Raw genomic sequence first — 114090 nt, 5'->3', positions numbered from 1 at the left:
AGCGCGGCTGCCCGGCCAACTGGCATTGGCTCATTAACCGAGACCGCCCGCAAATGCCACCTAAATATATGGCTTTGCCCAAGCAGGATGTCAGTTACGGAAATGCGCAGAGAAATCTGTGGCGTAGCCCTCGTCCTTGATTCGACCAGCGAGCAGCAGCTCCGCTCCGAGTCGGCCGATCTCATCGGAACTCTTTGCGGAGGTACCATTGCAGCCAACCAGGACCGCGACACGCGAGGAAGACGTATAGCCGATCATCGGATAGCTTGACGGAGAATAGGAGACTGCGCAGGAATTGGTGAAAGACGGCGGTCGCTTCACACCGGGAACGAGCTCGTGGAATATCCGCACCAGATGTTCGCGTGCCTTGTCGCGGCCCGGTGTACGAAACCAGGCACGCAGCTCCGCTTCGCTCTCAAATTGCAGATCATCGGGATCGCCGCCGATCTTGATGTAATATTTGCCGTCGGGATAGCGGATCGGCGGCAGCATATAGATGCTGTCCACATCGTCCGGCTTCACGGAAATCAATGACGGCATACCGGACAGGGCCTCGGCTTCCGCCTCGCTCACCTCGAAGAAAGTGACCGTGCGGCCATAAACCTTCATCTCAACAGGTTTCTGCAAGAGATTCTCCGCAATAGAGAAACCGCCGGTGGCAAGCAGCACCTTTTCGGCGCTGAACGTCTCGCCCTCCACGGTCGTGACGACGGCACGACCGGCCTCGTCACGGATCGACAGAGCAGTCTGCTTGATCACCCGCGCGCCTGCTTTTTCAGCAAGCAGGGACTGCGCCTTCACCAGCCGCCTCGGGCTGATATGACCGGCACCGCGAGGCTCGTAGACCCCTTCGCTTCCCGATAAGAATGAGAAGAACGGAAACTTCGCCTTAAGCCCGGCATCATCGAGAAGATCTGTCTCAACGCCCAATCGCTGCGCAGCATTCACGACGTCGCCGACATAGTCGTTCTCCCCGCCTCGCTTCGGACCGGTGACGAGGCAGCCGACGGGCGCAAAGAACTGAATGCCGCTATCCCGTTCGATTTCCGCATAGCGGCTGATCGAACGGTTTGCGAGGCGCGCCCAATCCGTGTTCGGATCGATCGTACGGGTGATGCGGCCTTCATCGTAATGGCTGCCGAAGACGCCTTGATGGCTGGCGCGATCTTTCGGCTCATCCGGCCCGATGACCGCAATGCCATCCGTCTGCCTGGCGAGATGGCGGGCAGCGGCGGCCCCCATCATTCCGCGACCGACGACGATGAACCTGAAATCCGCTGCCATGCTGTGACCCTCGCTATTCGAAGGCTTTCGATAGCATGGAACGCGATTCCGCCCTACCTGTTATCTAGGATCGAACAAGGTCAATCTAGAAGCGCAAGCACCTTGCCGCAGTAGCGCTTGGAAACCGGGTTCATGCGCGTGGCGCCGTGACCGGCATTGTATTTGAGGATGGTATTGCAGGTCGGACCGCCGCCCAGATTCTGCGCCATGGCGAGATATTTCATGCCGAACTTGATGTTCGTCTCGGGATCGTAAAGCCCCTTTGCGCGGCCGTTATATCCCATCATGCGTGCCGTCGCGGGCTTGATCTGCATCAGGCCGATTTCACCAGCGCTGCCCCGCGTCTTCGGATTGAAATTGCTTTCGATCTGGATGACGGCGGTCGCCAGCTCGACTGCAACGCCATTCTGCTTGGCATACTTGGCGATGAGAGCGGAATAGCCATTTTGCCGGACAAAGGCGTTTTCGGCGCGGCGTATATCGGCGGGAACGTTAGGCGCCGGAAAACCGGTGGTACGGCTGACAGTCTTGAGAGGAACCGTGCGCTGCACGGCATCTCGCTCGCCCGCAAAGGCACTATTATACCCTGCCAGCAGCACGCCCACGCACGCTGCAGCCGCAACAATCAAATTTCTCATGTAGTCTTTTGTCTCCAGGGGCGGGACCGCCGGCGGCACAAGCCGTCACGTCCGGCTGGAGGCAAAAAGAGCCGCCGGAATGCACAGTCCCCATTAGTCGTCTACGGTCGCGCGACACACAAACACAGACGGCGCGACCGCCGTTCAGCGAGCGCCGTTAGATCAATGCAATGCGGAAATAATAGGGAAAAGCTGTGGCGCAGCAGGGAGTTACGTCTTTTACGGATTATAGCCGGCTATAGAAATTGCCGGCGGCGGTGCCTTGCCTACGAAAATCGGGGCAATCCGGACAGAAGCCGGTGAAGCGTATCGATCGTGGAAAAATCGGCAATGCCATCGACGCACTCGGGGCGGAAATGCCGCTGGAACGCCTCGACATCGCCCTTCAGTTTCTCGGAGAATTCGCCTGTAATTTCAGTTCCGTAACCGTAGAGCGAGAGCATGGATTGCAGCGCCTCGATCGGCTGCCCCACATCGCCCTTCTGGAAAAAGCGGCCGCCGGTAATTGCAGCCGGCTCAACCCAGTGCCCGACACCCGCGGCAGCAAGCCGCGCCCAGGGGAATCTCTCGCCCGGATCGACCTTGCGCACAGGGGCAACATCGGAGTGCCCAAGCACTCTTTCAGGCGCGATTGCCCAGCGTTGGCCGCAATCACGACACAGTTCGATGACCGCTTCTATCTGCGCATCGGGGAATTCGGGCAGCCCGCCCGGATGGCCGGTATTGGCAATTTCGATGCCGATCGACCGTGAGTTGATGTCGATATCGCCATGCCACGAACTCTTGCCCGCGTGCCATGCTCGCCGCTCTTCCGGAACAAGTTGAACGATCCGTCCGTCCTCAAAAATGAAATAGTGGCTCGAGACCTGGCTCTCCGGGCGACAGAGCCAATCCAAGGCGCCTTCGGCCGTACCCATACCGGTATAGTGCAAGAGAATAACGTCTGGGCGAACACCATCGCGCCGCTCGCCGTGATTCGGTGACGGCCGTACCTCGGCGCGAGCGAAATCAGCCTTGAATGCAATCATGCTGCGCGGCGTTCTTTCTCGATCTCGGCGTAAGCCGCATTCAGTGCCGCCATGCGCTCGTTGGCAATGGCATGAAACTCCTCCGGCACACCGCGCGATACGAGGCGATCCGGATGGTTCTCATAGACGAGCCCATGATAACGGCGGCGAATCGTCGGGAAGTCGTCCTGGCGCGACACGCCAAGCACCTTGTACGGGTCCCGGCCGCCGCTCACATGCCGTGCCATGATCTGCTCGAAGCGCTCTTCGCTCATATGGAAGATCTGCGCGACGTGCTGCAGGAAGTCCATTTCCTTCTCGTGAATAAGACCGTCGGCCTTGGCGATGTGGAACAACCCGTCGAGCACGTCCTCCAGCACCGGGCAATTCTCGGTGCAGGTTTCGCAAAGCGTCGACAAGCGCTCGGCATAGGCTTCGTAGCCCGCTACGTCCTGCCGCGCCAGATTATAAAGACGGGCGACATTCTTGGCTTGATCCGGAGGGAATTCGAAGATCTCGCGAAACGCGTTGACCTCGTTCTCGGTCACGATCCCGTCCGCTTTCGCCATCTTGGCCGAAAGCGCAATGATTGCTACGGAAAAGGCCACTTTGCGACGCGTTTCTGGATCGCCCTCGAAAACGGTGCGAATGGCCTCGACCACCGCCGACAGGGCATTGCCAGCGGTGCTACCAATAGCATTCAGCAATTTTTCCCAAAACGACATCACGGTTCCGCAGGCCTCATAAACTATGGAACACCTTGACCAAATAATGCCCGGCTTTGCAAGCAGTCCATTCGTCGCACGCCTGAAAACACTTTTCACAATTTGGTAATGATGACGTGTTTCCAGCCTACGCCTTTCGCGGCATGCGGCCTTGTCCAGATCGCGCTCCAGCCAGAAAACAAACGCTGGTTTCTTAAATTCTTTACTTTACAGCCCTGCGCGCCTGTCGCATCCATTCCCACGGCAATCATGAAATAAAGCAGCCTGTCTGCAAGGAGGATCCCCATGGCCAAACAGAAAGTCGCAATGCTCACCGCCGGCGGATTGGCGCCCTGCCTTTCTTCTGCGGTTGGGGGTCTGATCCAACGCTATACGGACGTAGCGCCGGAAATTGACATCATCGCCTATCGTTCTGGTTACCAGGGAGTTCTGCTGGCGGACAGCATCGCGGTGACGCCGGCGATGCGCGAACGCGCCCACCTTCTGCACCGCTATGGCGGCTCACCGATCGGCAACAGCCGCGTGAAGCTGACCAACGCCGCCGACTGCGTGAAGCGCGGCCTCGTCAAGGAAGGCGAAAATCCGCTGCGTGTCGCAGCCGAGCGCCTCGCTGCCGACGGTGTCACCATTCTCCATACGATCGGCGGCGATGATACCAACACGACGGCAGCCGATCTTGCGGCCTACCTCGGGGCCAATGGCTACGACCTGACGGTCGTCGGTCTGCCAAAGACCGTCGACAACGACGTCGTGCCGATCCGCCAGTCGCTCGGCGCCTGGACGGCGGCGGAAGTCGGCGCCGATTTCTTCGACAATGTCAGCAACGAACAGACTGCCGCCCCGCGCACGCTTGTCATTCATGAAGTCATGGGACGTCACTGTGGCTGGCTGACGGCTGCCACTGCCCGCGCCTACATTCAAAAGACCAGCGCCAATGAATATGTCGAAGGCTTCATGATGAATGCCGGACTGAAGAACATCGATGGCCTCTACCTGCCCGAAATGGCGTTCAATATTGAAGCCGAGGGCGAACGGCTGCGGACGATCATGGAGAAGACCGGCCAGGTGACGCTGTTCGTATCGGAAGGCGCCGCACTCGACGCCATCGTCGCCGAGCGCGAAGCCGCTGGCGAAACCATCAAGCGCGACGCCTTCGGCCACGTGAAAATCGACACCATCAATGTTGGCGGCTGGTTCCAGAAGCAATTCGCCTCGATCATCGGCGCCGAGCGCTCCATGGTACAGAAGTCCGGCTATTTCGCCCGCTCGGCTCCGGCAAACGGCGATGATCTCCGCCTGATCCAGGGCATGGTCGATCTCGCTGTCGAAAACGCCCTTAACAAGGTATCCGGCGTCACCGGCCACGACGAAGGCCAGGGCGGCAAACTGCGCGTCATCGAATTCCCGCGCATCAAGGGCGGCAAGGCATTCGATATGGCAGCACCCTGGTTCGCCGAGGTGATGAACCATATCGGACAGAAATACGTGGAAGCCTGATCGTTCTGCAATCAACCGGCTGGATCGATGATCAAGCCGGTTGATTCATAATCAGGCGGATTGACGGATCGTTAATCCGATGTCTTTGCTGACAGCGAAAAAGGAATAGAGGAGGATTCCATGTCCATCGAAACCTGGCTCGCTTTCGCCGCCGCGTCCTGTATCATGCTGGCCATCCCGGGGCCGACCATTCTCTTGGTCATCTCCTATGCCCTTGGTCACGGCCGCAAAACGGCGCTGGCGACCGTAACCGGTGTGACCCTCGGCGACTTCACAGCGATGACCGCCTCCCTGGCTGGCCTGGGCGCCCTCCTCGCCGCTTCGGCGAGCCTGTTCACGATTCTCAAGCTGATCGGTGCAGCCTATCTCGTCTTCCTCGGAATCAAGCTCTGGCGAGCCCCGATCGTGACCGGTCCGATGGGTGATAATGACAATCTTCCCGAGGAAAAACCGTTAAAGATTATGTTACACGCCTATGTTGTAACGGCGCTCAATCCAAAGAGCATCGTTTTCTTCATCGCCTTCGTGCCTCAGTTCCTCGACATGTCGAAGCCATTTCTTGAGCAAACGCTTATTTTGGAGGCAACTTTCCTCACTTTAGCGGCTTTGAATTCGCTGATCTACGTCTTCGTCGCCGACATGGCGCGCGGTTTCATCCGCAAGGCAAGCGTGCAACGCGCCGTTAACCGAACGGGCGGAACCCTGTTGATTGCGGCCGGCGCAGTGACCGCCGGATATCGCCGGATGGCCGCTTAACGCCGTCTAGGGTTGCGGCGCGATCACGGATAGGTTAATGGGGATTCATAATTTTATCGATCCTGTGACCGAATTGTGAGGTCCTGTGACCGAATTGCATCGCAAATTAGGTTTGGTTTTTTCGAAAGTGACAGAATGGTAACGATCGGATTTCCCAGCCTGAAGCGCAGCGTTGCCTTATCGGCAATGATGTGCGGCGCTCTCGCCGGGTGTGCTAGCACTCAGCAGCAGGCGTCTCAGGCAGAACTCCCGTCGGCACACACCAACGTGCCGCATCCGAATACGACCTTGATCGCCAATGGAGCCGCTGCGCCCGTTGGCGGTGTCGCAATGGCCGCAGCGGCTCCGGATTTCATCGGCCCGCGCCAGCCGCAGCAAGTTGCAATGGTAAAGTCCGGACGCGTGGCGCCCGGTGCCGTCAACCAGCAGCAGATCGATGCCGCGCAGTCCCGCTTCGGCCAGCCAACGGTGGCTGGGGCAAACGGCGCCAACCAGGGAACCGTCGCTATTGCGGCTGCAACGGGTGCCCCTGCCGCGAATACTACGACGGCAGCTGCCTATGCGTCCTCGGATGTGCCGCTCGTTCCTTCCGTAGTCGCAATTCCGATGCCCAATCCGGCTCGCCCCGGCGATGCTGCGCTGATGCCGGCTTCCGGTCCGCTTGCGCAGGCAGAGCCGACCATTCCGATGACCTCGGATATGGCCGCCATCCAGGTTGCCGTCCCGACCCCCCGTCCCGATCCTTCGGCACAGGCGGAAGTCGCTTTCGCAACGCCGGCGCAGGTCGGCTTGGGACGCTATGTTGATAATCGCGCCCACTATGATTTCAATTTCGACAGCAGCGGCCCGACGGTTGTTCCTGCCGTCCTGACCACCCAGAATTATGACTCTGACGTGCCGTCCGCGGAAAAGAGCTATGTTTCGAAGCTCATCCAGAAGTACGCCAAGCTCTATGAAATACCGGAGTCGCTAATCCATCGCGTCGTTCATCGCGAGAGCCGCTACAATCCGAAGGCCTATAACAGGGCTGGGTATTTCGGCCTGATGCAGATCAAGTACAACACGGCCAAGTCGATGGGTTACGAAGGTCCGGCGTCTGGCTTGCTCGATGCCGAAACCAACATCAAATATGCCGCAAAATATCTGCGCGGCGCGTGGATGACGGCTGATAGCAAGGCACAGAACAAAGAAGCCAACGCTGTCCAGCTCTATGCTCGCGGCTACTACTACGATGCCAAGCGCAAGGGCCTGACGGACGTCGCCAACGGCAATTACTAAGTTAATGTGAGATTTTGAAAGCCGGCCTAGTTTGTGGCCGGCTTTATCACATCCATGATCCGCTTCAGCAGGATCTGCGGCCGATAATCGGCCCAGGAGGGCGTCAGCCCCATGCGCACCACCACCAGATTGGCAGAGGGAACGATGGCAACCGACTGGCCATCGTGACCACTCATCCAGAATGTATCCGTTGGCAGGCCGAATTGCGCGTTTGAGCCGCCGGGACCGGCAACCCATGCCTGAACCTGCGAGTAAACGCCTTCTGACGCCTTCGTCGGCGTCCGCATGGCGCCCACGAAGCCTTCCGGCAAAAGCCGGTTCCCCTTCCAGACGCCATCTTGAAGCAGGAACTGGCCGAAGCGCGCCCAATCGCGGGCATTGGCGTAGAGGTAGGAGCTGCCGACATAGGTTCCACGCTCATCGGCCTCGAAAACCGCGCTATACATGCCGAGCGGCGCGAAAAGCGCCTCGCGCGGATAGGAAATCGCAGCGCTCAAGTTCGGAAGCTTGTTCATCCAGAGCCGGGAAAGAAGCACGGCGGTGCCGCTGGAATAGCTGAACCGCTCTCCGGGTGCGGCCGCCTGACGCGAATTGGCGGCAATGCTCGTCGTATCCGGATCGAGGTAGAGCATACGGGTCACGTCCGAAACGTTGCCATAGGACTCGTTGAAGGCAAGCCCGCTCTCCATCGCAAGCAGATCGCTAAGCCTGATATCCTTGCGCGCATCGTCACTCCATAACGGCAGCAGATGCTGGTCATCGAAAGACATGCGGCCCGCCAGCATGAGGCGGCCGATGATGGCGGCATTGACTGTTTTCGTCATGGACCAGCCGATCAGCGGCGTTGCCTTGCTGAAACCCTCGCCATAGCTCTCCGCGACGATCCGCCCATCCTTGACCACGACGATGGCGCGCATGGCGGGGCCGGCCAAATCCGGGTTCGCGACGATGCTGGCGAGCTTGGCATCCTGTTCGCCCTGGCCGAGATTGACGCCATCTCCATCCGGCCATAGCGCGTCGTTCTTCGGTGCCTTGACCTTGTTGAGGAAAACCGCACTGCGCGCCGCCTGCAGATCGCCGTCGGGCACCGTTGTACAGCCGAGCGCGCCGCGATAGAGCGCATAGTTCGGAGCAAACATTCCGAGGAAACGCGCTCTGACCACGCCATCGTCCCGATCGACGGAAACCCGGATGAGCTTCAGCGCCGGATTTCCCGGAGCCTGCACGTCGTCGGCCAAAACCTGATCCGGATCCCGCTTGGCGACAAATGTGTTGGAGCACACGATCTTGGCGGCGTAGCCATCCCCGACCTTCAGCAGCTCCGGCGGAGAAACGGAAAGCCACACAGCTCCGCCTGCGACAATGATCAGCAGCAGCATGAAAACTGCCCCGATCACTCTCGAAATCAAACGCATATCACATACCCTCCAAAGGTAGGCGGAGACAATCAGGAAACACAGCAAGATGAAAGAGGTATCGTCGCCGGTTGCCCCTCAAATAGCGGCAAGGGCGCAATTCCACCAGATGTACCAACAGTCCACGTCATCAGACTGTAGCATTGCCGGGTTACACGCCCAGAACCTTTAAAAATCGGTAATAAGACTCAGATGACGGAAATCGCCCCGGATGCCGGCCTCCAGAAGAACCGGAAACTCAAGGACGCTCTGCTACAGCATAAGGCACTCTCCAAAGCCGGCCTCTCAGAGCGGCTGTTCGGGATGCTGTTCTCCGGCCTCGTCTATCCGCAGATCTGGGAGGATCCGGATGTAGACATGCAGGCGATGGAGCTCCAGCCGCATCACCGCATCGTCACCATCGGCTCCGGCGGCTGCAATATGCTCGCCTATCTCTCGCAGAACCCTGCATCGATCGATGTCGTCGATCTCAACCGTCATCACATCGCACTCAACAAGCTGAAGCTCGCCGCTTTCCGGCTGCTGCCGGACCACGCTGATCTGGTGCGTTTCTTCGCGACGCCGCACGTTGCCGCAAATAGCCAGGCTTACGACCAGTTCATCGCTCCGCGGCTGGATCCGGCAACGGCCTCCTATTGGGATGGCCGCGACCTCTACGGCCGCCGACGCGTGACGGTCTTCAACCGCAACATCTACAAGACCGGCCTGCTCGGTCGCTTCATCGGTGCAGCCCATGTGCTTGCACGCCTGCACGGCGTCCGGCTTGCAAAAATGACCGATGCGCGCACGCTTCGCGAACAGCGCCAGTTCTTCGAAAACGAAATCGCTCCGATCTTCGATCGGCCGGCGGTTCGCTGGCTGCTCGGTCGCAAGAGCTCGCTCTTCGGCCTAGGCATCCCGCCGCAGCAGTATGACGAACTCGCAAGCCTTGCCGGCGACGATTCCATCTCGGCCGTGCTGAAGCACCGCCTGGAAAAGCTCGCCTGTCACTTTCCGATGCGGGAGAACTATTTCGCCTGGCAGGCCTTCGCGCGCCGCTACGCCGGTCAACATCAGGGTCCCCTACCGACATATTTGAGGCCGGAGCACTATGCTGCGATCCGCGCCAATGCCGACCGCGTCGACGTGCACCACGCCAATTTCACAGAGTTGTTGGCGTCCAAGCCCGCTGCCTCGCGTGATCGCTACATTCTTCTTGACGCTCAGGACTGGATGACCGACGAGCAGCTCAACAGCCTCTGGGCGGAAATTACCCGCACCGCACGCGAAGGCGCCCGCGTGATCTTCCGCACGGCCGCGGAAAAGAGCATCATCGAAGGCCGGCTGTCACCGGCCATCCGCGACCAGTGGGTCTATTTCGAAGAACGCTCGCAAGAGCTCAATGCGCTCGATCGTTCTGCCATCTACGGCGGCTTCCACATCTACGGGAAAAAAGCGTGAGCCAGGCTGATACCGGTATAGAGAACAGCGCCAACAACCATGCCAGGCTGATGGACGGCATGTACCGCTATCAGCGTCACATCTACGATCTGACGCGGAAATACTACCTCTTCGGACGTGATCGAACGATCGCGCATCTCAACGTGCCGGTCGGCGGCTCTCTGCTCGAAGTCGGTTGCGGCACCGGCCGCAACATGCTGCTCGCCTACAGAACGTTCCCGTCGTCGAAGCTGTATGGCCTCGACATCTCGCAGGAGATGCTGATTTCGGCCCGGAGCAATTTTCGCGGCCTGAAACAGATGCCGGATTTCCGCGTTGCCGACGCCACGGCATTCTCCCCTTCCGACTTTCATGTCGATGGCTTCGACCGCGTGATGGTTTCCTACGCCCTGTCGATGATCCCAGACTGGAAGAACGCGATCGACGCATCGCTGGCCGCCGTCGCCCCCGGCGGCGAGCTCCATATCGTCGATTTCGGCCAGCAGGAGGGCTTACCGGGCTGGTTCCAGGCTCTTCTCAAAGGGTGGCTGAAGAAATTTCACGTCACGCCGCGCGCCGATCTCCTCACAGTGCTGGAAGAGAAGGCGCAAGCTCGCGGCATGTCGGCCAAGACCGAGAAGATCGGGAGAGGCTACGCCTGGCGAGCCGTCATCACCAAGCAAGGCGCTTGAGCTCAAACCAATTTCAGCGCGAAACCAGTGTCGAAGAGGCTTCAAGCATACGAATTTGCTTGAAGATAACGCATTTTTTACGTTGATATGGTGAACGAAGCGGCACGATCGGCTGTCTGCAGCGCGGTCTACCACTCTTTCGGATACGGGAACCCTCAAGCGGAGACCCGGTCTCAAGGCAATTAGATCACTCGGTTATTGACGGGATAAACATGCGCAGGCTTCTGTTGTGCCTATTGCCGCTCGCCTTTCTAGTGAACGGCTGCACGACAGGCTACGATGCCTTCTCAGACGTATCCCCCGCCAAGACCCGGTTCAGCGATACGAAACCACAAGATTTCGGCAGCGATCATCCGCAGCGACACGCCATCCATGGCATCGACATTTCGAAATGGCAGGGCGACATCGACTGGCGAGCCGTCAAGGCTTCCGGGGTTGCTTTCGTCTTCATCAAGGCAACGGAAGGCAAGGATCGGATCGATCCGCGCTTCACCGAATACTGGAACGAGGCCAGCACCGCGGGGCTTCTACACGCGCCTTATCACTTCTTCTATTTCTGCTCGACCGCCGACGAACAGGCCGATTGGTTCATCCGCAACGTGCCGAAGGATGCCATGGCGCTTCCCCCCGTTGTCGATGTCGAATGGAACCCCGGCTCGCCAACTTGCCGGACAAGGCCGGCCCCTGAGGTCGTGCGGACGGAAATAAAGCGTTTCATGGATCGCCTGCAGGCCTATTACGGCAAACGGCCGATCATCTACACCTCGGTCGATTTCCACCGGCAGAACCTTGTCGGCTACTTCAAGGACTATCACTTCTGGGTGCGCTCGGTCGCAAAGCACCCCAAAGAGATCTATGCGGACCGCACATGGGCCTTTTGGCAGTATACGTCCACGGGCCTCGTCCCCGGCATCAAAGGGCCGACGGATATCAATGTCTTTGCCGGTTCCGAGCAAAATTGGCACAACTGGGTGGCGGCAGTACAGAAGCAAGGAAATTCTTGAGACTGAGCCCACTTCTCTCTTGCTTATGTCACAATCTTCTGTGAAAGCGACCCTATTCTATCACTAGAGAGGATCGTTCATGGACCGTCACACCCTTCGACGCAGCACGCTCGGGTTGATCTTCGCTTCAGCCATGGCCGGCTCTGCAATCGCTCAGAGCGCGGCTCCTGCAGCAGTACCGCCCGCAAGCAGCGCCGCCAATCCGAAGCCAGCCTGTGGCGGCGATCTGGCAGCCTTTCTGGCCGGTGTGAAAGCCGAAGCAATTGCCGACGGTGCAGACGCCGCATCCGCCGACAAGACGCTGGCCGGCGCGCAGATCGACCAAAAAGTTCTCGCCATGGACCGAAGCCAGGGCGTATTCCGTCAGACCTTCCTAGAATTCTCGCAGCGCACCGTCAGCCAGGGCCGCCTCGATATCGGCCGGCAGAAGATGAAGCAATATGCCGACGTCTTCGCCAAGGCTGAAAAGGACTATGGCGTTCCTGCCGGCGTGATCACAGCCTTCTGGGCGATGGAAACCGACTTCGGCGCCGTTCAGGGTAACTTCAATACCCGCAACGCCCTGGTCACCCTCGCTCACGATTGCCGCCGGCCGGAATTCTTCCGCCCGCGCCTGATCGCGCTCATCGAGCTGGTGCAGCGTGGCGACGTCGATCCCACGACGACGACAGGCGCATGGGCCGGTGAAATCGGCCAGACACAGATGCTGCCGCCCGACATCATTGCCTACGGCACGGATGGCGATGGCGACGGCCACGTTAATTTGAAGACCAGCGCGCCCGACGTGATCCTGACCACGGCGCGTTTCCTCCAGCATCTCGGCTTCATTCGCGATCAACCCTGGCTGCAGGAAGTCGCCGTACCGGATAATCTCCCCTGGGAAAAATCCGGCATTGGCGGCACGCTGACGGCTGGTGATTGGTTCAAGCTTGGCGTCAAGCCGCGTGACGGCGATACCAAATTCGCGTCTCTGCCGGCTGCGCTCATACTGCCGCAAGGCCGCAAGGGACCGGCTTTCCTGACCTATCCGAACTACAATACCTATCTCGGATGGAACCAGTCGTTCATCTACACGACCTCGGCCGCCTATTTCGCCACGCGCTTCGCTGGCGCTCCTCCCTATAACAAGGGCGCGCCTGAGGTTGGCCTGAACGATGTCGACATGAAGGCGCTACAGACGAAGCTCGTTGCGCGCGGCTACGATGTCGGCAAGATCGACGGTATCCTGGGTTCGGGCACGCGTGTCGCTATCCAGAAGGAGCAGTTCCGCCTCGGCATGCCCGCAGACGGCTGGGCGACATCCGCTTTGCTCAACGCACTCTAAGATCCTTCAAAGATCTATCGAAAAGGCGGCCAAGGAGCCGCCTTTTTGTTTGCCAGGACGTTGCCGATCGTTCGCTTATACCCATTCTGTCCCGTAGCGCAGGAAACGGGTGGAGGTAGCGCCTACTCTCGGGCTACATAAGCAGGAACCGGAGGAGACGCGATGAGCAGAGACAATCGAATGAGTGCCTTGACCTGGAGCCTGCTGCTATTGCTCGGACTCATATGGGGCGGATCTTTTTTCTTCGCGCGGATTGCCGTTCACTACGTCCCGCCCTTCACGCTTGTTCTTCTGCGATTGTCAATGGCAGCCCTCGCCTTGCACCTGTATCTCGCCGGTCGCTTCGGGGTCTATGAGGCGCTGCGGCGTCATTGGTGGCAATTCCTGCTGCTCGGCCTGATCAACAATGCCGTGCCCCACACACTGCTCTTTGTCGGCCAAACCCAGATGGGCGCCGGGCTTGCGTCGATCCTCAACGCCACGACACCGATCTGGACGGTTCTGATCGGCAATCAGCTGACGACCGACGAGCGCCTGACAACGGCCAAACTCGCCGGCTGCCTTACCGGGCTTGCCGGCACGGTCGTACTACTTGCCCCGAGCGTGACCACCAGCGCCTCGGTGCCGTTATGGGCGGTCACGCTGCCAATCCTCGCGGCCATCTCCTACGGCTTTGCGGCAATCTATGCGAAGCGCTTCAAGGGCATCGCGCCACCCGTCATCGCCGTTGGTCAATTGACCGGCTCCTCGCTCATCATGCTGCCGATTGCCTTGAGCACGGATCAGCCTTGGCACCTCGCAATGCCACCGCTAACGGCAATTGCAGCTATCCTGGGTCTGGCCCTGCTGTCGACGGCCTTCGCCTATATCCTTTTCTTCCGCATCATGGCGCTTGCCGGCGCCACCAACACCTCCCTCGTCACGCTGCTGGTGCCGCCCTTCGCCATATTGCTGGGCTTTCTCTTCCTCGACGAGCGGCTCGGCTTCAGTGAAGTCGCAGGCATGGCGCTCATCGCCGCCGGACTGCTCATTCTCGATGGCAGGGTTTACGCCTGGCTCAGAGGTGCGCGCCCGGGCCTGACGTGAGCTGAATAACGATCCCCCGGGCGGTATTCTCCACCCGAGGCAGGCTGCTTGGTAACATTTATTCACAATCCGTTAGCGAGGCAGCCGCGATATATTTTCAAATAAGATCAACATGTTGCTTCCAGGCCATGAATCGCCATGGCAATCTCGTGCCGCATCGCAGCAACGAATTTCCTTTCCAAAGGACACATTTTGGACATAAAACTTACTGGCTGACTGAGGAGGAAGACATGGGATTGACGCGATCCATCAACGTCCTAGTGGTCGGTGCAGCCTTTGCCTTTGTCGTAACGATGCTCTTCATCTGACGACTTGGGTAAGCCTGCAAACGATCGAACTCCGAAAGCTAACAAAACACCTATTCCATTAGAAAAGCGCATGTCCGGGGTGTACATGCGCTTTTTCATGAACGGATATTATATCCACCACGCCCGTCAGGCAGCGGCGCCCGCGCGCGTATCAGCCTTGCGCTGAATTCCCAGCTGTTCAAGAACAGCGGATACGAGCGGTGAACGGTTCATCGTGTAGAGATGAAACTCGTCGATGCCACGGCGCACCAGATCCTGGATCTGCTCGGCGGCGACCTCGGCCGCAACTCGTGCACGCAGCTCGACATCATCGTCCGTACCTGCAAAACGCTTATCGAGCCAGGACGGAATGCTGGTGCCGCAGGCGCCCGCAAAGCGCTTCAGCTGCGTCAAATTTTGAATCGGCATGATCCCCGGCACAATCGGAATTTTGATCCCGGCAGCGCGCACGCGGTCATGATAGCGCTCGAACGCATCATTATCGAAGAAGAACTGCGTCAAAGCCCTGTCGGCGCCGTTATCAGCCTTGCGCTTCAACATATCGACATCGGCAGAAGTATCGCGGCTCTCAGGATGCTTTTCCGGATAGGCCGAAACGGAAATATCGAAATCGCCGCGCTCGCGCAGGGCAGCCACCAGTTCGGCCGCATTGGCATAGCCGCCCGGATGTGGCTGATATGCAGAGCCGACGCCGCCCGGCGGATCGCCACGCAGGGCCACGAAACGGCGAACGCCAGCCGCTAGAAACTCATCGATCACCCGATGCGTGTCCTCGCGCGTGGCGCCGACGCAGGTCAGGTGCGACGCGGTGGTGAACGGCGTCTCATGAATCATCTTGCGCACGGCGGAAAGCGTCGGCGCCTTGGTCGAGCCGCCCGCTCCATAGGTAACCGAAACGAATTCGGGATCCCACTCGGTGAGATCAGCAACGGTGTTCCACAGCTGCTGTTCGGCTTCCTCCGACTTCGGCGGAAAGAACTCGAAGGATATGCGGATGCCGCTTTGGCCGTTTTCCATTTTCGAAGACATATCAAACTCTCCCAGCAAGAATGGGGGACGATTGGCGATCTTGCTCGGCCGCGATCTGCAGCCGCGGGTCGCGCGCCAGCCAAATGGTGACTGTCAGCGCCTGACCGCTTTCCTTCCCTGAATGAAGATCCTGTACCTGCTCGACATCGAGCCCCGCCAATTTCAGCCACTCCGATATGGTCTGATGCGAAAAGCCGAGACGCAGATGCGCATGCTCATCACGCAAATATTCAAGCCCGTGCGGCGCCAGATCGATAATCACGAGCCGACCGCCGGGCCGCAGCATTCGTACGGCCTCCACAATCGCAATCTCGGGCTGATCGAGAAAATGCAGCACCTGGTGAATGGTGATCAGATCGAAATCCTGCTCTTCTAAGGGCAGGTTGAAAATGTCACCTTGGCGCACCGAGGCTGCGGTAATGTTGGAACGGTCTAGATTGGCCCGCGCGACGGCAAGCATGTCCCGGCTGGCGTCAATGCCGATCGCGCGCCTATAATGCCCTGCCAATAGCTGCAGCATGCGCCCGGTGCCGGTTCCGAGATCAAGAAAGGAATCGATCTGCTGCGGGCCGATCAGCTCGATCAGCGCCTTGTCCACATCTTCATCAGCGGCATGCAGGCGGCGCAACTCATCCCACTCCGCCGCGTTCCGGCTGAAATAGGCTTGTGCCCGCTCGGCACGGACCCGTTTGACGGCACTAAGACGCTCCGCATCGCGCAACAGAACCGGATCTTTTTCAGCAGTGTGGCGCAGAAGAGTATGCGCAAGCGTTACCGCCTTCCCTTCTTGCTTAAGACGGAAATAGGCCCAGGCGCCTTCCTGATAGCGGTCGATCAGACCCGCCTCGCCCAGTAGTTTCAGGTGACGAGAAATGCGGGGCTGCGATTGGCCGAGAATTTCAGTAAGGTCGGTGACAGTCAGGTCGCCTGCGGCAAGGAGCGCCATGAGACGCAGCCGTGTCTGCTCGCCGACGGCCTTCAGCACGTCCACAACCTCTTCCAAACCGAGCTTCACCAGATCCGTCATTCGACACCCAATCAAGATATAAAGATATCTTTATGTGATTTGAGCGCGATCTGCAAGAGCCAATCGCCCGCGACGCTAATTCGACGTCGGAAATCTCTTAGCTTCTGACGAAAACGGAATATCCGGATACTCGGATGGGCAAACAAAAACCCCGAACAAGCCGGGGTTTTCGAATTGCAAAACCGAGAGGTTAGCGCGTCAGCCGCTTGTGCGCCTGGCTGCCCGGATTGAGGGCATCGGGGCCGAGACGGCGGATCTTGTCCTGCTCGTAATCCTCGAAGTTGCCTTCGAACCATTCGACATGGCCTTCGCCTTCAAAGGCTAGGATATGCGTGGCCAGACGGTCGAGGAACATGCGATCATGGCTAATGATGATGGCGCACCCGGCGAAGTTTTCGAGCGCGCTTTCCAGAGCCCCCAGCGTTTCCGTATCAAGGTCGTTTGTGGGTTCGTCGAGCAGAAGCACGTTGCCGCCAGCCTTCAGCATCTTGGCCAGGTGAACACGGTTGCGCTGACCGCCGGAGAGATTGCCAACCTTCTGCTGCTGGTCACCGCCCTTGAAGTTAAAGGCGCCGCAATAGGCGCGCGAGTTCATGTCGAACTTGCCGAGCTTGATGATTTCGGCGCCGCCGGAGATTTCCTCCCACACGGTTTTATTGCCGTCAAGCGCATCGCGGCTCTGGTCGACATAGCTGAGATGCACCGTCTCGCCGATGCGGACCGAGCCGGAATCTGGCTTTTCCTGCCCCGTGATCATCTTGAACAGGGTCGTCTTGCCGGCGCCGTTCGGGCCGATGATGCCGACGATGCCGCCCGGCGGCAGCTTGATCGACAGATCGTTGATCAGCGTGCGGCCTTCGAAGCCCTTGGTGATGCCCTCCATCTCGATCACCACCTGGCCGAGACGCTCGCTGACCGGAATGATAATCTGCGCATCACCGGGACGCTGATTTTCGGCAGCATCGACCAGCTGTTCGTAAGCGTTGATGCGCGCCTTGGACTTGGCTTGACGGGCCTTGGGGCTGGAGGCGATCCATTCCTGTTCGCGGCTGATTGCCTTCTGACGGCCAGCTTCTTCGCGGGCTTCCTGCTGCATGCGCTTGGCCTTGGCCCGCAGATAAGCGGAATAGTTGCCTTCGTAGGGAATGCCACGGCCGCGGTCGAGTTCGAGAATCCAGCCGGTAACATTGTCGAGGAAGTAGCGATCGTGGGTGATCATCATCACGGCACCCGGATAGTCGCGCAGGTGCTTTTCCAGCCAGGCGATGGTCTCGGCGTCGAGATGGTTGGTCGGTTCGTCGAGCAGCAGCAGGTCCGGCTGAGAGAGAAGCAGGCGGCAAAGCGCGATACGGCGGCGCTCGCCGCCGGAAAGGCTGGTGACTTCGGCATCGCGCGGTGGGCAGCACAATGCTTCCATCGCCATCTCGACCTGACTTTCCAGATCCCACAGATTCTGGCTGTCGATGATGTCCTGAAGCTTGGCGCCCTCTTCCGCCGTCTCGTCGGAATAGTTCATCATCAATTCGTTGTAGCGATTGAGGATTTCGGTTTTCTTGGCAACGCCTTCCATGACGTTTTCGAAAACCGTCTTGTTGGGATCGAGCTGGGGCTCCTGCGCCAGGTAGCCGATGGTGGCGCCTTCTGCCAGCCAGGCTTCGCCGGTATATTCGTTGTCGAGGCCGGCCATGATGCGCAGCACCGTCGACTTACCGGCGCCGTTCGGGCCGAGAATACCGATCTTGGCGTCAGGATAGAAGGAGAGATGAATATTCTCGAGGATCTTCTTGGCGCCATAGGACTTATTCAGTCCGGCCATATGATAAATAAACTGACGTGCCATAGCTTGGGTTACTCCACGGGCGGATAACATTGCGAATTGTGCCGCTATGTAGGCGAAACCCGGCCCTCGGGCAACGGCGAAACCTTGTCCGAGGGCATTTATCCGCGTCTGAAGGGCCGGATTAGCTTAGAAACCTGCCGCGTCCACGACGCCGCGATCGCAGCCGAACGACGTGCTGCCCGCACCCTGAATGAGTTTTGCAAGCCGCGGCTCGTTACCCTGTTGCGGATCGATTGCATCCTCCGACAGGCCTATGGTCAATTCCGAGATCATCCGGACATTGCCGACACGGCGGCAGCTCATCTTGATGCGTGCATTGGCGTCCTCGCCGAAGCTCTGGTCGAAAGCGGCCTTGATGCTTTCCGCATCCAGCTCCTTGCCGATGTTCTTGGCGAAGAGATCACGCACTGCGGAGGCATTGAGCTCGGTGATCAGACCGGCGGCGATGGAGAAGTATTGGTCCGCAGTCAGCTTCGTGCAGGTGCCGTGCTTGACCCATTCATGCCGCTCGAGGCCGGATTGCGTGCCCGGCATGACCTTGTCCAGCTTGGTCTTGACGTCCTGGGAAAGCTGTACCCCCGGCAGGTCCTTCCAGTCGCGGCCGCGATCCGCCTGCTTCAAGTCGTCGGAAACGTCGCAATATTCCTGCCGCATCGGCCAGAGGCCATGCAGCGAAAAATTCGTCGCATCGTAATTGCTTGACGACTGGTTCCGGCATTCCGCCTTCTTCTGGTTTGTAGCACAGAATGCCGGCTCCCAGCTTGCCGCCAGGATGAAGCGGGTACGCCCCCTGCTGTGTTCCTGCGCCGCCGCGCTCGCGAGTGTCCCGACCGAAAGGAGCACAACCGTAAATACTCGAAGCAAATGCTTCATTCCACGCCTCCAACTAGAACATTATGGGAACAAGTAAGCAGCTTGATCGAGCCTATGCAACCCTGAATCACGGGGGCGGGAGAGATTTATTTCTGTGGGCCTCAACGACCGTCCATTGCAATCCGGCCGCCGATCAACTCTCATCCGAGATGGGGAGGAATGGTACATGTTCGCCGAGACGCAACGCCTGAAAAGTCCGACGGGCGCGACGATAGCCTATCATCACACGCCAGCGTCGGGCGCGGCGCGCGGCATCCTCCTGATATCCCATGGCCTTGCCGAGCATTCGCGCCGTTACGAAGCCTTCGCGGGCGCGATGGCCTCGCATGGCTTTCATGTCTATGCCCATGATCACCGCGGCCACGGCGAAACCATCGCCAGCGATGCTCCAATCGGCCGCTTCGCGCGCAGAAACGGCATCGAGCACGTGATGGCGGATGTTCTGGCCGTGCGCGAACGCGCCGCGGCGGCTCATCCCGGTCTGCCGATCATCCTGTTCGGTCACTCCATGGGCGGCCTCATCAGCCTCAACACCGCCGTTTCCTATCCCGACAAGTTCGACGCCGTGACTGTCTGGAATTCCAACTTCAATCCCGGCCTTGCCGGCCGCGCCGCCCAGCTTATCCTGACGACGGAGCGCATGTTCAAGGGCTCGGATGTGCCAAGCGGGCCGCTGCCGAAACTGACCTTCGGCGCTTGGGGAAAATCCATCCCAAACCACCGCACCGAGTTCGATTGGCTATCGCGCGTGCCCGAGCAGGTCGACAAGTACATTGCCGACCCGCTCTGCGGCTTCGATGCCTCGGTCTCGCTGTGGCTGGATATATTCGAACTAAGTTTTCGCGCGCCACAAAAAGCTTATCTCGACCGGTTGAAGCGCGATATGCCGATCCATCTGGTCGGAGGCGGCAGGGATCCGGCAACGGAGAATGGAAAAGCGATTTCCTGGCTGTCAAACCATTTGAAGCGCGCAGGCTTCTCGCATGTTACGACCACCATCCATCCAGACATGCGGCACGAAACGCTGAACGAAATCGGCGCCAATCAAGTCATATCAGACTTTGCCGGTTGGTGCGGAAAAATAGTGATAAAGAATTGATAATAAAAGGAATATCCCAATGAATGCCAATGGCGGTTCCTCGCTGCGCTTGCCGCAGTCGGAGCTGACTTTCGGTCTAGCGATGATGTTCATCTCCGTCATCTTCTCGCCGATCATCGATATCTTCTCCAAGCTTGCAGCAGTCACCGTCCCGCCGGCCGAAGTCACGGCCGCACGCTTCATCCTGCAGGCGTTTTTTGCCCTGCCGATCATGGCCATGCGGGGACAATGGGGCGTCTGGTCATGGCGTCGCAGCGGCGTGCATGCCATCCGTGCCGGCGTACTGACGCTATCCATGGTCTCGTTCGTGACCACCCTTCAGGTCATGGAGGTCGCCGATGCCATTGCCATCTTTTTCGTCGAGCCGATCATCCTGACCGTCCTCAGCAGCATCTTTCTGAAGGAGACCATCGGCTGGCGGCGCTACACCGCCTGCGCGGTGGGATTTTTCGGCGCGATGCTGATTATCCAGCCGAGCTTTCAGGAAGTCGGCTTCGTCGCTCTGCTGCCTGTCGTCGCCGCTTTCTGCATCGCAGTCTATGTGATGATCACTCGCGTCGTCTCTCACAGCGAGGACGCATCCTCAATGCAGTTCCAGACCGGCATATGGGGCATTGCTTTCAGCCTTATCCTGCTTGCCATCGGCCGGGCGACCGGCGTTGCGATCCTCGGTTCGGTCGTCCCGGACCTGACGGCCACGCTCTACCTGCTCGGCGTCGGCGTCAGCGCGGCCATTACCGGCATTCTCACGGTATATGCCTATCGCGCCGCGCCTGCCTCCATGCTGGCGCCTCTGCAATATTTCGAAATCGTCTCGGCGACGATCTTCGGGTGGCTCGTCTTCGACAATTTTCCGGATGCGATCAAATGGCTCGGCATCCTCATTATCATCGGCTCGGGGCTCTACATTCTCTGGCGCGAGCGGCGCTTTGCTTCCAAGCCGGTATCCGATACATCTGAAACAGCATTCACGCCGTAAGCGAGAGAGCGGATCGACATGACAGAACAAAAGACCAACAAACCTCCGCTTTTCGGTATCCGCGTCATCGAGCTTGCCCGCGTGCTCGCCGGCCCCTGGGCCGGGCAGATGCTGGCCGACCTTGGCGCCGATGTGATCAAGGTGGAAAATCCCGATGGCGGCGACGATACGCGCCAATGGGGGCCCCCCTTCGTCGAAGGCAAGGATGGCGAAAACCTCTCGGCCGCCTATTATCACTCGGCCAATCGCGGCAAGCGCTCCATCGTCGCCGATCTCAAGACGGAACAGGGGCAGGAACTGGTGCGCCGGCTGGTAAAGACCGCCGACGTGGTGATCGAGAACTTCAAGCTCGGCGGCCTCGTCAAATACGGGCTGGACTACGAGAGCTTGAAGAAGGTCAATCCCCGCATCGTTTATTGCTCCATCACCGGATTCGGACAGACCGGCCCCTATGCCGGCCTCGCGGGCTACGACTATATCGTCCAGGGCATGTCCGGTTTCATGTCGATCACCGGCGAGCCGGACGGCCAGCCGGTGAAGGCAGGCGTTGCGATCGCCGATATCTTCACCGGCATCTATGCCGTCTCGGCGATAGAGGCGGCACTGATCCATGCCCTGAAGTCCGGCGAAGGACAGCTAGTCGATATGGCGTTGCTTGACGTGCAATCAGCCGTGCTCGCCAATCAGAACATGAACTATCTGATCTCGGGTAAGCCGCCCGTGCGGCTCGGCAACGCCCATCCCAATATCTCGCCCTACGAAGTCGTTCCGACGGCAGACGGCTATCTCATTCTCGCCGTCGGCAATGACGGGCAGTTCCGCCGCCTGTGCACCATTCTCGGCCTCAATACGCAAGCCGACGACGAGCGCTATGCCACCAACAAGGCCCGCGTCGCCCACCGCAACGAGGTCCGGGCATTCATATCGGCAAAGACGTTGACCTGGAACAAGGCGGACCTGCTGAAGGCCTGCGAGGACAATGCCGTGCCCGCCGGCGCCATCAACACGATCGAGGATATGTTCGCCGACCCGCAGATCAAGGCGCGGGGCCTGCGCATCAATCTTGAGGACGCTGCGGGCACCATGATCCCAAGCGTGCGCACGCCGATCGTCCTGTCGGAGACACCGTTGACTTATACGCGGCCAAGTCCGCGCCTTGGGGAGCATCAGGAGGAGGTTCTCGCCGAATTGGCGGAACTGGAGGGAAAGGCGAAGATATGAAACGAACGGGCGGCCAACTCATCGTCGAGGCTTTGAAGGCGAATGGCGTAAAGCGCATTTCCTGCGTGCCGGGTGAGAGCTTTCTTGCAGTGCTCGATGCGCTGCACGACAGCGACATCAACATACTCGTCTGCCGTCAGGAGGGGGGTGCGGCGATGATGGCGGATACCTGGGGCCGGCTGACCGGCGAGCCGGGCATCTGCATGGTGACCCGCGGCCCCGGAGCCACCAACGCATCGGCCGGCCTGCACATTGCGCGGCAAGACTCGATCCCAATGATCTTGTTCATCGGCCAGGTCCAGCGCGATGCCCGCGAGCGCGAGGCGTTCCAGGAGGTGGAATTCCGGCGCGCACTTACCGAATTTGCGAAATGGGTCGGCGAGATCGACGATGCTGCCCGCATCCCGGAGTTCGTCACCCGCGCCTTCGCGATCGCGACCTCGGGACGTCCTGGCCCCGTCGTGCTGACGCTGCCGGAAGACATGCTGCGCGACGAAGTCGAGGCGCCGGAAGCCAAGCCCTATACGCCCGTCGCCGCTCACCCCGGTCGCAGCGAGCTTGCCGATCTTCAGCGGCGGCTGGCTGCCGCAGAGCGCCCGATGGTCATTCTGGGAGGCACACGCTGGAATGACGAAGCCGTTGCCGGCATCCGGCAATTCGCAGAGCGTTTCAACCTACCCGTCGGCTGCTCCTTCCGCCGTCAGATGCTGTTCGACCATCTTCATCCGAGCTATGCGGGCGATGTCGGCATCGGCATCAATCCGGCGCTGGCAAAGGAAATCAAGGAATCCGATCTGCTGATCCTGCTCGGCGGTCGCCTCTCCGAGATGCCTTCCTCCGGCTACACGCTGGTCGATATCCCCTACCCGCGCCAGCAGCTCGTCCATATCTATCCCGATCCGTCGGAGCTGGGCCGCGTCTATCGCCCGGATCTGGCGATCTGTGCCAGCCCCACCGATTTCGTCGCCGCCCTTGCTGATCTGGAGGCTCCGGGCAATGCCCGTTGGGCAGAGCGGACCGAGCGCATGCATGCCGCCTATCTCGCCTGGTCAACGACGCCGGAGAAAAACCCTGGCTCGGTTCACATGGGTCGCATCATGGATTGGATCGAAGCCAATACGGCGGCCGATACGATCTTCACCAACGGTGCCGGCAATTACGCGACGTGGCTGCACCGCTTCCACCGTTTCCGCCGCTTCGAAACCCAGGCAGCGCCGGCTTCGGGATCAATGGGGTATGGCCTGCCGGCAGCGGTTGCCGCCAAGCAGCTGTTTCCGGAACGGGAAGTCATCTGCTTTGCCGGCGACGGCTGCTTCATGATGCACGGGCAGGAATTCGCAACCGCCGTCCAATACGGCCTGCCGCTCATCACGCTGGTCATCAACAACGGCATGTACGGCACGATTCGCATGCATCAGGAACGCGAGTATCCCGGCCGCGTCAGCGGCACGGAGCTCAGGAATCCGGATTTTGCAGCACTTGCCCGTGCCTATGGCGGCCACGGAGAGACGGTGAAGGCGACGGAGGAATTTGCTCCGGCCTTCGAGCGAGCCCGCGCCAGCGGCAAGCCGGCCATCATCGAGATCGCGCTTGATCCGGAAGCGATCACGCCATCGCGCACGCTGACGGAAATCGCCCAAACGAAAGGCCGGTGAGCGCAAGCTCCCCGGCCTCCCAAAACACGCCAGTTTGGCTTAGTCGAGCGCTGCGGTCACAATGAACTCGACCTTGTACTTCGGCGCAGCGAGCTTGGCTTCGCTGGTTGCGCGAGCAGGCGTGTTGGCCGGATCAACCCAGGCTTCCCAGGCAGCGTTCATTTCTGCGAAATCGGAAATGTCTGCGAGGTAGATGAGCGTCTGGAGGACCTTCGACTTGTTGGTGCCGGCTGCTGCGAGCAGGCGGTCAACTTCGGCCAGCGCCGACTTGCACTGATCCGTAACGCTCGCGCCTTCGCCGACCTGGCCAGCGAGATAAACGGTGTTACCGTGAATGACCGCGCCGCTCATGCGGGCGCCGACGTCGATACGCTTGATGCTCATGGTTTTCTCCTGATGTTGTTTTGACAGGTAAATGGGGCGAGGCACTTGGCTCACCCCGCAATCTCAAGGGCTGCAAGAGCAGCTCGGCCGCGTCGGCTTAGCCGCGAATATGGTGGGTCTTCTGGTATATCGCCGTTGAACGGGCGCCGGACCGGCAATAGCCGAGCATCGGGCGCGGAAATTCGTCGAGCGCATCGACCATGCCCTGCACGGCCTCTTCTGTGACGCCCATCGGGCCGACGGGCACATGAGCGATCTCAAGGCCCAGCTCTTTGGCGCGTGCCTCGATCACGTCGAACGGCGTCTGGTCCGGGCTTTCACCGTCCGGACGATGGCATACGATAGACTTGAAACCCATGGCCTTGATCTGGTCGAGATCGTCTACGCTGATCTGGCCGGATACCGAATACTCATCATCGATCGGGCGGATATCCATGGTTCATGTCCTCTCTAAAACTGTGGCATTGATCTACGCCGCCCGGCATCCAGCGTCAACCGCCGCGCGCGCTCAAACGAAGGCAAAGTTGAGCATGAAGTTGCGGGCTTCACCGGGCTGAAGGATATTGAATTCACCCGCCTCTTGAAGCTCGGCACGCGAGACCCAGCGGTGTGAAACCGGCTCGATGCCGAGCACGTTCGCCGGCTCTCGCTGATTGCGCCAGACCTGCAGGAAAGGCAGGGTTTCCGCGCCAAAATGCACCCTTAGAGACTTCCCGCCGATAGCAGCGATAGGTCCAAGGCTGACCTGCGCCCAATCCTGTCCGCTCTCCCGCGCAGGCACGCAGAAAATATCACCACCCTCTTTGCCGAATGCCCAGGGTAAGCTCCCATCTTCAAGCATCTGCCCGGTAAGGCGGATACCGTCATCGAACCATTTGCCGCCGATATTCATGTGGTACATCAGGAAAACCGGCATCGCCTCGCTGCTAGTGTTGATGACGCGGTCAACCAGGGAAACCTCGCCGGTCGAACCGTCGATCCGCCAATGGCGCTCCAGCCTCGCCGCCTGTCCCTCGGCGGTGACAACATCGATATCAGCACGGCACTCCGCATTGCCATTCTCAAATTTGGTCCAGAGAACTTTGGCCGGATTGGAGGAGAACGAACCATGCAGCGGATAGCGCTTGCCCTCGAAAGCACCCGTCATCGGCTGCGGATGGCGGATATGATCCGGTCCACAGGTGAAAAGGAAACCCTCGAGCGAATGGTCGATGCGGGGATCGCCGTCATCGGGAATGGCGCGTCCGGGAGCAAGATCATTTCCGTCTACGATGCAAGCACCGATATCCAGAACCGAAGTCTCATCAAGTGCAAGTCTCGGCCCTTTTGCCGCGGCAAAATCTATCATTCCTAGGAATCCTCCCTGATCGGCCCTGCGCGCGGACGTTGCTCCACAGCGGGACGGGCCGCAAATAAATGGTGATTTACCTTACCGAATGTTAACTTGAACCCTTGATCACACAAATTTTTATATTTTATTCAGCATGATAATCTAAATATCCATACTGGCGTCAAATTTGCCATGTGTGTGTCAGCCGAACGACTACCCGAGGATTCGACAGACGTGAACCGGTTCGTAAGATTGAGTTTTGTCCTGGCAATGACAGCCAGCGTGTCTGTGCTCGCGCTCACCGACGCGCAGGCACAGTATTATCGCAGCGGCAACCGCGACACGGTTCTGGTTACACCCGACGGCCAAATTCTTGAGCAGTATCCCTACGGGAGCGGATACTCGATGGCCCGCGACGGACGCGGTCGGCGAGTCCTGGTCGATGCCTATGGTAACGTTGTCGCCACCGAAATGAGGGCGAGCACCTATTACCCTCGTGCGCCGGCTCGCGATGCCTACAATAACAATGGAAACGGGAACGGCGGTCGCTACGGCGATACGCAGCTTTCCAACAATGGCGGCTACCGCGACTATCGCCAATATCGCAACGATGGCTATGGTCGCTACGATCCGCAGGATCAGGATGTCGTGACCGGCGCCATCCCGCGCGATGGCGATGTACAGAGCCAGCCGCTCGACAATCAACCGATGCCGGACCGGAGCCAGGGTCAGACCAATCCGAGCGGCAACGACTATGCTTCGATCGACCCGCAGCAAGCGACGCCGGATATCATCCGCAAGCCGGCGGCAGAGCCGGTCATCACGCTCAAGGGCAAGTCAAAGATGGAAATCACCGCGCTCGAGGTCTTCCTCGCGCGGCAAGGGATTTCGCCGGGCGCCATCGACGGCCGTATGGGGGCAAATGTCACGAAGGCGATCTACGCCTATCAGCAGATGACGGGACAGACGCTCGACCCCAACAATACCGATGCGATCCTCGAGCAGCTGCGCATGTCCGGCGGCATGCCGATCGTCAATTATACGATCACCGCAGCCGACGCAGCAGGCCCCTATGTTGCATCGATCCCCGAGGATTATGCCGCGAAAGCCCAGATGCCGTCGCTCGGCTATACCTCGACGACTGAAATGCTGGCGGAGCGCTTTCATATGGATGAGGGCTATCTGAAGGCACTCAATCCAGGCGTCGATTTCACTATACCCGGCAACACTATCAAGGTCGTCAATACCGGCCCCAGCAAGACCGGCTCGGTCGCAAAGATCCTTGCGGATAAGGGGCGCAAGCAGGTTTTCGCCTATGATGCCAACGGCACGCTGATCGCCGCCTACCCGGCCAGTATCGGCTCTGCCGACACGCCTTCGCCGTCAGGCACGGTGACTGTCGAGCGCGTCGCCTTCAATCCAGGCTACACATACAATCCAAAAATCAACTTCCAACAAGCCGGAAACGACAAGGTTCTCAACATCCCGCCTGGTCCGAACGGTCCGGTTGGAACGGTATGGATGGCCCTGTCGAAACCAACCTACGGTATCCACGGTACGCCTGATCCCTCCAGAATCGGCAAGACGCAGAGCCATGGCTGCGTGCGCCTCACAAACTGGGATGCGACAGAGCTGGCAAAGATGGTCAAGCCCGGCGTGGTCGTGGAATTCGTCGACTGATCGCCAGACAAGGTTGAACGAAAAAGCCGCCGGGCTCACCCGGCGGCTTTTTCTTTGTCCTGAAGTACTCGACGCACCGCAACTTGCGTCCGGCGCGCCAAGACATTCCGCAATGCCTCAGAAGCAGTCGCGGAAAAGAACCTTCGTGTTTTCCAGCGTCATCGGTACCGGATTGCCACCGGCGCTCGGGTCTTCGATTGCCATGGCAGAAAGCTCGTCGATGCGGTCGGGCGTGATCCCCATGGCCGAGAGGCTTTCCGGAACGCCGAGTTCGGCGCGCAGCTGCAGTACGTAATCGTAGAAGCCGTCGAAGCCGCCAGCGATGCCGAGGTAAGCTGCCGCACGGGCAATCTTCTCCTCAATAGCCTTACGGTTGAAACGCAGCACAGCCGGCATGACGACGGCATTGGTCATGCCGTGGTGCGTGTTGTACACGGCGCCGATCGGATGCGACAGCGCATGAATGGCGCCAAGACCCTTCTGGAAGGCGACGGCGCCCATGGCAGCCGCGCTCATCATGTTGGCGCGGGCTTCGAGATCCGTTCCCTCGCGATAGGCGCGCGGCAGAAATTCCTTGACCAGGCGCATGCCTTCCAGCGCGATGCCGGCCGACATCGGGTGGTAGAAGGGTGAAGAATAGGCTTCCAGGCAATGGGCGAATGCGTCCATACCGGTACCGGCAGTGATGACTTTCGGCATGCCGACGGTCAGTTCGGGATCGGCGATGACGACGCCCGGCAGGAACTTTGGATGGAAGATAATCTTCTTCACATGCGTCGCGGAATTGGTGATGACGCTGGCGCGGCCGACTTCCGAACCGGTGCCGGCGGTCGTCGGCACGGCGACGATCGGCGCGATGCCTTCGACGCTGGCGCGGGTCCACCAGTCGCCAATATCTTCGAAATCCCATACCGGCCGGGTCTGGCCGGCCATGAACGCAACGCATTTGCCAAGGTCGAGACCTGAGCCGCCACCGAAAGCGACGACGCCATCGTGACCGCCATCCTTGAATGCCTTCACGCCTGCTTCGAGGTTCTTCTCATTCGGGTTCGGATCGACATCGGCGAAGATCGCGCGGCCGAGACCTGCCTCTTCCAGAATATCCAGGGCCGTCTTGGTGATCGCCATCGAAGCAAGTCCTCGGTCAGTGACCAGGAGCGGCTTCTTCATGCCCAGGCTTTTGCAGGCGTCCGCCAGTTCCTTGATACGGCCGCGGCCGAGCTTGAAGGCGTTCGGATAGCTCCAATTGGCTGAGATGTTGCTCATGCTGTTACTTTCTTCAGGTGATAGGATTTCGGGCGCGTCAGATTGTGGAAGCCGATGATCGACAGTGAACCGCCGCGACCGGTTTCCTTGACGCCGGTCCAGCACAGTGCCGGATCGAGATAGTCTGCGCGGTTCATGAAGACGGTACCGGTTTCGATCTCGCGACCGATGCGCGAGGCGCGCTCGACATCCTTGGTCCAGAGCGAAGCAGTCAGACCGTAGGGGCTGTCGTTCATCAGCTCCAGCGCTTCAGCGTCCGACTTCACCTTCATGATACCGACGGCCGGGCCGAAAGTTTCTTCGCGCATGAAGGCCATCGAATGATCGACATTCACGAGGATCTGCGGCGCGAGATAAGCGCCGCCGTCGTCCGCCGGAAACAGCTTCGGATCGACCAGTGCCTTCGCGCCCTTGGCAACAGCATCTGTGATCTGGTCACGCACGACCTTGGCAAAACGCTTATGCGCCATCGGGCCGAGCGACGTCTCGGGATCGAGGGGGTTGCCGAGCTTGTAGTTCGAAACCCAGGCGACCGACTTCTCAACGAAGCTGTCGTAGAGCGATTCATGCACATAGATGCGCTCGATGCCGCAGCAGCATTGGCCGGAATTGAAGGTGGCGCCATCCATCAAGGTGTCGACGGCGGCGTCGAGATCGGCGTCCTCCATGACATAGCCCGGATCCTTGCCGCCGAGTTCCAGCCCGAGGCTGGTAAAGGTACCGGCGGCGGCACGCTCGATCGACCGGCCGCCTTCGACAGAACCGGTGAAATTGACGAAGTTGAAGCTGCCTGCAGCAATCAGCGCCGAAGTCGTATCGTGGTCAAGGAAGACATTCTGGAAGACATCGGCAGGAACTCCGGCCTCGACGAAAGCCTGAACGAGCCGCTCACCGACCAGGAGCGTCTGGCTCGCGTGTTTGAGAATGACGGTGTTGCCGGCCATCAGAGCCGGAGCGACCGTGTTGATCGCCGTCATATAAGGATAGTTCCAGGGAGCGATGACGAAGACGACGCCATGCGGTTCGCGCTCGATACGGCGGGCAAAATTGGCGCTGTCTTCCACGACCAGCGGCGCCATTGCATCGGCAGCGATCGAGGCGACATAGTTCGAGCGCTCGTTGAATCCGCGATATTCGCCGCCATACTTGATCGGGCGGCCCATCTGCCAGGCAAGCTCCGGCACGACTACATCTGCCATCTCGTTCAGCCTGGCGACACCCTTTAGCACGAGCTGGACACGATCTTCCAATGGGCGGCGCGCCCAATCCTTCTGCGCCTTGCGGGCGCGGGCCACAACTTCCTTGGCGGCTTCGAGCGACAGCGCCGGACGCTCGACATAAACCTCTCCGTTTACCGGTGAGACGCATTTGATCATCGTCATGATCGAATTCCTGTTTTCTTGGTCATCAAATTGATTGCCGGATGTTGCACAACCTGTGGCCGCATTCAAAGCGGAAATATCAGGCGAGCGGGCCATCCTGACGCCCCTGCCCGATCATGAAATGGAAATCGGACAGGGACAGCTTGCAAAAGCCTTACGCTCTTTCGAATCCGCGCGCCACTTCCCAATCGGTGATGCGACGATCATACTCTTCCTGCTCCCATTCGGCAGCACGGGTATAGTGATCGATCACCTCGTCGCCGAAAGCCGCACGCAACATTTTCGAATTGGTTAGGGCTTCGGTCGCACCACGCAGCGTGCGCGGAATTTCTCGAACCTCGCGTGCGCCATAGGCGTCGCCGACAAAGGGCGCTTCCAGTTCGAGCTTGTTCTCGATTCCGTCAATGCCTGCGGCGATCAGCGCCGCAAAAGCGAGATAGGGATTGAGGTCGGAGCCGCCGACGCGGCACTCGATACGGATGCTCTTAGTGTCGGCACCGCACAGGCGATACCCGGCCGTGCGATTATCCGTGCTCCAGATCGCCTTGGTGGGGGCAAAGGTGCCGGCCACGAAGCGCTTGTAGGAATTGATATAGGGCGCCAGGAAGTAGGTAATTTCGCTGGCATGCGTCAGAAGGCCGGCAACGTAGTGCCTCATCATCGGCGTCATGCCATGTTCTTTTTCCTTGTCGAAGAACAGCGGCGTCTTGCCATCGGCGCTCCAGAGCGACTGATGGATATGGGATGAACTGCCGGCAGCGCTGTAATTCCATTTTGCCAGGAAGGTAATGGCTTTGCCCTTCGACCAGGCGATCTCCTTGCAGCCGTTCTTGATGATGGCGTGACGGTCCGCCATGGTCAGCGCGTCGGCGTAGCGAACGTTGATTTCCTCCTGGCCGGCAGAGGCCTCGCCCTTGGAGTTTTCGACCGGAATATCGGCGCCCTGCAAACCCTTGCGGATCGCGCGCATCACATCTTCTTCCTTGGTGGTCTGGAAGATGTGGTAATCCTCGTTGTATCCACTGACGAGATTGAGGTTGCGATAGCCGGCTTCGCGGGCACTGTCGTAGCTCTGATCGAAAAGAAAGAATTCGAGCTCCGAAGCCATATAGGCCTTCATGCCCATCGCTTCGAGGCGCTTGACCTGCTTCTTGAGGATGGCACGCGGCGAATGCGCGACTTCCTCGTGCGTGTGATGGTCGAGCACGTCGCAGAGTACCAGCGCCGTGCCTTCCAGCCACGGAATGCGGCGCAGCGTGGCAAGATCAGGCTTCATGGTATAGTCGCCATAGCCCTTCTCCCAGCTTGTCGACTTGTAACCAGAGACAGTTTCCATCTCGATGTCGGTGGCCTGCAGATAGTTGCAGCTATGCGTTTCCTTCCAGGCGCTCTCGACGAAGAATTCCGCCTGGAAACGTTTGCCCATCAGGCGGCCCTGCATGTCCACCTGGCATGCCAGAACCGTATCGATGCGCCCTTCGGCCACATCCTTCCTGAGGTCATCGAACGTATAGCTAGTGCTCATGATTTATCCGCCTGAAATATAAAAAGGATGATCGGCTGGCAGCTTGCCGGCACATGTAGCCCGAAGCCGCCCGTCAAGTTGGAAGGGGCCGCCGCTACGGCCCCCGCCGAATTGAAGATGAATGAGGATCAGGCTTCGCCAACGGCCCGTTCGGCGGCGGCGATGTCGGCCTGACGCTTGGCGATCACGTCACCGATCGGCGGTCCCTGGAAGCGACGCTTTTCGAAGGCGAACCAGACGATCGCGGTCAGAACGAGGAAGCCGATGGTGATGTAGAGCGCCCATTCATTCGGCGGCTGCACGCCGATGATGAAGATGATCGCCATGGCGATAACAACCAGAACAGACACCACCTTGTAAGTGCCGATGCCCATGTTCCAGGGACCCATCTTCGGCCATTTCGCCGTTCCGATCGCCTTGATGCCGAGAACGATCGGCACGGTGAACGAGAGGAACAGGAAGATGACGGTGCACGACACGACGATGGTATAGGCCGAAGAGCCAGCGATCGTCACGAGCGAAGCGCCCCAGACGAACAGGACGGCAAGAATGGCGGCCGTCCAGATGGCGATGGAGGGCGTGCGGAACTTCGGGCTGACGCTGGCGAGCGATTTCGAGAATGGCAGGCCGCCATCACGCGAGAAAGCGTAGATCATGCGCGATGCGGATGTAACGGTCGCAAGGCCGCACAGCAACTGCGAGATGAAGATCGCGACATAGAGGATATTGGCGACGACAGGGTGGGTGACGCTGTTGATCGTCCAGAAGAAGACATTCCAGCCCTGCTTCGAGGCTTCGTTCATGTCCGGGATCGCAAGGAGGAAGGCCAGCAGCATGATGTAGCCGAACAACGACGACCACCAGACCGAGGATACCATCCCGCGCGGCACCGAGCTGGATGCTTTAACAGTCTCTTCAGATGTATGCGCCGAAGCGTCATATCCGGTGATCGTGTAGATCGGCAGCAACAGCCCCAGAGCAAAGACGTACCAGATATTGTCCATCTTCGGCCAAACCGATGCATCACCCTCCGGTGTGCCGGAGTAGTTGGTGAAGGTCCAGATGCGGCTGATGTCCCAGCTCTTGACGCCGATCAGGCAGACGACGGTCAGCGCGATTGCGGCGGCGAAGATCAGGTAGCCGGACATGTCGGTCAGCTTTGCCGTCAGCTTGATACCGAAATGATTGATCAGCGCCTGCAGGCCGGTGATGATGGCGACGAAGATGATCTGGTTCGCAAAGCCGGCCGAAGTATTGGTATCGACGGCGATGCCGAACCACGGGGCGATGGAGCCGCTGAAGAAGCCCCAGGTCCCGACATTGATCGCGCCAAGCACGGTGATGAGACCGAGCAAGTTGAGCCAGGCCGTCAGCCAGCCGGTGAACCGGTTACCGAGGATCGAGCCCCAGTGATAAAGGCCGCCGGCCGTCGGATAGGCTGAGGAAATCTGCGCCATCGAGAGCGCGAATACACCGGAAATCACGCAGCCGATCGGCCAACCGATGCCGATCGCGGCACCGCCGGCACCCGATGTCGCCTGCGCAAGCGAATTGATACCGCCGGATAGAATGCAGATGATGGAGAAGGAAATGGCGAAATTCGAGAATGAACTCATGCGCCGTTCCAGCTCCTGGGCATAGCCCATGGAGTGCAGGATATGAACATCCTGCTTTTTGTCTAACTCTGTATAATCAGACATGCCATTCCCCCTTAAGCCCGGTCGTCCGCGGGATTGCGGAGAACCATGTGTCACATGAGCCGCCGGCTTTTGCCGTGCGGCCCTATCGCAGTTGAACTGCTCCCCGGGGTCTTTTTCTTTTTATGCTCAGGCTTCCAGGCTGTTCTGGAGAAGCCCTGTCAGATAGTCGGCCATGACCCCTTGGCCAACGTCGTCTCCGATGAGATCGTTGCGGATCTCGATCATTACATTGTGCAGACCATTGGCGATCCCATGCAGTTTCAGTGTATGGGTGACGCCGTCTTCAGGCCCGTAAGGCTGGTTGCGGTCTGTCTGATAGAGCGGCGCCTCCGCCGCTGCATCCAGCATGCGATCGCCCAGCCAATGGTCGTCGTCATGCAGAATTCCGAGCTCCACCGCCCTCGGCTTGCCGTTATAAACCGGCGTGAAGCTATGTATTGTCACGATCACGGTTTTTTGCCCGCGTGCAGCCCGTTCTTTCAGCAAGGCCCGGATGCGATCGTGAAACGGTATGTAGAGACCTTCGGTGCGCGCCCGACGATCCGCTTCATCCAGATGCTGATTGCCGGGGATCGTGTAGATCTCGCTTGTCTCCGGCATCGCGCCGGCGCTTTCCGGCGGCCGGTTGCAATCATAAATCAGGCGGGAGAAGCGCTGATAGACCAGTGTCGCATCGAGGCTTGCCGAGATCTTCCTTGCAACCGCGAGTGCGCCAGGATCCCACGCAATATGGCTGGAAAGCGCCTCGGGGGAAAGCCCAAGGTCCCCGAAACGTTCGGGCAAAGCACGAGAAGCATGCTCGCAGATGATGAAAACCGCGCTGTTGCCGTCTGGCCTCTCGACCGCGACACAGTCGCCGTCCGCCTTCGTCAAAATGCCTTGCTGTGCAAGCATCCGGGGCGCCCCATTGCCGATTAATAAAATCTTTATAAGAAAAGAATTCTTCAGCTTTTGGTCGCTGTCAATCGGAAACTGAAATTATTTCTTCATTTGTGACATTGACTCGAAATGTGACAGCGTTGTTATATCGTTGCAGGAGATCGGCATAAGACCGGCCCGGGGAGCTAAAATCGATTGAACAATGCGTCAAAGACAGTTTCTGACGTGATCAACGCTCGCTTCGACACGTTGACGCGCGCCGAAAAGCAGCTGGCTAAGAGCCTGCTCGACAATTACCCCGTTTCGGGGCTGGGCAGCATCACGACGGTCGCGGAAAATGCGCGGGTGTCAACGCCGACCGTTGCGCGCATGGTGCAGAAGCTCGGCTACAAGGGTTATCCGGATTTTCAGTCGCACCTCCATCAGGAGGTCGAGGCGACCATCTCCAACCCGCTGACGAAGCATGATCGCTGGGCGTCGAATGCACCGGGCACGCATATTCTCAATCGCTTCGCCGATGCCATCATGGGCAATCTCCGGCAGACCCTCTCCGATCTCGATGCTGCAACATTCGATAGCGTTGCAACTTTGCTATCGGAGCGCAAACGCGGGCTTTACTTCGTCGGCGGCCGCATCACGGGCGCGCTTGCCGAGTATTTTTTCACCCACATGCAGGTGATCCGCCCCAACACCACCCTGCTCTCCTCCAATTCCAGCACCTGGCCGCAATATGTTCTGAATATGAATCCAGGCGATCTGCTCGTGATCTTCGATATCAGGCGCTACGAGCAGGAAATGGTCAATCTTGCCGCCGTTGCCCGCCGTCGCGGCGCAGAGATCATCGTCTTTACCGACCAGTGGGCATCACCGGCTACCAAGCACGCCAAGCACATCTTCCGCGTGCAAATCGAGGCGCCGTCCGCCTGGGATTCATCGGTTGTCACACTCTTCATCGTCGAAGCCCTGATCGAGGCCGTACAAAGTTCGACCTGGGACGAGACGAGTGAGCGCATGAAAACGCTCGAAGGTCTTTTCGAGCAAACGCAGTTGTTCCGCAAACTGAGCTAGAGGGGAGCGAAAATACAAAATTGCGTGAGTCTGAGGGTGTGAAATGCAGTAGCTGTCACACTTGGCGCCTAGAAGAAAAATCAATTGCGTTCACAGGAATTGCAGCACTTTGAAGCCGTCACACAACCTTCATGTTACGTCATTAACAGCAACGCCAGACACTGAAAACCCAAAAGGAGGAAATGCAGTGATCTCGAAAATTCACCGTCTTCTGACCATCTCGACCGCGATGCTCGTCGCCTCGAGCGCAATCGCCGCCGCAGAACCAAGCGCCGACCTTATCGCTGCCGCCAAGAAGGAAGGCACGCTGACCACGATTGCCCTGCCCCACAACTGGTGCGGTTATGGTGATCTGATCGCTGCGTTCAAGGCGAAGTATGGCATCGAAGTCAACGAACTGAACCCGGATGCCGGTTCAGGCGATGAAGTCGAAGCAATCCGTGCCAACAAGGGCAACAAAGGCCCGCAGGCTCCTGACGTCATCGACGTCGGTCTCTCCTTCGGCCCGACCGCCAAGAAGGAAGGCCTGCTGCAGCCTTACAAGGTTTCCACCTGGGATTCCATTCCGGACAGCGCCAAGGATGCCGAAGGCTACTGGTATGGCGACTACTACGGCGTTCTCTCCTTCGTCATCAACAAGGACGTCGTGAAGAACGAGCCGAAGGACTGGGCCGACCTCCTGAAGCCGGAATATGCAAACACCGTTTCGCTCGCCGGCGACCCGCGTACGTCGAACCAGGCCGTTCAGGCCGTCTACGCCGCGGGCCTCGCAGCCGGCGAAAAGGACGCAACCAAGGCCGGTGCTGCTGGCCTCGACTACTTCGCCAAGCTCAACAAGGCCGGCAACTTCGTTCCGGTTATTGGCAAGTCTGCTTCGCTGGCTCAGGGTGCAACCCCGATCGTCGTCGCGTGGGACTACAACGGTCTCTCCTGGCGCGACAGCCTGAAGGGCAACCCGCCCGTTGACGTCACCGTTCCGGCTTCGGGCGTTATCGCTGGCGTTTACGTTCAGGCAATCTCGGCCTTCGCACCGCATCCGAACGCTGCCAAGCTGTGGATGGAGTTCCTCTATTCCGACGAAGGCCAGATTGGCTGGTTGAAGGGCTATTGCCACCCGATCCGCTTCAACGACCTGGCAAAGAACAAGAAGGTTCCGCAGGAACTTCTCGACAAGCTGCCGCCGGCTGCCGCCTATGAAAAGGCCGTTTTCCCGACGCTCGACGAGCAGGCTGCCGGCAAGGCCGCCATCACCACCAAGTGGGATTCTGTCGTCGGTTCGAACGTACAGTAATCAAACGAGACATCGCCTCCCCGTTTCGACGGGGAGGTTTTCCATTTTCTCGGCGCCGCGGATTGGACCATCATGAGTATCGTCACAACATCAACGGTCAATTCCACTCCGATGATCAACAAGCGCGTGGTTGTCGATTGGATGGGCATCGCGCCCTTCCTCATCTTCGCATTGCTGTTTCTAATTCTCCCGACGGTCTATCTGGTCGCCGGCGCTTTCCTGACGCCGGACGGAAGCTTTACCCTCAAGAACATCGCCGACCTGTTCACGCCGACGATCATGAGCGCCTATCTGATCAGTATCAAAATCTCGGTCGCTTCGGCGCTCGGTGGTGCGATTATAGGCTTTTACCTAGCTTGGGCGCTTGTCCTGGGCGGACTTCCCACCTGGATCCGTCATGCCTTTCTGACCTTCTCGGGGGTCGCATCGAATTTCGCCGGCGTGCCGCTGGCCTTCTCGTTTATTGCCACGCTGGGCCGCCAGGGTCTCGTTACGATATTGCTCGCTCATTTCGGCTTCAATCTCTACGGTACAGGCTTCAACCTGCTGAGCTTCTTCGGCCTGACCATCACCTACATGTACTTCCAGATCCCGTTGATGGTGCTGATCATTACGCCGGCACTCGACGGCATGAAGAAGGAATGGCGTGAAGCGGCCTCCATTCTGGGAGCAACCAATGGACAATATTGGCGGATGGTCGCCTTGCCGATCCTGTGGCCGAGCCTGCTTGGCACGACGCTGCTGCTGTTTGCAAATTCGTTCGGCGCCATCGCGACAGCAATTGCACTCACGGGCAGCTCACTGAATATCGTTCCGATCGTGCTCTATGCGCAGATCCGCGGCGACGTGCTGCATAATGCCAATCTGGGCTATGCGTTGGCGCTCGGCATGATCGTCATCACCGGCATTTCAAACGTCATTTATATCTTGATGCGCATGCGCGCTGAACGGTGGCAGAAATGAAGCTGCAAAAATTCTTCGCCTGGGTCGCCGTTGCCATCGGCCTCATCTACTTCCTAGTGCCCCTCATCGGTACAATGGAATTCTCGCTGCGCATGCGGCGCAACGCCTACAGCTTCGACGCCTATGCGTCCGTCTTTTCGGATTTCGGCTTCATAACGGCCTTTGGCTTCTCAATGTTGATGGCGCTTTTGACCATCATCTTCGGCATGCTGCTCGTCGTACCCACGGCGTACTGGGTAAGGCTGCGGCTGCCGCAGCTTCGCCCTGTCGTGGAATTCATCACCCTGATGCCGCTGGTCATTCCGGCCATCGTCATCGTCTTCGGCTATCTGCGGCTCTATAATTCGTCGTCGATCCTGCCGCTGACAGGCTATAATTCGACGACGAACATTCTGCTCGTCTGCTCCTACATTGTGTTATCGCTGCCCTATATGTATCGTTCTGTCGATACGGCGATGCGTACCATTGATGTCGGCACGCTGACGGAGGCTGCCGAAAGCCTTGGTGCAAAATGGACAACCATCATGTTCAAATGCATCTTTCCAAATGTCATGAGCGGTGTGCTTTCCGGAGCGTTCATCACACTCGCGATCGTCATGGGCGAATTCACCATGGCGTCGCTGCTCAATCGTCCGGCATTCGGGCCCTATATGCAGCTCATGGGCGCCAATAGAGCTTACGAGCCCTCTGCCCTGGCCATCATCGCGCTTGCCGTTACCTGGCTCAGCATGGGCCTGTTGCAGCTCGTTTCCCGTTTCTCAAAATCTGCTCCGATTAAGGCGTAAGGCTTCTCACCATGGCTTTTCTCGAACTCACCCACATCAAGAAGTCCTTCGGCGACATTCAGGTCGTTCACGATTTCAACATGCAAATCGAAAAGGGGGAATTCGTCTCCTTCCTCGGCCCATCGGGCTGCGGCAAGACGACCGTGCTGCGGATGATCGCCGGCTTCGAAACCCCGACCGCCGGCACGCTGATGATCAACGGCAAGGATCAGCGGCCGTTGAAGCCGAACCAGCGCAATATCGGCATGGTGTTCCAGGCTTATGCCCTGTTCCCGAACATGACGGTGCATGACAACGTCGCCTTCGGCCTCAAGGTCGCCGGCATGTCGAAGCCGGATATCGACAAGCGCGTCAAAGAGATGCTCGCCCTCATCAAGCTCGATCACCTCGCCGGCCGCTATCCCTACCAGATGTCCGGCGGCCAGCAGCAGCGCGTGGCGCTGGCCCGCGCCATCGCCGTCAAGCCGCAGGTCCTGTTGCTCGATGAGCCGCTCTCGGCGCTCGATGCCAAGATCCGCATCTCGCTGCGCGAAGAAATCCGCGCCATCCAACAGCAGCTCGGCATCACCACCGTCTTCGTTACGCACGATCAGGAAGAAGCGCTGTCCATCTCTGACCGCATTGTCGTGATGAACGCGGGCCGCGCCGATCAGATCGGCACGCCCTTTGAGATCTACAACACGCCGGCAACGCGTTTCGTCGCGTCCTTCGTCGGCACACTGAACCTCATCGAAGGCAAGGTTATCGATCCCGACAACAACCGCATCATGATCGGCGACCAGGGTGTCACCCTGAAGCAGTCGGTCACGGCCTATAAGGCAGGCGATACCGTATCGCTCGCTCTACGTCCGGAAGCTGGCTCTCTGGCGGAATCGGCCAAAGGCGACACGGCGCTCACCGGCGAGGTTTCCTCGGCACACTTCCTAGGCTCGGTCATCCGTACCCGCATGAATGTCGCTGGCAACACGATTTCCTTCGACATGTTCAACAGCCCGGGCATGATGCCTCCGAGCGTCGGCGAGAGGGTCACGTTACGCTTCGCCTCCTCTGATCTGCTGGTCATCCAGGATTGAGATGCAGCCCTGCCTGACGGGGCAACTTTGGAAAAATAATCGCGAACGCCGGCTCAAAAGGCCGGCGTTTTTCTTTGATTTCCCTGTCGAAATGCATTTATAGTCCACGCGTTCTCAGGGCGGGGTGCAACTCCCCACCGGCGGTATGGGGATTTTCCCCGAGCCCGCGAGCGCCTTCCGAGCTTTCGGAAGGGTCAGCAGATCCGGTGAGAGGCCGGAGCCGACGGTATAGTCCGGATGGAAGAGAGCAAGCCGTGTCGCACCCTCTTCCGCGCGAGGGGTGCTGCGACTCTGCGTGTTCGCCCAAGGGATATTTGACAACAACCCTTGAAAGGCAAAACTGATGACTATCTCTATCTCCACCCAACCAAGCCGCATCGCATTGATCCGGGCTCGTTGGCACGCCGACGTCGTCGACCGTTGCGTCGATTCCTTCGTTGCCGAATGGCAGACGACGGAAAGTGCATCGCCCATCGATATCTTCGATGTGCCTGGCGCGCTGGAAATCCCCCTGCATGCGCAGACGCTTGCACGTAACGGCCGCTATTCGGCGATCGTTGCCACCGCTTTCGTTGTCGACGGTGGCATCTATCGTCATGAATTCGTTGCCAATACTGTTCTCGACGCCATGATGCGCGTTCAGCTCGATACCGGCGTGCCGATTCTCTCCGCAGTCTTGACGCCGCATCACTTCCAGGAGTCGGAAGCGCATATCCAGTTCTTCAAGGAACATTTCATCATCAAGGGCCGCGAAGCTGCAAGCGCCTGCCGCCATATCCTCGCAGAACGCGCCAAGCTTCTGCCGTCGGTAACAGTCTAAGCCGTCTCGGTGGAGGCGCGGCGCAAGCCCGCCTCCATTTTCCAAAACACCCTTCCCGGCGAAATTGCGGGGATCAGGCAGATGGAGCGGCCCGGAGCCTCCGTGGCATGCAGAGCAGCCCTGAAAGGAGAAGTCAGTGACCGTTCTACGCATCATCCCAAATCTGTCAGCCGCCGACCCTGCTAGCGCCCGCCTCTTCTATAGCGAGCTGCTCGGCCTCGACATCGTCATGGATCACGGCTGGATCCTCACCTTCGCCTCCGAGTCGGCAACCGTCCCGCAGATCAGCGTCGCCAGCGAAGGCGGCTCAGGAACGATCGTCCCAGATCTCTCAGTCGAGGTCGATGATGTCGATACGCTCTATCAACAAGCCACATCAATGGGTTTGAGCATAGTCTATGATCTGACGGACGAACCCTGGGGCGTCCGTCGTTTTTACGTCCGCGACCCATTTGGGAAAGTCGTCAACATCCTCTCACATCGCTGACTTCACTATCTGAGTTCGGCGTTGAATATCACGCGGTCCGCTGACCACATCGATTCGGCAAAAGCGATCGGTATGCCGCCGGCGTCGACGTCAACCTTGCGCGTGATGAGCAGCGGAACGGACTTCGGTTGCCGCAGCAATCGAGCCTCCTCTGCCGAGGGCATGCGTGCCTCGATCTCGGTGGACAGCCGCCCATAGTCTGTAACGCCGTAGCTCGCGAGCGCCGCGGTTATCGTCGGATACAGCAATCGAGCCTTGTCGAAATCCGGAAAACGCTCCGAAGGATAGTAGGTATCCCCGAGCTCGACCGGGACACCGTCCGCCGTCATGACACCACGGCGATGGATAACCGGCGCGCCTGATGCGATCTTCAACTGAGCCGCCACTCGCTCCATTGCCGGCCCGATCTCGTGAACGAGCAGTTCGCCACCCGGTTCGAAGCCCTGCTCGATCAGGTTCTTATGAAAGCGTGTGCGCTTGGAGAGCGTATAGTCGAGCACGCCCCTGTGGACGAAAGTTCCCCGCCCCTGTTCAGCACGCACAAGCCCGCGTTGCTCCAGATGCCCCAGCGCTTGCCGCACGGTGAAACGGCTGACGCCGAAACGCTGCATCAGTTCGGGCTCCGTCGGTAATCTCTCTCCGGGAACGAAAGTCCCGGCAGCGATATCAGCCGCCAGGATCTCGCCGATCTGATGCCAGAGAGCGCTGCCGCCCTTGCGATCGATCACTTCCATATCAGACCCGCTTTTCGAGCCGGAAGAGAAGCTTGTATTCGGCCGGATAGCTCAGCGCATCGAGAATGCTCGGATAATATTTCCGATCCTTCGTCGCGCGCACGAAGCCATCATAACCGAACCGTTTAACGGAGACATCGAAGCCAGCGGCTGAGAAGGCATCGATATAGTCCTGGGGAGAACGATCCTGTACCGGCGCGTTGCTGTTATTACCGATCAACTCCTGCCATTTCGGCCAGAGTGGCATCTCATTGTGGCAGCCAGTTACGGCATAATAGACGCCGCCATCGCGCATCACCGCAAACATCTGTTCGGCGTGCTGTTTCAACTCCGGCAGGAGATAGACGACCTCATAGCTGAAGGCCACATCAAAACTATCGGCAAATGGGGAAAGATCGGTCGTCACATGGAACTGCAACGGCATGTTGCCAGTGGCCGATGCGGCAGCAGCCACCGACTCCGAGGCAATATCGATGCCGACGCCACGGCGAAATGGCCGCATGCCGTAAAGCAGTCGCAGGAAGCCGCCGCGATTGCAGCCGAAATCCAGGATCGTCTTCGACGAGAAATCCCGCTCCGGGATCGTCTCGATGAAGTGCCGCCAATAGGGGCTATGCGATTCCGCCATCGCAATATCGCCCTGCGGTTCCGTGTGCCAGGTTGCATAGATGGATGCTGCATTTGTCATGATGCGCTCGCTGTTGGAGTGGAACGCAATATTGCTAGCATCGTTCCGTGACGGCACTATAAATTCGTCCGGACGACTAGACTATTTTCAGCAATCGACTAACGCCAAAGCCTTACATCGTCAGAGGTCGGCATTACTCTGCGCGCAATCCAACATCCATTGCACTCCAAATCGATCCGTCAGCTTGCCATAGTAGCTGCCCCATGGCTGAACGGCGAGCGGCGTCGTCACTACACCGCCTTGTGCCAATAGGGCAAAAATCCTCTCGGTACTCTGCCGATCGTCCATCATCAGCATATGAGCCGAGCCGCGCATGGGTTCGGCATCGTGATTGTCGGACGCGAAGAACAATACGCCCGGCCCCTCGAAGCGGGCATGCATCACCCTGCCCCGCATCGCCTCGTCGGCAACGGGTATCCCGCCCGAGCCGTGACGGACCAATAGCGTCACTCGACCGAGCCCGCACGCGGTATAGAAGGCAAGCGCCTCCTCGCAATGCACCGTGAAGAATAGATAATTTGCGAGTTCCACGTCTTGCCTCCCATTTCAACACTATCAAGGCTGCTAGCGCTCACCCAATCGGTTTTCGCCTAGCTCCACCGCTCATGGCGGTGAGCATCTCGTTAGGATAGTGCAGAATTCTGAATGGCGCCTACCAGATCAGCATTGCTATAGCTCTGCCCGGCGATGCCCCAAGCTCCTTCCGGCGCATAGACGATATTCGACCAGATGTGCTCGCGCTTGATCCGCCCATCGGCCGCCGCCTCGATAACGTCGGTCGCCCTTTCGATGAAATCTCGCTTGGCGTCAGCGGTTGCGAGTGCGATCTCGGGCAGTTTGAGCTCGACAAAGGCGGCTGCGATAGGCTTCCCGGCGGCCAGAACGTGCCCGGCGGGAAGTACGTTGATCGAGCCAATGACATTGGCAGTCATGAAAGCGTTCCCGGTCAGACCGGCAACATCGAGCACCGCATCGGTCAGGTCGGCAAAAGCACGCGCTTGCGCCTCGGACGAAAGCAATCCTTCAGGTATGGTAAGCGTAATGGGCATAGGACATCTCCTTGTTGAACCAGTAGCAACAGTTGATATATACCGTTTGCTCTTTATGAATACACACCGATCACTCTCTATGCAAGCCATAAAGAGAGATCGCTCTCAATGGAGTTTGCGATGCGCTATAGCGCCGAACACAAGCAGGAGACCCGGACACGGGTCATCGCCGCCGCCGGACAAGTCTTCAGACAGGAAGGATATGGCGGTGCAGGGATCGATGCCTTGACGAAGGCCGCCGGGGTAACCAATGGCGCCTTTTACGGGCACTTCAAATCCAAGGGCGAGGCATTCCGCACCGCAGTGGTGGAGGGCCTGGAAGAACTGCGTCAGGGAATTGCGGGGTTCATCCAAAAGCAGCCGAACGACTGGCTGAAAAGCTTCGCCAGTTTCTATCTCGGCTACAAGCGCACGTGCGAACTCGGCGAGAGCTGTACCCTGCCCAGCCTCTCCCCGGATGTCATGCGCGCAGACGAGGACACGCGAGGTGCCTACACTGTAGAACTTAAGAAGCTCATCGCCGATGTGGCAGCCGGCCTGCCCGAAAGCACAGGAGCAGGCAGGCGTGAGATGGCCGCCGAGGATCGAGCGATTGTTCTGCTGTCGCTCTTGAGCGGCGGCGTGACGCTTGCCCGCGCGGTTTCCGATCCCACCCTCTCCGCACGCATCGCTGAGATCATCGAACAGGCCGCGCTGATATCAGGCAGCCTGTCAAATACTCTTGATCAATAGTTCACTCGAACATCCCTAGCCAAGGATGAAGGCGAGCTATCTTCTCGCTATCGCCACCGCAACGACCTAAGCGCGGATCGCTTTGTCATTGGCATCGAAGCGATGCATACGGTTCGTGTCAGGCGTCACGAAGACCACGTCGTCGGGCGCGTACTGGTGCTCACCGAAAAGACGCACGGTCAGCAGACCGGTGGTTTCAGATTCGAGATAGATGATCGTATCGGCGCCGAGATGCTCGACATGGATGACTTTGGCCGCCCATGTGCCCTGATCGCGAGACAGCGTAATATGCTCCGGACGGATGCCGACCGTCTTGGCACCGCTTTGGCCCAGCCGTTCGGCCGGAATGAAGTTCATCTGCGGCGAACCGATGAAGCCGGCAACGAAGACGTTGGCCGGGCGATTGTAGAGCTCCATTGGCGAGCCGATCTGCTCGATGGCGCCGGCATTGAGCACAACGATCTTGTCGGCAAGTGTCATCGCCTCGACCTGGTCGTGGGTGACGTAGATCATCGTCGCCTTCAGGCTGCGATGCAGTCGGGCGATTTCCAGGCGCGTCTGGACGCGCAGCGCGGCATCGAGGTTCGACAGCGGCTCGTCAAAGAGGAAAAGTTCAGGCTCGCGAACAATGGCGCGGCCGATCGCGACACGCTGACGCTGGCCACCGGAAAGCTCAGAGGGGCGGCGCGCCAGATAGGGCGCAAGCGATAGCATGTTGGAAGCCTTCTCGACACGGCTCTCGATCTCGGCTTTGGCCGTGCCCGCCTGCTTGAGGCCAAGCCCCATATTGTCCTTAACGGTCAGATGCGGATAGAGCGCATAGGACTGGAACACCATCGAGATACCGCGCTTGGCGGGTGGCGTCACGGTGACGTCCTCACCATTGATCAGCACGGCACCGGATGTCACATCTTCCAGACCGGCGATGCTGCGCAGCAGGGTCGACTTGCCGCAGCCCGATGGGCCGACGAAGATGACGAATTCGCCATCCTTCACTTCGAGGTCGATGCCCTTCAGCACGTCGTGCGAACCGTAGGCCTTGCGAATGGATTTCAGTAGAAGCGATCCCACAGTCTTTTATCCTTACAAATAAACGGGCTTGCCGGTGTGCACGCTCTCATCAGCGGCGAGGCATATGCGCAGCGATTGAACGGCGTCGTTCATATGGCGATTGAGGTCCAGATCCTCGCGGATGGCTTTCAGCAGGAAAGCCTGCTCGAAATCGCAAAGCTCCTGGTGGCCTGGCTCGCCATCCATGTGCAGGTCCTGATCGGGCCGGATGAACTGGCCGTTCGGTCCCGTTTCGGCGCTATGCAAGCGGATGACCGAAGTCTTGGTGTGCATGTCGATATCGTCGGACTTGGCATTCTGATCCATGACGATCGAAACCGAGCCGTTCGGCGACATCACGTCCTTCACGAAGAAGGCCGTCTCCGAAATCATCGGACCCCAGCCGGCTTCGTACCAGCCAACCGAGCCATCCTCGAAGATCACCTGCAGGTGACCGTAGTTATACATGTCCGCCTTCACGTCGTTCGACAGACGAAGGCCCATGCCACGCACCTCGATGGGCTTGGAATCGGTGATCTGGCACATGACGTCAACATAATGCACGCCACAATCGACGATCGGCGAGGTCGTGCGCATCAGCGCCTTGTGCGTCTCCCAGGTCGGGCCGCTCGACTGCTGATTGAGGTTCATGCGGAAGACATAGGGGCCGCCGAGCTTGCGCGCTTCGGCGATCAGCCGCATCCAGGACGGATGATGGCGCAGGATGTAGCCGATGACCACCTTCTTGCCCGCCTTCTTAGCGGCAGCCACAACACGCTCGGCATCTTCGACCGTCGATGCCAGCGGCTTTTCAACGAAAACATGGCAGCCGGCTTCCAAGGCCTTCACCGCAAAATCGGCATGACTATCGGAATAGGTGTTGATCGAGCAGACATCCGGCTTGAGCTCGTTCAACGCGGCCTCGAAATCCGGGTGGATCGTATATCCCTGCAATTCCTCGGGAAGCTCCCGCTTGGAGCGATTGACAAGGCCGACAATCTCAAAACCGGGATTGTTGTGATAGGCGAGCGCATGGCTGCGGCCCATATTGCCGAGACCGGCAACGAGAACGCGGATAGGCTTTTCTGATACGCTCACTTGACTGCTCCGGAAGTAATGCCGCGAATGAGGTGACGCGAAAAGATAACGTAAAGGATGAGGATCGGCAGGATCGCCAGCGTCAGCGCAGCCAAGACGGCGTTCCAGTTGGTGACAAACTGACCGATAAAGATCTGCGAGCCGAGGGTCACGGTTTTTGTTGCTTCGCTCGGAGCCAGGATCAACGGGAACCACAGGTCGTTCCAGATCGGGATCATGGTGAAGACGGCAACGGTCGCCATTGCCGGACGAACCAGCGGTAGGACCAGGCGGAAGAAAATCGCATATTCGCTAAGACCGTCGATGCGGCCGGCATTCTTCAGATCGCCGGACACGGTCCGCATGAACTCCGAGAGAATGAAGATCGCCAGCGGCAGGCCCTGCGCGGTATAGACGAGGATCAGCGCCGTCAGCGTGTTGACGAGACCGGCGGCGACCATGCCCTGCAAGATCGCAACCGTGCCCAGCCGGATGGGGATCATGATGCCGATCGCCATATAGAGACCCGTGACCGTATTGCCGCGGAAGCGATATTCTGACAGAGCAAAGGCAGCCATCGCGCCGAACAGCAGCGTGAAGATGATCGAGACGATCGTCACGATGAAGCTGTTCTGGAAATAGGTGAGGAAATCCCCCTGCTTCAGAACGGTGTCATAACCGACCATGCTGAAGGAGGACGGTGTTGGGACGCTCAACGGTGCACGGAAGATCGATGCGCGGTCCTTGAAGGAATTGATAACGGTCAGAAACACCGGGAAAATGGCAACCAGCGTATAGGCGATGAGCGCCAGATGCACGAAGCCGGTGCGGATGGGGGAAGTGCGGGCCTTGGACATGGTCGCCTCTCCTCAGAACTGATAGCGACGGATGCGTCGCTGCACGATGAAAAGATAGAATGAAACGCCGGCGAGGATGATCAGGAACATCACCGTCGCAATCGTCGCGCCCATCGAGCGGTCGCCCAACTGAAGCTGGAAGCCAAAGAAGACGCGATAGAGAAGCGTGCCGAGAATATCGGTGGAGCCATCCGGTCCGGCGAGCGCGCCCTGCACTGTATAGACAAGGTCGAACGCGTTGAAATTGCCGACGAAAGTCAAGATCGAGATGATGCCGATCGCTGGCAGCACCAACGGCAGCTTGATCTTCCAGAACTGGCTCCAGCCGGTGATACCGTCACATTCGGCGGCTTCGATGACCTCTTCTGGAATGTTGAGCAGCGCGGCATAGATCAACATCATCGGGATGCCGACATATTGCCATACGGAGATGAGCGCGACGGCGATCAGTGCCGTGCTCGGCTTGCCGAGCCAGGGCGCGAAGAACGACTTCAAGCCGATTACGCTCAGCAACTCCGGCGCCACACCCCAAAGAGGCGACAGGATCAGCTTCCAAATGAAGCCGACAACGACGAAGGAAAGCAGGGTCGGCAGGAAAATGGCGGTACGATAGAAGGCAACGAAGCGGAGCTTCGGCAGTGACAGAAGTGCTGCGAGCGCGACACCGATCGGATTCTGCACGCACATATGGATGGCGAAGAAGATCAGATTGTTGCGCAGCGCGTTCCAGAAATCATGGGACCAGCGCTCATCGCCGAACAGCACCTTGAAATTGTTGAGACCTACGAAGACGGACTGATTGTCGACGACATTATAAAGCGACAACCGGAGGGTCTCGATCAGCGGCAGGATCATGACTGCCGTGTAGACGACGAAAGCGGGAAAAAGAAAAACGAGAATATGCCAACGTTTGGAGCGCCGGATCGGCGTGACCTCGAGAGTATTTAATGTCGCAGCGTCGCTCATGGCTTTCTGCCTGTTCTTGTTGGCTGGCGATTGAGACGACAGCACTAAGGTTCAAATCCACCCATTGTCCCGGTTCTGCTGCCGGATGGAACGACGTCGGGTGTGTCGCAGTATATTGAGATGAGACCCTCGATCCGATGATCCATCATAAGGAGATAAGACGAGGAGCCGGAAGGCTCCTCGCCCGTATTAGACGATGATTACTTGGCCGGCTTGTACCAGCTGTCGAGGCCCTTCTGCAGCTTCGCGGCAGCCTGATCCGGCGTGTCCGTGCCGTTGATCACGTTCGCGGATTCGGTCCAGGTTTCGTTTTCCAGGTTCGGCTTGCCGCGCGACAGGATCTGATAGGTGGAACGAACGGTCGGCTTGTGATCATTGCGCCAGGAGACGAACTCCTGGGCAAGTGCATCGCTCATCTTCACCGGGTGCGAATTCAGGCTGAAGAAGCCCGGCAGCGCGTTGGCGTAGATGTTGGCGAACTCGTCGGAAGCAACCCAGCTCAGGAACTTCTTGGCTTCTTCCGGATGTGCGCCCTTCGCATTCAGACCAACGCCGATATCCGGATGGTCGGAGATGTAGCCGGTGTCACCAGCCTTTGCGACCGGCGGCGGGAAGGCGCCCATCTTGAACTGAGCCTGCGTGTTGAACAGGCCGATTTCCCAGGAGCCTGCCGGATAGATCGCAGCCTTACCAAGCGTGAACAGGTTCTGGCTGTCGGAGTAGCTCTGAGCCTCAAAACCGTCGCCGAGATAGGGCTTCCATTTTGCGAGTTCCTTGTAAGGATCGACCCATGCAGCGTCCGTCAGCTTTTCCTTCCCGGAAATCAGAGCCTTGCGGCCGTCTTCGCCCTTCCAATAGTTCGGGCCGATGTTCTGATAGCCCATGGTCGCGGCTTCCCACAGATCCTTCGTGCCCATGGCCATGGGGATGTAGGTGCCGTCGGCCTTGATCTTGTCGAGAACGGCGAAGAACTCGTCGCGCGTCGCCGGAACCTTCAGGCCGAGCTTGTCGAAGGCGTCCTTGTTGTAGATGAAGCCGTGGACGACAGACGCCATCGGCACGCAGAAGGTCGACTTGCCGTCGTCGGTGGACCAAGCGGCCTTGGCGACAGCCGAGAAATTCTCGATACCCGGCAGGCTCGTGAGATCAGCAAGGCGCTTCTTGTTGAAGAGATCGAGCGAGGCGTCGAACGGCCGGCAGGTGATGATATCGCCTGCGGAGCCGGCATCGAGCTTGGCGTTCAGCGATGCGTTGTATTCGGTCGGAGCCGTTGGCGAGAACACGATCTTGATGCCGGGGTTCTTCGCTTCGAAAGCCGGAATGATCTTTTCCTGCCAGATTTGCAGGTCGTCGTTACGCCAGCTTTCAACCGTCAGCGTTACGTCGGCCGCATGCGCCAGGCTGACGGAGGTCAGCAGGCTCGACGCAAGAAGCAAGCCCTTCAGAACATTGGTTTTCATTTCCCTCTCCTGTTTTCCGCGCCTGTAGCAAGGCGCTGTTCTCGATCCGAAAATCCGCTGACCAACCCCGAAAGACGGTCAGCGCCCCATAGGGACCGCCAACGTTGCCGACCCCTCATGCAAAAGGCTTCAAAGGCTACCGCCCAATCCACCCGATCAATTGCTGCCCGCCGCCGAAAGCGGAGGTACTGCAAGAATCATACGGGAGTTTCGCGACGAACGACGAGATACAGATCCTCCTGATCCGGGCGACTTTGAACAACGGCGAGATGCACGCTTTCCGCCTCACCTACCGGCCGTTGTTGCCATGCCGACTTTACCGATGTCTGTTCGCACTGTTCCCTTGAAGTGGATTAAGGCCAAAAAAATACCAATTGTCCAGCCGATTTTAACACTCGACCAAGAAAAGAGATCATAAAAAAAATTTATATTTATATTTCAAATAGATAACAAAGATCAAAAATGACGGCATCAGCTATTGGTAAATGGTATTTTTTTGGTATTGTATAGAAAAGCGGGGAACAAGGCGGCATTCGGAGGCATGATGGGACAGTTCGCAATTGGCATCGACGGCGGCGGAACGAACTGCCGGGCAGCGGTGATAGACTCGACGGGTAAAATTCTCGGCACAGGAAAATCTGGCGCCGCAAACATCCTCTCCGATCTGGAAAACTCCCTGATAAACATCGTCGAGGCAGCCCGCCAGGCCTTGGCAAGTGCCGGCCTCGATCCGGAACTTGTCGGCAGGCTGCCCGCTGTTATCGGTACAGCGGGTGCCAATGTCGGCAACTATGGCAAGCGGTTGGAAAGCGCGCTTCCTTTCGGCAATTCTCGTGTGGTCACGGATGCCACAATCGCGCTTCAGGGAGCGCTTGGCGACGCCGACGGCATCATAGGCGCCTTCGGCACCGGCTCCGTCTACAATGCACGCCGCGACGGCAAGATATGGGGCATTGGCGGCTGGGGTTTTGTGATAGGCGATCAGGCGAGCGGCGCCCGCCTAGGCCGCGATCTGCTCGAAAGATCCGTTCTCGCCTATGATCGAGTGACGACGACCTCACCGTTGACAGACGTCATCATGGCCGAATTCGGAAACGATCCTGAGCGGGTCGTCGAGTTTGCCCATGCATCCAAACCAAAGGACTTCGCTCGCTATTCACCGGTCATCTTCGAATATGCAGCGATGAACGATGTCGTCGCCATGGACATCGTCAGGACGGCAGCAACAGCCATAACAGAAAGCTTGGACGCGTTGCTTTGGCCTGAATGCCCTTCGATCTGCCTCCTTGGCGGCCTTGCACAAGCCTATCGTCCGTGGCTGGATACACGGCACAAGGCGCTTCTCGCCGAACCGAAGGGCGACGTGCTGCGCGGGGCGATGGAACTGGCTGTAAAACTGCTGCTGGACAGGGAAGGAAGCCGGGGATGACGGAGGATTTGAGTGCCATCTTCTCGCCGCAGCGCTTGTCAGGCGGTGGCACAGGCCCGCTCTATGTGAAGCTGCGACGCACGCTTGAGGACGCCGTGAAGGTAGGGAGATTGAAGCATGGCGACGCGCTCCCTCCCGAGCGTGACATAGCCGAATTCGCCGCCGTTAGCCGTGTCACCGTCCGCAAGGCGATTGACGATCTCGTCGCCGAGGGAATTCTGGTGCGCCGGCACGGATCCGGCACTTTCGTCGCCAAGCCGGTTTCCAAGGTGGAACAGCGATTGTCTCAGCTCACCTCGTTTACGGAAGATATGGCGCGGCGCGGCATGACCGCCCGTTCGGAGTGGCTGCATAAAGGCATCCATACGCCATCCCCCGACGAAATGATGATTCTCGGCCTGGCTGCCGACACCAAGGTGTCGCGGCTGAGCCGCCTGCGTATTGCCGACGATCAGCCGCTGGCGATCGAGCATGCAAGCGTCTCTGGCGAATTCCTGCCGGATCCATCGGTCGTAACGACATCGCTCTATGCTGAACTGGAAAAGCAGCATGTGCGCCCCGTGCGCGCCGTGCAGCGCATATCGGCGACCAACATGAAGGAAGCAGACGCCGGATTGCTCGGCGTTCCGGTCGGAGCTGCCGGCCTTTCGATCGAACGCATTTCCTATCTCGGCTCGGGACGCGCTGTAGAGTTTACCCGCTCGCTCTATCGCGGCGACGCCTATGATTTCGTTGCAGAACTCACGATCGGCGCGAACTAACACCATTCGAAAGCGCTGGAATCAAAAAAACGCCGCCTCGACTGGAACAGTCGAGGCGGCGTTTACATGTGGATTCAGCTTCTAAGCCAAAGGCCATAAGCCTCTGCAACGACCCGCAATCAGGCCGCGTCGTCGATTTCCAAGTCAGCCTTGGCCGGCACATAGTTCAGCACCGGACCCAACCAGCGCTCAACTTCTTCGATGGGCATGCCCTTGCGGGCGGCATAGTCCTCAACCTGATCACGCTCCACCTTGGCGACACCAAAATAGTAGGAGTCGGGATGGGCGATATAAATACCCGACACCGAGGAACCCGGCCACATCGCATAGCTTTCGGTGAGCTTGACACCCGCTGCAGCTTCAGCATCCAGCAGCCGGAAAAGCGTATCCTTCTCAGTATGATCCGGCTGCGCCGGATAGCCGGGTGCCGGACGGATACCTGCGTAGGCCTCCAGAACGAGTTCATCGCTGGAGAAATTCTCGTCCTTGGCATAGCCCCAGAACTCACGCCGGACCCGCTCGTGCATCCGCTCGGCGAACGCTTCGGCGAAGCGATCCGCGAGCGCCTTTACCAGGATCGACGAATAGTCGTCATTGGCACGTTCGAAACGCTCGGCAATAGCGACCTCCTCAATGCCGGCGGTAACGACGAAGCCGCCAACATAGTCCTCTACGCCGCTGGAAACCGGCGCCACGAAATCCGAAAGGGCGACATTCGGGCGGCCATCGCGCTTGGATAGCTGCTGGCGCAGCGTATAGAAAGTCGCCAGCTCATGCGAGCGGCCCTCATCCGCAAACAGCCTGATATCGTCGCCGATAGTACCCGCCGGCCAAAAGCCAATGACGGCGCGAGGGCGGAACCAGTTCTCGGCGATGATCTTTTCCAACATCGCTTGTGCGTCGCTATAGAGCTGCCGGGCGGCCTCGCCCTGCTTCTCGTCCTCAAGGATCGCCGGGAAGCGGCCCTTCAACTCCCATGTCTGGAAGAACGGCGTCCAGTCGATATATTTCGCAAGCTCCGCCAGATCGTAGTTCTCGAACACCTTCGTGCCAAAGAACTGCGGCTTTACAGGCTTGTAGCTTGTCCAATCTACTTTCTCGGCATTTTCACGCGCTCTCGCAATCGGCAGGCGCACCTTCTCCGCTTCGCTGCGCGCATGAGCGGCTGCGACCTTGGCATATTCTGTCCTGATCGTGTCGACGTAGCCCTGTTTGGCATCCGGCGACAGCAACGACGAGACAACGCCGACCGCGCGGCTGGCGTCGGTGACGTAGACCGCCTGCCCCTTTTCGTAGCGCGGATGGATCTTGACCGCAGTATGGACACGACTGGTGGTCGCACCACCGATCAGCAACGGAATGTCGAAGCCCTGCCGCTCCATTTCGGAGGCGACATGTACCATTTCATCCAGAGACGGCGTGATCAGCCCGGACAGACCGATAATGTCGACCTTCTCAGCGATAGCCGTTTCGAGAATCTTCGTCGTCGGCACCATCACGCCGAGATCGATGATCTCGTAATTGTTGCAGGCCAGCACGACGCCGACGATGTTCTTGCCGATGTCATGCACGTCGCCCTTCACGGTCGCCATCAGCACCTTGCCGGCAGCCTGTCGTTCACTGCTGCCGCCATTGGCAAGCTTCTCAGCCTCCATGTACGGCAGCAGCACGGCGACCGCCTGCTTCATCACACGGGCGGACTTCACCACCTGCGGCAAGAACATTTTTCCGGCGCCGAAGAGATCGCCGACTACATTCATGCCGGCCATCAGCGGGCCTTCGATGACATGCAGCGGGCGTTCAACCGTCAGGCGCGCCTCTTCCGTGTCGGCCTCGATGTAATCGGTGATGCCATTGACCAGCGCATGCTCGAGACGCTTCGCGACGGGCCATTCGCGCCACGAAAGGTCCTGTGCTTTGGCCTCCTTGCCACCGGTTCCACGGAAGCGTTCGGCAATTTCAAGCAGCCTTTCCGTACCGTCGGGGCGACGATTGAGGACGACGTCTTCGCAGGCCTCACGCAGTTCGGGATCGATATTGTCGTAGACCGCAAGCTGACCGGCATTGACGATGCCCATGTCCATACCAGCCTGAATGGCATGGTACAGGAACACGGCATGCATCGCTTCACGCACCGGCTCATTGCCGCGGAACGAGAACGACAGGTTCGACACACCGCCGGAGATATGCACCAGCGGCATGGTCTGACGGATCGTCCGTGTCGCCTCGATGAAGTCGACGCCGTAATTGTTGTGCTCTTCGATACCGGTCGCAACCGCAAAGATGTTCGGATCGAAGATGATATCTTCCGGAGGCAGGCCGGCCTTTTCCGTCAACAGCTTGTAGGCGCGGGAGCAAATCTCGACCTTGCGCTCATAGCTGTCCGCCTGGCCGGTCTCATCGAAGGCCATCACCACAACGGCGGCGCCATACATGCGCATCAGCCGGGCCTGCTTGAGGAAATTCTCCTCGCCTTCCTTCAGGGAGATCGAATTGACGATCGGCTTGCCCTGCACGCATTTCAGACCAGCTTCGATGATCGAGAATTTCGAGCTGTCGATCATCACGGGAACGCGGGCAATATCCGGTTCGGCAGCGATCAGGTTCAAAAATTCGACCATGGCCTTTTCAGAATCGATCAGACCCTCGTCCATGTTGATGTCGATGACCTGTGCACCGTTCTCAACCTGATCGCGGGCAACCGCCAGAGCTGCCGAATAATCGGCATTGGTGATCAGTTTGCGGAATTTCGCGGAGCCCGTGACGTTCGTACGTTCGCCGACGTTGACGAACGGAATGTCCTTGGTGAGCTCGAACGGTTCGAGACCGGAAAGCGACATGAACGGGCGATGCTCAGCAGGCGTACGCGGCGGATATTTCGAAACCGCCTTGGCGATCGCGGCGATATGCTCGGGCGTAGAACCGCAGCAGCCACCAACGATATTCACGAGGCCTTCGCGCGCGAATTCCTCCACCTGAGCCGCCATCATTTCGGGCGTCTCGTCATACTGGCCGAACTCGTTCGGCAGACCGGCGTTGGGATAGGCGCAAATGAACGTGTCTGAAGCCGCCGAAAGCTCCTGCAGATGCGGCAGCATCGCATTTGCGCCGAGAGCGCAGTTGAGGCCCACTGTGAAAGGGCTGGCGTGGCGGACGGAATTCCAGAACGCCGACGGAGTTTGACCCGACAGCGTGCGGCCAGAAAGATCGGTAATCGTACCCGAAATCATGACGGGCAAATGAATGCCCTTGGCCTCAAAGCGCTCCTCGCAAGCGAAGATCGCCGCCTTGGCGTTCAAAGTATCGAAAATTGTCTCGATCAGGATGATGTCGGCGCCGCCATCGATTAGCCCGTCGATCTGCTCGCCATAAGCCTTTCGCAGATCGTCAAAGCTGACAGCGCGATAGCCGGGATTGTTGACATCGGGCGAAATCGAAGCCGTGCGGTTTGTAGGGCCGATGGCGCCAGCAACGAAGCGGCGCTTGCCGTCCTCGCGTTCCGCGCGAATCGCGGCGCGACGAACGATCTCTGCGCCCTCCTTGTTGAGGTCGTAGACAGCGCCTTCCATCTGATAGTCCGCTTGCGCGATGCTCGTCGACGAGAAGGTGTTGGTTTCCAGGATATCGGCACCAGCCTTCGCGTAGCGATAATGAATCTCTTCGATCGCATCCGGCTGGGTCAAGATAAGAAGGTCGTTATTGCCCTTCTGATGACAGGCACAGCCTATGAAGCGGTGACCGCGAAACTGGTCCTCGTCGAAGCCAAGCCCCTGGATCTGCGTGCCCATGGCGCCGTCAAGCACAAGAATGCGCTCACTCGCAGCCTTTCGCAGGGCCGCAAATATCTCGCTGCCATCACGCTTCGTCGTCTCGGAACCAAAAAGATTGTCAAACATTGGATGAATTCCTCGAGCCTGATTACGACTCCGCAATCAGATCACATAAAGATATCTTTATGTCAATATATCTATGCTCTCGTTACGGCTAACGCAAGCTCGCTACTTCTATAGTCTACCTGGTTTGCGAAAAATACGGATAAAGCGATTTATGGCCTCGCCCATAGACAATGCGCGGCCGGCGACACAGTTCATCTATTATGCCATGACAGCACTTCTGGGCAGCGCTATACGGCTTGCGGAAAAGAATCCAAGGAGGACGGCATGAACATTCAGGTTGAACCGGCGGCGCTCGGAAATTGGACAACGCGCGACTATCATCGGCGCTGGCTGCTCGATCAAGCGAGCGCACTCTTTGATTTCTTCCAATATCGTGCCGTCAACCCTAATGGCGGCTTTTATGACATGGATAACGCGGGCAAGCCGCTGGATGCGGTCAATCCGATACGCGGTATCCACTCGACCGCTCGCATGGTGCACTGCTTCTCGATCGGATCATTGCTCGGCCGTCCCGGCGCAAATGAGATCGTCGACCACGGCATGAACTATCTGTGGAACCGTCATCGCGATACCAAGCATGGCGGTTACGTCTGGTCGCTGAACAATGATGGTCCTGTCGATGCCAGCAAGCAAGGCTATGGTCATGCGTTCGTGTTGCTGGCAGCCTCCTCCGCCAAGACAATCGGCCACCCCTTGGCTGACGGCATGCTTGCCGATGTCACGGAAATTCTGAATACGAAGTTCTGGGAAGAAAAACACGGCGCCATCGCCGAGGAGTTCAATCGGGATTGGTCGCTGATCGACGGAGGCACCTATCGCGGCCAGAACTCCAACATGCATTTAACGGAAGCGCTGATGGCGGCGTTCGAAGCAACAGGCGACAGATCGTATCTCGATAAGGCTGAAAGCATCGCCGATCTCGTCATCAGGCGGTCGGCGGGATCGGTCGGCTGGCGTGTGGCCGAACATTTCAATACCGATTGGGTATTGGACAAGAATTACCGCGGCAACGAAATGTTTCGCCCATCGGGTACGACTCCGGGCCACTGGCTGGAATGGGCACGCCTTATCCTGCAGCTTTGGTCGCTGGGCGAAAAGCGCCACGACTGGATGCCGGAGGCGGCAAAAGACCTCTTCTCTCAATCAATGTCACTAGGCTGGGACAACGAGAAGCACGGGTTCTTTTACACGCTCGATTGGGACGATGTGCCTGCAAAGCGCAACAAGCTCTGGTGGCCCGCTTGCGAGGGCGCCGGCGCAGCTCACTACCTGAATGAACATGTTCCGAGCGATTTCCACGAGGAAAGCTATCGCAAGATTTGGAGCGTGATCGGCCAGAATTTCGTCGATCGCGCCAATGGCGGCTGGCATGAGGAACTGACGGAAGACCTCGTTCCTGCCCATACCCTTTTCCCGGGCAAGGGCGATATCTATCACGCCCTGCAGGCCTGCCTGATCCCCCTCTTCCCTGCAACGGGCAGCCTGACCAAGGTCATCGCCGAAGCCGGCGGAAAGATCTGAAGCCGGTGGCGCCGCCCTCGCTTTAAACGCGGCGGCGCCTCGCCTCACTACGCGAGGTTGAGATTGTGCAGTTCGTGGCCGAGCGTCAAAGCCAATGCTTCGACGACCAAGTTGTGATCCTCCCTCTGGGGAAGACCTGAAACTGTGACCGCTCCAATGCAGCCGGTGCCATTGACCAAAATGGGGAAGCTGCCTCCGGATGCAGCATAGTCGGCGCTGGACAGCCCGTTTTCCTCGATGGTCTTGCCCTGCTGCTGCAGTCGTAGCGTGCTTGCGTAGCTGCTGCGAAAATAGCGCAACACCATATTGCGCTTGCGTCGTATCCAGTTGGAATTGTCTGGCGTCGATCCCGGCAAAGCTATGTAGAAGACTGGCATGGAGTGCAGCGTAATGTCGATGGCAACACCAAGATTGCGCTCACTCGCGAGATCACGCAGCAGCTTGCCGAGCACCCAGGCTGTCGACAGGTCAAAGGCGTCGAAACGCAACATTTCCTCTTGCAAGGCAATACGGCTGAGGTCCTGATCGATCGTCATAGAAAACCTTCCCTAAAAGTAGATCAGCCTATCAAACGCTGAAGGGTTGATTTGTCCACCTATCTCTTTGGTATTTCAAAACCCAGCTGCCACTTCTGGCCCAGTAGAAGATCGTGCTCTTCTGGTTCAAGCACTTCGAACCCCCCGCCGGGATAAAATGTCAGCTCGCCTATGCGAACCCATTCCGAGGAGGCATAGAAATCGACACGAACGAAATCGATGTCGTGTGCAACGGCTTCCGCAACTGAAATCATCTCGTCGAGGCGCGCGGGGCGCGCGACGTCGCCGGGATAGAGACCAAGATAATCCCGATCAAAAAACGGAAGCTTTTGCCAGTCCGGCGTATAGTTGCAGGAGTAACCTCGGCCATTCTCTCGTATATCGATCTCGATATGAGAAACCTTGCCGTTGAAGGTGAATAGCCGATAGTCCCAGGGAACGCGCCCCTCGACGAGCAGCATGCTTTCAATCAAAATCTGGGGCCTGATATGCCGATAAGCCCATTCTCTGTTATAGGATGCATGATCGATCGCCAGCCACTCGGCAGAAGGGTTATTCGTCAGCAACCGATCCACGTCGCCCTGTCCGTAAAGAAACAGCCCTACCCCGCTGGCATGGGTCGGTTTGACGACAGCGGGTAACGAAATCTTGGACCAATCAACGGCGGCAAGGTCGGTGCCAACCCAGAGTGTCGGGACAACATACTGGTTGCCTACCCTTTCCGCGATCAGCTCTTTCGCATCGGCCTTGTCCACAAAACGCGGAAGAAGCGGATTTCGGTCATAAAGCTTGCGAGCTTGAATCTTCTCCGTGAGGGTTCTTGGCTGTTTCATATTGGGAAATTTGCCGCGGATCACGCGATACTTCAATGCGCAATAGGCCCGGTCCGGCAGCGGCGATATGAGGCGCCATAGGAGATTATACGCCCGCTCGCGCAATCCCTTCTGCAAATATCCCGGAATGAGAAACCCGTCCCGGTCGACGGTTCTATCTGTCATGGCGGCCATCTTGAATTTCAACTAGAACGCAAGTGAAAATTATCAGCCGGCCTTTAACACAAGGTTATGCCACAGCCTTCTAGATAAACAGCATGAGCGCTTCCGTGTCCAATCTGCTTAAAAGTTCACTGATCAGCCTGGCGGCAACTTTGATTTCGCTGGTCGCCGGCTTCGCCAGCAGTGTCATCGCAGCTCGCCTGCTCGGCCCGGCTGGATCAGGCAAAGTCGCCTACGCATTGTGGATCGCGACCTCTGCTGCTGCTTTAGCGGATATGGGACTTCCCCAAATGCTGCTCCGCAACACAGCCAGCCTCTCGGGCAATGGCGAAACGTGGAAGATGTTGGTGCGGACGGCATTCCGCAGCTTCCTGATTTCAGTCGGCATGGTAGGCGTCGCCATACTGGTCTTCGCTGCAATCGTCTACGTTCAACGCGACGCGCACCACGCCTGGCTCTGGATTGTCACAGGCCTACTGTTTCTCAGCTACGCATTCCACGTATTTTCTACGGCGGTCGCCCGTGGGAGGAATAATTTCGGTCAAACAGCAAGGACCACCGCTCTTGGTGGCATTTTACAAATTCCCTTGGTTTTTGCCGGCGCGTGGCTGCTTGGCCCAACGGGCGCCTTGATCGGTTATGTCGCTCGCTACCTGCCGCAGGCGCTGCAACTGCGGGAGTACATCGATCATGGCACAGAACCCTCCCGCAACGTTTTGACTCCGGAAATGCGGCGCTACGGCCGTCACATTTGGCTGAGCGATCTCATCGAAATCCTGGTGCTGTCGCGCATAGAGTTTCTCTTTCTCGGCCTCCTTCTCTCATCGACCAGCATCGGGTACTTCGCCGCCGGCCTCGGGTTGGCCGGCTTGATTGAACAAGTCATGCTGCAGATATCGCCCGCTTTGATTGTCAGCTTTACCGAGGTTCACGCGAAGAACGATCGACGGATACTCAACGCTGCATACAGCCGCGTTATTCGCATCGTCGCTCTCGTGATGTTGCCCATCAGCTTTGGCGGCGCTGCAATCATGCCGGATCTCTTGCCGCTCATATTCGGCGATGCCTTTGACCCCGCGATACCGGCTTCGGCGACTCTGCTTGCATTCGTTTGGTTGGCCGGATTGTCCGTCATTCCCTGGGGCATCATAGGTGCATCCGGGCGCAGCATTCTTTTGCTACGCGTGCAGATCACAAGCGCTATATTGATGATATTGTTGCTGACGGCTTTGGTGCCGCTGATCGGGCTGCAGGGCGCTGCCATTGCTCGTGCCGCGATCGTGACGTTGACTTTTGTTCTGCTTGGCTGGACCGCATGGAAATATGTAGGGGTCTCTGTCCCAGTCGCAGCGCTGGCAAGAACCGTGGTGGCAGCGCTCTTTTGCGCTGCCGCTGCTGGGGTCGGCATATACAGTTTCGACGGAGCCGCCGCGCTCGCGACTGCGATTCCGGCAGGAGCTGTCGTCTACATGTTGGCTGTGCGCTTCCTACGTTTAATTACGCAAGAAGACGTGAAGATACTGATCGACACGGTCGGCAGCAAGTTGCCCGGCACCTCACGCCCCGTCGCAGACAAGCTCCTGACCTTTCTGGCGCCGCGATAAGCTTGTCACGCCGTCTCGAACGCAGCGGCCAACGTTCTTCGGGCCACTTCGTCCCAGGTCATGATCCCGTCACGAAAAGTCGGTGAACGCTGCATTGTCAGCGCGGCATCGATCTTCTTACTCCAGTCGGCCTCACCTTCGAGGCTGTATGCAATGCCGTTGGCCCGTGTAAAGGGAATGAGATCAGGCAGCAGGACGGGCAAGCCGCAATAGCTATATTGCGCCAACTTGAGACTGGATTCTGCAAGGTAAACCTCGTCGGACGTAAGTCGATAAGGAGCGATACCAAAGTCGGCATGCTGCAAATACGGCACGATGCTCTCAAAGTCTCTCTCGCCGTAGATCACGACATTAGGCGGCGCCCATCCATTCCAGGCCGCGCCAAAAACATGGAAATTCACATTCAGCGCAGCCGCCGCCATTGCGGCAACGGAAACCTGATCAAAAAGCATGTTGCCGATCGAGACGGCATTACGGCTGCCAGGTTGATACGGAGAAGGCTGGATCCGGTCGAACAACTCGGCGTCAACACCCTGAGGAATCACCTTCACCCTGCCACCCGGTGGAAGCAAAGCGCCCAGTCGTTCTGACGGAACACAAACAGCATCGAATCGGTCGATCTGGGCGGCCTGGATGTTTTGCAATGCCGGGGCAGCCCCAATGCTCCTCAGCAGGTCACGACAAAAATAGAGCGTGCGCGCCTTTGGGTTAAGTCTCTTTATTTTGCGAAAAAAGGCTAGAGCTGACCCACTTTCGGCCAAAACCAGATCCGCATTGGCAACGCTGCGACGAGCGAAACGCGGCAAATAGCTACCATAGACACGAAAAAACAGCGTATTTGCTGCATTCAGAAAGCGATTGCTCGAGCTGAAAGCATGTACTGGCGGAAGATAGGCGCCCGCACTCAGATTATTGCCAATCGCTTGAAATCGGTTTGACTGCTCCTGCGACAAGTCCCGGAAACGTGACCGATCCTTAAGCAGGGTCAGCCAGCTATGGCCTATCGTGAGAACATGGACTTCGTGTCCCTGGCGAGCCCAACAAGATGCAATGAAATGGATCGACGCCTTGCGATAGCCGCGTAAGAACGCGTGCGCCGTTAGAATCACGATTTTTCGTCGCGGCTCGACATGCTTTGCGGCCGGCTCAGCTTCATTTTGTGCCAAAGGCTGCCCCCAACAGCGCCTTCAGTCGATTTTCTCATAACCGACATCAAAACATCAATAGGGCTGCGGCAACGAACCATCATGTCCGGAACCCTGATAGCCGCAGCCACGGTTCAACTTGCAGGATATGAACCGCAAAGCGTCTAACAGCCGGTTAAAGTTGAGCCCCCGACGACAGAATAGATGGAACAAATATCCCAAGATCACACGCGATTGATCACAGTCGCCATTGATGACGCACGAAGCAACATAGCTCCTGCTTGCCTGCGAGCGGTGAACAGGTCATTGATAACGCTTCACGAATGTCCCGCCATAGGAATATCCCGGCATGAATGCAAAATACGCGTTTCCCGCCATTCTGGCCTGCACTTGCCCCAGCATAGCAACGCCAGCCTTGGCTGAAGATTCGGCGCAATTGGTTCTGCGCGACGGCTTCGACGGTAAGGACTTCGCTCCGTCGGGTCATCTCTATTATCGCGAGAATTTCGAGCAGAAGGCGGGATCCATAGAATTTCAATCTGATGTGAAGCGCTCGGGTACGGGAGCCTTGAGACTTAGCGTCAAACCGTTCTGCCCTCCGGGCAAGGCAAATTGCAGCGAAAGAGCGGAGATCTGGGAACGTACAAAATACCGCGTACCCTACGATCAGGGAGTTTGGTACGGCTTTGCCGTGAAGTTCGCGGACCCCGTCCCCTCAGGCGATCATCGCTATCTCATAGCGCAATGGAAGCGAGAGATCGGGCCGAATGCAGAGGGAGACTTCAGTCCCTTCCTGGCTCTCCGCCTCAACAACGGCAAGCTATTTGCCACCGTGGAAACCAACTATGTCGCTCCAGTGGCGGAGAGGGACAAGCACGAGGATGGCGGCAAAGCTTGCGATGAAAGTGAAACGCCGGTTTGGTTCCGTCCAGACACCAACCAAATGCGCGCGCTGGTCGCCACCGATGGCAATTGGGCCGCTGGCGATGGCGAAGAATTCGCAGGCTGCACCAGCGCAGTTAAGGTAACAAATCGCGGCAACCAACTTCCAGCACCGACATCGGGTTGGATAGACTTCGCAATATATAGCAAACCAGGACCTGATGGGTCGGGGCACATCGAGATATTCGCCAACAATAAATGGATTGTCTCGGTTACGGGCCGTATTGGACACGCAGATCATGGGCTTGGCAAGAATCAATATTTCAAGTTTGGCCCATATCGCGCCGCCGATACCACACTATGGACACTTTACTACGACGATTTTCGCCGCTCTCCGCATTGTGCAGACGTTCTTGCAGATCCCAGTCTCTGCCCAATGAAATAATTGGCAACCGAAGGCTGTTGTCGATGAATAAAATTCGAAAGCACTGCTGACCTAAGATTTTTCGGGGACCAGGCTGAACTTTTTTGCTTCTCGTTGGTTATCCTTTTTCGTGAAGGAGGCCACGAAAATGCTAACCACCCATCGCGATTGCAAACATCACGTCAAAAGAAACGCAATTCCATCTCTCGGAGAGATAGAAGGCCGCGTTGCAGTGCTGGAGATTGTTGCTCAATCAGCGTTGATCCACGTCTTCGACGAAGGTGAAGTGGACATCGATGCCGCATTTTTGTCTCAGATGCGCAGAGCATTGCATCGCAAATGCAAGGAATTGAAGTTGGATGGCGAAGATACGGCTTCAGCACTTTCATACGCCGAAGAGTTAATCGAGGCGGCGGTGAATTCGTCTCATCCAATTCATCAGTAACATCCCGCAACCTCAGAATTGTTCTGTCCCTTATAGTGGCGCTGACGCTCAAACTCGGCGTCCTTTTGTTATCTGCGTCAAATAAAGCAAACGACAGAATTCAACACCCACTTAAGTCTTCGGCTCGAGGAGACCCTCAGTGAGGTATCACAGGGAAACTGCGTCGCATTACGGAACAATATGGCTGTATCATCTCAGGAGCATATTAACGCCGACAGCCGAACGCGATTGCAAATTTGGAAATTCAAAGCAGTGTTCGCTATACCCGCCTTGGCGCAAGCCCTAACCATGAATGGTCTAGCGAATGTCTGCGATGACGCACACGCCCTTTTTCTCCGACGATATCGATGTTCTCGCCAGCGCCCTCTTTGCCTGGTGCGCGGAACGCAGCATTAGATTGCAGAGCCAAGAGGGCCTATCGGCCGCGAACGTAGCCATCAACCTTTACGACGCAGGCTACCAGACCCAGGACCGACTTCTTGGCGCTCTGCACGATCACGAATTTCGCTAGCGCATAGGCCGCCAGCCGGGTTGTTCTCCCTGGACGAAGGAGAACAACTCGTCCCTGGGCTAGGCTCCGGTAACCAAGGTCAGCGGCTTTACAAGATCCTATCTCAATTCGTCGCTGCCTGCCGCAACGCGTCCGCGATGCAAGCTCGCTCCTCAAGGATCCCGGTCCACTCGTCCTCATAGTAAGGCGAGTCATAGATCAGCGTGAATGGACCACGATAACCCGCGGCTTCAGAAAGCAAGACGCAGCGAACATAATCCTCCTCATCGAGACCGGCAGTGGAGTAGTGTCCCTTGGCGTGACATAGCTCAGCCCTTCCCATGATCTTCGCGAGGTCTTCATATTTGCCGGCGCCTTGCCAATTTCCAAAATCGCCGTTCAGACCAACCCTTCCCTCCAACGCGTCTAAGACACGGTTGACTTCAGCCGGCCCTGCCAGGAGATCGAACCAGTTTTCGATTAAGAGGCGTACGCCCGCCGCCGTGGTGATTTCAGCCAATTTACGCAGATATCCCTCGGCCATAGTCAGGGCGGCATCGGTCGGTAAAGCCTTGCCCGCAATCACCCGCATATTCTCCGCCCCGAGAGAGGCGGCGATATCCGCCCAACCAGCCATCCACTTCGCATCGCGTGGAGCGGTTTCGGGATCGCTAAGGTCTCCGTCCTCGATCAGTAGCGTTTGAACCGTCACACCAGCCTCTTCAGCAGCGTCACGAAACCTTACGACATAACCAGGTAACAGGCTCGGCAAATGGAAGGAGCATATCTCGAGCCGAAATATGCCGCGCTCCGCACATTGCTGCGGCAGATCAATCAACTCGATGCTGCCTGCACCGTAAGTTGGCTGGCGAGCGCACGACATCGAATCGGACGGCCTGTAGGGATAGGTACCGCCCAGTGCCCGATGCAAAGACCACGTCGAAACGGCAAAGCGATGCGTTAAGTCAGCGGCTATAGTCATTTTGTCCCCCCTAGTCATCACTCGACACAGCATGGACGAAACTAGATCAATCGCGAACGCTAGCAATCGGAATCACAAGGACTGCCGCCTTGAATTGTCGTCACGCAACGAGTTCAAGCAAACAAAGATCCGGAACGAATGAAATACTATCTGATCTCGCGTCCACCTTTGACCCAGCGCGATATGGCATCGAAAGCGAGATCAGCGATCCACATAGCACACATGCCGACGACAAAAGCAGTCGCGTTCATCGCCGCGACATGCTCCTGCGGCAAAGGCCAGTTGACGGCCCGCAGGTAGAAAAGCACCGGCTCCGTCATGTAGGTCGCGGCAAGGGCTCCGCAAATCGGCGAAGCCACGATCTCCCGTGTCGTATATCGACGCCTCGAAAGACCCCGTAGAATCCCACCAGAGAGACCGGCCATGACGACCCCGGCTTTGATGCCCAACGCATCCAGAAATTCGTGCATCGTCATTGCTCTTCTCTATCAGACCTTGCGCTTCTGAAAATCGGACACCTTATCGTCCGAGGCATCAGGCAGGAAATCGGTCTCACATGTTGACGGGTGGTTGAGGCTTTACCAATCCGACAATGCCGTCCCTTATGATGTTGATGGTAATCTTCAGCACGCTTAGAGCGGCAATTGCCCCTGCGGTATAGCTGGGAGCGACGAAGGATTGCGAACATTCCAATGAGCCATCGGCGAGTTGCACACAGCCCGTCGCCAAAAGAATGGCAACGCTCAATGCCGACAAGGTGATCAGAATATTCAGAACATTGTGCAGCGCATTTGTGTTGAGCATTTTTCCCTCTTAAGGATGGTATGAGGTTCAGAGCAAAGCGCATACCAGCCGCTGTGGTCCAACTCGCGATCGTCGCGGCGAGGCGCGTCAAAGCGCTCGTTGTTCGAAAAGCGATCTCGTTAGAACATGACGACTGGCGATACAGATGGGCTACCCTGCGCGCCGATTAGCGCGCAGCTTCCAGAGCGGCAGCGAATTTCTTTGCGTAGCCTGCAATTTCCACCGCTCGATCCGTGCCGTTGATAATTTTTCGGGCACCAACCCAATCGGTCGCCGTGGCGCTAAAATATCCGTCGAGCCTCCTGCCGGTAAAGAGACCATTGATCATGCCATCAAAGAGAATCTGGATGGCCTTGAGAGGATCGAGAGCCATATCGGGATCGGCGGCTATGCCATACTTCAGATAGTTGTCGTGCCCGGTGATCTGAACCAAGCCACGTCCGCGGTAGCGCCACCCATCGCCACTTGCCTCGCTGTCGTTGCCCATTCGGTTCGCATAGGCTCGATTGGCAATTCGCTGTGGCTGTCGGGCATAATCAGCAGCCTGCTTTGCCGTGAAGTATTTGTGAAAGGTCGCCAGCAACCCAGACGCCGAGTAGTTGAGATTTTCCACGACGGCACACATCGTGTTGTCTGTCTCGTGATAGGCCGTCGCCAGCATATATGCGAGCCAACGGTTGTCGAAAGGCCGGACCTGCCATGCCCCTAGAATGGCCTCCATACCTTTGACCTGATTTGTCGACAGCTGACCACCAAACAGCGATGTACGCACCGCCGCGAAGAATTTCGCGTGATCCATATTGTTTCCTCTGTGGATGAGACCCGCCGGGACCTTGTTCGAAATCGAAGCGGATCTAATTTTCGAATTCCCAATGATTCTCAGGAGTTAGTGAGTTTGAGTTATGACTGGAGTGGCGTCAGGACACGACGCATCAGAGCGCTTAAGATTGGTGTTTCCGCGATAATCACGACCACAGCACTTGCCGTCCCGGTGGCGATCTTGCTTGGCGGACTGCACTGGGGTTGATGCGCAGTTGAGGTTCGTATCTGCTTGCTTGGCGTTCAACTGTATTGCTGATGGCGAGCAAATGGGAGTTTGCCACTGATGAATTTGGTCGAGGCAAGGGATTACCCTCTCCTACGTCTTGGTTGGGATGAAGTACTGTGCGCCAGTAGCATGTCGGTACGTTTAGAGATTACCGATATATTGCATTCGAGCGGGACCAAGGACCCGCTCTTCTATGGATCCACCCACGACCTGCGATAGCAGAAACCGTCAGAGCCGGCAGGACGCGCTGCCGGCGCGCACGCGTCTTGTGCGGCACGACCGGCTTGTCGGCATTGGTCATGCTTGAAATTTCCGATGAACCTTGAAAGAAAAAAGCGGTTTAAGACATCGCTTGCGGTCAACAGTGCGTCGCTGCAACTGTTCTCATCATGCCAAAATGAATACCCTAATTCGGCAGGTTTGGCGACACCCCTCGCGGACGATGGCTATGCAACGAATGAAGGTGTTGACGAGACTAGCGGATAATCATCTGAAATTATTAGGAAATACTGTGATCCACCATCCGACGATTTGAGTTAGATTGTCGTCAGATCTCCCAACTGCGAGAAAGGTGGCACAAGGATGCGATGGAATGCCGGACGGCGCGGAACGCTCTGACTTCGGTCTGCGGAGATCTGCGCACACCGACTGTCCACGATTCCTTTGATGAAGAGCGAGCGAGAGAAAATATTGGAAGATGACCGAAAGAGTGTCGTTGACTTCAACCACGTTCGGCAGTTCATTGCCGACAACCTTCCCATTCTGCCGGTTCCCGGCATTCCTGAGATTCGGCTCCACAAGGCAGCACCGCATAGCGGCCTGCGCCGCCTTGCAGAGAAGGATCCACAATTCGGATCGCCCTATTGGGCGCATTATTGGGGAGGGGGCCTCGTCTTGGCTCGCCATCTTCTCGACAGGCCGGAAACTGTTGCGGGGCGCGATGTAGTCGACCTGGGCGCCGGTTCAGGAATCGTCGGCATCGCCGCGGCAAAAGCAGGCGCTGCGAAAGTGGACGCAGCCGATATCGATCCCTATGCCATCGCAGCGACCGGACTCAACGCAAAGCTGAATGACGTCGCCATCCAAACCGTCCTCGCCGATCTCACAATCGGCCGGCCTCCATCAGCAGACGTTATTTGCGTCGGCGATCTGTTCTACGACGCAGCTCTTGCAAAAGGTGTTACGGAATTTCTGGATCGCTGCCTGGCATCAGGCATCACGGTTTTGGTCGGTGACCCATGGCGTGCCCACCTGCCCGCATCGCGGCTCCGTCTTCTAGCGGAATACGTCGTCCCGGATTTTGGCGTGAGCACGGGAAACCCTAAGCGAAGCGGCGTCTTCGCGTTTGAAAGCAGTGAGCAGTCGTAGAAAGGAGGTTCAGATCAAAGCATAGCGGCAAGTGTGGGTTCGGACCGAACGATGTCGCTGCCATCTAGGCTTTCAACTTCGCGCGACGGCGGTTTGCGCGCTCCAGTCGCTTGGCAAGTTCAGCAAGCTCCGGGCTCGCCGCGTCGAATACAGGTCGGGCATCATCCGGCAGCCAATGCGTTTCATGTTTGATCGCCGGTGGGTTAATCCGTTCCGAGCCGCTGGCCGAATTCGGCGTCATCGGTGAAATGCGCGACCAGTCCGGTTCCTGCAATATCGGCGAAACAGCGAGAAGAATGCTGGCTATATTCTGAAATTCGCTCTGGATACGGCGTTCCGCCGTCCGCCGTACGCGACCGGTTCGAGTGCAGAAATCCCGAAACGATCCGGCGACGAAGGGCGCCGCAAGGCAAACGGACCAATGTGAGAGCAGAATGCGCCGCTCTTCGTCGCGAACATGGATCCGCAACCAGCCCTGCAGGACTTCTTCGGCTCGGCTGATCGCAGCAGCGCTCGGACGATAGCGAATGCGGTCATCCGCATGGTCCATCTGTTCGGGCAGAACCTCTGGCCAGAGCGTGCGCATCCTGTCCGGACGAACGCCACGAACGTCGAGATGGACCAACGTATCCGCCGCCTCAACGAAACGAGCGCGGATAATGAGGCTCAAATCGGCAATGTCAGCCGCTTTGCTGGAAATATCGTCAAACTGCAAGAGGTGTCGGTGCATCAAGTCGTCTCTCCAATTCCCAATAGATCAAGGTCCGCAACGTTGCGCGAACCGGCCATGGTCGCCGTGCCACGGCGTCCCCGCGCAACGAGGCAAGCGCGATGTCGTCGAAAGCACCGAGCAAATCGCTCGGACGTTGAAGCGCCCAATCCTGGCGTTGAGCGAGAACATCGGAAACCGCACCAATCGTATCGGACCAAAGCTCATCCCGATTGTTGGCGGTCTGACGAATGCAGCGCAGCACGAAGATCAGATGACCGTCGCCATAGCGCCCGCGAATTTCCCGCATCGTCCCGCGCGCATGGCTCTCAGCCGGCGCGCGCCGACGATGAACCGGGACAAGCTTTATACCGAGACTATCGAGAAGAAGATCAAGTTTGCCTTTGCTCATTGACCCAATTGCCTCCTGTCACATGACGTGTTCGCCGGTCTTTCGCGGGAAAAGGGATCACATCGCCGTCCCGGAGATCCCGGCAACAGAGTCGATCGATCTTGGCTTGAAGAAAGCTTCAGCTTTGGAGAGCGCTTCGACTTTGGCGCCGTCGCGCAGCATCGGCGTATTGAGATAGGCGACCATAGCTTCCCCTGCGGCGGCCTTCGCAGCATCCTGCGTCGCAAAGACGATCGGCTCTCCTCTCCGGTCTCTGAGAATCTCGTTCGTCGCTCGGTGGACCTTGCGAATCCACCCAAGATAGCCGTCGGCCACGGTCTCGGTTCCAATTTGAAATTCGTTCATGGCAAACTCCTCCGGCCGGCAAAGGCAAGCCGCTTATTGGGTTTCTGTTTTGTTTTCTGAAGAGACGACACCGATTGCCGTCGGCGCTATTTTGTCTGGTGTACCGGCATGTTCGGATGGCTGGTATTATCTCCGGCCGTTCGAAGGTGCATCTGGTCACCCTCCGGGGCCGCCAGAATCCTCACCATCACGCCTGGATGCCAATCTCGAAACGACCCACTTCATCTCGGCCAGCATCAAGCCGAGAAAAAGAGCAGCTCCGAGACATGCCAAAATGCCCTCGAGCATCTCAATCATGCTGACCTCTCATCTCTGGACTGTGCTGTGGCGGACTCGGGGCCGAAGGTTTCCGTCGGCTTCACGGTCGCATTGCAGCCTTCACAATTCAGCTCGATGACCTCAGCGATCGACAAGGCCCGACAGCAGATCGGGTAGCCCCAGAAACGATCGAAACCGCTTCTGTGGAAATTTGGTCTCCTGCTTCTCCTGCGCACACTCATGCTGCCACTCCTTCGAATTCCCATCTCCGCCGGGCGTCGAGGAAGCCTCAATGCCGGCACCGCAGCGAAATTCATCGCCCGCAGCTTGATAAACACCAATTATGTTGATAAAGATATTCATGTCAACATGATTTATGTCATAAAATTTGTGAAGGTCGAAAAATGCAAAGATCAATGGGCGAACGACTGAGAGCGGCACGAGAAGCCGCAAACTATCCATCGGCAACGAAGGCAGCGGAAGCGCTGGGGGTGAGCCTTTCCACCTATCGCGCCCACGAGAACGGCCAGAACGAGTTCAGTGCCGAAATCGCCAATCGCTACGCCAAGAAATTCGGAACGACCGCCGGCTATCTGTTGACGGGAGAAGGATCGAATAAAACAGCCCACCCCGCTGTACGCATCGTCACATCCTTCGATCCTGACGAACTGGACAATGAAGGTTTTGCCGAAGACGGCGGAGAAAACAGCTATAGTAGAGAGCATTGGCAGCCACAGATTGCCGGCGCAACGCCCGAGGTAGACGTCAAGCTTGGCGCCGGTAGCGGCATTGTTGGGGAAGTGATCAATCTACCCGTAGGCTCCGGAAACGTTGCCGGGCACAAGATCGTCGCGGAATGGCTTATTCCTACGGGCTATCTACGGAATGAAGCGAAGGCCTCGCCGAACCACACCATCATCATGGAAGTGATCGGCGACTCGATGCAGCCAACCTACATGCCCGGCGACCGAGTCATCGTCGACCTCTCGCAGAACCAGATGACGACCGATACCGTCTACGCCATCAGCGACGGCTACTCCGAACCACAGATCAAGCGGCTCCAGCGCGTGCCCTTCAGCCAGCCGGGCGAGGTCAAGATTATCTCGGACAATCCGGCGCTGGAGACATTCACGGTGGAACTGGCGCGACTGACGATCATAGGCCGCATCTGCGGACATATCGCCCGTAAGTAACAACACCATCCCTGGATCAGCCACGTGGGACATCCAATCTTCCTTGCGGGTAGAGATGTGGATGCCGCTGTGTTGAACATCGTTAGTGTTTGCCTCAAAGTAAATGAACATAAATAGTGTTGCTATGAATTATGTTTGATGACAATCTCCTCTGTAGAGCCGATCGGCCCTGAAGGAATGAGCCCGAGCATGCCTCAAGGGCCTGCGCGAAGTCAGCGAAGCCCGAAGCAACGGCGGATAAGGATGCGAAAAGAAAAGACCGCTAATGCATGTAAGGATCGACACTATTGCGGCAGACTTGCCAAAGACATCGAGCGCGGAGACGAAGCGATGACGATGCATGCCGTGGCTTTTTTCTTCGAATATTCATTCGATGAGCTCAGCATTAGCCTCTGCGATCGCTGGGAAAGCGGGCTGCTACTCTACGGGTATGCAGAGTTGACCTCGGCAGGAGCCGATTATGACGACGAGTTCTATGTCTCGGCAATCCGCCTGGATGGCGGCGCGCGACTGACAAGACCGAATAACCACGCCATCGCCAGCAATTTCGAAATCGAGTTGTTTCGGAGGATAGCGGCGGTCATCGAGGACGATAAAACCCATCCCGGTCGTCACACCGCCGAGCTTTTTGCCGACGAATTGGAGCAGTTCAGGGAGACCGATTCCAATCGCTCTGATAGAATGCAGCGGCAGCAACATCTCGAGGCCTCGGCCTGAGGCCGCCGCCCCTCCCCGAGATGAGATCGGAAGAAACGGAGGCAACAATCGCTATGGACATTGCCCGGCAGGAATTCGAGGAAATTCGCTCGCTCAGGGAAAAGCTGCATCGCCCGGAAATTCGCCAGTCTCCGAATGCGGTCGCAGAGCTACTCGCCGAAGGCTTTGTCGAATTTGGTAGTTCGGGCACGATATATGACAATCGCGAAGAACTCATCGCGCTCCTGACCGAAGAAGGAACGGCGCAAACCTCTCCCCTTGTAATCGCTCACAATTGCGCGTTTCGATCCATCTCGCCCGATGCCGTTCTGGTGACCTACCGGACCGTCAGCACCATGGGTGAGACAAGTGCACGGCGGCACGTTTTGCGTAGTTCGATCTGGCAGCGGATCGATGGTTGCTGACAGATGATATTTCATCAGGGCACGCCCACCATGCCGCGCCCTTGAGGCGCAAGAGAAAAATCCGGGCTCAGCGCGACCGCGAAGCGTTGCCACTGCCCTTCCCGTCGATGACCATCCCGGCCAGTCCAAGGCTGTCGGCCATTCTGATGAGGTCGGCGACGGAATCTGCGTGCATTTTACGCATGACCTGGCCGCGATGAACCTTCACCGTGATTTCGCTCAAGCCGATCTCCGCTGCAATCTGCTTATTCAAAAGACCGCGCGCGACGAGAGCCATCACCTCGCGCTCACGCGGCGTCAACGAGGCAAAATGCTCATGAAGGTCGACTGCGGCAGCTTCCTTTCGAAGACGCGCGCGATCCAGTTCCAGCGCCTGCCGGATCGCATCAAGCAGATCTTGTTCGCGAAAGGGCTTGAGAAGAAATTCCACCGCACCAGCCTTCATCGCGCGCACGGACATGGGAACATCACCATGGCCGGTCAGAAAGATGATTGGCGTCAGATAGCCTGACCTTACGAGTTCGTCTTGAAAATCGAGACCGCTTGCATCCGGCATTCGGACGTCGAGGACAATGCAGGCCGGGCCGTTTGAACGAGGATGCTGCAGGAAATCCCGTGGCGAGGCAAAGCCGCGCGTATCATAGCCGACGGAGCGCAGAAGGCTGTCGAGCCCGTCACGCACGGAAGGATCGTCATCGATCACGTAAACGGCTGATCGCTGATCTTGCATGTTCTATCCTCTCGACTTTCCGTCCAGCGGCAGCGTGAAGCCGAATACTGTCCCGTGCGGAAAATTCGGTGCCGCATAGACGGAGCCACCATGCGCCTCGATGATCGAACGACTGATGGCCAATCCCATTCCCATACCGTTTGGCTTGGTCGTGTAGAACGCCTCGAATATCCTATCGAGTCTGGCTGGCGCTATGCCGATGCCCGTGTCGCGCACGCTGACCGTAATCTTGCTTTCGGCAGCAGCAGCACTGACGAGCAACTCGCGTACATCGGTACTGACATCCGCCAGAGCCTCTATCGCATTCATGATAAAGTTGAGGATCACCTGCTGAAGCTGCACGCGGTCGCCGGCCACCAGGGGCAGGTCATTGGCGAGCTCCGTTCGAAGCGATATCTGGTTCTTCCGGATTTCGCTCCGCACAAGCTCCAGCACGTTGTCAATCGCCTCGCCCAGATCGATCATGTCACGCGAAGGAGACGATCGTGAAACAAGCATCCGGACACGACCGATGACATCTCCCGCACGGCCAGCATCCGCTACGATCCGCTCGATAGCTCTTCGAGCCTCGTCGTGATCGGCGGGTGTGGCTGCCAGCCAACGAAGCGCAGCGTTGCCGTTCGCCGTGATCGCCGTGATCGGCTGGCTGACCTCGTGCGCAATGGAGGTGCCGAGTTCGCCGACGATCATCAGGCGTGACATCCGCGCGAGTTCGGACTGGGCTTCCCTTGCCCTTGCATCGATCGTCTCGATCCTGATCGCCAGATAGGTTGTCGCACCGATGGCAACGATGCTCAGGGCACTGTTGATCAGGCCGGCCTGAGAGGCGCCGTGGCGCGTCAGAAAATAGCTCAGAATGGTAAGGGCGGCACACGCGATGCCGACGACTGCGATCGCGCCGGTTCGCCCCGAGCGAACCGCCAGCAGTATCACCGAAACATAGAGAACTGCAAAGGCGATTTCCAAATCCGTGATAGTGTCGCCGATAAAAATAAGGCCGGCGAGAACCGAGATGCCGAGCCAAAGCACGGGCATCTCGGAAAGATATTTCAGAAACTCGCGCCTCATGTCTTTCGTCCTTGCATCCTCGCTCCGGCATCTGCATGCGCGAATGGCAAACTGCCTCAGCCCAAGTCCGAAAACAACCGCAGCCTTCATAAACCTCCCCGGAGCGAGAGGCCTATTCGTCCGCAAGCCGGCAGCGCGTTGCCGAGCGAAACCGATAGTGGCGCCGAACTCAAAAACGGTCCCCATGTTGGGTACGATCTGATCAAGCCCCGCGGTCATGGTTGTCGTTTTCGGCATAGCGATTGAGGAGACGCCGGCCTTGGCGACGTCGGAGAATTGAAAGGCTCTTTCTGTTGAGCCATGCTGCCCGCCGAAGCAGCATGCGCGTCTGGTTCGCGGATAGGAAACCGCAAAAAAACAACCGTGTAGCCGATCGCATAAGTGCATGGGCGCCCCAAAGCAGCGCCAACATGGCCATCAAATCGACGCGATCCTTGAAGCGTCCCGCTCTTGTTTGGGCGGCACGCTTTCCGCGGGTTTGGCGGAGCTTTCGTACATCGGACTTGTTTCGGTTGCTTCTGCTGCGAGCCTCCAGGAAACGGCCAAGTTCTTCGTTGTCTCTGGGCATAGCGATCCGTCCCGCAGCCGGACAGGCCGCGCGAGCGCAGATCGCCTATGCTGGCGATCTGCCGGAAGCCCACGCGCTAAGCCCTGCCTTGGCTGCCTATCAAATTCCAAGGTTCAAATGGGTCGGTTGCCACCTCAGCCGGCGGCGACCCTTCTGCATCCGATCCAACAGCGTGCATCAACTCGGGTTCTCCAGCGTGAACAGATCCGCATTCTCGTCATAGGCGAAGTATTCGGCGTAGCGAGCCCAGTTCGTCACGGCCTTGATGGTTGTGTCGGCGTAGTCTTCGGACATGTAGTCTTCCAGCTCGTCGCGGAACCGCCGCGCCGGCGCGCGGTGGGTCGGCCGCTCGTCGAGCACGCGACGAATATGCGCAGCAAGCGGCACGTAGGTCGCCAGATGCTGCTCGAAGAGCTTCTTGCGCTCGTCGACATCGCTGTCGGAGAAGCGCAGGCCGGGTGCGGTCAACTTGATATCGCCTCCTTCCAGATCAGCGAAGCGCAGAAGCTGCAGCGTTTCGGCGACTGGGAAGAGATCGTCGATGCCAAGGTGCAGCTGTGTCGCCAGCGGCGGCAGGTCAGCCTGACCACGATAGGGCTCGGCGGCCAAAGTCTCGATCAGACCGGACATCAGATTGGTCGACACCCGCGGCAGCTCCATGGCGATACCGGTCCCGGGGAACAGACCTTCGCGCGATGGCGCACCGCTCTTCACCGTCATCCGGGCATAGATGTCCTCGACCAGCATCCGGAAAGCCGGGTCGAGGCGGTTGCGTGGCTGCGGCAGATCCACCTTGATTTCGGCGATGACTCGACCGGGATTCGATCCGAAGATCAAAATGCGGTCGCACATTAGGACGGCCTCCTCGATGTTATGCGTCACCATCAGAACCGACTCGATCGGCATGCGGCCTTCGCACCACAGGTCAAGAAGGTCGGTGCGCAGTGTTTCAGCGGTCAGCACGTCGAGCGCGGAAAAGGGCTCGTCCATCAGCAGGACCTTCGGGCGGACGACGAGTGCACGGGCAAGGCCGACACGCTGGCGCATGCCGCCCGACAGCTCCTTCGGATAGGCGCTTTCGAAGCCATCGAGGCCGATCAGGTCAATCGCGGCGAGCGCGCGCTTACGACGCTCTGACGAAGCGACACCCTGAGCCTCGAGACCGAGTTCGACATTCTGCAGCACCGTCAACCATGGAAACAGAGCAAAGCTCTGGAAGACCACGGCAACATCGGAATTGGGGCCAACCACTGGCCGGCCTGCAAAGGTGATCTCACCCTTGCTCGGGCGGATCAGACCGGCAATCGCACGCAGCAGCGTGGACTTGCCGGAACCGGAACGGCCGAGCAATCCGACGATTTCATTGGGATAGAGCTGAAGGTCGACATTATCGAGGACCACGAGCGAACCCGAACTCCCCTTGTCGTAGGTCTGGCAAACCTGCTTGGCCAGCACCAGCGGCGCGGCTTTTACGATTTCAGCCTTCTTGGAGACGACAGCGTTTTCCATGTTCATTTCTCCGATCTTTGATTAGAGCATGATGCCGAAAAGTGTGTGCGGTTTTCGGACGACATCATGCTCTACTTCCTTGATTTTAGAGCGGATTCAGATTTTAGGTCGACCGGACCTAAAATCATCCGGCTTTAGTCGAGACGCAGGCGACGCTCAGCGAAAACGTAGAGCGGCCGCCAGAGCGTTCTGTTGAAGAGCGTGACGAAGATCGACATGACGACGATCCCGAGGATGACCCGCGGAAAATCTCCGGCTGCCGTCGCCTTCGCGATGTAAGAGCCCAACCCTAAAGCTTCGAGCTTCGTGTCGCCCCAGCTTGCCAGCTCGGCGACGATGCTTGCATTCCACGAGCCGCCGGAAGCCGTCAGTGCTCCCGTGACGTAATAGGGGAAGATTCCCGGCAGGATCGCACGGCGCCACCAGGTCCACGAACGCAGCCTGTAGACAGCAGATGCCTCGCGCAGATCGGTGGGGAAAGCGCTCGCCCCGGCGATCACGTTGAAGAGGATGTACCACTGTGTGCCCAGCACCATCAGCGGCGACAACCAGATATTGGGGCTGGCCCCCGTCGCGACGATTGCGATCACCGCCACCGGAAATAGCACATTCGCCGGAAATGCAGCGAGAAACTGCGCGATGGGTTGAACCCGCTCCGCGACAGCGGGACGTAAGCCGATCCAGACACCGAGCGGAACCCAAATCACGCTCGCGACCGCGATCAGCACAGCCACGCGGATCAGAGTGACGAACCCGCCGGCAAAGGCGATCCAGACATCACCCCACGACAGCGTCTGGCTGAGGTAGGAAACGATGTCCCAAATGCTCCAGGCGCCGATAGCGGCGATCAGGGCGAACCACGCATAATCTATGACCCGGCTAACAACGTGCCGCTCGCCCTGCCTGCTTGCGACGAGTTTCGACGCGGGGCGCAGCCGCAGCAGAAACAGCGCGTTCCATACGGTGGTAAATGGCGCAGTCACATACTTCAGAAGACGCGTGCGGCGGATTAGCGAATAGACCCAGGAGCGCGGCTTCTGCTGGCCGGCGGTCTGCTCAAAGCGGAACTTATCGGCCCAGGCGACGATCGGCCGGAAGAGCAGCTGATCGTAGAGCAGGATTACGATACCCATGGCAAACACGGCCCAGCCGACGGCAACGAAGTTCTGCTTGTCGATGGCAACGGCCAACCAGGAGCCAAGCCCCGGAAGCTGTACAGTGGTGTCACCCACCGTAATCGCCTCCGAAGCGACAACGAAAAACCAGCCGCCGGACATCGACATCATCGTGTTCCAGACGAGACCGGGCGCAGCAAAGGGCGCTTCCAGGCGCCAGAAGCGCTGCCAGGCGGATAGGCCGAAGCCGCGGCTCACTTCATCAAGATCGCGCGGCACCGTCCGCAGTGACTGATAAAAGGAGAAGGCCATGTTCCATGCCTGGCTAGTGAAGATGGCGAAGATCGACGCGCACTCGGCCCCCATCTGGCTTCCGGGAAAGAGGCCCATGAAGAACGTGACGGTGAAGGTCAGGAAGCCGAGCACCGGCACGGACTGCAGGATGTCGAGAGCGGGAATGATGATCTTTTCAGCGCGGCGGCTCTTTGCAGCAAGCGTTGCGACCACGAAGGTGAAGATGAGCGAGGCGACGATTGCCGCCATCATGCGCAATGTCGTACGCAGCGCATATTCGGGCAAATAGGCCGGATCCAGCGAAATCGACCCCGTGGAAAGCCCGGATAGCGGCGCACGCATCTCTCCGACCCCATGAAGGGTCAGGTAGGCTGCTGCAGCGATGAAGGCGAAGGCTGCAAGATCATAGCCGTTTGGCAAAATACGTGCACCGGCCAACGCGGCTACGGCGCTACGCTCGCGTCGATCATTGGCGAGGAAAACCATGTATAACCCCTTGAAATCAGGATGTTACCAATGTGCGCCCCGCGGAGCGCCGCATTTGTGAGGCGGCGGGGCGCTTGCTTGGAGAAAAGGGCTAGGCCGCCCGACGACTATGATCCTCATCGGAGCCGGCGGCTCCTTCGGTCGTCCAAAAGCACTCCTGCTTCCCAGTGTGGGAATTGGTGTGCCAGACGGCGATCAGGCGTGGACGCGGAAGGGATGCGACCTGAACGACCGGCGCAAACGCTGCGGCGTTGAAAGTGCGCGCGGCAGAAAACTTGGTGGCGAATCTGCGTTCGCGGAAAAGAATGATGTTGTTCATGGCTCACTCCTTGGTCTGCGTCTCGGCAGATCCTTGGGCAAGCCGGAAAGGACGAACTAAGCCCTACCGTCGCTTGCCCGGCGGTTGCCGGTAGCGTTCCAGGTTATTGCAATGACTGTCCGGATTCGGGCCAAGGCCGCGGCCGGACAGCGGTTAGGGTAACTGTCCATTTGCTTCTTGATTTGTTGTTTCGTTCGCCAGCGCGTCGTGTCGTGCAGGCAAGGCCCTCTTGTCATACCCCCTGAAAAGGGTCAATCAAGCGATGGTGCAGTGCAACTATACCAAGGTATAGGTTCAGGAACTCGGCGGCGAACGCGCCCGGTCGGTTGCGACAAAAATCCTGATTTGGAAAGAGCTTATCAAGCTTCCCGCTCTCTGATCTCCAGCCACTCTGGACGCGGGAATATCTCCCGTCGGACACCTTGCCTTCGCAATGACACAGGGCTTGCGGGCAAAGCCTCGGCCTTCCCGCTCCATACCGTCGTTGATTGGGAAATCCGCTTTCATTGCTGGCGGAAACTGATCGAACTCGTGGCCAAACCCGTCCCTTCAATCCGGATATCAGTCAGCATTCAACGATTGAAAGAGTCCCGTGCGGCCCCGGTGATCCAGCCCTGCGCTTCGCTTTGAGAAGCGAAGCGGCCTCCACTCCAGTATTCCTGCGAATTTTCTGAGCGCCTCTGATGTGTCATGCAACAGTTTCTTTCAAAATGAAGCATGATAAGCCGTAGGTTGAATTTAAGCGTGCATACCGGAAGAAATATAAGATAGCCTCTACCTGCCGTATCGGACTCCATCTGTTCAGAAAACACCGGAATTCCAAGAGAAGTCGGCTATTACACACGAAAATAAATATAGAAGGCGCGATGCAATTTTCACTCAGAACATTCGGACAGCTCGTTCTTCTCGATGGTGAGGGACAGGACGTGGCATTTCCGGAAAAAGCCCTCCTGATACTTGCCTATCTATTGGCAACCGGCAGCCAATACAGCAGCAGAGCTACCATCGCGCGATTTCTGTGGGGCGACGATGACGTTGCCAACTCTCTGACGAATCTGCGCAAATTGATATCCCGCATCAAGAGCAGGCAAGCGAACCTGGGTGTCGAATTCCTAGGATTCGACGACACTGATATTCACCTGATCACACGCTCGCTGGCCACTGACATCGCTTCCATCTCTGCAGCGACAACACGGCCCTTACTCGAGAATCTTGCCATCCTCGCGCAGAACATACGCTCGAAGTTCCTTGCAAAAGCAAATTGCCAGAGCCGGATTTTCGTTGATTGGCGTGAGAGCGAAAGGAAGAGATATCTGGTGCTTTTGAAGGAAATGCTGGATGAGGCCACGCATCTTCCTGCCGCAACCAGGGATGTTGCTCTGGTCAAAGAGGCGGCACTCGTTCTTTTCGAAGCCGATCCGCGGAACGAAGACATCCATCCCGTTTTGCTCAGAGCATTCGAAGCCGAAGGCGGTCTTGAACAGCTTAAATACCTGTTCGAGCAGCGCAAAACTCGCATGCCCGGCCGGGCGACGCCTGCGCCGGCGTCGCCGTACAGGGTCACGCCGGTCGCTGCGAACAGTCCGCCCAACGACGCTGCCGCAGAATATGCCTCACCCACGCACTCCATCTTGCGCATACCGCGCATTGCTCTGCTGCCTCCCGGCAATGACAGCATCAATGCTGCGGCGGCAATGGTGGCGTCCTCTTTGATCGAGGACATCACCCTCGGTTTTTGCACCTTGCATAGCCTGAGAGTCATCGCTCCCTACTCCGCCATGCACATGAGCCGGCAGAGCGAAAATCGGCATGCGCTCCTCCAGTGCTACGACATCGACTATGTTCTCGATACGCGCCTGAGCGGGTCGGGCAACGATCTCTCCCTATTTGCACAGCTCATCAATCTGCCGGAGAGCGAGGTCGTGTGGGCCAACCACTTCACCTTCGGCAATCTGGACCTGGCTCGTAATAAGCGGGATATTTCGCGCCACATCGTTCTCAAGGTTGCCGGGCACGTCGAGCATCATGAGTTGGCGCGCGCTTATTTCGGGAAAAATCCAGCCGCCTATCACCAATACCTTGTCGGCCAGCAATATCTCCATCGCTTGACAGTGCCGAACATGCATCGCGCCCGCGCGCAGATGAACACTGCTTTGCGCGAGAGCAGCGATTTCGCCCCCGCGCTCAGCTCGGTCGCCCGCACCTATTCCAAGGAGTGGTTGCTGACGGCCCGCGGAGATGCCGAACTGCTGAAATCGGCGCGGGCTTACGCGACACAGGCCATCGCGCTTCGCAGCGATCTCGCCGATGGCTATCGCGAGCTCGGCGTCGCCAAGCTGTTCCAGGGGTCGATCGAGGAGAGCATCGAAGCGCTGGAGTTAGCGGAAACACTCAGTCCGCACCATGCCGACCTCATTGCCGACCACGCCGATACGCTGGTTCATTCCTCGCAGCCAGTGTTGGCATTGCAGAAGATTCAGCAGGCTATGGAGCTCAATCCCATTAATCCGGATTCCTACATATGGATCGCGGCCGGGGCGCATTACGCGCTCGGCCAATTCCAAACCTCGCTCGACTGCATCAACCAGATGGTTGACCCCAGTCTCGCGGATCGGCTTTCGGCTGCCAACTTGGCGATGCTTGGCCACGCGGACGAGGCACGCGCCACGGTACGCAGGATCCACGAGACCAACCCCGGTTTCGATATCGACCGATGGCTGTCCGTCATTCCCTTCAAGGAGCAGTGGCACAAGGATCTCTATCGCGAAGGTTTGAAGAAGGCTGGTTTCTGAGACCATTTATGCGAGCGCCAATCCGGCAAACGCCGGCGCCACATGATTGGATCTCGCTGACAACCAAGAAGAGAATGGTGGGCCCGGAGGGACTCGAACCCCCAACCAAGCGGTTATGAGCCGCCGGCTCTAACCATTGAGCTACAGGCCCGGCACGAGAAAAATCCCCGCACTCGCGACTCCGAAGCAATGGTTCCCCGGAAGCCGACTTGGCTCTAACTCAATTTCTCTTTTCCGACAAGGGACTGCCGTAATACCTTCACAATCAATCCGCAAAAGCGAACCCGAGGGATTATCAACCAAGGAACGAACCATGCTACTGACGAAAACCAGAGATTTTGCTCTTGCCGCTCTTGTCAGCACGACATTCTTCATGCCCGCGGCTGCCGCCTTCGCCGAAGATGCCAAGCCGCGCGAAGCCGTCATCACGGTCACCGGCGAGGGGCATGCAACGGTTGCACCGGATATGGCTGTGGTGACGCTCGCAGTCGTTCAGCAGGCAAAGACGGCCCAGGATGCACTCGACCAGAACAATAAGGCCATGGGCGCAGTTCTGGCGACGCTGAAGGAAAACGGTATCGCGGAACGCGATCTGCAGACCTCGGGTTTCTCCGTCCAGCCGCAATATACCTACCCGAATGATAAGGATGGCCACACGCAGCCTCCGGTATTGAACGGCTATCAAGTGACGAACGGCCTCACCGTTCGCGTGCGGGACCTCACCAAGCTCGGTGGATTGCTCGACCAGGCGATCAAGCTCGGCGTCAATCAGGGCGGCGATATCCAGTTCACCAACGACAAGCCGGACGCGGTTCTTGCCGAGGCGCGTAAGAATGCTGTCGCCGACGCTGCCACCAAGGCGAAGACCCTTACGGAGGCCGCCGGCGTCAAGCTCGGTCGCATCGTCTCGATCCATGAGGGTGGCATTGCGGCCCCGCCGCAGCCCTACATGCGCGCTATGGCCGCGTCAGCACCAATGGACAAGGCCGTCCCGGTCGCCACCGGTGAGAACGAATACAACGCATCGGTGAGCATCACCTACTCGATCCAGCAGTAAGCATAGCATCGAGATGCTGGAGCGCATTGCGAGCCTGAGGGCTCGCAATGCGCTCCAAGCAATTCGAGGAAAGCTGCGCTGCCGCTTTCCGTTCAAAATCGAGTAAGAGCCATTGGCTTAGCCGGCTCTTGGATCGCTCGAAAAGCCAGTTGCTAAAAAACAAAACCGCCCTTCGCTCAGACACCGATTGAGGTCGAGCAAAGAGCGGTTCCGCGGCCCCCGCCAATAGGGCGAAAAGGTCAGGCAATGAAGAGCGGATGCCGTGGGCGCCCGCAATCCCAATCAGCGGCCAAGCAGCGGGCAGCCGCGAACATTTGCAAACATCATCGTATCCGGACCACGGCGACCGAAGCCGTCAACGATCACGCGGCGAGGCGTCACATCCACGACACGGGCGCGGCGCAGACCGTAGCTGCGCGCAACATCCAGCGCATCGCGCGGATCGCAGCCGCGACGATCGTAACCACGACGGTCGTAGCGCGGCGGCGGCGGACGGTCATAGTCCGGCGGCGGCGGACGATGGCGGCCAGGGCCGACATAGATGTCTAAATTCTGGGCGGAAGCAAAATCCGCCGTGCCGGACAGCGCAGTGACTGCGATGGCGGCGGCGACCCCCAACTTTGTCAGCAATTGTTTCATTCTGTTCTCCATAGTGCAAAAGGCTTCTCTCATACCAGCAAGATGCATTGAGCGAGTACCCGAGAGGTAAAGGCGAGATACTGAACGGATTCAGAATCAGCCATTCATCTAATATTCACGTACAATGAACGCCAAGATCACACCAGACGGCCGATAATAGCACGCCGTAACAAAATGAAGCCGCCTCGCTTGCCAAGGCGGCTTCATATCTAACGAATAGATGTGGAAAACCGGGCAATCCGGTCGCTACCATTAGCGGCGGATCAGCGGGCAACCGCGAACGTTGGCGAAAACGACACGATCCGGTCCGCGGCGGCCGAAACCTTCAACGACCACGCGGCGCGGCGTGATGTTGTCGATGCGAGCACGGCGCAGCCCCATGTCTCGCGCCTTCTGAACCGCCAGAACCGGCGAGCACGAACGGCCGCGATAGTGATCGTAGCGGGCCTGCTGGATGCCAGGATGAAAATCATTGGCCGATGCCGTTACGGCGGTTGCAGAGATGGCGCCGAACGCGACGAGGGCTGCAATACCTGCCTTGGCGAAAAGATTGGACATGGGTGTTTCTCCTTCAAATCCTAGCTTCGGATTGTTGCAATCCCGTTATTCGGCTCAAGGCCTCTGGGATTGAGATCACGCTACGTCAGCCAAGCTGAACCGAACGCGAATTGGCCATTCAGATTGTATTCATGGGGGTTAACAATTGGTTAGTGGCCAAAATTGCGGCGATTACGCAGAGAGATGCAGAACGATTTCGCGCCGGTGCGGCCGGTCGCGATGCTCGAAGAGATAGAGGCCCTGCCAGGTGCCGAGCGCGAGGCGACCATTCATGACCGGAATACCGATCGACACCTGCGTCAATGCCGCCTTGATATGCGCCGGCATATCGTCCGGCCCTTCTGTCGTGTGAACGATCCAGTGCATCGCGGGGTCGGAGGACGGTGGCACCAAACGGCGAAAGAAGGCATTGAGATCGGTCTTCACATCGGGATCGGCATTTTCCTGAATGAGCAGCGAGCAGGAGGTGTGGCGTACAAAGACTGTCAAAAGCCCCTCGCCGCCCGCTGCCGTGGTCCGAACGAATTGCACAGCCTGTTCCGTAAATTCGTAGAGCCCCTGCCCGCGAGTGGACAGGGTGATGATCGTTTGCGGCATGGCTTTTCCCAATGATAGCGATCCGCATCAGGTCGGGCGCGGCAGTGAATTGTCAAGGCCGTGCCATGGGCCGCCTACATTTCCACAATGCTTTTGAACCCGCCATAGATCATCCGACGACCGTCGAAAGGCATGTTCTGCATCTCCTCCTCGAAGCGTGGATCGGCCATTACCTTTGCCATGATCTCGTCGCGGCTCTGCCGGGATTCGTAAGTGATCCAGGAAAAGACGACCACTTCATCTTCCGTCGCTTGCACCGCACGCGGGAAAGACGTCAATTCCCCATAAGGAACATCGTCGCCGACTGCCTCGACATAGCTAAGAGCACCATATTCTTTCCAGATTCTACCCCCTTTTTGCGCCAATGCCTTGTAAGCTTCCAGCTTATCCTTCGAAACGGCAACAATAAAACCATCGACATAGGACATTTCTACCTCCTCAATTCGAAACATTCGCCTTCCAAGGACGTTCGGACCGGGCGATATCCGACAGACGACATGATCTTTTCCGGCGCAGGGCAACGGATATAACGAAGCAGCGACGCAGCTGCCTGCTGGAGTACACATGCAAATTGAATACAGGGACGATCCAAATCCCGGAAACGAGGCCCTAAACGCACTCTGGGCGATCGCCTGGAATGCCACTTCCCCGCAGCGCGACTTCTCTTCGATCCTATCGCGAAGCCTCGCCCATGTCGGCGCATTTTCCGGCTCCAAGCTCATCGGTTTTGTAAACGTTGCCTGGGATGGCGGCATTCACGCCTTCATTCTCGATACCTGCGTGGATCCCGGATTTCGAAGGCAGGGCATCGCAACCGGCCTCGTCGAAAGAGCAAAGATCCTCGCTCGCGAACGCGGCGCGGAGTGGCTGCATGTCGACTTCGAACCGCACCTAACCCATTTCTATCGCCGCACGGGTTTTGTCCCCACCGACGCGGGCCTCGTGAGACTGCGCGATTCAGACTTGTGCTAGCTTTCGAAAGTCTTAGGCCGATGAACGGACTTGCGAAAGCAGCCAGCTGCGGAATAGCGCAGCCGAAGGATTGAGCAGCGCGTTTGGCAGATAGAGTAGATTGTAGCTCACAGCCGCCGGCTGGACCTCGACAAAGCATCGGACCAGCTTTCCCTCGGCAATATCGTCGGCAACCAGCGAACTGCGAACCAGCGCAAAGCCCTGCCCTTGACGGCACGCCTCAAGCATGTCGGCACAGGTTTCGAACAAGCGGCTGCTCGCCACGGCCTGTGCGATATCGAATGGCGGATCCGCCTCGCTGCTCGCGCCGGTGACCTGTTCATACCAGCGCTGCCAATCCAAAGTCGTATGCCTCATACCGGCATAGCGCAGCAACGGCGCCGCCATGATCGCGTGACGCGGAGGAAGTTGTTTCGACAGCGCCGGCGAGCTGACGACAAACTCTTCATCCATCAGCAACTCCTCCTGAACGAGCCCAGTCTCGGCGCGGCCAAGCCAGATCGCCAGATCAAGACCGCCGGGCTGAAAAACCGGTCGTTGATAGCCGACTGCCATTTTCAGTTCGACTTCCGGATGCCGCTGGCAGAAATCCGGCAATCGCGATGCCAACCATTGGCTCGAAAACTCCGGGGAAACGGAGACTGAGACAGTTTGGACCGAGACACTGGCGCGCGCCTCGTGAAGCGCCACTTCGAGTTTGGATATGGTCTCCGCAATGGCCGGATGCAGGCGTGCGCCCAACGACGTCAGCCTTGCCCCATGCCGGCCGCGATCGAACAGCCGTCCTCCGATCCATCCCTCCAGCTGTGCGAGCTGATGGCTGACCGCAGTCTGCGTCTGACCGATGCGCTCCGCCGCGCGACCAAATCCACCGGTTTCGGCGATGGCGCAAAATGCGCGCAGCACCGATAGAGGTGGAAGTGGCCGCTTTCCCATGAACATCCTGATTGATTGATTGCTGGAAGCTTCATTATACATGGCTGAATTTCAGGAGCCTCTGTCTATTTCGAGAAATCAAAAGGCCCTGAATAGATGATAATAGATCATGGAAATAGCTGGGCACGTCTGTTCTTCAGATACCTGGCTCGATCAATCCGCTGGTGCGGCCATGTGCCAAAGGCATCGACACGAGTGAGTAGACGGCGAGATACACTCCAGGCGGCCAGCCCGCATTTGCTGCGAGATGTCGGCATCAGCGATCGCAAGGCAAATCGGCTGAGGTAACGGGACGCGACGCAGCTGCACGTCGGCCTCGATGTTGTCTTGCTTCAACATTTCCATCAGCCGAGAGATCAAATCGCGGCGCTGAAGGACTGAGAACCCCTCGCCTAGTCTGCAACAGCCAGACAGAAGCAAGCTCAGCCGCAAGCACATCAATCAGACGCGACACGTCGCTGCTTGCCGAACTGTGCAGGGCTTCGGCCACGATCAGCACGGATCGCGTCTCCTTACGCACCGCCGAAAGGCCGCTTTGCCGGTTGGTCCAGCGCCGAGCGTGCGCTTGCCCAGCCGTATCGGCGAAGATGACCTCGCGCGGTTCCGGGTGCTCCGCCTCGCCAGAAAAGGTCAGATAGGACTCGCTGCCGTGCGCGTGACGCACCTCAAGATCGCCTGAGACATTTTCAAGGTCGAAAACGGCCACCGGAATGGCGAATGCAATGGAGATGGCGTTGCAGAGATCGACGAGCGGATGCAGCTGCGGCAGCGATCCCTCCTGACGAAAACGGCGCAGCAAAGCCTCCGAAGCACAGCGATATTGCGTCGGCTTCATCCCCATTTTGGAAAAGGCGCGCCGCCAGGCTTGGATTTCCGGCATTTCGCCCTCGGTGCCTTGCGCCAGACGCTCTGCAGCGACGGTATGGTAGCCCGCAATCCGGTCCGCAACGATCGCATCGGCCGTAACCCCTTCAGCGAAGAGTACGCCGGGAACCAACTCCGGAAACTCGCTCCACATCTCGTTCGAATGACGGAAATACATGATCTCTCCTTCTGCAGTCTCGACTGGCGCCGCAGAAAACCCCGTCACCATCGCGCGGTCTTGAATGAAATTGCAGATGCGTCAGCACGCTGCTGCATAGGCACCGGGCGAGACGCCGAAGTTGCGCACAAAGAGTCGCGTCATGTGGCTTTGATCGGCAAAACCACAGGCGAAGGCCGCTTCCGCCAGCGGCATGCCAAGCGCAATCAGCCGCCGCGCCTCCTGGATACGACGTTGCAGCAAATAGGCATGCGGCGTAAGCCCCGTCGCCTTGCTGAACGCGCGCAGGAATTGGAACTGGCTGAGCCCGCAGACATTGGCGAGTTCGGCAAGAGTGAAAGGTGCGGCGGGGTCGTCATCGATCAGCTCGCGGGCGCGGCCGATGGCGGCAGGAACGGCGACATCACGTAAACTTGGCCTGCTCTCGCTCATGACACGAGCAACGAGGGACAACAGCAACCCATCCCGCAACAGGCCATCCTGCGGCGCGGATTGGTCAATCAGAAGCGGAAACAGAGTCCTGAACTTCGAAACCAGTTCGGCGTTGCGAATGACCGGAGACGGGAACTCCACCTCACTCATCCTGCCTTCGCCGATATTCTGCAACAGATCGGCGATGACTCGCGGGTCGAAATAGAGCATCGACCATGCCCTGCTGTCGCCAACTGGCATGCCATCATGCACTTCGTTCGGATTGACGCTGATAATATCGCCAGCCTCCGCCCGCACCATGCCTCGTCCACTAAGAGAAGCCTGGGCACCGGCGTCGATCAGGCCTATGCCGAACTGATCATGCGTATGCTTGGGAAAGCTATGCCCCGTTTCCGCCTTCACGGCCTCGACGCCGGCAAGCGGAGTTCTGAATATCCTGAATTGGCCGGGCTTCATCCGTGTCGTTTCCTCAACGAGCTAACATCCCTAATCGGGGATGCTCGCAAAGCTTAGCGCGGCGATGTTGCGGCTGGCAATCTCGATCCCGCGCAGCCCAGGTCGCATTATCGCTTCGCTGCTTCCGGCTCATCCTCCTGCGCCGTGGCGAAGGCTGCCTGGGCATTGCCGGCAACGGCCGTCGGCAGCGGCGTGCCGCGTTTGCGCTCCCGCGCCAGCGTCAGCAGACCGGAGAAGATGATGAGGAGGATGCCGAAAGCCATGGGCATGTCGATGCTGTCGTTAAACAGAAGATAACCGAAGACGATCGCCCAGAGCATCTGGCTATATTGCGGCGGCGCGACCAGATTGGCCGGAGCCATATGAGCCGCATTCATCAGCAACACGTTGCCGAGTGCACCCAGCAGGCCGTAACTCGCCAGGAAGATCCACTGTGTCGCAGTCGGCGCTGTAACCTCCGAAATCATGAGGAAGCCACTAACGATCAGCGTACCGAAGAGACCAGCGCCGTAAAGGGAGATGCGCTTCTCCTTTGAGCCAAGAGCGCGGTTGATAACGATCGAAATTGCAGCCGCGAGACCGCCCACCGCGGCACAGAAATGGCCGACGGAGAGTTCGCGAAAGCCTGGACGCAAGACGATCAACACGCCGACGAAACCGAGAATGACCGCAGTCCAGCGCTGCCAGCGTACATCCTCCTTGAGGAAGATCACCGAGAGGATCGTTACGAAGGACGGAAGCAAGAACAGTAGCGAGAAGGCTTCGGCCATCGGCAGCTTGGTAAAAGCGATAACCGAGCAGATCGCTCCAATCGCGCCGCAAATGAAGCGCAGCAGCCACATCGGCCGGTTCGAAGTATTCACCATATCGAGCCAGGCATCTTCCCGCCTTTTCAGGAAGGGCACGGCCGCAAAGCCGAACAGCGCACCTAAGAAGGCGACCTGATAGGAGGGAACCACACCATGCAGGATCTTGATCGAGGCATCGCTGAAGGCAAATACGGCATAGGCCGAAAATGCCACAAGGACGCCACGCAAGGTGGAGCGGCCGGCGGCCGCGGAATTGGAATCGGCTGTAATCGAGGACATAGGGATCGTAGAAAAGTGCGACGGGAGGACACTGAATCAGTGAGATACAGGCAATTGTATGATGAAATGATCCGAATTTCGATTGGGCTGGAAATAAACTATTATTTCAGCCCAACGACCATTCGGCGTCAGTTTCCAACGAAGCCCAATTTGTCCAGCTGGCTCGGGGAGACATGTCCTCTGACCGCATAGGAAAAGGCGGTCACCTTCAGCGCATCGCTATCCACTTCGCAAGTGAAAGCCACTCTCTGCCAGCCATTTGGGGTCTGCACAGCGACACCGTCCCCAAAGAGACTGGCGTCAGAAACCATTGCCGGCGAGAGCGCGGAGTTTACATAGGCGACAGCCCGCAAATCGGCACGGTATTGAAGCTTCTCCTCCGAATTACAGAGATATGCCACCCGCTGACGTCGGGGCATCTTCTTCCAGGCATCGTATTCGCTCTTCGACAACCGCGCCATTTCAGCACCCGAATAGAGCTTTTTGGCCTGAACGGCCCTCTTCGGTGCAATCGACTTGGGAACCTGTGGTTCAGTGACCAATGCCGTGCCACCGGTCGAACCCCCTTGGCTATTCGAAGCAGATTGGCTCCGAGAACTTTGCGGCGGCGAAGGCTTTACCGCGGGAACGACGATCTGCGGCGCGACCTTGGCCTCATCCTTTGCTTGCTCCGCAGGAGATTGCTGTTGCGGGTCCGTTGACGGCGCCTGTGCCGTCTGTTGCGCCTGAGGATCATTCTGATCGGCAGTCGGAGCCTGCGGCTGTTGCACTTGCGAATCCGAAGGCTCGTTGGTGGCCAGAACGTCTGGTGCGGTGGAGGTGGCTTTCGCTGCGGAATCGCTTGCCGGCGGCTGGGCCGCATCCGCTTGCCGATCCCTGGCATCAGCCTGCTGTTGTGCCTGCTGCGCCGCCTGTGCCTGAGCAGCGGCAGCAGCTTGAGCTTCAGTCTGCTGTTCGGTTGCGGCGTCGTGCGGAGGCGTATCGCTCGGTTGTTGCGAGGCTTCGGCCTGCTGCGTGGTCGTCGCGTCCTTCTGATCGCCCTTCATATCCGGAAGAGGCGTCTCTGTGGCGGAAGGTTTCTGCTCGGCCTTTTCGACGGGTTTGGCGGCACTGGCGTCATCCGCTTTGGGCTCAGGCTTTTCCGCCTGTTCGTCAGGCTTGTCGGCTTTGGGCTCAGCCGATTTGGTCGCGGGCTTCTCCGCATGTTCCTTGCCCTTGGGATCGGATTGCTTTGGCGGCTGCTCGTCGGATTTCTTTCCTTGAGGCTGCTGCGGCTTCTCCTTGGCGTCTGCCGTCTCCTGCGCCTGCGTCTCGTCAGGCTTGGGCATGGGCTTCGGAGGCTGGTCCGGCTTCTCGTTCGCCTTCGTCGCGAGCTCCTGCTTATCTTCCTGCTGCGGCACGAGTTCGACATTGACGCTTTGCTCGGGTTTTGCCTGCGGAGGCGCCGGCAGCAGCGGCAGCAAGAAAATGGCGACAAACAGGACGTGCAGGAGGATCGACAGGGCAAAGCCCGGCCTCATCTCCCTATCCCGTTTTTTCGCAAGCTTTTCCATCGTTCAGCGTATGGCTCTCGAGGAGAAAGCTATCAAGAGGGCATAGCGCATCGATTCATTCGATCCTTACCGGCAAACAGATCAGCAGATGTTCAAGTCGCTGACATATGGTATCCGACAGCACGCCCGGAAAGGGGCTGACGTCGAAATCGAACTTGTCAGGCCTCCGGACGATCCGCAACGGCGCAAAAACAAACCTGCGTGATCGCACGGCGTGAAAGCAGAGGCATCCACCGTTTAGAAGAACTCGTCCAGCAACTGATAGTACGCCATCTTTTCCGCCTGCGGCTCAAAATCGCCATAGACCTTCAGAAACTGTGATATCAGCTCCTTACCGAAGTTTCGTTCGATGCTGATGCAAGCAAGCGCGATATCCTGATGGCGGTCGGCAATACCAAGGCGGCCGCAATCGATATAGCCGCTGAACGTATCGCCATCGACCATGAAGTTCGGGAGGCAGGCGTCACCATGAGTGACGACGAAATCCTCCGTTGCCGGCCGACGCTCCTCAAGTTCGCAGAAAAGGTCCCGCGCGGATCTCCCGAGCCTTTCGTCGTCGAAATCTTCCTCATCGACGCGGCCGGCAAGCAGATGTGCCTTTGCCTCAACAATTTTGTTGTCCAGGCGATGATCGAAGGGGCATGTCGCGATGTCGACAGCATGCAAACGCCGCAAGGCATTCGCCAGAAGGTGCACGCGCTCGGTCGGCGATATCCCCTCCTCGCTGACAAGGTCCGCGCCCGGAAGGGCGCTCATCAACAACCATTCCCGCTCATTGTCCCTCTCATGCGCAATGACCTGCGGGCAGGCAAGGCCCTGCGAGGCAAGCCAGCGCAGCCTTGCAACCTCGCCCGACAATTCCCCCAACGGATCGATGCGCTCAGTCTTGAGGTAGACCGGCTCGCGGCCCTCCGCTTCCAGCCGGAAGACATCGGCCGACGAGCAGCCGAGCGCATCCTGGCGCCATTCGTACCCAACCAGCAAATCCTGCAGCCGTGGCGGCAAAGACAATTCGAAAGCCGGCGATCTGTTTGCCATAGCCAACAACTCTATCCCGATCAGATTTCAATGAAAAACCCGGTTCGCTTGCGCAAACCGGGTTCGATGTCGTGACAGTGCCGGTTATGGCAAGCGTCAGCTGTCGAGGAAGCTCCGGAGCTTGCGGCTGCGGCTCGGATGCTTGAGCTTGCGCAGTGCCTTGGCCTCGATCTGGCGGATACGTTCGCGGGTAACCGAGAACTGCTGACCCACTTCTTCGAGCGTATGATCGGTGTTCATACCGATACCGAAGCGCATGCGCAGCACGCGCTCTTCGCGCGGTGTCAGCGATGCCAGAACGCGGGTCGTCGTCTCGCGCAGGTTCGCCTGAATGGCAGCGTCGATCGGCAGAAGCGCGTTCTTATCCTCGATGAAATCGCCGAGATGCGAATCTTCCTCGTCGCCCACAGGGGTTTCCAGCGAGATAGGCTCCTTGGCGATTTTCAGAACCTTGCGCACCTTTTCCAGCGGCATGGCGAGCTTCTCAGCCAGTTCTTCCGGCGTCGGCTCGCGGCCGATTTCGTGCAGCATCTGGCGCGAGGTGCGAACGATCTTGTTGATCGTTTCGATCATGTGCACCGGAATGCGGATCGTACGTGCCTGGTCGGCGATCGAGCGAGTGATCGCCTGACGAATCCACCACGTCGCGTAGGTCGAGAATTTGTAGCCACGGCGATATTCGAACTTATCGACCGCCTTCATCAGGCCGATATTGCCTTCCTGAATGAGGTCGAGGAACTGCAGACCACGGTTCGTGTACTTCTTGGCGATGGAGATGACGAGGCGCAGGTTGGCTTCGACCATTTCCTTCTTGGCGATACGCGCTTCGCGCTCACCCTTCTGAACCATGTGAACGATGCGGCGGAATTCCGAGATCGAGATACCGGTTTCGGTCGCAAGGTTCTGGATTTCCTGGCGAATGTCGCGGATCGTGGTGTTTTCGCTCTTGGCGAATTCCTTCCAGCCACGGGCGGCCAGATTGCCGATCGACTTCATCCAGTTCGGATCTAGTTCGGCGCCCTGATACTGCTCCAGGAAGCTGTCGCGCTTCACGCCATAGGATTCGGCAAGACGCAGCAGGCGGCCTTCGTTCTGAACAAGACGCTTGTTGATGTCATAGAGCTGCTCGACCAGAGCGTCGATGCGGTTCTGGTTCAGCGACAGAGACTTGACCGATTTGACCAGCTCATCCTTGAGTTCCTTGTAGCGGCGCTCCTGTGCTGAAGACAGCGTGCCGGAAGCCGACAGACGCTGTTCGACCTGCTGGTCCTGCAGCTTGCGCAGCTTCTTGTAGGTCTCGGCGATCGTGTCGAGCGTCGTCATGACCTGCGGGCGCAGTTCGGCTTCCATCGCAGCGAGCGAGAGGCTGGACTCGTCTTCGTCCTCTTCCTCTTCCTCGATCGGCAGGCCCTCGCCGCCGACATTGGTGATGTCGTCGTCGGACGAACCGCGGCCGCGACGGGCCTTTTCCTTTTCCTCGGCAGCCTTGCGGTCAGCCTCGATCTTCTCGGGGCTCTGGAACTGCGGGGCAGCCTTGGCTTCGGGGCCGGAATAGGTGGTTTCGAGATCGATGATCTCGCGCAGCAGCGTGGTGCCTTCGTTGAGTTCGTCGCGCCAGATAATCAGCGCCTGGAACGTCAACGGGCTCTCACAGAGGCCGCCGATCATCGTTTCGCGGCCGGCCTCGATGCGCTTGGCAATCGCGATTTCGCCTTCGCGCGACAGAAGCTCGACGGAACCCATTTCGCGCAGATACATGCGCACCGGGTCGTCCGTACGGTCGGTCGGCTCTTTCTTCTTGGTGGTGGCAAGCGCGGAACCAGTCGAAGGGGCAAGCTCGCCGCCTTCGCTATCGTCGTCGCCGCCGGCATCGTCGTCGTCGTTCGAGGCAGCACCGGCCTCTTCGACGTCTTCGTCTTCGATGACGTTGATGCCCATGTCCGAAAGCATGGCCATCGTGTCTTCGATCTGCTCGGACGTCACCTCTTCGGACGGAAGAACGGCGTTGAGCTCGTCCATCGTCACATAGCCGCGCTTCTTCGCGGCCTTGATCATCTTCTTGACCGCGTCATCGGAAAGATCGAGAAGTGGGCCGTCGGAGGTGCCGTCGCGCTCGACTTCAGCTTCTTCGTTCTCTTTGACCTTTGTTGCCATCTCTATATCGTCGCTTTCCCTGACGCTGCAAACTCACATGCGGTAGAACATTTCAATCGCGCCGGCACGCCCTGCGCCAGCCTCGACTCACCGACCAACACCTACGGAATGATCTTTAATGTCCGATTAACCACGATCACCTGCTCCGAAGTACAAAGCTGGATTGCGTCTAGGTTTCCGGCCATGGTATCAGGTGATCCGCTCGATCCAGTCTTACCGTTCTTTCCGAAGTCAAACGGTGATTCCCAGAATTTTGGTTCTCGTCAAGCTTTTCCAGTAAAAAAGCCCATTAAATGCGCGAAAAAGCCTTATCCACAGGCTCTGCGCGTCATATTCAATTATTTTCCGTATTTAGGAAGTCCCTGCGCGATGACAAGAGGATTCTAAAGAAACCTGCGCGTTCACGGCGTCGGCCTGCACGACCGATGCCGTAAAGCGACAGTCGGGATCAGTTCCAGTCCATGACGACCTTGCCGGAATTGCCGGAACGCATGGCCTCGAAGCCATCACGGAAATCATCGATGCCGATGCGGTGCGTAATGAGCGGCGAAAGGTCGAGACCACCTTGAACGAAGGCGATCATCTTGTACCAAGTCTCGAACATCTCACGACCATAGATGCCCTTCAGGTTCAGCATCTTGAAGATGACCTTGTTCCAGTCGATCTCGAAACCGGCCGGCGCGATGCCGAGAATGGCGATCTTGCCGCCATTGTTCATCTTGTCGATCATGTCGCGAAAGGCCGGTGCCGCACCCGACATTTCCAGACCGACGTCGAAGCCTTCAGTCATGCCGACGGATTTCATCACATCCGCAAGGTTTTCCTTGGAGGCATCGACGACGTGATCGATACCGACCTTGCGGGCAAGCGCCAACCGGGTCGGGTTGATGTCCGTTATCACGACCTTGCGGGCGCCGGAGCGCTTGGCGACCATGGCCCCCATGATGCCGATCGGACCTGCCCCGGTCACAAGCACATCCTCGCCGACCAGATCGAAGGAAAGTGCCGTGTGCACCGCATTGCCGAACGGGTCGAAGATCGCGGCGATCTCATCCGGAATATCGTCCGGGATCGGGACGACGTTCGATTCAGGAATGCAGACGAATTCCCCGAAGGAACCTGGGCGGTTGACGCCGACGCCGAGCGTGTTGCGGCAGAGATGACCCCTGCCCGCACGGCAGTTGCGACACTTGCCGCAGACGATATGCCCTTCGCCGGAGACGCGCTCGCCGACGTGATACTTTGTAACAGCCGAGCCGATTTCGGCGATCTCACCACAGAATTCATGGCCGACGACCATCGGCACCGGAATGGTCTTTTGTGCCCATTGATCCCAGTTCCAAATGTGGACGTCGGTCCCGCAGATCGCCGACTTCCTGACCCGGATCAGGACATCGTTCGGCCCGACCTCGGGCACCGGAACATGCTCCATCCACAACCCGATCTCAGGCTTGGCTTTGACCAACGCTTTCATCATGTTCGACATGATCGGTTCTCTCCAACCAACTCAAATAATTCCAAGTTCTTTTCCGGCTTCCGCGAAGGCAGCGATCGCCTTTTCTACATCGGCCTGCGAATGGGCGGCCGACATCTGCGTGCGGATACGGGCCTGCCCCTTGGGCACGACAGGGAAAGAGAAGCCGATAACGTAGACGCCCTTCTTCAGCATCAATGCAGCCATCTCCTGCGCAAGCTTGGCGTCGCCGAGCATCACGGGAATGATCGGGTGATCGGCACCGGCGAGCGTGAAGCCGAGTTTAGTCATCTCGCTACGGAAAAGCTCGGCATTGCCCTTGAGCCGCGCCCGCAGCTCCGCGCCGTTCTCGATCAGATCGAAGACCTTCAGCGATGCAGCGGCAATAACCGGCGCCAGCGTATTGGAGAATAGATAAGGGCGCGAACGCTGCCGCAGCCAATCGACGACCTCGCCCTTGGCAGAAGTATAGCCGCCCGAAGCACCGCCGAGCGCCTTGCCCAGCGTACCAGTAATGATATCGATCCGGCCTTCGACGCCGCAATGCTCCGCCGAGCCGCGACCATTCTTGCCGACGAAGCCGACGGCATGACTGTCATCGACCATGACCATGGCACCGTATTGCTCCGCCAGATCGCAAACGCCGTCAAGATTGGCGATGATGCCGTCCATGGAGAACACACCGTCGGTGGCGATCAGCTTGAAACGGCTGCCCTCAGCCTTCTTCAGCTCTTCTTCCAGGGCCGCCATGTCGTTGTTGGCATAGCGGAAGCGCTTGGCCTTGGAGAGACGCACACCGTCGATGATCGATGCGTGGTTGAGCGCATCCGAGATGATGGCGTCTTCCTCGGAAAGCAGCGTCTCGAACAAGCCGCCATTCGCATCGAAGCAGGAGGAATAGAGGATTGTATCTTCCATGCCGAGGAAGGATGAAATGCGGCCCTCGAGCTGCTTGTGCTCTTCCTGCGTGCCGCAGATAAAGCGAACGGAGGCCATGCCGTAACCATAGCGATCGAGCGCCTTTTTCCCCGCCTCCGCAAGTTCTTCATTGTCGGCCAGGCCGAGATAGTTGTTGGCGCAGAAATTGAGGACACGCGCTCCGCCGACAACCGCGATTTCGCCAGCTTGCTTGGAGGTGATGACGCGCTCGGACTTGTAAAGACCGGCTTCTTTCAAGCCGGCAAGCTCGCTGCGCAGGTGTGATAGAAATTCTGAGGTCATTGTCGCATTCCGTTACTGATCATGGCGGAAACAGGCCGAGAGATAACACAGGATTAGCACACCTGCCGCATTCATCAGCGGCAAAAATGCATGGAGCCGTGACGCTGGCGCGACACGCCGCCACGCAGTCCGATTACCACTGCCCGAATGTTGTCTCAACGGCACATTCGTGCCATTTGCGCCTGCCGCTATTGCAAAAATTACTTGACTGAGTCCATAATTGTGAAAACACGATGGTCACCCGCCCCTATGATGGAGATATCATGAGCATATTCGAGAGATTCTCCCTGAAAGGGCGGGTCGCCCTGGTTACGGGCAGCGGACGCGGGCTGGGATTCGAAATGGGCCAGGCGCTTGCCGATGCCGGCGCCCACGTCATCCTGAACGGGCGCACGGCGACGACGCTGGATGAAGCCGTCCAAACGATCCAAGCGCGAGGCTGCTCCGCCGAAGCAGCCACCTTCGATATTGCCGACCGCGAAGCGCAGCGCGCGACAATGGCAGATATTGAGAAAAATCATGGTCGGCTGGACATATTGGTCAACAATGTCGGCGCCCGTGACAGGCGTCCACTCGCCGACTTTGATGACCAGGCGATCCTCACCTTGCTCAATACGGACCTTGCGGCCTCGATCATGCTCTCCCGCGATGCTGCCCGCTTGATGAAGCAGCACAATCACGGACGACTGATTTCCGTCACCTCGATTAGCGGCCAGGTCGTCATGCCCGGAGATTGCGTCTATCCGGCAGCCAAGCTGGGACTAACCGGCCTCGTGCGCGGCATGGCGGTGGAATTCGCCCCCTATGGCATCACCAGCAACGCCATCGCTCCGGGCTGGTTTGCAACGGAAACCAACGCCGCGATGGCTGCAAATGAAGAACTGACCCCTTTCGTACGCCAACGCATTCCGGTTCAACGTTGGGGCCGGCCTGACGAGATTGCCGGTGCCGCACTCTTCCTTGCCAGCGACGCCGCATCCTTCGTCAACGGCCATGTCCTGACCGTCGACGGCGGCATGACCGTACGCATGTAGCGTGGGAATCGAAGCTCTTTCAGACTTCGCCGCCAATTGTCACCGATCGGTGAAATTCGAGATCACCGCAAGAAACGCATCGCCATAGCGCTCGAGCTTCGACTGCCCGACACCCGAGATCCCCAGTAGCGCCTTATGATTTCTTGGCCGCTCGGTCGCGAATGCAATCAATGTCGTGTCAGGGAAAACGACATAGGGCGGCACGCCCAGCTCTTTGGCGATTCTCGTCCGCTCCGCGCGCAACGCGTCGAACAAGCCCTGTGCCTCGCCGGCAAGACCATGGGCCTGCCGCTCCGGTCGGCCAGCCTTCTTGCCTCGGCGTCCGGTCTCGGGCCGATCCTTGCGGAAGAAGACCTTCCGTTCGCGCTTGAAGACTGCCCTCGCCTCCTCTTCCAGCTTCATGGCGCCGAAAGCCGTATGATCGACGCTGATAAGGCCGCTCGCCAGCAATTGCCGGAAGATCGATTGCCAGCTTCGGGCTGAAATATCCTTCCCGGCTCCGAAGACGGGCATGTCGACATGGCCGAAACGCTCAGTCTTGTCGTTAACCGTTCCCATCAGCACATCGATGACATGGCCGGTGCCGAAACGTTCGCCGGTGCGATAGACCGCAGCCAGCGCCTTGATCGCCGCTTCCGTGCCATCCCAGGTCTCGACAGGTTTCAGGCAGGTATCGCAGTTGCCGCAACCGCCACCATGAGTCTCGCCAAAATGGGCCAGAATGGACTGCCGCCGGCAGCCCGCCGTCTCGCAGATAGCAAGAAGCGCGTTGAGTTTCGCCCGCTCCACGCGCTTGATCTCGTCGGACGCGCCGCCTTCGTCGATCATGCGGCGCCGCTGGATGACATCAGCCATGCCATAGGCCATCCAGACCTCCGATGGCAGCCCGTCGCGGCCAGCACGACCGGTTTCCTGATAATAGGCTTCGACCGAGCCTGGCAAATCGAGGTGTGCGACGTAACGCACATTGGGCTTATCGATGCCCATGCCGAAGGCAACCGTCGCCACCAGACACAGATCCTCTTCCTTCAGGAACGCATCCTGATTGGCGTCGCGCAGGGATCTGTCCATGCCGGCGTGATAGGGAAGTGCTCGCACACCCTGCCCGTTCAGCCACTCCGCGGTATCCTCGACCTTGGCGCGCGAAAGGCAATAAACAATGCCACTATTACCGCGATGGCCGTCGAGGAAGCGTATTAATTGCTGGCGCGGCTGGTCGCGCTCGACAATCTCATAGGCAATATTCGGCCGGTCGAAGCTGGTCGTGAAGACCTTGGCATCGCCGAGAGCCAGCCGCTCGATGATATCGTCGCGTGTGTGTGGATCGGCAGTCGCCGTCAGCGCGATACGGGGCACGTCGGGGAAGAGCTCGGCAAGCTTGCCGAGATCCCGATATTCCGGCCTGAAGTCATGCCCCCATTGCGAGACGCAGTGCGCTTCGTCGATTGCAAAGAGCGCAATCTTCGCCCTGGCGATCATCTGCTGGAAGCCGTCGGTCAGGATGCGCTCGGGCGTGACATAGAGCATATCGAGCGTGCCGTTGGACACGGCGCGATAGATCTCACTGGCCTCCTCACGCGACAGCGATGAGTTCAATGCCCCAGCACGTATGCCCAGCTGCTTCATCGCCTCCACCTGATCCCGCATCAGCGCGATCAATGGCGAAACTACGATACCAATACCATCGCGGCAAAGCGCCGGGATCTGGAAACACAGCGATTTGCCCGCACCTGTCGGAAACAGCACCACGGCATCGCCACCCGAAACGACGTGCTCGACCACCTGCTGCTGCTTGCCGCGAAATGCCGAATAGCCATAGACGCGCTTCAGCACATCGAGCGGCGCAACCCCGCCGCCGATTTCACCGAACAGTGCCTCATCAGCGGAAAATCGCGGATCCAGTCTATCCGGCTGTGACATTCACTTCCTACTTTCCTGTAACGTTTTTGACGCGCCCGGAAAGAACGCCAAAGCCATCGATGATCGCCTCCTGGTTTTCCAGCCGCACCGCTTCAAGCTGTACTTCCTGCAAGGCACGCATCAATTGCTCGATAAGCTCGCCGTCGCCATCTTCCGTCGCCTCGGCAATCGCGCCCTGCAATTCGATCTTGTGCCACCGAAGAGCCTTTGAGCGTTTGTGAAGTGCAAGCGCCTGGCGATAGCCCTCGCGCGCGTCTTCCATCGCGGCTTGCTCGGTTGCCGTCCATAGCCGGGCATTGCGAACCTGCTGCTCGAGATTCTTCAATAGCGAGCCGAAGTCTTGCTCCTCCAGCTGTTCGACCAGCCGCTCACGAGTGAGCTGCGGCCCGACCATCGCGGCGGCGATCCCGAGCACAGCCGACCAGAGGCGCTGCAACTCGCGGCTTTCGTAATCGATCGCGGCGATCTCGTCATACTCGTCCTGCAGCAACAACGGATGATTGACGATAGTCAGCGCCAAAACGCTTTCGCGCAGGCTCGGAATATCCTGATGTCCCTTGATCATCGCCGAGCGCGTCAGGCGATCGGACGCCGTCGTGCTGACTGCCGCCCGGTCGCGACCCTGCCCGCCGCGGCCGCCAAAGGCGCGACCGTTGCCATCACGAGAGAAGCCGCGCGCCTGCTGATTGCCACCGCGCTGGAATTGCGGCTGGAAAAGCCCGTTCAGCCGCTCGCGCATGCTCTGCTGATAATGTCGCCGAACATCCTCGTCGACAATGACGGACACGATACGCCGAAGCCGGGCTTCGAGCTCCGCCCTCGCTTCCGGTGTCTCGAAGGTGCCGCTGGCGGCTTCCCTTGCCCAGATCAGATCGGCCAGCGGCTTTGCCTGTGCCATCACCTTGTCAAATGGCGCGCGCCCGTCATGGCGCACAAGATCGTCAGGATCCTTGCCATCGGGAAGAAGCGCGAAACGGACAGTGCGGCCCGGCTTGATATGCGGCAGTGCCAGATCGGCGGCGCGATTAGCGGCGCGAACGCCTGCGCCGTCACCATCGAAGCAGAGCACTGGTTCCGGCGTCATCTTCCAGAGAAGATCCAGCTGATTTTCCGTGAGCGCAGTGCCGAGCGGCGCAACCGCATTCTCCACTCCGGCCTGATGCAGGGCGATGACATCCATATAGCCTTCGACGGCAATGATGGTTCCCGCACCATCGGCGCCCTGAGCGGCGCGGCGCGCCCGGGTGAAATTATAGAGTACATTGCCCTTGTGGAAGAGCTCGGTCTCGTTGGAATTGAGATACTTCGCCGGCGCGTCCGATGCCATTGCGCGGCCACCGAAGGCGATCACCTTTTCGCGTGATGAGAGAATAGGAAACATGATGCGATCGCGAAAGCGGTCGTAGGAGACCGGCACGTTCTCGTGCACGACAAGGCCGCAAGCCTCTATCTGTTCCTTCAACACGCCCTTGCCGGCAAGATGTTCCTTCAGCGCATTACGGCTGTCTGGCGAATAGCCCAGCCGAAAGGTCTCGATGGTGCGGCCGGTCAATCCGCGGTCGCGCAGATAGGCGCGCGCCCGCGCGCCGTTGGCTGTCTGCAGCTGGTCCTGAAAGAATTGAGTCGCCATCTCCATGACATCGAGCAGCGACGTGCGTTCTTTCTCCCGCTTCGCCTCCATCGGATCGGCGACCGGCATAGGCACGCCTGCCATATCGGCAATCTGCTGCACGGCCTCCGGAAAGCTCAGCCCCTCAAGCTCGGTGAGGAACCGGAAATGATCGCCCGTCACCCCGCAGCCGAAGCAGTGATATCGCCCCTTGCGGTCCTCGCAGTGAAAGCTCGGCGATTTCTCACCGTGGAAAGGGCAGCAAGCCCAATAGTCCCCACGCGGCACATTGGTCTTGCGCCGATCCCAGGTCACACGACGACCGATCACGTCTGAAATCAAAACGCGGTCGCGAATCTCGTCGAGAAACGTATTGGAAAATCGCATGGCTACCTCTGGCTCACCTCATATAAACATGAATGAACGGCATTGCCACGATGACCAGACGGGCACTCACTGTATTCACAGACCATTCTGGATGAATACAACTCCCTCCTTTCGATCACAACTTCGTGAAGCCATTACCGAGATCGAACCGTACAAACCCAAGCCTCAAACCGTGTTTCGGCCTGCCGGAACTCGCATTCATCCCCGTCGCAGCCACCCCGAAGGCAAGAGGCGCCGGAATGGAAAACGGCTGCTTTTTTTGAAAAAGCAAGGACTTGCACATCTTGAAGTGGGCAATAGGCGAAAAGAAATGACCGGAAAACAATCGCTGGCTGCAAGTCAAGTCGAGGGCGATTGGCGCCTGGAGCGGTGAACCTGCGGTATGGTTTGTAAGCCAAACATTATTTTTTTGTAATTTGATTGTTGGTGTGCAGCGCAATAGCGTTCTTCTCACAGGGCGAGACAAGCCGGCGAAGAATATGCTTCGCGACGCGACATGCCGAGACGCCCTGACGAACGGGAAGCCACAAGGTACAGGCTTTCAGTTTAGGAGAGGAAATGCGCGTTCTCATCGTACCTTTGGCCGCAGCGGCTATTTTTGCAACAGCGACTTATAGCTCGGCTACAACGGCTAACGGCAACGACGACAACAACGCACTGCATGCTGGCGCTAGCTATCAGCTGCCGGCAGATATGAAGATCCCCGCACTTACGGCGGGCGTAAAGGTTCAGATGTCCGGTTTTTCGTCGCAGGCGCTGGCCCTGCCCCGGGAAATCAGGATCCTCAGATAAGTTCAGCAGATACTCAGGTGGGGCACCATCCCTACCCCCGGCGCCGCCCCACCTGAGTGCCTTTGCAATAGACGTTTGATTTTTGGGCCCCACCCTGCGTCATCAAACGCCTGCAAAGAGCAAGAAGGCAGGAGCTCCCCCAGCTCCTGCCTTCTCTAATTTGTGGCCCCGAGAACAATGAACATCCGACGAGGGAAAGTCTCTCGCTTCAGGTTACCAGTATGGTAATACTGTTGATGAAATCTGCATTTTTTAGTATATTAATATATGCAATCCAGGCGATTAATATCCTCAGACATTCTTAAATTTTGCTCAGTTCATCGGAGACGGCTGCATGTCTTTATCCGCAAAGGAACTTGCTCAAGACCCAAATTTTTTCGCTGAAATTCTGAATTATACGCGGGAAATCATATTCACGTACAATCAGAATCAGCAGATATGCTCGGTCTTCGCCTCCCAACAGCGTTGGCTGATGGCACTCGCCGGCTTCGGATTATACTATGGCGGCATCGACGGCGAGCAACCCGGCCTTCATGCGAATCGCTTCGCGACCTATGTGGTCGAAAACGAGATTGCCAGTCACAACACCGCGCTCAGTTTCATACAGCAGATGCTGGCCGAAGGATTCTTGCGATATCTGCCCGTTGCGCCGGATCGCCGTTCGCGGCCCATGGAACCGACCGAAGAAGCCATCAAGCAGCTGGGAAAATGGCTCGCCATTCATCTCTCGGTGCTGGATCGGCTGGATGACGGCAAGCGAAGCGCCTTGCTTGCCAAGCGCCCAGATCTTATCGCTGCGTTGCAGCCTGCCATCTCCGTTGATATCATCAACAGTGACGATCTGCGCCATCCAGGAGACACGTTCGACCTGTTCACATGGGTCAATTCCGGCGGGGTGATCATGGATTACCTGATCTCGCGCGTCGGGCTGGTGGATACGGCAACACAAAGAGTGATTGTCGGACGAATTGCCTTCACGGATATCTGCCGCCGCTTTCTGATTTCCAGAACGCATGCGAAGCGCCTGATGATCAGAGCCGCAAAAATGCAGAGCATCGGCTGGACGGGCTCTTCGGGCAGGAGCCAGCTCTGGCTTTCCTGCGACTTCATCCAGGAATATCGCAACTTTCAGGCCGAGAAATTCTCGATCATCGACAGCGCCTGGAGAAATGCCTCCGGCTCGCCGCAAATCCGCGCGCCGAAGGCAAAACCAGTTTTTACTTCAGCAGTTCCTTGAGAATGCCCGAGGCCTTGGCGAAATCCATCTGCCCGGCATAACGTTCGCGCAGAGCGGCAACGCATTTGCCCATGTCCTTCAGGCCCTGCGCGCCGAGCTCGGCGACGATGGCGACGCAGATCTCGCGCACCTTCTCTTCGGACAGCTGTTCCGGCATGAAGCCCTGGATCACCGTGATCTCTTCGCGCTCCTTCGCAGCCAGCTCCGGACGAGCGCCGTCGACGTAGATCTTCTCGGACTCTTCGCGCTGCTTGATCATCTTGGCGAGCAGCTGCAGGATTTCGTCGTCTCCTGCCTGCTCCTTGCCGAGACCGCGATTGGCAATATCCTTGTCCTTGATTGCCGCAAGGATGAGACGGACGGTCGAAAGCCTCGCCGTATCCTTGGCCTTCATGGCTTCCTTCTGGGCGTTGGAAAGGGTTTCGCGGATCATGTCTGTAACTCCTTGAAGCAGGTAGGCGACGATCGCCCGTCCCCTTATTTCATCTTGCCAGTCTCTTAGACCATCAGCGCCGATCAATGCAATTGCGTCGAGCGGGACGAAACCGGGCGAATTCCCGGGCAGGAAAGCAAAACCGTGCATTGACCGGCTCGCCTTGTTTGGTTATGTCCATCACCTGCACATTAGATCGATATGAAGATCTCAAGCCGCGACCTCGGTCGCCGGCTGTACCTTGCTACAAACATGGCGGAAGCCTACGGCCTCTTCAAGGTCGTGCACGACGCCGGAAACGGGATGACTATGACCGCGACAGCCCCATGGACCACCGAAAAGCCGACTGCTCTTCTCGTTCTCGCCGATGGCACAATCATCGAAGGCAAGGGTATCGGTGCGACCGGCAAGGTCCAGGCCGAAGTCTGCTTCAACACCGCACTGACGGGATATGAGGAGATCCTGACCGATCCATCCTATCTCGGCCAGATCGTTACCTTCACCTTCCCACACATCGGCAATGTCGGCACGAACGAGGAAGACATCGAAGACCTGAGGCCGGTTGCACGCCACGGCGCGGTCGGCGTGATCTTTAAGGCCGACATCACCGATCCGTCGAACTACCGCGCAGCCAAGCATCTCGACCAGTGGCTGAAGGCCCGCGGCATCATCGGCCTCAGCGGCATCGACACCCGCGCCCTCACCGCCTGGATCCGTGAGAACGGCATGCCGAACGGCGTGATCGCCCACGACCCGAACGGCGTCTTCGACATCGAGCAGCTGAAGGCGGATGCCAAGGCCTGGAGCGGCCTCGAAGGCCTCGACCTCGCCAAGGTTGCCTCCTCGGGCCAGTCCTCGCAGTGGTCGCAGACGCCCTGGATCTGGAATGAAGGCTATGGCGAACTCAGCACCGCCGACGCCAAGTATCACGTCGTCTGCCTCGACTACGGCGTCAAGCGCAACATTCTGCGCCTCTTCGCCGGCCTCGATTGCAAGGTCACAGTTCTACCGGCCACCGCTTCGACGGATGAAGTTCTCGGCCTGAAGCCGGACGGTATCTTCCTCTCCAACGGCCCAGGCGACCCGGCCGCAACAGGCGAATATGCCGTGCCCGTGATCAAGGACTTGCTGAAGACCGAAATCCCGTTGTTCGGCATCTGCCTCGGCCACCAGATGCTCGGCCTCGCGCTCGGCGCCAAGACCGCAAAGATGCATCAGGGGCACCACGGCGCCAACCATCCGGTCAAGGACCACACGACGGGCAAGGTCGAGATCGTTTCCATGAACCACGGCTTCGCAGTCGACTCGAACTCGCTGCCGGAAGGCGTTGAGGAGACCCACGTTTCGCTCTTCGACGGCAGCAATTGCGGCCTGCGCGTCGCCGGCAAGCCGGTCTTCTCGGTCCAGCATCACCCCGAAGCCTCGCCCGGCCCGCAGGATAGCCACTATCTCTTCCGCCGCTTCATCAATCTGGTGCGCGAAAAGAAGGGCGAAGCTGCCTTGGCGGAGCGTGCCTGATCGCACCGACACCTTGATGGTATAAGAAAAGCCCCGGATTGATAGCCAATCCGGGGCTTTTCTCTTTGTGCGTCAAGTTGGGAGGTCTTTTCGTCACATCGGTTGAGCTTGCTGAAACTCATGCCTGCAGGCGGCGCTGCTTGACCACTTCAAGCTCGCTCATCAGGATTTCCTCAAGGAACTCAAAATCCGACTGGCCGAACTCGACAAGGCCGAACCTCAGCTTGTAGCCCCAGTTCTTGCCCTGAGTGAAATCGAGCCAGCCCAGGAGCGGACGAAGCGGCTGTTCGGGCGCATCGAGCCAATCCACATCCTTGCGGTAAGCCTTTCCGCAGCCCATCTCAGCAAGATACGGCTCGCCCTCACGGACAAAGCCGATGGCGGTGAAGCTCTGAAAACCGTCTCGCTCGCCTATCTTGACTGATGGCGAGTAGTAGACAATGCCGTCGCCCGGCTTGATACGCTTCAATGGGGCTCGCTTGCCGTGGTTTACCTGCATGAACCCATGCTGGCGCCCAATGCGTACATGTTCCGCGCTGGCGACGGCCAGCCAGTAAGATCTTTTCTCCGGCTCAGGCCGCCGGGACGATGTGTTCGCGTGCGGAAAGAGGCGCACGGTAGCGCTCTGCCGGATGATGTCTTCCCGCGGGAAAAGCGCGGCATCGGTACGATCGCTTGCTTGGAATGTCATGGTCGTCTCCCGTCTTTGGTATGAGACAGCTATAGACGACCATGCTGTCAATTTTTGTCAGCAGTCTTGTAGCCCGATCATGAACTTTTTGCGTCAGGCGGCGACCTTCTCCGAACACACCAGAATGTAGAATCGGGCGCAGAGCATGACTGCTGCCGAGCCCAACCCGAGAAGGAAGCCGAACCATATGCCGATGCCGCCAAAGCCTAGCGGGAACGCCAGGAGCCACGCCAGGAGGAAGCCGATCGGCCAATAGGCGATAAGCGCCATGATCATCGGCACGCGGGCGTCCTTCAGGCCGCGCAGCAAGCCGCTGGCGATCGACTGGAGCCCGTCCACCAGCTGGAACAAGCCGGCAACGACGATAAGCGGCGCCGCATAGGCCAGTACCTTCGCTGCATCAGGCGATGTCACATCCAGGAACCAGCCTCCGAGCCAGGTCGGGATCGATGCGAATAGGATGCTGCCGAACAGCGAAATGCAGCTCGAAACAACGAGCACGACGATCGCCGCTCGCATCAGGCCGAGATGATCGCCCTGCCCGTGCGCAACGCCGACCCGCACCGTTGCGGCCTGGCTAAGCCCAAGCGGGATCATGAAGGCGATCGAGGCCCATTGCAGCGCAATGCCATGTGCGGCAAGCTCTATGGTGCCGATCTGCCCCATCAGCAGCGAGGCCGCCGTGAAAAGGCTGACTTCGGCGAGAACCGTAACGCTGATCGGGAAACCGAGGCGAACCACGTCCCACAAGGCATGCCAATCGGGCCGCCAGAAGCGCACGAAAATCTCGTAGCGGCGTGTATCTTCATGCGCCTGGACATAACCGACGATGAAGAAGAAGCCTGCGGTCTGCACGGCAACGGACACGATAGCCGCGCCATGCAGCCCCATCGCCGGCAGGCCAAAGTGGCCGAGCACGAGGATGTAGGCAAGCACCGCATTCATCACGAGCATTGCGATGGTGACCTTGAGGATGATGCCGGCACGGCCGATAGCACTCACCAAGGCGCGAATGACATTGTAGAGCAGCCCCGGCAGCAGAGCGAAATGGCCGATATCGATATAGCCGCTCGCCAGTCGAGCCACCTCGGGCTTCTGCCCGGCCGCCAAAAGGATGTGCTCGGAATAGAAGAAGGCTGGCTGCGCGAGCAGCCAATAGGCCGTCACGACCCAAAGACCCATGCGCAGGGCTCGGCGAACCGAAGCCACATCCCCCTTACCATAGGCCTGCGCCACCAGCGGCACCACGGCAATGGAGAAGCCCGAACCGAAAATGAGAATAGTAAACAAAAATTGAGCAGCAAGCACCATCGCCGCCAGCTGTTCGGCCCCGAGCCGGCCGACGATCATCACGTCGGTCGTATTGATGCCAAGCTGCGCCAATTGCGCGCCGATCAGCGGGATGCCAAGCGCAAGGGTTGCACGAATGTGCGCTGACCACGAATTATTAGTGTCATACGCGTTTGGGCGCGCAGCTAACGGCATATCCATAACGAAAACTCGATCTTTAGAATCGCGCGAACCGCCCCACCCAAGGGTGCGCGAGCAAGCGGCCTTAGCGCAACTTAGGGCAAAAAGCCAGCGAGCAAGGCCTGAATGCTAAAGAATTCATCATATCATCAAAATAACTGATGAAATTCTAGGCTGCTTCTCCGGCCTGCGCCTCCGCAACCGCCGACGGCGCGGTCTTGCGGACCTTCGTCAGCAGGACCACGAGCGAGACAACGATGAGAACAGCGCTCATGACGAACGGCGCGCCCGCAAAGACCACCGGCGCGGTCGGCGCCGTATAGTAGCTGAACAGATAGGGAAATAGCAAAGGCCCGACGATTGCGGTGATGCTGGTCAAGCTGCCGAGCGCTCCTTGTAGCTCGCCCTGCGCCGACGGCGGAACTTTGCTGGCGGCGATGGAACGCAGCGGCGCATCCGCAACGTTTTCGATGACGGTCAGGACCACCACCGCATAGACCATCCAGCCTTGCCAGGCGAAAGCATAGCCGAGCAGACCGAGACAGGAGAAAGCGAGCCCGAGGAGCGCCGTCTTCCATTCACCGAGAATAGGCACTAGCCGTGGCAAGATAAGCCCCATGACGATTGCGGCACCGATGCCGTAAACTCCAAGCGAAAAGCCGATCTCGCCTTCACTCCAGCCATAACGATAGGAGGTGACGAAGGCCCAAACAGCCGGATAGACACCGTGCGCCAGCCAATTCAGGAACATGACGACGCAAACCCAGCCGATACCCTGATAACGGCGAATCTGCTTCAGCGCACCGAGCGGATTGGCCCGACGAATGTCGAATGGCCGGCGATTCCTGGCGTCGAGCGTTTCCGGCAGAAGGAAATAGGCGCCGACGAAGTTCAGGAATGCCAGAGCCGCGGCACCATAGAAGGGTACGCGCGGACCGAATTCGCCGAGAAAGCCGCCGATGACCGGCCCGAGCACGAAGCCGACGCCGAAGGCCATGCCGATCAGGCCGAAATTCTTTGCCCGGTTCTCCTCATTGCTGATGTCGGCAATATAGGCTGAACAGGTCGAGAAGCTCGCGCCGCTGATCCCGGCGAGAATGCGGCCGACGAACAGCATCCAATAGGAGCCGGCGATGGCACAGATGAAGTTGTCAATCGCGAAGGTCAGCACCGAAGCCAGCAGCAGTGGACGGCGACCGAAGCGATCACTGAGATTGCCGATCAGCGGCGAAAATAGAAACTGCATCGCGGCATAGGCCAGCAGCAGCCAGCCGCCCTCGGTGGCGGCTGCGCTGACGGATGCGCCAGTCAGCTCTTCCAGATATTTTGGCATGACCGGCATGATGATCGCAATGCCGATAACGTCGAGAAAGAGGATGAGGAAGACGAGGAACAGCCCACGCCGTGCGAATTTCTGATCGATCATGGAGTTGCCTTAGGGGCTCCATCTCCATGACAGAGACAGAACGTGAACGAAAAACGAGGATGTTCCAATACATAAAGATTTTAGCCGAAACAATCCGTGAACGCTTCAATCTTATTGATTTATCGCCCGGTTTTTTTGATCTTTCAACCAGAACGTTTACCGATCGCGGCGGCGGCGTTGTTCGCGATTGAGGAAGTCGACGAAGGCTCTGAGTGGTCCTGGCATGTGCCGGCGGCTGGCATAATAGAGGAACGGGCCGGAAAATGCCGTATCCCATTCCTCAAGGATCGTCACCAGTTCGCCGCTTTCGATCTGCGGCGCCAGGAACTCTCGGAAGGTCCTGATGATGCCAAGGCCAGCAACGGCGGCGCTGCGTTCGATATCGATCGTGTTGGTAGCAACTACCATCGATGGCGCCATGAAGATCGTCTCGCCATTCCTTTCGAATTCCCACGACGCGACTGATCCGCTCAGAAAGCGATGACGAATGCAGCGATGCTCCAATATGTCGCGCGGATGCTGCGGCGTGCCATTTGCGGCGAGATAGCCAGGCGCAGCCGCCGTGATATAATATTGCCGCCGCGGCCCGATCGGCACGGCGATCATGTCCTTCTCAAGTCTTTCATCATAGCGGATACCGGCATCGTAGCCCGCCGCCACCACATCGATGAAACTGTCCTCCGCGACGATCTCAACCGAGATTGCCGGATATTCCGTGAGGAAGCGGCTGATGATGTCGGGCATGACAACCATGGCAGCCACTGTCGGCACATTTAGCCGCAAGGTCCCGCCAACGCCGTCGCGAAAGCTGTTGATGTCATCGAGCGCTACCGCGATCTCGCTCATGGCAGGGGTCAGGCGCTCCATCAGCCGCTCGCCGGCCTCCGTCGGTGTCACGCTTCGGGTCGTGCGGTTGAGCAGGCGCACCGCCAGCCGCTCCTCCAGCCGGCGCACGGCTTCGCTGAGCGATGAGGCGGAAACGCCGCGTTTGCGTGCCGCCTCGCGAAAGCTGCGCTCGCGGGCAACGGCGGTGAAGGCAACCAGATCGGCCAGCGGCAAGTCATCCATTGTGCGGAATTCCAAACAACCTGTTTCGATTCATCCGGATTATCGCACAGAGACCAAAAGAGTAAAACTAAGGGGAAAACTGAAGCGCTTCCGCCAAGGAGAACGACAATGGAAAAGCATCAATTGGGCAAGACCGGACCACAGGTCTCCGCTCTCGGCCTCGGATGCATGGGAATGTCGGGCATGTATGGCCCCTCCGATCGTGCCGAGAGCATCGCCACCATCCATGCCGCGCTCGATGCCGGCATCAACCTGCTCGATACCGGAGATTTCTATGGCATGGGCCACAATGAAATGCTGATCGGCGAAGCCATCAAGGGGCGAAAGCGGGACGACTTCCTGCTCAGCGTCAAGTTCGGCGCTCTCCGCGATCCCGCCGGCGCATGGCTCGGCTATGACGCGCGTCCGGCGGCAATCAGGAACTTCCTCGCCTATTCGCTGCAACGTCTCGGCGTCGACCAGATCGATATCTACCGCCCTGCCCGCCTCGACCCGAATGTGCCGATCGAAGATCAGATCGGCGCGATGGCCGATCTGATCAAGGCGGGCTACATCAGGCATGTCGGCCTTTCGGAGGTTGGCGCCGATACCATTCGCCGAGCCGCAGCCGTCCATCCGATCGTCGACGTACAGATCGAATATTCGCTGATCTCGCGCGGCATCGAAGACAAGATACTATCGACTTGCCGCGAGCTCGGCATCGGCGTCACCGCCTATGGTGTCCTGTCGCGCGGCCTCATCAGCGGCCATTGGCAGAAGGACAGCGCCCAGAAAGGCGACTTCCGCAGCATGAGCCCGCGTTTCCAGGCCGGAAACGTGGAAAAGAACCTGCAACTGGTGGAAGCCCTGCGAGAGATCGCCGCAGCAAAAGGCGCCAGCGTCGCACAGATCGCGATCGCCTGGGTCGCTGCTCAAGGCAAGGACATCGTCCCGATCATCGGCGCCCGCCGTCGCGACCGCCTCACGGAAGCGTTGGGAGCATTACCGGTTAAATTGTCGGAAGCGGATATGGCGGCGATCGAGCGCGCGATCCCCAAGGATGCCGCCGCCGGCGGCCGATATCCGGGGGCACAGCTGGCGCATCTCGACAGCGAGAAGTAACAAGCGAAGGAGGCTGCCCGCTCGCCGGTCATCCGGGAGCGGGCGAGCAGGGTCAGACCGGGTTGTTCAGCGTATCGCAATCGCTGAGTTTGCCGGAATCGAAGCCCTTCTTGAACCACTTCACGCGCTGCGCCGAGGTGCCGTGGTTGAAGCTGTCGGGGACGACATAGCCCTGGCTGCGCTTCTGCAGCGTGTCGTCACCGATCTGCTGCGCGGCATTCAGCGCCTCTTCGAGGTCGCCGGCCTGCAATATGCCCTTCTGCTGCGTGAACTTGCCCCAGATGCCGGCGAAGCAATCTGCTTGCAGCTCGATGCGTACCGACATCTTGTTCGCATCCACCTCGCTCATGTTGCGGCGGGCCTGATTAAACTTCGGCAGAATTCCGAGCTGATCCTGTACATGGTGGCCGACTTCATGCGCGACTACATAGGCCTGGGCGAAATCGCCCGAGGCACCGAATTGATCCTTCATCTGCTTGAAGAAGGCCATATCAAGATAGATCTTCTGGTCGCCCGGGCAGTAGAAGGGTCCGGTCGCAGCCGAAGCCTGTCCGCAGGCCGAAGGGAAGCTGCCGGAGAATAGCACCAGCTTCGGATCTGTATAGGTCTGTCCCATCGACTTGAAGATGCCGGTCCAGGTGTCTTCCGTATCGGCAAGAACGGTAGCGACAAACTGCTTCATCTCGTCGTTGGCCGGCTGCCCGCCCGCACTGCGGTTGGACGTGCTTTGCTGATAGCCGGAGCCGCCGCCTTCGAGCACTCCGGTCTGCTGCAGCAGGCCCATGACGTCGACGCCCATGGCTTTCAGGACGAGGAAAATGACGACTAGGACGATGATGGTGCGAAAGCTCAAACCGCCGCCGCCGATCCCGCCGCCTGGAAAGCGGAAACCTCCGCCTCCCATGCCGCCGCCCATAGGCGACGAGCCGCGCTCGTCCTCGATATTGTCGGACTGCCGACGCCCCTTCCAATCCATAGCGCACCTCCTGGCGATGCCTAAAATCAAAGTCCCTTGAGGCGTTTATATATCCAGGAGGAGCCACAAAGCCAGTTGGCTATCGACAGAAGATCAGCTTAAACGGCGGCGATGCCATATTTCTTTCGACAATTGCCAGAGAAGCACGATCGCAATACCTGCGATAACAATGACCGGTGCGATTTCATCGCCGCTGAAGACCACTTTGTTCATGATGCGCCCAGGGATGAATGTGAATAAGCCGGCTCCGACGATCCCGCCGAAGTAGAGGCCCCTGACGATGCGCTTATGAGCCTCAATATTACCCTTGCGGGCATTAACGATGGCCCCCCAGCAACCGAAGAGAACATATGCGGACAGCAGATGAATAGGGCTGAAACCGTAGAACATGTTGATCTGGTGAACGAAGAAACTCGACAGCGCCGTGATTACCATGAGGCACAGCCAGATTTTGCCGAGCAGGCGATGCCTTGGCGTACCCTTCGGCTGTAGGAGAAGATAGGCGCCGAGCAAGGCGGCCGGAACGACTGCCGCAACATGAATCTGGATTGCGATGGAAGCATGAAGAAGCGGCTCGAAAGTCATGATTGGGATCCGGTTGAGTTTGTCGAGCCTTTCCGCGATATTGTCCGTCTCTCAATTGAAATTGCATGGAAAAACGGGAAAAATTCGTGGATCACACCTTTCTGCAATCCACGCTTCGCGAATTGCAGGCCGTCTGGCGCTCGCCGCGGCTCTGGGGAACCTTCATAACGGTCGTCCTGATCTTCGCTGTAACTGGCCCCTACGGCACTTTCGCTCGGCTGATGCCCGGGGCGCGCTTCGGCTATTGGCTCGTCCTTCATGCCATGGCCTGGTCGATCGCCATCGTCCTCTCCATCGCCGCCGAAGTCCTCCTGCGCAAATGGATGTCGAACATGCTCGCACGGATGATGACCGGGGCAGTCATCTCCGCGCTGCCGATCGGCTTCGGCATCTCCCTCGTCGACTTGGCATTCTTCGGCGACGTCCCAACTGTCGCGGCTGGCCTGCGCCAGTCGCTGACGTCGATACCCCTTTGCCTGCTCTTCTGTTTTCTGACCTATATGACGATGCACCGGGAGATCGCGATAGCGGCCGAAGCACCGCATCACGAAATGCCCGTGCCTGCCCCTCTAGCGACATCCGAGATGAAGACGACTCCTGCGCAAGCGCCGATCCTGTCGCGGCTGAAGCCGGAAAATCGGGGACAGCTCATAAGGCTCGCTGTGCGGGACCATTACACTGAAGTCGTCACCACCCGCGGCCGCGAGCTCATTCTGCTCCGCTTCGGCGACGCCCTGATGGAAATCGGCGACACCGAAGGCCTGCGCCTCCACCGATCCCACTGGATAGCCACGGGCCATGTCGCAGGGTTGAAACGCGACAACGGCAAGCTTCTCGTCATAACGCGCGACGGCGTGGAAATGCCCGTGAGCCGTCCCTACGCCGAAGCCGTCCGTCGCCGTTTTGGCTAGCAGGCCCAAGGCTTGGCGATATCGCCCCGATCCACGGGCTGCTCCCGATAATTCAGGCCTCAGGAGAGCGAGGGCTCGCTCAATTTCAGCCGCACCGTGTCACGGCAACTTAGAAGGATCGGAAAGAGATTCTTTACGATCACAACCATTGGTCTAAAAATATTTCCGCCGAACGCACGCTTACGTTCTTTAAATGCGCCCGATCTACACTTAACTCTGATTTCGAGCCCATATTCTTTACGTTGCACCCCTACATATGCAGACAACCGCGACGCCGCTTTTGCGCGGCTTGCGGTTGATCGACCTATGCCGGCGGTCCTCAGGAATATCCGGGCGCGTGAACGCGCATTGCGCAGGGGGCTTTATGAAGCGATCGATGAGTGTGTCTCTGCTGCTCATGGGAACAGCGGCATTGACGAGTTGTGGCGAGAAAGAAGACACGGTTCAGATATATAAGGACGTCAATGCATGTATCGCGGGCGAAGTCTTTTCCGCTGACGAATGCCGATCCGACTTTGCTGCTGCCGAGACGGAGCGCTTGCAAAGCGCGCCAGCCTACGAAACGGCTGCAAACTGCGAAAAGGATTATGGCATTTACAATTGCCAGCCCACGACCGGCCTGCATCGCTCCGGCGTGGGACATTTCATTCCCATCCTGGCCGGCTATCTTGTCGGCAGCGCCGCCAGATCCCTCGATACCAAGGCGCTTTACCAGCCGCGCGGGAGCAGCGACTTTCGCACGGCAACCGGGCGGAGCCTTGCGAACAGCATGCTGCTTGGGAAAACGGCCAATGTGGAAAGAAAGGACGACAACAGGCAAGCGTCTTCATCTTCCGGAGGCGGCGGCGGTGGCAGCGTTTGGGGAGGATCTTCCAACCGTGCCGGGCGTTCGAGCGGCACAGTAGAACGTGGCGGCTGGGGTTTTCGCGGCTTCCATCTTTCGGGCTAACCGGTGAGAGCATGAAACGTATTGTCGTGAACGAACGGCCGGATTGGAAAGCTCAGGCGGAGGCTTGTGGCTTCACCATCCATTCCATGTACGGCCAACGTTATTGGGATGAACG

Annotated in this window: 109 protein-coding genes, 1 tRNA gene, 1 other RNA gene and 1 riboswitch (2 of these 112 running past the window's edge); of the genes, 44 read left to right on the top strand and 67 right to left on the bottom strand. The window is 58.3% G+C overall.

The annotated features are described in order from the left end of the window. From rnpB to QD461_RS07880, 5 genes are all read right to left on the bottom strand, one after another. An RNA gene (rnpB, locus tag QD461_RS07900) (RNase P RNA component class A) lies at positions 1 to 23 on the bottom strand; it reaches 377 nt to the left of the window's first position. A gap of 67 nt (positions 24 to 90) precedes the next feature. After that, positions 91 to 1284 carry an NAD(P)/FAD-dependent oxidoreductase gene (locus tag QD461_RS07895; RefSeq protein WP_414087232.1) on the bottom strand — a complete coding sequence of 398 codons (1194 nt, stop codon included), beginning with the start codon at positions 1282 to 1284 and terminating at the stop codon, positions 91 to 93. A gap of 80 nt (positions 1285 to 1364) precedes the next feature. Then, a complete protein-coding gene (locus QD461_RS07890) occupies positions 1365 to 1922 on the bottom strand; it encodes a lytic transglycosylase domain-containing protein (protein ID WP_414087231.1) in 558 nt (185 codons plus the stop codon). A gap of 266 nt (positions 1923 to 2188) precedes the next feature. Next, positions 2189 to 2950: an N-acetylmuramoyl-L-alanine amidase gene (locus tag QD461_RS07885; protein ID WP_414087230.1), complete on the bottom strand. Its 762-nt coding sequence runs from the start codon at positions 2948 to 2950 to the stop codon at positions 2189 to 2191. Then, positions 2947 to 3654 carry a TerB family tellurite resistance protein gene (locus tag QD461_RS07880; RefSeq protein ID WP_414087229.1) on the bottom strand — a complete coding sequence of 236 codons (708 nt, stop codon included), beginning with the start codon at positions 3652 to 3654 and terminating at the stop codon, positions 2947 to 2949. Before QD461_RS07880 ends, QD461_RS07885 begins: the two co-directional genes overlap by 4 nt. 285 nt (positions 3655 to 3939) lie before the next feature. Between QD461_RS07880 and QD461_RS07875 the strand changes: the two genes are divergently transcribed. From QD461_RS07875 to QD461_RS07865, 3 genes are all read left to right on the top strand, one after another. Next, the gene (locus QD461_RS07875) at positions 3940 to 5151 is read left to right on the top strand and encodes a pyrophosphate--fructose-6-phosphate 1-phosphotransferase (protein WP_184703781.1); all 1212 of its coding nucleotides are present in this window, start codon (positions 3940 to 3942) and stop codon (positions 5149 to 5151) included. 120 nt (positions 5152 to 5271) lie between these two features. Then, positions 5272 to 5907, top strand: coding sequence for a LysE family translocator (locus tag QD461_RS07870; protein ID WP_184703780.1), 636 nt, complete (start codon positions 5272 to 5274; stop codon positions 5905 to 5907). Positions 5908 to 6042: 135 nt separating this feature from the next. Next, complete coding sequence (locus QD461_RS07865; RefSeq protein WP_414087228.1) at positions 6043 to 7185, top strand: transglycosylase SLT domain-containing protein; 1143 nt, start codon at positions 6043 to 6045, stop codon at positions 7183 to 7185. A 26-nt stretch (positions 7186 to 7211) separates the two neighbouring features. On the opposite strand, the gene QD461_RS07860 is transcribed toward QD461_RS07865, so the two are convergent. Then, positions 7212 to 8600: a serine hydrolase domain-containing protein gene (locus tag QD461_RS07860; protein WP_414087227.1), complete on the bottom strand. Its 1389-nt coding sequence runs from the start codon at positions 8598 to 8600 to the stop codon at positions 7212 to 7214. A 192-nt stretch (positions 8601 to 8792) separates the two neighbouring features. Here QD461_RS07860 and QD461_RS07855 point away from each other — a divergent pair, with 192 nt between their 5' ends. The 5 genes from QD461_RS07855 (at position 8793) to QD461_RS07835 (ending at position 14125) form a co-directional block, all read left to right on the top strand. Continuing rightward, entirely contained in the window at positions 8793 to 10040 is a 1248-nt protein-coding gene (locus QD461_RS07855; protein WP_414087226.1) for a DUF3419 family protein, read from the top strand. After that, positions 10037 to 10711: a class I SAM-dependent methyltransferase gene (locus tag QD461_RS07850; RefSeq protein ID WP_414087225.1), complete on the top strand. Its 675-nt coding sequence runs from the start codon at positions 10037 to 10039 to the stop codon at positions 10709 to 10711. Before QD461_RS07855 ends, QD461_RS07850 begins: the two co-directional genes overlap by 4 nt. A 212-nt stretch (positions 10712 to 10923) precedes the next feature. Continuing rightward, positions 10924 to 11715, top strand: coding sequence for a GH25 family lysozyme (locus QD461_RS07845; protein ID WP_414087224.1), 792 nt, complete (start codon positions 10924 to 10926; stop codon positions 11713 to 11715). Positions 11716 to 11794: 79 nt separating this feature from the next. Beyond that, positions 11795 to 13039, top strand: coding sequence for a lytic murein transglycosylase (locus tag QD461_RS07840; protein ID WP_414087223.1), 1245 nt, complete (start codon positions 11795 to 11797; stop codon positions 13037 to 13039). Between the two features lie 162 nt (positions 13040 to 13201). Further along, positions 13202 to 14125: a DMT family transporter gene (locus QD461_RS07835; protein ID WP_414087222.1), complete on the top strand. Its 924-nt coding sequence runs from the start codon at positions 13202 to 13204 to the stop codon at positions 14123 to 14125. 434 nt (positions 14126 to 14559) lie between these two features. On the opposite strand, the gene metF is transcribed toward QD461_RS07835, so the two are convergent. The 4 genes from metF to QD461_RS07815 all read right to left on the bottom strand — a co-directional run bounded on the left by metF (position 14560) and on the right by QD461_RS07815 (position 19202). Continuing rightward, positions 14560 to 15462, bottom strand: coding sequence for a methylenetetrahydrofolate reductase [NAD(P)H] (gene metF, locus QD461_RS07830; RefSeq protein WP_414087221.1), 903 nt, complete (start codon positions 15460 to 15462; stop codon positions 14560 to 14562). A 1-nt stretch (position 15463) separates the two neighbouring features. Beyond that, the gene (locus tag QD461_RS07825) at positions 15464 to 16489 is read right to left on the bottom strand and encodes an ArsR/SmtB family transcription factor (protein WP_414087220.1); all 1026 of its coding nucleotides are present in this window, start codon (positions 16487 to 16489) and stop codon (positions 15464 to 15466) included. Positions 16490 to 16679: 190 nt separating this feature from the next. Then, a complete protein-coding gene (ettA, locus tag QD461_RS07820) occupies positions 16680 to 18329 on the bottom strand; it encodes an energy-dependent translational throttle protein EttA (RefSeq protein WP_414087219.1) in 1650 nt (549 codons plus the stop codon). Positions 18330 to 18455: 126 nt separating this feature from the next. Then, on the bottom strand, positions 18456 to 19202 hold the full coding sequence (locus QD461_RS07815; protein ID WP_414087218.1) for a ribonuclease T2 family protein: 747 nt from the start codon (positions 19200 to 19202) through the stop codon (positions 18456 to 18458). Between the two features lie 166 nt (positions 19203 to 19368). Here QD461_RS07815 and QD461_RS07810 point away from each other — a divergent pair, with 166 nt between their 5' ends. The 4 genes from QD461_RS07810 to QD461_RS07795 are packed head-to-tail and all read left to right on the top strand — an operon-like array spanning position 19369 to position 24156. Continuing rightward, positions 19369 to 20301 (top strand): alpha/beta fold hydrolase, encoded by a 933-nt coding sequence (locus QD461_RS07810; protein WP_414087217.1) that lies wholly within the window; start codon positions 19369 to 19371, stop codon positions 20299 to 20301. 19 nt (positions 20302 to 20320) lie between these two features. Next, the gene (locus QD461_RS07805; RefSeq protein WP_414087216.1) at positions 20321 to 21280 is read left to right on the top strand and encodes a DMT family transporter; all 960 of its coding nucleotides are present in this window, start codon (positions 20321 to 20323) and stop codon (positions 21278 to 21280) included. 18 nt (positions 21281 to 21298) lie between these two features. Next, positions 21299 to 22501, top strand: a complete 1203-nt coding sequence (locus tag QD461_RS07800) for a CaiB/BaiF CoA transferase family protein (RefSeq protein ID WP_414087215.1) — start codon at positions 21299 to 21301, stop codon at positions 22499 to 22501. Then, complete coding sequence (locus tag QD461_RS07795; protein ID WP_414087214.1) at positions 22498 to 24156, top strand: thiamine pyrophosphate-binding protein; 1659 nt, start codon at positions 22498 to 22500, stop codon at positions 24154 to 24156. The genes QD461_RS07800 and QD461_RS07795 overlap by 4 nt, the downstream gene beginning before the upstream one ends. A gap of 39 nt (positions 24157 to 24195) precedes the next feature. Here QD461_RS07795 and QD461_RS07790 read toward each other — a convergent pair whose 3' ends face one another. The 3 genes from QD461_RS07790 to QD461_RS07780 all read right to left on the bottom strand — a co-directional run bounded on the left by QD461_RS07790 (position 24196) and on the right by QD461_RS07780 (position 25888). Beyond that, a complete protein-coding gene (locus tag QD461_RS07790) occupies positions 24196 to 24540 on the bottom strand; it encodes a RidA family protein (protein WP_414087213.1) in 345 nt (114 codons plus the stop codon). A 97-nt stretch (positions 24541 to 24637) separates the two neighbouring features. Further along, positions 24638 to 24976 (bottom strand): TIGR01244 family sulfur transferase, encoded by a 339-nt coding sequence (locus QD461_RS07785; protein ID WP_414087212.1) that lies wholly within the window; start codon positions 24974 to 24976, stop codon positions 24638 to 24640. Between the two features lie 72 nt (positions 24977 to 25048). Next, positions 25049 to 25888: a DUF4432 family protein gene (locus QD461_RS07780; protein ID WP_414087211.1), complete on the bottom strand. Its 840-nt coding sequence runs from the start codon at positions 25886 to 25888 to the stop codon at positions 25049 to 25051. 216 nt (positions 25889 to 26104) lie between these two features. Here QD461_RS07780 and QD461_RS07775 point away from each other — a divergent pair, with 216 nt between their 5' ends. Beyond that, the gene (locus tag QD461_RS07775) at positions 26105 to 27550 is read left to right on the top strand and encodes a L,D-transpeptidase family protein (protein WP_414087210.1); all 1446 of its coding nucleotides are present in this window, start codon (positions 26105 to 26107) and stop codon (positions 27548 to 27550) included. 117 nt (positions 27551 to 27667) lie between these two features. Here the strand turns inward: QD461_RS07775 and QD461_RS07770 are convergent, their stop codons facing one another. The 5 genes from QD461_RS07770 to QD461_RS07750 form a co-directional block, all read right to left on the bottom strand. Further along, positions 27668 to 28816, bottom strand: a complete 1149-nt coding sequence (locus QD461_RS07770; RefSeq protein ID WP_184703762.1) for an iron-containing alcohol dehydrogenase — start codon at positions 28814 to 28816, stop codon at positions 27668 to 27670. Then, positions 28813 to 30198 carry an aldehyde dehydrogenase family protein gene (locus QD461_RS07765; protein WP_414087209.1) on the bottom strand — a complete coding sequence of 462 codons (1386 nt, stop codon included), beginning with the start codon at positions 30196 to 30198 and terminating at the stop codon, positions 28813 to 28815. The genes QD461_RS07770 and QD461_RS07765 overlap by 4 nt, the downstream gene beginning before the upstream one ends. A gap of 154 nt (positions 30199 to 30352) precedes the next feature. After that, on the bottom strand, positions 30353 to 31723 hold the full coding sequence (locus tag QD461_RS07760; protein WP_184703760.1) for a glutamine synthetase family protein: 1371 nt from the start codon (positions 31721 to 31723) through the stop codon (positions 30353 to 30355). Between the two features lie 128 nt (positions 31724 to 31851). Continuing rightward, positions 31852 to 33423 carry an amino acid permease gene (locus tag QD461_RS07755; RefSeq protein WP_414087208.1) on the bottom strand — a complete coding sequence of 524 codons (1572 nt, stop codon included), beginning with the start codon at positions 33421 to 33423 and terminating at the stop codon, positions 31852 to 31854. A gap of 126 nt (positions 33424 to 33549) precedes the next feature. After that, complete coding sequence (locus QD461_RS07750; RefSeq protein ID WP_414087207.1) at positions 33550 to 34317, bottom strand: N-formylglutamate amidohydrolase; 768 nt, start codon at positions 34315 to 34317, stop codon at positions 33550 to 33552. Between the two features lie 180 nt (positions 34318 to 34497). On the opposite strand from QD461_RS07750, the gene QD461_RS07745 reads away from it, so the two are divergent. The 7 genes from QD461_RS07745 to QD461_RS07715 all read left to right on the top strand — a co-directional run bounded on the left by QD461_RS07745 (position 34498) and on the right by QD461_RS07715 (position 40789). Beyond that, the gene (locus QD461_RS07745) at positions 34498 to 35370 is read left to right on the top strand and encodes a MurR/RpiR family transcriptional regulator (protein ID WP_184703757.1); all 873 of its coding nucleotides are present in this window, start codon (positions 34498 to 34500) and stop codon (positions 35368 to 35370) included. A 187-nt stretch (positions 35371 to 35557) separates the two neighbouring features. Beyond that, positions 35558 to 36661, top strand: coding sequence for an ABC transporter substrate-binding protein (locus tag QD461_RS07740; protein WP_414087206.1), 1104 nt, complete (start codon positions 35558 to 35560; stop codon positions 36659 to 36661). Between the two features lie 72 nt (positions 36662 to 36733). Further along, the gene (locus tag QD461_RS07735; RefSeq protein ID WP_414087205.1) at positions 36734 to 37624 is read left to right on the top strand and encodes an ABC transporter permease; all 891 of its coding nucleotides are present in this window, start codon (positions 36734 to 36736) and stop codon (positions 37622 to 37624) included. Further along, on the top strand, positions 37621 to 38409 hold the full coding sequence (locus QD461_RS07730; RefSeq protein ID WP_184703754.1) for an ABC transporter permease: 789 nt from the start codon (positions 37621 to 37623) through the stop codon (positions 38407 to 38409). Before QD461_RS07735 ends, QD461_RS07730 begins: the two co-directional genes overlap by 4 nt. Positions 38410 to 38420: 11 nt before the next feature. Further along, the gene (locus QD461_RS07725; protein ID WP_414087204.1) at positions 38421 to 39482 is read left to right on the top strand and encodes an ABC transporter ATP-binding protein; all 1062 of its coding nucleotides are present in this window, start codon (positions 38421 to 38423) and stop codon (positions 39480 to 39482) included. A 106-nt stretch (positions 39483 to 39588) separates the two neighbouring features. Further along, a riboswitch (FMN riboswitch) is annotated at positions 39589 to 39735 on the top strand. 90 nt (positions 39736 to 39825) lie between these two features. Continuing rightward, positions 39826 to 40302: a 6,7-dimethyl-8-ribityllumazine synthase gene (locus QD461_RS07720; protein ID WP_414087203.1), complete on the top strand. Its 477-nt coding sequence runs from the start codon at positions 39826 to 39828 to the stop codon at positions 40300 to 40302. Between the two features lie 136 nt (positions 40303 to 40438). Continuing rightward, the gene (locus tag QD461_RS07715; RefSeq protein WP_414087202.1) at positions 40439 to 40789 is read left to right on the top strand and encodes a VOC family protein; all 351 of its coding nucleotides are present in this window, start codon (positions 40439 to 40441) and stop codon (positions 40787 to 40789) included. Between the two features lie 5 nt (positions 40790 to 40794). Here the strand turns inward: QD461_RS07715 and phnF are convergent, their stop codons facing one another. From phnF to QD461_RS07695, 4 genes are all read right to left on the bottom strand, one after another. Beyond that, positions 40795 to 41523 carry a phosphonate metabolism transcriptional regulator PhnF gene (gene phnF, locus QD461_RS07710; protein ID WP_414087201.1) on the bottom strand — a complete coding sequence of 243 codons (729 nt, stop codon included), beginning with the start codon at positions 41521 to 41523 and terminating at the stop codon, positions 40795 to 40797. Position 41524: 1 nt separating this feature from the next. Beyond that, positions 41525 to 42211 (bottom strand): class I SAM-dependent methyltransferase, encoded by a 687-nt coding sequence (locus tag QD461_RS07705; protein WP_414087200.1) that lies wholly within the window; start codon positions 42209 to 42211, stop codon positions 41525 to 41527. A 120-nt stretch (positions 42212 to 42331) separates the two neighbouring features. Beyond that, complete coding sequence (locus QD461_RS07700; protein ID WP_414087199.1) at positions 42332 to 42742, bottom strand: VOC family protein; 411 nt, start codon at positions 42740 to 42742, stop codon at positions 42332 to 42334. Between the two features lie 92 nt (positions 42743 to 42834). After that, a complete protein-coding gene (locus QD461_RS07695) occupies positions 42835 to 43260 on the bottom strand; it encodes a tautomerase family protein (protein ID WP_414087198.1) in 426 nt (141 codons plus the stop codon). 120 nt (positions 43261 to 43380) lie between these two features. On the opposite strand from QD461_RS07695, the gene QD461_RS07690 reads away from it, so the two are divergent. Next, complete coding sequence (locus QD461_RS07690) at positions 43381 to 43992, top strand: TetR/AcrR family transcriptional regulator (RefSeq protein WP_414087197.1); 612 nt, start codon at positions 43381 to 43383, stop codon at positions 43990 to 43992. A 66-nt stretch (positions 43993 to 44058) separates the two neighbouring features. Here the strand turns inward: QD461_RS07690 and QD461_RS07685 are convergent, their stop codons facing one another. The 5 genes from QD461_RS07685 to QD461_RS07665 form a co-directional block, all read right to left on the bottom strand. Beyond that, entirely contained in the window at positions 44059 to 45063 is a 1005-nt protein-coding gene (locus QD461_RS07685; RefSeq protein ID WP_414087196.1) for an ABC transporter ATP-binding protein, read from the bottom strand. Between the two features lie 12 nt (positions 45064 to 45075). Continuing rightward, positions 45076 to 46140, bottom strand: a complete 1065-nt coding sequence (locus QD461_RS07680; RefSeq protein ID WP_414087195.1) for a Gfo/Idh/MocA family protein — start codon at positions 46138 to 46140, stop codon at positions 45076 to 45078. Continuing rightward, positions 46137 to 46976 (bottom strand): carbohydrate ABC transporter permease, encoded by an 840-nt coding sequence (locus tag QD461_RS07675; RefSeq protein WP_414087194.1) that lies wholly within the window; start codon positions 46974 to 46976, stop codon positions 46137 to 46139. Before QD461_RS07675 ends, QD461_RS07680 begins: the two co-directional genes overlap by 4 nt. 12 nt (positions 46977 to 46988) lie before the next feature. Then, on the bottom strand, positions 46989 to 47942 hold the full coding sequence (locus QD461_RS07670; RefSeq protein WP_414087193.1) for a carbohydrate ABC transporter permease: 954 nt from the start codon (positions 47940 to 47942) through the stop codon (positions 46989 to 46991). 200 nt (positions 47943 to 48142) lie between these two features. Further along, positions 48143 to 49402 (bottom strand): ABC transporter substrate-binding protein, encoded by a 1260-nt coding sequence (locus tag QD461_RS07665; RefSeq protein ID WP_414087192.1) that lies wholly within the window; start codon positions 49400 to 49402, stop codon positions 48143 to 48145. A gap of 544 nt (positions 49403 to 49946) precedes the next feature. Here QD461_RS07665 and QD461_RS07660 point away from each other — a divergent pair. Together QD461_RS07660 and QD461_RS07655 are read left to right on the top strand one after the other, a co-directional pair. After that, on the top strand, positions 49947 to 50831 hold the full coding sequence (locus QD461_RS07660) for a BadF/BadG/BcrA/BcrD ATPase family protein (protein WP_414087191.1): 885 nt from the start codon (positions 49947 to 49949) through the stop codon (positions 50829 to 50831). Further along, complete coding sequence (locus tag QD461_RS07655; protein ID WP_414087190.1) at positions 50828 to 51592, top strand: GntR family transcriptional regulator; 765 nt, start codon at positions 50828 to 50830, stop codon at positions 51590 to 51592. Before QD461_RS07660 ends, QD461_RS07655 begins: the two co-directional genes overlap by 4 nt. Before the next feature lie 119 nt (positions 51593 to 51711). Here QD461_RS07655 and metH read toward each other — a convergent pair whose 3' ends face one another. Then, the gene (metH, locus tag QD461_RS07650) at positions 51712 to 55488 is read right to left on the bottom strand and encodes a methionine synthase (protein WP_414087189.1); all 3777 of its coding nucleotides are present in this window, start codon (positions 55486 to 55488) and stop codon (positions 51712 to 51714) included. Positions 55489 to 55752: 264 nt separating this feature from the next. On the opposite strand from metH, the gene QD461_RS07645 reads away from it, so the two are divergent. Continuing rightward, on the top strand, positions 55753 to 57009 hold the full coding sequence (locus QD461_RS07645) for an AGE family epimerase/isomerase (RefSeq protein WP_414087188.1): 1257 nt from the start codon (positions 55753 to 55755) through the stop codon (positions 57007 to 57009). Between the two features lie 47 nt (positions 57010 to 57056). Here QD461_RS07645 and QD461_RS07640 read toward each other — a convergent pair whose 3' ends face one another. Continuing rightward, positions 57057 to 57545, bottom strand: coding sequence for a heme-degrading domain-containing protein (locus tag QD461_RS07640; protein ID WP_414087187.1), 489 nt, complete (start codon positions 57543 to 57545; stop codon positions 57057 to 57059). Between the two features lie 59 nt (positions 57546 to 57604). Further along, the gene (locus QD461_RS07635) at positions 57605 to 58552 is read right to left on the bottom strand and encodes an ATP-grasp fold amidoligase family protein (protein ID WP_414087186.1); all 948 of its coding nucleotides are present in this window, start codon (positions 58550 to 58552) and stop codon (positions 57605 to 57607) included. A gap of 83 nt (positions 58553 to 58635) precedes the next feature. Here QD461_RS07635 and QD461_RS07630 point away from each other — a divergent pair, with 83 nt between their 5' ends. Further along, positions 58636 to 60144 carry a lipopolysaccharide biosynthesis protein gene (locus tag QD461_RS07630; protein ID WP_414087185.1) on the top strand — a complete coding sequence of 503 codons (1509 nt, stop codon included), beginning with the start codon at positions 58636 to 58638 and terminating at the stop codon, positions 60142 to 60144. Between the two features lie 5 nt (positions 60145 to 60149). Here QD461_RS07630 and QD461_RS07625 read toward each other — a convergent pair whose 3' ends face one another. Continuing rightward, the gene (locus tag QD461_RS07625; protein ID WP_414087184.1) at positions 60150 to 61310 is read right to left on the bottom strand and encodes a polysaccharide biosynthesis protein GumK; all 1161 of its coding nucleotides are present in this window, start codon (positions 61308 to 61310) and stop codon (positions 60150 to 60152) included. A gap of 328 nt (positions 61311 to 61638) precedes the next feature. Here QD461_RS07625 and QD461_RS07620 point away from each other — a divergent pair, with 328 nt between their 5' ends. From QD461_RS07620 to QD461_RS07610, 3 genes are all read left to right on the top strand, one after another. Beyond that, the gene (locus tag QD461_RS07620; protein WP_414087183.1) at positions 61639 to 62616 is read left to right on the top strand and encodes a polysaccharide lyase; all 978 of its coding nucleotides are present in this window, start codon (positions 61639 to 61641) and stop codon (positions 62614 to 62616) included. Between the two features lie 127 nt (positions 62617 to 62743). Beyond that, positions 62744 to 63040: a hypothetical protein gene (locus QD461_RS07615; protein WP_184703731.1), complete on the top strand. Its 297-nt coding sequence runs from the start codon at positions 62744 to 62746 to the stop codon at positions 63038 to 63040. A 304-nt stretch (positions 63041 to 63344) separates the two neighbouring features. Continuing rightward, positions 63345 to 63551, top strand: a complete 207-nt coding sequence (locus tag QD461_RS07610) for a hypothetical protein (RefSeq protein WP_414087182.1) — start codon at positions 63345 to 63347, stop codon at positions 63549 to 63551. 103 nt (positions 63552 to 63654) lie between these two features. Here the strand turns inward: QD461_RS07610 and QD461_RS07605 are convergent, their stop codons facing one another. From QD461_RS07605 to QD461_RS07590, 4 genes are all read right to left on the bottom strand, one after another. Beyond that, positions 63655 to 64512 (bottom strand): sugar phosphate isomerase/epimerase family protein, encoded by an 858-nt coding sequence (locus QD461_RS07605; protein WP_414087181.1) that lies wholly within the window; start codon positions 64510 to 64512, stop codon positions 63655 to 63657. 146 nt (positions 64513 to 64658) lie between these two features. Further along, entirely contained in the window at positions 64659 to 64988 is a 330-nt protein-coding gene (locus QD461_RS07600) for a hypothetical protein (protein WP_414087180.1), read from the bottom strand. Between the two features lie 76 nt (positions 64989 to 65064). Next, positions 65065 to 65316 (bottom strand): hypothetical protein, encoded by a 252-nt coding sequence (locus QD461_RS07595; RefSeq protein WP_414087179.1) that lies wholly within the window; start codon positions 65314 to 65316, stop codon positions 65065 to 65067. Between the two features lie 166 nt (positions 65317 to 65482). Beyond that, complete coding sequence (locus QD461_RS07590) at positions 65483 to 66115, bottom strand: hypothetical protein (RefSeq protein ID WP_414087178.1); 633 nt, start codon at positions 66113 to 66115, stop codon at positions 65483 to 65485. Positions 66116 to 67054: 939 nt separating this feature from the next. On the opposite strand from QD461_RS07590, the gene QD461_RS07585 reads away from it, so the two are divergent. Beyond that, positions 67055 to 67732: a class I SAM-dependent methyltransferase gene (locus QD461_RS07585; protein WP_414087177.1), complete on the top strand. Its 678-nt coding sequence runs from the start codon at positions 67055 to 67057 to the stop codon at positions 67730 to 67732. Between the two features lie 64 nt (positions 67733 to 67796). Here the strand turns inward: QD461_RS07585 and QD461_RS07580 are convergent, their stop codons facing one another. From QD461_RS07580 to QD461_RS07565, 4 genes are all read right to left on the bottom strand, one after another. After that, positions 67797 to 68462 carry a DUF6362 family protein gene (locus tag QD461_RS07580; RefSeq protein WP_414087176.1) on the bottom strand — a complete coding sequence of 222 codons (666 nt, stop codon included), beginning with the start codon at positions 68460 to 68462 and terminating at the stop codon, positions 67797 to 67799. Continuing rightward, on the bottom strand, positions 68437 to 68853 hold the full coding sequence (locus QD461_RS07575) for a hypothetical protein (protein ID WP_414087175.1): 417 nt from the start codon (positions 68851 to 68853) through the stop codon (positions 68437 to 68439). Before QD461_RS07575 ends, QD461_RS07580 begins: the two co-directional genes overlap by 26 nt. A gap of 57 nt (positions 68854 to 68910) precedes the next feature. Continuing rightward, positions 68911 to 69198, bottom strand: a complete 288-nt coding sequence (locus QD461_RS07570) for a hypothetical protein (RefSeq protein ID WP_414087173.1) — start codon at positions 69196 to 69198, stop codon at positions 68911 to 68913. Between the two features lie 399 nt (positions 69199 to 69597). Further along, positions 69598 to 69819 (bottom strand): hypothetical protein, encoded by a 222-nt coding sequence (locus tag QD461_RS07565; protein WP_414087172.1) that lies wholly within the window; start codon positions 69817 to 69819, stop codon positions 69598 to 69600. Between the two features lie 41 nt (positions 69820 to 69860). Here QD461_RS07565 and QD461_RS07560 point away from each other — a divergent pair, with 41 nt between their 5' ends. The 3 genes from QD461_RS07560 to QD461_RS07550 all read left to right on the top strand — a co-directional run bounded on the left by QD461_RS07560 (position 69861) and on the right by QD461_RS07550 (position 71770). After that, positions 69861 to 70649, top strand: coding sequence for a S24 family peptidase (locus QD461_RS07560; RefSeq protein ID WP_414087171.1), 789 nt, complete (start codon positions 69861 to 69863; stop codon positions 70647 to 70649). A gap of 138 nt (positions 70650 to 70787) precedes the next feature. Then, the gene (locus QD461_RS07555) at positions 70788 to 71366 is read left to right on the top strand and encodes a hypothetical protein (protein ID WP_414087170.1); all 579 of its coding nucleotides are present in this window, start codon (positions 70788 to 70790) and stop codon (positions 71364 to 71366) included. Positions 71367 to 71419: 53 nt separating this feature from the next. After that, positions 71420 to 71770, top strand: coding sequence for a DUF4440 domain-containing protein (locus tag QD461_RS07550; protein WP_414087169.1), 351 nt, complete (start codon positions 71420 to 71422; stop codon positions 71768 to 71770). 67 nt (positions 71771 to 71837) lie between these two features. Here QD461_RS07550 and QD461_RS07545 read toward each other — a convergent pair whose 3' ends face one another. The 5 genes from QD461_RS07545 to QD461_RS07525 form a co-directional block, all read right to left on the bottom strand. Continuing rightward, positions 71838 to 72500: a response regulator transcription factor gene (locus QD461_RS07545; protein WP_414087168.1), complete on the bottom strand. Its 663-nt coding sequence runs from the start codon at positions 72498 to 72500 to the stop codon at positions 71838 to 71840. Positions 72501 to 72503: 3 nt separating this feature from the next. Next, on the bottom strand, positions 72504 to 73568 hold the full coding sequence (locus QD461_RS07540) for a sensor histidine kinase (RefSeq protein ID WP_414087167.1): 1065 nt from the start codon (positions 73566 to 73568) through the stop codon (positions 72504 to 72506). Between the two features lie 745 nt (positions 73569 to 74313). Then, positions 74314 to 75645 carry an AAA-associated domain-containing protein gene (locus QD461_RS07535; protein WP_414087165.1) on the bottom strand — a complete coding sequence of 444 codons (1332 nt, stop codon included), beginning with the start codon at positions 75643 to 75645 and terminating at the stop codon, positions 74314 to 74316. Positions 75646 to 75779: 134 nt separating this feature from the next. Then, positions 75780 to 77540: an ABC transporter permease gene (locus tag QD461_RS07530; protein WP_414087164.1), complete on the bottom strand. Its 1761-nt coding sequence runs from the start codon at positions 77538 to 77540 to the stop codon at positions 75780 to 75782. Between the two features lie 91 nt (positions 77541 to 77631). Beyond that, on the bottom strand, positions 77632 to 77859 hold the full coding sequence (locus QD461_RS07525; RefSeq protein WP_414087163.1) for a hypothetical protein: 228 nt from the start codon (positions 77857 to 77859) through the stop codon (positions 77632 to 77634). Positions 77860 to 78725: 866 nt separating this feature from the next. On the opposite strand from QD461_RS07525, the gene QD461_RS07520 reads away from it, so the two are divergent. Further along, entirely contained in the window at positions 78726 to 80651 is a 1926-nt protein-coding gene (locus tag QD461_RS07520) for a hypothetical protein (RefSeq protein WP_414087162.1), read from the top strand. Positions 80652 to 80726: 75 nt separating this feature from the next. Here QD461_RS07520 and QD461_RS07515 read toward each other — a convergent pair. Beyond that, positions 80727 to 80802, bottom strand: a tRNA-Ile gene (locus tag QD461_RS07515). Positions 80803 to 80964: 162 nt separating this feature from the next. On the opposite strand from QD461_RS07515, the gene QD461_RS07510 reads away from it, so the two are divergent. Continuing rightward, positions 80965 to 81708, top strand: coding sequence for an SIMPL domain-containing protein (locus tag QD461_RS07510; protein ID WP_414087161.1), 744 nt, complete (start codon positions 80965 to 80967; stop codon positions 81706 to 81708). A 282-nt stretch (positions 81709 to 81990) separates the two neighbouring features. Here the strand turns inward: QD461_RS07510 and QD461_RS07505 are convergent, their stop codons facing one another. From QD461_RS07505 to QD461_RS07490, 4 genes are all read right to left on the bottom strand, one after another. Beyond that, on the bottom strand, positions 81991 to 82347 hold the full coding sequence (locus QD461_RS07505; RefSeq protein WP_414087160.1) for a hypothetical protein: 357 nt from the start codon (positions 82345 to 82347) through the stop codon (positions 81991 to 81993). Between the two features lie 252 nt (positions 82348 to 82599). After that, a complete protein-coding gene (locus QD461_RS07500) occupies positions 82600 to 82905 on the bottom strand; it encodes a hypothetical protein (protein ID WP_414087159.1) in 306 nt (101 codons plus the stop codon). A gap of 171 nt (positions 82906 to 83076) precedes the next feature. Beyond that, entirely contained in the window at positions 83077 to 83502 is a 426-nt protein-coding gene (locus QD461_RS07495) for a secondary thiamine-phosphate synthase enzyme YjbQ (protein WP_414087158.1), read from the bottom strand. A gap of 74 nt (positions 83503 to 83576) precedes the next feature. Next, the gene (locus QD461_RS07490) at positions 83577 to 83930 is read right to left on the bottom strand and encodes a DUF1428 domain-containing protein (RefSeq protein WP_414087157.1); all 354 of its coding nucleotides are present in this window, start codon (positions 83928 to 83930) and stop codon (positions 83577 to 83579) included. Between the two features lie 136 nt (positions 83931 to 84066). On the opposite strand from QD461_RS07490, the gene QD461_RS07485 reads away from it, so the two are divergent. Next, the gene (locus tag QD461_RS07485) at positions 84067 to 84474 is read left to right on the top strand and encodes a GNAT family N-acetyltransferase (RefSeq protein ID WP_414087156.1); all 408 of its coding nucleotides are present in this window, start codon (positions 84067 to 84069) and stop codon (positions 84472 to 84474) included. A gap of 12 nt (positions 84475 to 84486) precedes the next feature. Here the strand turns inward: QD461_RS07485 and QD461_RS07480 are convergent, their stop codons facing one another. The 9 genes from QD461_RS07480 to QD461_RS07440 all read right to left on the bottom strand — a co-directional run bounded on the left by QD461_RS07480 (position 84487) and on the right by QD461_RS07440 (position 95868). Next, positions 84487 to 85410, bottom strand: a complete 924-nt coding sequence (locus tag QD461_RS07480; protein ID WP_414087155.1) for a LysR substrate-binding domain-containing protein — start codon at positions 85408 to 85410, stop codon at positions 84487 to 84489. 256 nt (positions 85411 to 85666) lie between these two features. Continuing rightward, entirely contained in the window at positions 85667 to 86452 is a 786-nt protein-coding gene (locus QD461_RS07475) for a B3/4 domain-containing protein (RefSeq protein ID WP_414087154.1), read from the bottom strand. An 81-nt stretch (positions 86453 to 86533) separates the two neighbouring features. Further along, positions 86534 to 87340 (bottom strand): helix-turn-helix domain-containing protein, encoded by an 807-nt coding sequence (locus tag QD461_RS07470; protein ID WP_414087153.1) that lies wholly within the window; start codon positions 87338 to 87340, stop codon positions 86534 to 86536. A gap of 107 nt (positions 87341 to 87447) precedes the next feature. Beyond that, positions 87448 to 88428, bottom strand: coding sequence for a DMT family transporter (locus tag QD461_RS07465; protein ID WP_414087152.1), 981 nt, complete (start codon positions 88426 to 88428; stop codon positions 87448 to 87450). 128 nt (positions 88429 to 88556) lie between these two features. Beyond that, on the bottom strand, positions 88557 to 89948 hold the full coding sequence (locus QD461_RS07460) for a DUF930 domain-containing protein (protein WP_414087151.1): 1392 nt from the start codon (positions 89946 to 89948) through the stop codon (positions 88557 to 88559). Between the two features lie 270 nt (positions 89949 to 90218). Further along, positions 90219 to 91019: an APH(3')-II family aminoglycoside O-phosphotransferase gene (locus tag QD461_RS07455; RefSeq protein ID WP_414087150.1), complete on the bottom strand. Its 801-nt coding sequence runs from the start codon at positions 91017 to 91019 to the stop codon at positions 90219 to 90221. Between the two features lie 96 nt (positions 91020 to 91115). Continuing rightward, positions 91116 to 93173: an RNA polymerase sigma factor RpoD gene (gene rpoD / locus QD461_RS07450; RefSeq protein ID WP_184703199.1), complete on the bottom strand. Its 2058-nt coding sequence runs from the start codon at positions 93171 to 93173 to the stop codon at positions 91116 to 91118. Between the two features lie 448 nt (positions 93174 to 93621). After that, a complete protein-coding gene (gene tdh / locus QD461_RS07445; protein ID WP_414087149.1) occupies positions 93622 to 94659 on the bottom strand; it encodes an L-threonine 3-dehydrogenase in 1038 nt (345 codons plus the stop codon). A 21-nt stretch (positions 94660 to 94680) separates the two neighbouring features. Next, positions 94681 to 95868, bottom strand: coding sequence for a glycine C-acetyltransferase (locus QD461_RS07440; protein WP_414087148.1), 1188 nt, complete (start codon positions 95866 to 95868; stop codon positions 94681 to 94683). Positions 95869 to 96131: 263 nt separating this feature from the next. Here QD461_RS07440 and QD461_RS07435 point away from each other — a divergent pair, with 263 nt between their 5' ends. Further along, positions 96132 to 96902: an SDR family oxidoreductase gene (locus QD461_RS07435; protein WP_414087147.1), complete on the top strand. Its 771-nt coding sequence runs from the start codon at positions 96132 to 96134 to the stop codon at positions 96900 to 96902. 39 nt (positions 96903 to 96941) lie between these two features. On the opposite strand, the gene recQ is transcribed toward QD461_RS07435, so the two are convergent. Continuing rightward, positions 96942 to 98822, bottom strand: coding sequence for a DNA helicase RecQ (gene recQ, locus QD461_RS07430; protein ID WP_414087146.1), 1881 nt, complete (start codon positions 98820 to 98822; stop codon positions 96942 to 96944). 7 nt (positions 98823 to 98829) lie between these two features. Continuing rightward, the gene (gene dnaG / locus QD461_RS07425) at positions 98830 to 100818 is read right to left on the bottom strand and encodes a DNA primase (RefSeq protein ID WP_414087145.1); all 1989 of its coding nucleotides are present in this window, start codon (positions 100816 to 100818) and stop codon (positions 98830 to 98832) included. On the opposite strand from dnaG, the gene QD461_RS07420 reads away from it, so the two are divergent. From QD461_RS07420 to QD461_RS07410, 3 genes are all read left to right on the top strand, one after another. After that, complete coding sequence (locus QD461_RS07420) at positions 100817 to 101191, top strand: hypothetical protein (RefSeq protein ID WP_414087144.1); 375 nt, start codon at positions 100817 to 100819, stop codon at positions 101189 to 101191. The two genes, dnaG and QD461_RS07420, sit on opposite strands and share 2 nt — an antisense overlap. 185 nt (positions 101192 to 101376) lie before the next feature. After that, on the top strand, positions 101377 to 101610 hold the full coding sequence (locus tag QD461_RS07415; protein WP_184703193.1) for a hypothetical protein: 234 nt from the start codon (positions 101377 to 101379) through the stop codon (positions 101608 to 101610). Between the two features lie 334 nt (positions 101611 to 101944). Then, positions 101945 to 102847 carry a hypothetical protein gene (locus tag QD461_RS07410; protein ID WP_414087143.1) on the top strand — a complete coding sequence of 301 codons (903 nt, stop codon included), beginning with the start codon at positions 101945 to 101947 and terminating at the stop codon, positions 102845 to 102847. On the opposite strand, the gene QD461_RS07405 is transcribed toward QD461_RS07410, so the two are convergent. Then, positions 102828 to 103280, bottom strand: a complete 453-nt coding sequence (locus QD461_RS07405) for a GatB/YqeY domain-containing protein (protein WP_414087142.1) — start codon at positions 103278 to 103280, stop codon at positions 102828 to 102830. The two genes, QD461_RS07410 and QD461_RS07405, sit on opposite strands and share 20 nt — an antisense overlap. Before the next feature lie 309 nt (positions 103281 to 103589). Between QD461_RS07405 and carA the strand changes: the two genes are divergently transcribed. After that, entirely contained in the window at positions 103590 to 104798 is a 1209-nt protein-coding gene (carA, locus tag QD461_RS07400) for a glutamine-hydrolyzing carbamoyl-phosphate synthase small subunit (protein WP_414087376.1), read from the top strand. Positions 104799 to 104916: 118 nt separating this feature from the next. Here carA and QD461_RS07395 read toward each other — a convergent pair whose 3' ends face one another. The 4 genes from QD461_RS07395 to QD461_RS07380 all read right to left on the bottom strand — a co-directional run bounded on the left by QD461_RS07395 (position 104917) and on the right by QD461_RS07380 (position 109453). Further along, positions 104917 to 105489 carry an EVE domain-containing protein gene (locus tag QD461_RS07395; RefSeq protein ID WP_414087141.1) on the bottom strand — a complete coding sequence of 191 codons (573 nt, stop codon included), beginning with the start codon at positions 105487 to 105489 and terminating at the stop codon, positions 104917 to 104919. 93 nt (positions 105490 to 105582) lie between these two features. Then, on the bottom strand, positions 105583 to 106980 hold the full coding sequence (locus tag QD461_RS07390; protein WP_414087140.1) for an MATE family efflux transporter: 1398 nt from the start codon (positions 106978 to 106980) through the stop codon (positions 105583 to 105585). Between the two features lie 148 nt (positions 106981 to 107128). After that, a complete protein-coding gene (locus QD461_RS07385; RefSeq protein ID WP_414087139.1) occupies positions 107129 to 108385 on the bottom strand; it encodes a TCR/Tet family MFS transporter in 1257 nt (418 codons plus the stop codon). A 156-nt stretch (positions 108386 to 108541) separates the two neighbouring features. Beyond that, positions 108542 to 109453, bottom strand: coding sequence for a LysR family transcriptional regulator (locus QD461_RS07380; RefSeq protein WP_414087138.1), 912 nt, complete (start codon positions 109451 to 109453; stop codon positions 108542 to 108544). Positions 109454 to 109561: 108 nt separating this feature from the next. Here QD461_RS07380 and QD461_RS07375 point away from each other — a divergent pair, with 108 nt between their 5' ends. Beyond that, positions 109562 to 110554 (top strand): aldo/keto reductase, encoded by a 993-nt coding sequence (locus tag QD461_RS07375; protein WP_414087137.1) that lies wholly within the window; start codon positions 109562 to 109564, stop codon positions 110552 to 110554. Between the two features lie 52 nt (positions 110555 to 110606). On the opposite strand, the gene QD461_RS07370 is transcribed toward QD461_RS07375, so the two are convergent. Beyond that, complete coding sequence (locus tag QD461_RS07370; RefSeq protein ID WP_414087136.1) at positions 110607 to 111530, bottom strand: neutral zinc metallopeptidase; 924 nt, start codon at positions 111528 to 111530, stop codon at positions 110607 to 110609. Between the two features lie 93 nt (positions 111531 to 111623). Beyond that, positions 111624 to 112115 (bottom strand): DUF2306 domain-containing protein, encoded by a 492-nt coding sequence (locus QD461_RS07365; protein ID WP_414087135.1) that lies wholly within the window; start codon positions 112113 to 112115, stop codon positions 111624 to 111626. 65 nt (positions 112116 to 112180) lie between these two features. Between QD461_RS07365 and QD461_RS07360 the strand changes: the two genes are divergently transcribed. The 3 genes from QD461_RS07360 to QD461_RS07350 all read left to right on the top strand — a co-directional run. Beyond that, positions 112181 to 113026, top strand: coding sequence for a LytTR family DNA-binding domain-containing protein (locus tag QD461_RS07360; RefSeq protein ID WP_414087134.1), 846 nt, complete (start codon positions 112181 to 112183; stop codon positions 113024 to 113026). Between the two features lie 376 nt (positions 113027 to 113402). Continuing rightward, positions 113403 to 113975 carry a DUF1190 domain-containing protein gene (locus QD461_RS07355; protein WP_414087133.1) on the top strand — a complete coding sequence of 191 codons (573 nt, stop codon included), beginning with the start codon at positions 113403 to 113405 and terminating at the stop codon, positions 113973 to 113975. Between the two features lie 11 nt (positions 113976 to 113986). Next, positions 113987 to 114090, top strand: partial view of a glutathionylspermidine synthase family protein gene (locus tag QD461_RS07350; RefSeq protein ID WP_414087132.1) — the 5' portion only. The gene runs 1066 nt beyond the window's last position; the window shows 104 of its 1170 coding nt (coding positions 1-104); the start codon lies at positions 113987 to 113989; the stop codon falls past the right edge of the window.

The sequence above is a fragment of the Rhizobium sp. BR 314 genome (assembly GCF_047445805.1).
GTDB lineage: Bacteria > Pseudomonadota > Alphaproteobacteria > Rhizobiales > Rhizobiaceae > Rhizobium > Rhizobium lusitanum_B.
Note: the sequence above shows the minus strand (reverse complement) of the source record. Positions and strands in the feature narration are given on the sequence as shown.

Excerpts from the sequence above, each read along its gene's own strand:
- QD461_RS07500 (WP_414087159.1), bottom strand. The coding sequence starts at position 82,905 with ATGTCCAATCTTTTCGCCAAGGCAGGTATTGCAGCCCTCGTCGCGTTC.
- QD461_RS07815 (WP_414087218.1), bottom strand. The coding sequence starts at position 19,202 with ATGAAGCATTTGCTTCGAGTATTTACGGTTGTGCTCCTTTCGGTCGGG.
- QD461_RS07460 (WP_414087151.1), bottom strand. The coding sequence starts at position 89,948 with ATGAGGCCGGGCTTTGCCCTGTCGATCCTCCTGCACGTCCTGTTTGTC.
- QD461_RS07610 (WP_414087182.1), top strand. The coding sequence starts at position 63,345 with ATGTCTGCGATGACGCACACGCCCTTTTTCTCCGACGATATCGATGTT.
- QD461_RS07365 (WP_414087135.1), bottom strand. The coding sequence starts at position 112,115 with ATGACTTTCGAGCCGCTTCTTCATGCTTCCATCGCAATCCAGATTCAT.
- QD461_RS07505 (WP_414087160.1), bottom strand. The coding sequence starts at position 82,347 with ATGAAACAATTGCTGACAAAGTTGGGGGTCGCCGCCGCCATCGCAGTC.
- QD461_RS07555 (WP_414087170.1), top strand. The coding sequence starts at position 70,788 with ATGACAATCTCCTCTGTAGAGCCGATCGGCCCTGAAGGAATGAGCCCG.
- QD461_RS07485 (WP_414087156.1), top strand. The coding sequence starts at position 84,067 with ATGCAAATTGAATACAGGGACGATCCAAATCCCGGAAACGAGGCCCTA.
- QD461_RS07545 (WP_414087168.1), bottom strand. The coding sequence starts at position 72,500 with ATGCAAGATCAGCGATCAGCCGTTTACGTGATCGATGACGATCCTTCC.
- QD461_RS07880 (WP_414087229.1), bottom strand. The coding sequence starts at position 3,654 with ATGTCGTTTTGGGAAAAATTGCTGAATGCTATTGGTAGCACCGCTGGC.
- QD461_RS07780 (WP_414087211.1), bottom strand. The coding sequence starts at position 25,888 with ATGATAGATTTTGCCGCGGCAAAAGGGCCGAGACTTGCACTTGATGAG.
- QD461_RS07490 (WP_414087157.1), bottom strand. The coding sequence starts at position 83,930 with ATGTCCTATGTCGATGGTTTTATTGTTGCCGTTTCGAAGGATAAGCTG.
- QD461_RS07580 (WP_414087176.1), bottom strand. The coding sequence starts at position 68,462 with ATGCACCGACACCTCTTGCAGTTTGACGATATTTCCAGCAAAGCGGCT.
- QD461_RS07595 (WP_414087179.1), bottom strand. The coding sequence starts at position 65,316 with ATGCTCAACACAAATGCGCTGCACAATGTTCTGAATATTCTGATCACC.
- QD461_RS07675 (WP_414087194.1), bottom strand. The coding sequence starts at position 46,976 with ATGTCCAAGGCCCGCACTTCCCCCATCCGCACCGGCTTCGTGCATCTG.
- QD461_RS07620 (WP_414087183.1), top strand. The coding sequence starts at position 61,639 with ATGAATGCAAAATACGCGTTTCCCGCCATTCTGGCCTGCACTTGCCCC.
- QD461_RS07785 (WP_414087212.1), bottom strand. The coding sequence starts at position 24,976 with ATGGATATCCGCCCGATCGATGATGAGTATTCGGTATCCGGCCAGATC.
- QD461_RS07465 (WP_414087152.1), bottom strand. The coding sequence starts at position 88,428 with ATGTCCTCGATTACAGCCGATTCCAATTCCGCGGCCGCCGGCCGCTCC.
- QD461_RS07800 (WP_414087215.1), top strand. The coding sequence starts at position 21,299 with ATGACAGAACAAAAGACCAACAAACCTCCGCTTTTCGGTATCCGCGTC.
- QD461_RS07825 (WP_414087220.1), bottom strand. The coding sequence starts at position 16,489 with ATGACGGATCTGGTGAAGCTCGGTTTGGAAGAGGTTGTGGACGTGCTG.
- ettA (WP_414087219.1), bottom strand. The coding sequence starts at position 18,329 with ATGGCACGTCAGTTTATTTATCATATGGCCGGACTGAATAAGTCCTAT.
- QD461_RS07550 (WP_414087169.1), top strand. The coding sequence starts at position 71,420 with ATGGACATTGCCCGGCAGGAATTCGAGGAAATTCGCTCGCTCAGGGAA.
- QD461_RS07695 (WP_414087198.1), bottom strand. The coding sequence starts at position 43,260 with ATGCCCATTACGCTTACCATACCTGAAGGATTGCTTTCGTCCGAGGCG.
- QD461_RS07635 (WP_414087186.1), bottom strand. The coding sequence starts at position 58,552 with ATGGCCGCCATGACAGATAGAACCGTCGACCGGGACGGGTTTCTCATT.
- QD461_RS07590 (WP_414087178.1), bottom strand. The coding sequence starts at position 66,115 with ATGGATCACGCGAAATTCTTCGCGGCGGTGCGTACATCGCTGTTTGGT.
- QD461_RS07810 (WP_414087217.1), top strand. The coding sequence starts at position 19,369 with ATGTTCGCCGAGACGCAACGCCTGAAAAGTCCGACGGGCGCGACGATA.
- QD461_RS07355 (WP_414087133.1), top strand. The coding sequence starts at position 113,403 with ATGAGTGTGTCTCTGCTGCTCATGGGAACAGCGGCATTGACGAGTTGT.
- QD461_RS07720 (WP_414087203.1), top strand. The coding sequence starts at position 39,826 with ATGACTATCTCTATCTCCACCCAACCAAGCCGCATCGCATTGATCCGG.
- QD461_RS07845 (WP_414087224.1), top strand. The coding sequence starts at position 10,924 with ATGCGCAGGCTTCTGTTGTGCCTATTGCCGCTCGCCTTTCTAGTGAAC.
- QD461_RS07540 (WP_414087167.1), bottom strand. The coding sequence starts at position 73,568 with ATGAGGCGCGAGTTTCTGAAATATCTTTCCGAGATGCCCGTGCTTTGG.
- QD461_RS07860 (WP_414087227.1), bottom strand. The coding sequence starts at position 8,600 with ATGCGTTTGATTTCGAGAGTGATCGGGGCAGTTTTCATGCTGCTGCTG.
- QD461_RS07730 (WP_184703754.1), top strand. The coding sequence starts at position 37,621 with ATGAAGCTGCAAAAATTCTTCGCCTGGGTCGCCGTTGCCATCGGCCTC.
- QD461_RS07565 (WP_414087172.1), bottom strand. The coding sequence starts at position 69,819 with ATGAATATCTTTATCAACATAATTGGTGTTTATCAAGCTGCGGGCGAT.
- QD461_RS07375 (WP_414087137.1), top strand. The coding sequence starts at position 109,562 with ATGGAAAAGCATCAATTGGGCAAGACCGGACCACAGGTCTCCGCTCTC.
- QD461_RS07600 (WP_414087180.1), bottom strand. The coding sequence starts at position 64,988 with ATGACGATGCACGAATTTCTGGATGCGTTGGGCATCAAAGCCGGGGTC.
- recQ (WP_414087146.1), bottom strand. The coding sequence starts at position 98,822 with ATGTCACAGCCGGATAGACTGGATCCGCGATTTTCCGCTGATGAGGCA.
- QD461_RS07410 (WP_414087143.1), top strand. The coding sequence starts at position 101,945 with ATGTCTTTATCCGCAAAGGAACTTGCTCAAGACCCAAATTTTTTCGCT.
- QD461_RS07760 (WP_184703760.1), bottom strand. The coding sequence starts at position 31,723 with ATGAGCACTAGCTATACGTTCGATGACCTCAGGAAGGATGTGGCCGAA.
- QD461_RS07890 (WP_414087231.1), bottom strand. The coding sequence starts at position 1,922 with ATGAGAAATTTGATTGTTGCGGCTGCAGCGTGCGTGGGCGTGCTGCTG.
- QD461_RS07380 (WP_414087138.1), bottom strand. The coding sequence starts at position 109,453 with ATGGATGACTTGCCGCTGGCCGATCTGGTTGCCTTCACCGCCGTTGCC.
- QD461_RS07475 (WP_414087154.1), bottom strand. The coding sequence starts at position 86,452 with ATGTATTTCCGTCATTCGAACGAGATGTGGAGCGAGTTTCCGGAGTTG.
- QD461_RS07495 (WP_414087158.1), bottom strand. The coding sequence starts at position 83,502 with ATGCCGCAAACGATCATCACCCTGTCCACTCGCGGGCAGGGGCTCTAC.
- QD461_RS07855 (WP_414087226.1), top strand. The coding sequence starts at position 8,793 with ATGACGGAAATCGCCCCGGATGCCGGCCTCCAGAAGAACCGGAAACTC.
- QD461_RS07405 (WP_414087142.1), bottom strand. The coding sequence starts at position 103,280 with ATGATCCGCGAAACCCTTTCCAACGCCCAGAAGGAAGCCATGAAGGCC.
- QD461_RS07875 (WP_184703781.1), top strand. The coding sequence starts at position 3,940 with ATGGCCAAACAGAAAGTCGCAATGCTCACCGCCGGCGGATTGGCGCCC.
- QD461_RS07575 (WP_414087175.1), bottom strand. The coding sequence starts at position 68,853 with ATGAGCAAAGGCAAACTTGATCTTCTTCTCGATAGTCTCGGTATAAAG.
- QD461_RS07750 (WP_414087207.1), bottom strand. The coding sequence starts at position 34,317 with ATGCTTGCACAGCAAGGCATTTTGACGAAGGCGGACGGCGACTGTGTC.
- QD461_RS07560 (WP_414087171.1), top strand. The coding sequence starts at position 69,861 with ATGCAAAGATCAATGGGCGAACGACTGAGAGCGGCACGAGAAGCCGCA.
- QD461_RS07735 (WP_414087205.1), top strand. The coding sequence starts at position 36,734 with ATGAGTATCGTCACAACATCAACGGTCAATTCCACTCCGATGATCAAC.
- metF (WP_414087221.1), bottom strand. The coding sequence starts at position 15,462 with ATGTCTTCGAAAATGGAAAACGGCCAAAGCGGCATCCGCATATCCTTC.
- QD461_RS07440 (WP_414087148.1), bottom strand. The coding sequence starts at position 95,868 with ATGACCTCAGAATTTCTATCACACCTGCGCAGCGAGCTTGCCGGCTTG.
- QD461_RS07725 (WP_414087204.1), top strand. The coding sequence starts at position 38,421 with ATGGCTTTTCTCGAACTCACCCACATCAAGAAGTCCTTCGGCGACATT.
- QD461_RS07870 (WP_184703780.1), top strand. The coding sequence starts at position 5,272 with ATGTCCATCGAAACCTGGCTCGCTTTCGCCGCCGCGTCCTGTATCATG.
- QD461_RS07520 (WP_414087162.1), top strand. The coding sequence starts at position 78,726 with ATGCAATTTTCACTCAGAACATTCGGACAGCTCGTTCTTCTCGATGGT.
- QD461_RS07690 (WP_414087197.1), top strand. The coding sequence starts at position 43,381 with ATGCGCTATAGCGCCGAACACAAGCAGGAGACCCGGACACGGGTCATC.
- QD461_RS07665 (WP_414087192.1), bottom strand. The coding sequence starts at position 49,402 with ATGAAAACCAATGTTCTGAAGGGCTTGCTTCTTGCGTCGAGCCTGCTG.
- QD461_RS07640 (WP_414087187.1), bottom strand. The coding sequence starts at position 57,545 with ATGACGATCGATCAGGACCTCAGCCGTATTGCCTTGCAAGAGGAAATG.
- QD461_RS07655 (WP_414087190.1), top strand. The coding sequence starts at position 50,828 with ATGACGGAGGATTTGAGTGCCATCTTCTCGCCGCAGCGCTTGTCAGGC.
- QD461_RS07385 (WP_414087139.1), bottom strand. The coding sequence starts at position 108,385 with ATGATCGATCAGAAATTCGCACGGCGTGGGCTGTTCCTCGTCTTCCTC.
- QD461_RS07755 (WP_414087208.1), bottom strand. The coding sequence starts at position 33,423 with ATGTCTGATTATACAGAGTTAGACAAAAAGCAGGATGTTCATATCCTG.
- QD461_RS07835 (WP_414087222.1), top strand. The coding sequence starts at position 13,202 with ATGAGCAGAGACAATCGAATGAGTGCCTTGACCTGGAGCCTGCTGCTA.
- QD461_RS07705 (WP_414087200.1), bottom strand. The coding sequence starts at position 42,211 with ATGACAAATGCAGCATCCATCTATGCAACCTGGCACACGGAACCGCAG.
- QD461_RS07670 (WP_414087193.1), bottom strand. The coding sequence starts at position 47,942 with ATGAGCGACGCTGCGACATTAAATACTCTCGAGGTCACGCCGATCCGG.
- carA (WP_414087376.1), top strand. The coding sequence starts at position 103,590 with ATGACCGCGACAGCCCCATGGACCACCGAAAAGCCGACTGCTCTTCTC.
- phnF (WP_414087201.1), bottom strand. The coding sequence starts at position 41,523 with ATGGAAGTGATCGATCGCAAGGGCGGCAGCGCTCTCTGGCATCAGATC.
- QD461_RS07770 (WP_184703762.1), bottom strand. The coding sequence starts at position 28,816 with ATGAGCAACATCTCAGCCAATTGGAGCTATCCGAACGCCTTCAAGCTC.
- dnaG (WP_414087145.1), bottom strand. The coding sequence starts at position 100,818 with ATGCGATTTTCCAATACGTTTCTCGACGAGATTCGCGACCGCGTTTTG.
- QD461_RS07570 (WP_414087173.1), bottom strand. The coding sequence starts at position 69,198 with ATGAACGAATTTCAAATTGGAACCGAGACCGTGGCCGACGGCTATCTT.
- QD461_RS07765 (WP_414087209.1), bottom strand. The coding sequence starts at position 30,198 with ATGACGATGATCAAATGCGTCTCACCGGTAAACGGAGAGGTTTATGTC.
- QD461_RS07415 (WP_184703193.1), top strand. The coding sequence starts at position 101,377 with ATGCGCGTTCTCATCGTACCTTTGGCCGCAGCGGCTATTTTTGCAACA.
- QD461_RS07840 (WP_414087223.1), top strand. The coding sequence starts at position 11,795 with ATGGACCGTCACACCCTTCGACGCAGCACGCTCGGGTTGATCTTCGCT.
- QD461_RS07645 (WP_414087188.1), top strand. The coding sequence starts at position 55,753 with ATGAACATTCAGGTTGAACCGGCGGCGCTCGGAAATTGGACAACGCGC.
- QD461_RS07885 (WP_414087230.1), bottom strand. The coding sequence starts at position 2,950 with ATGATTGCATTCAAGGCTGATTTCGCTCGCGCCGAGGTACGGCCGTCA.
- QD461_RS07370 (WP_414087136.1), bottom strand. The coding sequence starts at position 111,530 with ATGGATTGGAAGGGGCGTCGGCAGTCCGACAATATCGAGGACGAGCGC.
- QD461_RS07605 (WP_414087181.1), bottom strand. The coding sequence starts at position 64,512 with ATGACTATAGCCGCTGACTTAACGCATCGCTTTGCCGTTTCGACGTGG.
- QD461_RS07805 (WP_414087216.1), top strand. The coding sequence starts at position 20,321 with ATGAATGCCAATGGCGGTTCCTCGCTGCGCTTGCCGCAGTCGGAGCTG.
- QD461_RS07530 (WP_414087164.1), bottom strand. The coding sequence starts at position 77,540 with ATGGTTTTCCTCGCCAATGATCGACGCGAGCGTAGCGCCGTAGCCGCG.
- QD461_RS07510 (WP_414087161.1), top strand. The coding sequence starts at position 80,965 with ATGCTACTGACGAAAACCAGAGATTTTGCTCTTGCCGCTCTTGTCAGC.
- QD461_RS07615 (WP_184703731.1), top strand. The coding sequence starts at position 62,744 with ATGCTAACCACCCATCGCGATTGCAAACATCACGTCAAAAGAAACGCA.
- metH (WP_414087189.1), bottom strand. The coding sequence starts at position 55,488 with ATGTTTGACAATCTTTTTGGTTCCGAGACGACGAAGCGTGATGGCAGC.
- tdh (WP_414087149.1), bottom strand. The coding sequence starts at position 94,659 with ATGTCGAACATGATGAAAGCGTTGGTCAAAGCCAAGCCTGAGATCGGG.
- QD461_RS07420 (WP_414087144.1), top strand. The coding sequence starts at position 100,817 with ATGGCTACCTCTGGCTCACCTCATATAAACATGAATGAACGGCATTGC.
- QD461_RS07390 (WP_414087140.1), bottom strand. The coding sequence starts at position 106,980 with ATGGATATGCCGTTAGCTGCGCGCCCAAACGCGTATGACACTAATAAT.
- QD461_RS07790 (WP_414087213.1), bottom strand. The coding sequence starts at position 24,540 with ATGAGCATCAAGCGTATCGACGTCGGCGCCCGCATGAGCGGCGCGGTC.
- QD461_RS07660 (WP_414087191.1), top strand. The coding sequence starts at position 49,947 with ATGGGACAGTTCGCAATTGGCATCGACGGCGGCGGAACGAACTGCCGG.
- QD461_RS07395 (WP_414087141.1), bottom strand. The coding sequence starts at position 105,489 with ATGACATTCCAAGCAAGCGATCGTACCGATGCCGCGCTTTTCCCGCGG.
- QD461_RS07435 (WP_414087147.1), top strand. The coding sequence starts at position 96,132 with ATGAGCATATTCGAGAGATTCTCCCTGAAAGGGCGGGTCGCCCTGGTT.
- QD461_RS07535 (WP_414087165.1), bottom strand. The coding sequence starts at position 75,645 with ATGGAAAACGCTGTCGTCTCCAAGAAGGCTGAAATCGTAAAAGCCGCG.
- QD461_RS07480 (WP_414087155.1), bottom strand. The coding sequence starts at position 85,410 with ATGGGAAAGCGGCCACTTCCACCTCTATCGGTGCTGCGCGCATTTTGC.
- QD461_RS07865 (WP_414087228.1), top strand. The coding sequence starts at position 6,043 with ATGGTAACGATCGGATTTCCCAGCCTGAAGCGCAGCGTTGCCTTATCG.
- rpoD (WP_184703199.1), bottom strand. The coding sequence starts at position 93,173 with ATGGCAACAAAGGTCAAAGAGAACGAAGAAGCTGAAGTCGAGCGCGAC.
- QD461_RS07795 (WP_414087214.1), top strand. The coding sequence starts at position 22,498 with ATGAAACGAACGGGCGGCCAACTCATCGTCGAGGCTTTGAAGGCGAAT.
- QD461_RS07630 (WP_414087185.1), top strand. The coding sequence starts at position 58,636 with ATGAGCGCTTCCGTGTCCAATCTGCTTAAAAGTTCACTGATCAGCCTG.
- QD461_RS07360 (WP_414087134.1), top strand. The coding sequence starts at position 112,181 with ATGGAAAAACGGGAAAAATTCGTGGATCACACCTTTCTGCAATCCACG.
- QD461_RS07470 (WP_414087153.1), bottom strand. The coding sequence starts at position 87,340 with ATGAAGCCCGGCCAATTCAGGATATTCAGAACTCCGCTTGCCGGCGTC.
- QD461_RS07525 (WP_414087163.1), bottom strand. The coding sequence starts at position 77,859 with ATGAACAACATCATTCTTTTCCGCGAACGCAGATTCGCCACCAAGTTT.
- QD461_RS07455 (WP_414087150.1), bottom strand. The coding sequence starts at position 91,019 with ATGGCAAACAGATCGCCGGCTTTCGAATTGTCTTTGCCGCCACGGCTG.
- QD461_RS07895 (WP_414087232.1), bottom strand. The coding sequence starts at position 1,284 with ATGGCAGCGGATTTCAGGTTCATCGTCGTCGGTCGCGGAATGATGGGG.